This is a genomic window from Imperialibacter sp. (assembly GCF_048007035.1).
Taxonomy (GTDB): Bacteria; Bacteroidota; Bacteroidia; order Cytophagales; family Cyclobacteriaceae; genus Imperialibacter.
This window is the reverse complement of record NZ_CP180355.1, coordinates 5,497,381-5,612,723: the sequence shown is the minus strand read 5'-3', so window position 1 is coordinate 5,612,723 and position 115,343 is coordinate 5,497,381. Positions and strand designations below refer to the sequence as shown.

General features: G+C 46.5%; 99 protein-coding genes (2 of these 99 only partly in view). 49 read left to right on the top strand and 50 right to left on the bottom strand.

The genetic code is table 11. The features are described from left to right. Positions 1-829, bottom strand: partial view of a methylmalonyl-CoA mutase family protein gene (locus ACMVP2_RS24140; protein ID WP_416865456.1) — the 5' end (the start) only. Its footprint begins 2,549 nt before the window's first position; the window shows 829 of its 3,378 coding nt (coding positions 1-829); its start codon is at positions 827-829; its stop codon lies off the left edge, out of view. Between the two features lie 409 nt (positions 830-1,238). Between ACMVP2_RS24140 and ACMVP2_RS24135 the strand changes: the two genes are divergently transcribed. Continuing rightward, positions 1,239-1,616 (top strand): SRPBCC domain-containing protein, encoded by a 378-nt coding sequence (locus ACMVP2_RS24135; RefSeq protein WP_317491442.1) that lies wholly within the window; start codon positions 1,239-1,241, stop codon positions 1,614-1,616. 331 nt (positions 1,617-1,947) lie between these two features. On the opposite strand, the gene ACMVP2_RS24130 is transcribed toward ACMVP2_RS24135, so the two are convergent. After that, positions 1,948-3,528 carry an NAD(P)/FAD-dependent oxidoreductase gene (locus ACMVP2_RS24130; RefSeq protein ID WP_416865455.1) on the bottom strand — a complete coding sequence of 527 codons (1,581 nt, stop codon included), beginning with the start codon at positions 3,526-3,528 and terminating at the stop codon, positions 1,948-1,950. Positions 3,529-3,805: 277 nt separating this feature from the next. Between ACMVP2_RS24130 and ACMVP2_RS24125 the strand changes: the two genes are divergently transcribed. The 3 genes from ACMVP2_RS24125 (at position 3,806) to ACMVP2_RS24115 (ending at position 6,897) form a co-directional block, all read left to right on the top strand. Then, complete coding sequence (locus ACMVP2_RS24125; protein ID WP_416865454.1) at positions 3,806-5,152, top strand: Nramp family divalent metal transporter; 1,347 nt, start codon at positions 3,806-3,808, stop codon at positions 5,150-5,152. 106 nt (positions 5,153-5,258) lie between these two features. Next, entirely contained in the window at positions 5,259-6,518 is a 1,260-nt protein-coding gene (locus tag ACMVP2_RS24120; RefSeq protein WP_416865453.1) for an asparagine synthetase B, read from the top strand. Positions 6,519-6,561: 43 nt separating this feature from the next. Further along, entirely contained in the window at positions 6,562-6,897 is a 336-nt protein-coding gene (locus tag ACMVP2_RS24115) for a potassium channel family protein (protein ID WP_416865452.1), read from the top strand. An 88-nt stretch (positions 6,898-6,985) separates the two neighbouring features. Here ACMVP2_RS24115 and ACMVP2_RS24110 read toward each other — a convergent pair whose 3' ends face one another. Further along, entirely contained in the window at positions 6,986-9,235 is a 2,250-nt protein-coding gene (locus ACMVP2_RS24110; protein WP_416865451.1) for a patatin-like phospholipase family protein, read from the bottom strand. A gap of 34 nt (positions 9,236-9,269) precedes the next feature. Further along, positions 9,270-10,763, bottom strand: a complete 1,494-nt coding sequence (glpK, locus tag ACMVP2_RS24105; protein WP_416868220.1) for a glycerol kinase GlpK — start codon at positions 10,761-10,763, stop codon at positions 9,270-9,272. 104 nt (positions 10,764-10,867) lie between these two features. On the opposite strand from glpK, the gene ACMVP2_RS24100 reads away from it, so the two are divergent. Next, a complete protein-coding gene (locus ACMVP2_RS24100; protein WP_416865450.1) occupies positions 10,868-11,704 on the top strand; it encodes a lysophospholipase in 837 nt (278 codons plus the stop codon). Here the strand turns inward: ACMVP2_RS24100 and ACMVP2_RS24095 are convergent. The 3 genes from ACMVP2_RS24095 to ACMVP2_RS24085 form a co-directional block, all read right to left on the bottom strand. After that, the gene (locus tag ACMVP2_RS24095) at positions 11,701-12,096 is read right to left on the bottom strand and encodes a hypothetical protein (protein WP_339791414.1); all 396 of its coding nucleotides are present in this window, start codon (positions 12,094-12,096) and stop codon (positions 11,701-11,703) included. The two genes, ACMVP2_RS24100 and ACMVP2_RS24095, sit on opposite strands and share 4 nt — an antisense overlap. A gap of 344 nt (positions 12,097-12,440) precedes the next feature. Next, a complete protein-coding gene (locus tag ACMVP2_RS24090; RefSeq protein WP_416865449.1) occupies positions 12,441-14,834 on the bottom strand; it encodes an ABC transporter permease in 2,394 nt (797 codons plus the stop codon). Positions 14,835-15,406: 572 nt separating this feature from the next. Further along, a complete protein-coding gene (locus tag ACMVP2_RS24085; RefSeq protein WP_416865448.1) occupies positions 15,407-18,019 on the bottom strand; it encodes a M14 metallopeptidase family protein in 2,613 nt (870 codons plus the stop codon). Between the two features lie 650 nt (positions 18,020-18,669). On the opposite strand from ACMVP2_RS24085, the gene ACMVP2_RS24080 reads away from it, so the two are divergent. Further along, entirely contained in the window at positions 18,670-19,098 is a 429-nt protein-coding gene (locus ACMVP2_RS24080; RefSeq protein ID WP_317491426.1) for an OmpA family protein, read from the top strand. Between the two features lie 132 nt (positions 19,099-19,230). Here ACMVP2_RS24080 and ACMVP2_RS24075 read toward each other — a convergent pair whose 3' ends face one another. From ACMVP2_RS24075 to ACMVP2_RS24040, 8 genes are all read right to left on the bottom strand, one after another. Beyond that, positions 19,231-19,968 carry an SDR family oxidoreductase gene (locus tag ACMVP2_RS24075; protein WP_416865447.1) on the bottom strand — a complete coding sequence of 246 codons (738 nt, stop codon included), beginning with the start codon at positions 19,966-19,968 and terminating at the stop codon, positions 19,231-19,233. A gap of 78 nt (positions 19,969-20,046) precedes the next feature. Then, positions 20,047-20,613, bottom strand: a complete 567-nt coding sequence (locus tag ACMVP2_RS24070) for a Crp/Fnr family transcriptional regulator (protein WP_416865446.1) — start codon at positions 20,611-20,613, stop codon at positions 20,047-20,049. A gap of 79 nt (positions 20,614-20,692) precedes the next feature. Then, entirely contained in the window at positions 20,693-21,190 is a 498-nt protein-coding gene (locus ACMVP2_RS24065; protein ID WP_416865445.1) for a VOC family protein, read from the bottom strand. An 81-nt stretch (positions 21,191-21,271) separates the two neighbouring features. Then, on the bottom strand, positions 21,272-22,087 hold the full coding sequence (locus ACMVP2_RS24060) for an AraC family transcriptional regulator (RefSeq protein ID WP_416865444.1): 816 nt from the start codon (positions 22,085-22,087) through the stop codon (positions 21,272-21,274). A 31-nt stretch (positions 22,088-22,118) separates the two neighbouring features. Next, positions 22,119-22,655: a DinB family protein gene (locus ACMVP2_RS24055; RefSeq protein WP_416865443.1), complete on the bottom strand. Its 537-nt coding sequence runs from the start codon at positions 22,653-22,655 to the stop codon at positions 22,119-22,121. A 218-nt stretch (positions 22,656-22,873) separates the two neighbouring features. Beyond that, the gene (locus ACMVP2_RS24050) at positions 22,874-23,503 is read right to left on the bottom strand and encodes a hypothetical protein (protein WP_416865442.1); all 630 of its coding nucleotides are present in this window, start codon (positions 23,501-23,503) and stop codon (positions 22,874-22,876) included. Between the two features lie 278 nt (positions 23,504-23,781). Then, positions 23,782-24,717: an HNH endonuclease gene (locus ACMVP2_RS24045; protein ID WP_416865441.1), complete on the bottom strand. Its 936-nt coding sequence runs from the start codon at positions 24,715-24,717 to the stop codon at positions 23,782-23,784. 689 nt (positions 24,718-25,406) lie between these two features. Further along, the gene (locus tag ACMVP2_RS24040) at positions 25,407-27,155 is read right to left on the bottom strand and encodes a DUF262 domain-containing protein (protein ID WP_416865440.1); all 1,749 of its coding nucleotides are present in this window, start codon (positions 27,153-27,155) and stop codon (positions 25,407-25,409) included. 411 nt (positions 27,156-27,566) lie between these two features. Here ACMVP2_RS24040 and ACMVP2_RS24035 point away from each other — a divergent pair, with 411 nt between their 5' ends. Then, complete coding sequence (locus tag ACMVP2_RS24035; RefSeq protein WP_416865439.1) at positions 27,567-28,040, top strand: hypothetical protein; 474 nt, start codon at positions 27,567-27,569, stop codon at positions 28,038-28,040. A 1,228-nt stretch (positions 28,041-29,268) separates the two neighbouring features. On the opposite strand, the gene ACMVP2_RS24030 is transcribed toward ACMVP2_RS24035, so the two are convergent. Further along, positions 29,269-30,255 (bottom strand): NAD(P)-dependent alcohol dehydrogenase, encoded by a 987-nt coding sequence (locus tag ACMVP2_RS24030; protein WP_416865438.1) that lies wholly within the window; start codon positions 30,253-30,255, stop codon positions 29,269-29,271. A 93-nt stretch (positions 30,256-30,348) separates the two neighbouring features. Beyond that, positions 30,349-30,924: a hypothetical protein gene (locus ACMVP2_RS24025; protein ID WP_339791447.1), complete on the bottom strand. Its 576-nt coding sequence runs from the start codon at positions 30,922-30,924 to the stop codon at positions 30,349-30,351. Positions 30,925-31,206: 282 nt separating this feature from the next. On the opposite strand from ACMVP2_RS24025, the gene ACMVP2_RS24020 reads away from it, so the two are divergent. After that, entirely contained in the window at positions 31,207-32,106 is a 900-nt protein-coding gene (locus ACMVP2_RS24020) for a helix-turn-helix domain-containing protein (protein WP_416865437.1), read from the top strand. Positions 32,107-32,406: 300 nt separating this feature from the next. Further along, positions 32,407-33,429: an aldo/keto reductase gene (locus ACMVP2_RS24015; protein ID WP_416865436.1), complete on the top strand. Its 1,023-nt coding sequence runs from the start codon at positions 32,407-32,409 to the stop codon at positions 33,427-33,429. Between the two features lie 139 nt (positions 33,430-33,568). On the opposite strand, the gene ACMVP2_RS24010 is transcribed toward ACMVP2_RS24015, so the two are convergent. Next, positions 33,569-34,045, bottom strand: a complete 477-nt coding sequence (locus tag ACMVP2_RS24010) for a hypothetical protein (RefSeq protein WP_416865435.1) — start codon at positions 34,043-34,045, stop codon at positions 33,569-33,571. Positions 34,046-34,212: 167 nt separating this feature from the next. On the opposite strand from ACMVP2_RS24010, the gene ACMVP2_RS24005 reads away from it, so the two are divergent. The 10 genes from ACMVP2_RS24005 to rimK all read left to right on the top strand — a co-directional run bounded on the left by ACMVP2_RS24005 (position 34,213) and on the right by rimK (position 42,497). After that, the gene (locus ACMVP2_RS24005) at positions 34,213-35,289 is read left to right on the top strand and encodes a sensor histidine kinase (protein ID WP_416865434.1); all 1,077 of its coding nucleotides are present in this window, start codon (positions 34,213-34,215) and stop codon (positions 35,287-35,289) included. Then, complete coding sequence (locus ACMVP2_RS24000) at positions 35,279-35,992, top strand: LytR/AlgR family response regulator transcription factor (RefSeq protein WP_416865433.1); 714 nt, start codon at positions 35,279-35,281, stop codon at positions 35,990-35,992. Before ACMVP2_RS24005 ends, ACMVP2_RS24000 begins: the two co-directional genes overlap by 11 nt. A 101-nt stretch (positions 35,993-36,093) precedes the next feature. Then, positions 36,094-36,597 carry a hypothetical protein gene (locus ACMVP2_RS23995; protein WP_416865432.1) on the top strand — a complete coding sequence of 168 codons (504 nt, stop codon included), beginning with the start codon at positions 36,094-36,096 and terminating at the stop codon, positions 36,595-36,597. An 89-nt stretch (positions 36,598-36,686) separates the two neighbouring features. Further along, positions 36,687-37,823 carry an outer membrane beta-barrel protein gene (locus tag ACMVP2_RS23990; protein ID WP_416865431.1) on the top strand — a complete coding sequence of 379 codons (1,137 nt, stop codon included), beginning with the start codon at positions 36,687-36,689 and terminating at the stop codon, positions 37,821-37,823. A gap of 64 nt (positions 37,824-37,887) precedes the next feature. Next, positions 37,888-38,220: a PadR family transcriptional regulator gene (locus ACMVP2_RS23985; protein WP_339792300.1), complete on the top strand. Its 333-nt coding sequence runs from the start codon at positions 37,888-37,890 to the stop codon at positions 38,218-38,220. Between the two features lie 3 nt (positions 38,221-38,223). After that, complete coding sequence (locus ACMVP2_RS23980; protein WP_416865430.1) at positions 38,224-38,943, top strand: M23 family metallopeptidase; 720 nt, start codon at positions 38,224-38,226, stop codon at positions 38,941-38,943. A 34-nt stretch (positions 38,944-38,977) separates the two neighbouring features. Continuing rightward, on the top strand, positions 38,978-40,069 hold the full coding sequence (lepB, locus tag ACMVP2_RS23975; protein ID WP_416865429.1) for a signal peptidase I: 1,092 nt from the start codon (positions 38,978-38,980) through the stop codon (positions 40,067-40,069). Next, positions 40,066-41,001: a polysaccharide deacetylase family protein gene (locus tag ACMVP2_RS23970; protein ID WP_416865428.1), complete on the top strand. Its 936-nt coding sequence runs from the start codon at positions 40,066-40,068 to the stop codon at positions 40,999-41,001. Before lepB ends, ACMVP2_RS23970 begins: the two co-directional genes overlap by 4 nt. 4 nt (positions 41,002-41,005) lie before the next feature. After that, entirely contained in the window at positions 41,006-41,446 is a 441-nt protein-coding gene (locus ACMVP2_RS23965) for a YybH family protein (RefSeq protein ID WP_416865427.1), read from the top strand. 142 nt (positions 41,447-41,588) lie between these two features. Further along, on the top strand, positions 41,589-42,497 hold the full coding sequence (gene rimK / locus ACMVP2_RS23960) for a 30S ribosomal protein S6--L-glutamate ligase (RefSeq protein ID WP_350123824.1): 909 nt from the start codon (positions 41,589-41,591) through the stop codon (positions 42,495-42,497). On the opposite strand, the gene ACMVP2_RS23955 is transcribed toward rimK, so the two are convergent. Genes ACMVP2_RS23955 through ACMVP2_RS23940 form a run of 4 tightly spaced genes read right to left on the bottom strand, consistent with a single transcriptional unit; the run spans position 42,494 to position 44,434 of the window. Continuing rightward, on the bottom strand, positions 42,494-42,856 hold the full coding sequence (locus ACMVP2_RS23955; protein ID WP_317491396.1) for a phage holin family protein: 363 nt from the start codon (positions 42,854-42,856) through the stop codon (positions 42,494-42,496). The two genes, rimK and ACMVP2_RS23955, sit on opposite strands and share 4 nt — an antisense overlap. Next, a complete protein-coding gene (locus ACMVP2_RS23950; protein ID WP_416865426.1) occupies positions 42,853-43,371 on the bottom strand; it encodes an acyl-CoA thioesterase in 519 nt (172 codons plus the stop codon). The genes ACMVP2_RS23955 and ACMVP2_RS23950 overlap by 4 nt, the downstream gene beginning before the upstream one ends. Positions 43,372-43,374: 3 nt before the next feature. After that, positions 43,375-43,917 (bottom strand): DinB family protein, encoded by a 543-nt coding sequence (locus ACMVP2_RS23945; RefSeq protein ID WP_416865425.1) that lies wholly within the window; start codon positions 43,915-43,917, stop codon positions 43,375-43,377. A gap of 7 nt (positions 43,918-43,924) precedes the next feature. After that, positions 43,925-44,434, bottom strand: coding sequence for a gamma carbonic anhydrase family protein (locus ACMVP2_RS23940; protein WP_416865424.1), 510 nt, complete (start codon positions 44,432-44,434; stop codon positions 43,925-43,927). Positions 44,435-44,751: 317 nt separating this feature from the next. Here ACMVP2_RS23940 and miaB point away from each other — a divergent pair, with 317 nt between their 5' ends. Genes miaB through secG form a run of 5 tightly spaced genes read left to right on the top strand, consistent with a single transcriptional unit; the run spans position 44,752 to position 49,535 of the window. Next, complete coding sequence (gene miaB, locus ACMVP2_RS23935) at positions 44,752-46,206, top strand: tRNA (N6-isopentenyl adenosine(37)-C2)-methylthiotransferase MiaB (RefSeq protein ID WP_416865423.1); 1,455 nt, start codon at positions 44,752-44,754, stop codon at positions 46,204-46,206. Between the two features lie 30 nt (positions 46,207-46,236). Next, complete coding sequence (locus ACMVP2_RS23930; RefSeq protein WP_339792318.1) at positions 46,237-47,526, top strand: sigma-54 dependent transcriptional regulator; 1,290 nt, start codon at positions 46,237-46,239, stop codon at positions 47,524-47,526. Then, the gene (gene lptE / locus ACMVP2_RS23925; protein ID WP_416865422.1) at positions 47,510-48,040 is read left to right on the top strand and encodes an LPS assembly lipoprotein LptE; all 531 of its coding nucleotides are present in this window, start codon (positions 47,510-47,512) and stop codon (positions 48,038-48,040) included. The genes ACMVP2_RS23930 and lptE overlap by 17 nt, the downstream gene beginning before the upstream one ends. Before the next feature lie 37 nt (positions 48,041-48,077). After that, positions 48,078-49,160, top strand: a complete 1,083-nt coding sequence (locus ACMVP2_RS23920; RefSeq protein ID WP_416865421.1) for a hypothetical protein — start codon at positions 48,078-48,080, stop codon at positions 49,158-49,160. Positions 49,161-49,166: 6 nt separating this feature from the next. Beyond that, a complete protein-coding gene (secG, locus tag ACMVP2_RS23915) occupies positions 49,167-49,535 on the top strand; it encodes a preprotein translocase subunit SecG (RefSeq protein WP_339792324.1) in 369 nt (122 codons plus the stop codon). Positions 49,536-49,592: 57 nt separating this feature from the next. Here secG and ACMVP2_RS23910 read toward each other — a convergent pair whose 3' ends face one another. Next, entirely contained in the window at positions 49,593-50,306 is a 714-nt protein-coding gene (locus tag ACMVP2_RS23910) for a hypothetical protein (RefSeq protein WP_416865420.1), read from the bottom strand. Between the two features lie 288 nt (positions 50,307-50,594). Between ACMVP2_RS23910 and ACMVP2_RS23905 the strand changes: the two genes are divergently transcribed. From ACMVP2_RS23905 to ACMVP2_RS23885, 5 genes are all read left to right on the top strand, one after another. After that, entirely contained in the window at positions 50,595-50,873 is a 279-nt protein-coding gene (locus ACMVP2_RS23905; protein WP_151999945.1) for a co-chaperone GroES, read from the top strand. Between the two features lie 46 nt (positions 50,874-50,919). Then, positions 50,920-52,551 (top strand): chaperonin GroEL, encoded by a 1,632-nt coding sequence (groL, locus tag ACMVP2_RS23900; protein ID WP_317491387.1) that lies wholly within the window; start codon positions 50,920-50,922, stop codon positions 52,549-52,551. A 157-nt stretch (positions 52,552-52,708) separates the two neighbouring features. Beyond that, positions 52,709-55,066 carry a TonB-dependent receptor gene (locus ACMVP2_RS23895; protein ID WP_416865419.1) on the top strand — a complete coding sequence of 786 codons (2,358 nt, stop codon included), beginning with the start codon at positions 52,709-52,711 and terminating at the stop codon, positions 55,064-55,066. Positions 55,067-55,069: 3 nt separating this feature from the next. Then, positions 55,070-55,975 (top strand): DUF4249 domain-containing protein, encoded by a 906-nt coding sequence (locus ACMVP2_RS23890; protein WP_416865418.1) that lies wholly within the window; start codon positions 55,070-55,072, stop codon positions 55,973-55,975. A gap of 133 nt (positions 55,976-56,108) precedes the next feature. Continuing rightward, positions 56,109-59,120 (top strand): CHAT domain-containing protein, encoded by a 3,012-nt coding sequence (locus tag ACMVP2_RS23885; RefSeq protein ID WP_416865417.1) that lies wholly within the window; start codon positions 56,109-56,111, stop codon positions 59,118-59,120. Here ACMVP2_RS23885 and ACMVP2_RS23880 read toward each other — a convergent pair. Beyond that, positions 59,117-60,652 carry a peptide MFS transporter gene (locus ACMVP2_RS23880; protein ID WP_416865416.1) on the bottom strand — a complete coding sequence of 512 codons (1,536 nt, stop codon included), beginning with the start codon at positions 60,650-60,652 and terminating at the stop codon, positions 59,117-59,119. The genes ACMVP2_RS23885 and ACMVP2_RS23880 overlap by 4 nt on opposite strands. A 254-nt stretch (positions 60,653-60,906) precedes the next feature. Between ACMVP2_RS23880 and pckA the strand changes: the two genes are divergently transcribed. Together pckA and ACMVP2_RS23870 are read left to right on the top strand one after the other, a co-directional pair. After that, complete coding sequence (gene pckA / locus ACMVP2_RS23875; RefSeq protein ID WP_416868219.1) at positions 60,907-62,478, top strand: phosphoenolpyruvate carboxykinase (ATP); 1,572 nt, start codon at positions 60,907-60,909, stop codon at positions 62,476-62,478. Between the two features lie 49 nt (positions 62,479-62,527). Beyond that, positions 62,528-63,196 (top strand): peptidoglycan DD-metalloendopeptidase family protein, encoded by a 669-nt coding sequence (locus tag ACMVP2_RS23870; RefSeq protein WP_416865415.1) that lies wholly within the window; start codon positions 62,528-62,530, stop codon positions 63,194-63,196. On the opposite strand, the gene ACMVP2_RS23865 is transcribed toward ACMVP2_RS23870, so the two are convergent. From ACMVP2_RS23865 to ACMVP2_RS23845, 5 genes are all read right to left on the bottom strand, one after another. Further along, positions 63,182-64,021, bottom strand: coding sequence for a phosphoribosyltransferase family protein (locus ACMVP2_RS23865; RefSeq protein WP_416865414.1), 840 nt, complete (start codon positions 64,019-64,021; stop codon positions 63,182-63,184). The genes ACMVP2_RS23870 and ACMVP2_RS23865 overlap by 15 nt on opposite strands. A gap of 89 nt (positions 64,022-64,110) precedes the next feature. After that, positions 64,111-65,400, bottom strand: a complete 1,290-nt coding sequence (locus tag ACMVP2_RS23860) for a NupC/NupG family nucleoside CNT transporter (RefSeq protein WP_416865413.1) — start codon at positions 65,398-65,400, stop codon at positions 64,111-64,113. Positions 65,401-65,485: 85 nt separating this feature from the next. Next, positions 65,486-66,088, bottom strand: a complete 603-nt coding sequence (locus tag ACMVP2_RS23855; protein WP_416865412.1) for a bifunctional nuclease family protein — start codon at positions 66,086-66,088, stop codon at positions 65,486-65,488. A gap of 6 nt (positions 66,089-66,094) precedes the next feature. Continuing rightward, positions 66,095-67,042 (bottom strand): electron transfer flavoprotein subunit alpha/FixB family protein, encoded by a 948-nt coding sequence (locus ACMVP2_RS23850; protein WP_339792344.1) that lies wholly within the window; start codon positions 67,040-67,042, stop codon positions 66,095-66,097. 29 nt (positions 67,043-67,071) lie between these two features. After that, positions 67,072-67,809 (bottom strand): electron transfer flavoprotein subunit beta/FixA family protein, encoded by a 738-nt coding sequence (locus ACMVP2_RS23845; RefSeq protein WP_416865411.1) that lies wholly within the window; start codon positions 67,807-67,809, stop codon positions 67,072-67,074. A 189-nt stretch (positions 67,810-67,998) separates the two neighbouring features. On the opposite strand from ACMVP2_RS23845, the gene ACMVP2_RS23840 reads away from it, so the two are divergent. Then, positions 67,999-68,325 (top strand): tetratricopeptide repeat protein, encoded by a 327-nt coding sequence (locus ACMVP2_RS23840; protein ID WP_416865410.1) that lies wholly within the window; start codon positions 67,999-68,001, stop codon positions 68,323-68,325. Between the two features lies 1 nt (position 68,326). Here the strand turns inward: ACMVP2_RS23840 and ACMVP2_RS23835 are convergent, their stop codons facing one another. Next, positions 68,327-69,325 carry a zinc-binding dehydrogenase gene (locus tag ACMVP2_RS23835; protein ID WP_339792349.1) on the bottom strand — a complete coding sequence of 333 codons (999 nt, stop codon included), beginning with the start codon at positions 69,323-69,325 and terminating at the stop codon, positions 68,327-68,329. An 11-nt stretch (positions 69,326-69,336) separates the two neighbouring features. Next, positions 69,337-70,899 carry a replicative DNA helicase gene (gene dnaB, locus ACMVP2_RS23830; protein WP_317491374.1) on the bottom strand — a complete coding sequence of 521 codons (1,563 nt, stop codon included), beginning with the start codon at positions 70,897-70,899 and terminating at the stop codon, positions 69,337-69,339. A 236-nt stretch (positions 70,900-71,135) separates the two neighbouring features. Between dnaB and ACMVP2_RS23825 the strand changes: the two genes are divergently transcribed. From ACMVP2_RS23825 to ACMVP2_RS23815, 3 genes are all read left to right on the top strand, one after another. Further along, positions 71,136-72,509 carry a UDP-N-acetylmuramate--L-alanine ligase gene (locus tag ACMVP2_RS23825; protein WP_416865409.1) on the top strand — a complete coding sequence of 458 codons (1,374 nt, stop codon included), beginning with the start codon at positions 71,136-71,138 and terminating at the stop codon, positions 72,507-72,509. Positions 72,510-72,512: 3 nt separating this feature from the next. Next, complete coding sequence (locus ACMVP2_RS23820) at positions 72,513-73,319, top strand: exonuclease domain-containing protein (protein ID WP_416865408.1); 807 nt, start codon at positions 72,513-72,515, stop codon at positions 73,317-73,319. Between the two features lie 146 nt (positions 73,320-73,465). After that, positions 73,466-75,646, top strand: a complete 2,181-nt coding sequence (locus tag ACMVP2_RS23815) for a bifunctional alpha,alpha-trehalose-phosphate synthase (UDP-forming)/trehalose-phosphatase (protein ID WP_416865407.1) — start codon at positions 73,466-73,468, stop codon at positions 75,644-75,646. Here the strand turns inward: ACMVP2_RS23815 and ACMVP2_RS23810 are convergent. Continuing rightward, on the bottom strand, positions 75,643-77,424 hold the full coding sequence (locus tag ACMVP2_RS23810; RefSeq protein WP_416865406.1) for a glycoside hydrolase family 15 protein: 1,782 nt from the start codon (positions 77,422-77,424) through the stop codon (positions 75,643-75,645). The genes ACMVP2_RS23815 and ACMVP2_RS23810 overlap by 4 nt on opposite strands. Positions 77,425-77,541: 117 nt before the next feature. Here ACMVP2_RS23810 and ACMVP2_RS23805 point away from each other — a divergent pair, with 117 nt between their 5' ends. The 4 genes from ACMVP2_RS23805 (at position 77,542) to ACMVP2_RS23790 (ending at position 81,570) form a co-directional block, all read left to right on the top strand. Further along, complete coding sequence (locus ACMVP2_RS23805) at positions 77,542-78,504, top strand: ABC transporter ATP-binding protein (RefSeq protein WP_416865405.1); 963 nt, start codon at positions 77,542-77,544, stop codon at positions 78,502-78,504. Next, a complete protein-coding gene (locus tag ACMVP2_RS23800; protein ID WP_416865404.1) occupies positions 78,504-80,072 on the top strand; it encodes an ABC transporter permease/substrate-binding protein in 1,569 nt (522 codons plus the stop codon). Before ACMVP2_RS23805 ends, ACMVP2_RS23800 begins: the two co-directional genes overlap by 1 nt. Before the next feature lie 72 nt (positions 80,073-80,144). After that, the gene (locus ACMVP2_RS23795; RefSeq protein WP_339791661.1) at positions 80,145-81,233 is read left to right on the top strand and encodes a potassium channel family protein; all 1,089 of its coding nucleotides are present in this window, start codon (positions 80,145-80,147) and stop codon (positions 81,231-81,233) included. A gap of 4 nt (positions 81,234-81,237) precedes the next feature. After that, positions 81,238-81,570: a hypothetical protein gene (locus ACMVP2_RS23790; protein ID WP_339791662.1), complete on the top strand. Its 333-nt coding sequence runs from the start codon at positions 81,238-81,240 to the stop codon at positions 81,568-81,570. A 3-nt stretch (positions 81,571-81,573) separates the two neighbouring features. Here ACMVP2_RS23790 and ACMVP2_RS23785 read toward each other — a convergent pair whose 3' ends face one another. From ACMVP2_RS23785 to ACMVP2_RS23760, 6 genes are all read right to left on the bottom strand, one after another. Further along, positions 81,574-82,209, bottom strand: coding sequence for a GOLPH3/VPS74 family protein (locus ACMVP2_RS23785; RefSeq protein ID WP_339791663.1), 636 nt, complete (start codon positions 82,207-82,209; stop codon positions 81,574-81,576). Between the two features lie 51 nt (positions 82,210-82,260). Further along, positions 82,261-83,505, bottom strand: a complete 1,245-nt coding sequence (locus tag ACMVP2_RS23780; protein ID WP_416865403.1) for a cation:proton antiporter — start codon at positions 83,503-83,505, stop codon at positions 82,261-82,263. A 334-nt stretch (positions 83,506-83,839) separates the two neighbouring features. Further along, a complete protein-coding gene (locus tag ACMVP2_RS23775; RefSeq protein WP_416865402.1) occupies positions 83,840-84,445 on the bottom strand; it encodes a hypothetical protein in 606 nt (201 codons plus the stop codon). A 129-nt stretch (positions 84,446-84,574) separates the two neighbouring features. Then, positions 84,575-85,348, bottom strand: a complete 774-nt coding sequence (locus ACMVP2_RS23770) for a hypothetical protein (protein ID WP_416865401.1) — start codon at positions 85,346-85,348, stop codon at positions 84,575-84,577. Positions 85,349-85,442: 94 nt separating this feature from the next. After that, on the bottom strand, positions 85,443-85,853 hold the full coding sequence (gene mscL / locus ACMVP2_RS23765) for a large-conductance mechanosensitive channel protein MscL (RefSeq protein ID WP_416865400.1): 411 nt from the start codon (positions 85,851-85,853) through the stop codon (positions 85,443-85,445). A 40-nt stretch (positions 85,854-85,893) separates the two neighbouring features. Continuing rightward, complete coding sequence (locus ACMVP2_RS23760; protein WP_416865399.1) at positions 85,894-86,685, bottom strand: MIP/aquaporin family protein; 792 nt, start codon at positions 86,683-86,685, stop codon at positions 85,894-85,896. Positions 86,686-86,778: 93 nt separating this feature from the next. Between ACMVP2_RS23760 and ACMVP2_RS23755 the strand changes: the two genes are divergently transcribed. Both ACMVP2_RS23755 and ACMVP2_RS23750 read left to right on the top strand, forming a co-directional pair. Continuing rightward, positions 86,779-87,435: an HAD family hydrolase gene (locus ACMVP2_RS23755; RefSeq protein ID WP_416865398.1), complete on the top strand. Its 657-nt coding sequence runs from the start codon at positions 86,779-86,781 to the stop codon at positions 87,433-87,435. 2 nt (positions 87,436-87,437) lie between these two features. Beyond that, positions 87,438-88,097 (top strand): DUF4159 domain-containing protein, encoded by a 660-nt coding sequence (locus ACMVP2_RS23750; RefSeq protein ID WP_416865397.1) that lies wholly within the window; start codon positions 87,438-87,440, stop codon positions 88,095-88,097. Here the strand turns inward: ACMVP2_RS23750 and ACMVP2_RS23745 are convergent, their stop codons facing one another. Further along, positions 88,098-88,676, bottom strand: a complete 579-nt coding sequence (locus ACMVP2_RS23745; protein WP_416865396.1) for a hypothetical protein — start codon at positions 88,674-88,676, stop codon at positions 88,098-88,100. A gap of 143 nt (positions 88,677-88,819) precedes the next feature. On the opposite strand from ACMVP2_RS23745, the gene smc reads away from it, so the two are divergent. After that, a complete protein-coding gene (gene smc, locus ACMVP2_RS23740; protein WP_416865395.1) occupies positions 88,820-92,377 on the top strand; it encodes a chromosome segregation protein SMC in 3,558 nt (1,185 codons plus the stop codon). A 1-nt stretch (position 92,378) separates the two neighbouring features. Here smc and ACMVP2_RS23735 read toward each other — a convergent pair whose 3' ends face one another. Further along, positions 92,379-93,335, bottom strand: a complete 957-nt coding sequence (locus ACMVP2_RS23735) for a calcium/sodium antiporter (RefSeq protein WP_416865394.1) — start codon at positions 93,333-93,335, stop codon at positions 92,379-92,381. Positions 93,336-93,495: 160 nt separating this feature from the next. Here ACMVP2_RS23735 and ACMVP2_RS23730 point away from each other — a divergent pair, with 160 nt between their 5' ends. Next, positions 93,496-94,701 (top strand): MFS transporter, encoded by a 1,206-nt coding sequence (locus tag ACMVP2_RS23730; RefSeq protein WP_416865393.1) that lies wholly within the window; start codon positions 93,496-93,498, stop codon positions 94,699-94,701. Here ACMVP2_RS23730 and ACMVP2_RS23725 read toward each other — a convergent pair. The 6 genes from ACMVP2_RS23725 to ACMVP2_RS23700 form a co-directional block, all read right to left on the bottom strand. After that, complete coding sequence (locus ACMVP2_RS23725) at positions 94,698-95,774, bottom strand: AI-2E family transporter (protein WP_339791680.1); 1,077 nt, start codon at positions 95,772-95,774, stop codon at positions 94,698-94,700. The two genes, ACMVP2_RS23730 and ACMVP2_RS23725, sit on opposite strands and share 4 nt — an antisense overlap. 51 nt (positions 95,775-95,825) lie before the next feature. Continuing rightward, positions 95,826-96,590 carry a LytTR family DNA-binding domain-containing protein gene (locus ACMVP2_RS23720; RefSeq protein ID WP_339791682.1) on the bottom strand — a complete coding sequence of 255 codons (765 nt, stop codon included), beginning with the start codon at positions 96,588-96,590 and terminating at the stop codon, positions 95,826-95,828. After that, entirely contained in the window at positions 96,590-97,639 is a 1,050-nt protein-coding gene (locus ACMVP2_RS23715) for a sensor histidine kinase (RefSeq protein ID WP_416865392.1), read from the bottom strand. Before ACMVP2_RS23715 ends, ACMVP2_RS23720 begins: the two co-directional genes overlap by 1 nt. A gap of 85 nt (positions 97,640-97,724) precedes the next feature. Continuing rightward, on the bottom strand, positions 97,725-98,399 hold the full coding sequence (locus tag ACMVP2_RS23710) for a hypothetical protein (RefSeq protein WP_339791686.1): 675 nt from the start codon (positions 98,397-98,399) through the stop codon (positions 97,725-97,727). 5 nt (positions 98,400-98,404) lie between these two features. Then, complete coding sequence (locus tag ACMVP2_RS23705) at positions 98,405-98,821, bottom strand: DUF2141 domain-containing protein (RefSeq protein WP_339791688.1); 417 nt, start codon at positions 98,819-98,821, stop codon at positions 98,405-98,407. Between the two features lie 21 nt (positions 98,822-98,842). Continuing rightward, positions 98,843-101,017 carry a TonB-dependent receptor gene (locus ACMVP2_RS23700; RefSeq protein WP_416865391.1) on the bottom strand — a complete coding sequence of 725 codons (2,175 nt, stop codon included), beginning with the start codon at positions 101,015-101,017 and terminating at the stop codon, positions 98,843-98,845. A gap of 151 nt (positions 101,018-101,168) precedes the next feature. Between ACMVP2_RS23700 and ACMVP2_RS23695 the strand changes: the two genes are divergently transcribed. Genes ACMVP2_RS23695 through ACMVP2_RS23685 form a run of 3 tightly spaced genes read left to right on the top strand, consistent with a single transcriptional unit; the run spans position 101,169 to position 103,195 of the window. Continuing rightward, positions 101,169-101,582, top strand: a complete 414-nt coding sequence (locus tag ACMVP2_RS23695; protein WP_416865390.1) for a nuclear transport factor 2 family protein — start codon at positions 101,169-101,171, stop codon at positions 101,580-101,582. A 47-nt stretch (positions 101,583-101,629) separates the two neighbouring features. Then, positions 101,630-102,622 carry a helix-turn-helix domain-containing protein gene (locus ACMVP2_RS23690; protein WP_339791694.1) on the top strand — a complete coding sequence of 331 codons (993 nt, stop codon included), beginning with the start codon at positions 101,630-101,632 and terminating at the stop codon, positions 102,620-102,622. 54 nt (positions 102,623-102,676) lie between these two features. After that, complete coding sequence (locus ACMVP2_RS23685; RefSeq protein ID WP_339791695.1) at positions 102,677-103,195, top strand: hypothetical protein; 519 nt, start codon at positions 102,677-102,679, stop codon at positions 103,193-103,195. A gap of 3 nt (positions 103,196-103,198) precedes the next feature. Here the strand turns inward: ACMVP2_RS23685 and ACMVP2_RS23680 are convergent, their stop codons facing one another. The 4 genes from ACMVP2_RS23680 to ACMVP2_RS23665 all read right to left on the bottom strand — a co-directional run bounded on the left by ACMVP2_RS23680 (position 103,199) and on the right by ACMVP2_RS23665 (position 109,088). Continuing rightward, entirely contained in the window at positions 103,199-104,542 is a 1,344-nt protein-coding gene (locus ACMVP2_RS23680; RefSeq protein WP_416865389.1) for a D-arabinono-1,4-lactone oxidase, read from the bottom strand. A 73-nt stretch (positions 104,543-104,615) separates the two neighbouring features. Next, entirely contained in the window at positions 104,616-105,725 is a 1,110-nt protein-coding gene (locus tag ACMVP2_RS23675; RefSeq protein ID WP_339791698.1) for an alanine--glyoxylate aminotransferase family protein, read from the bottom strand. Positions 105,726-105,867: 142 nt separating this feature from the next. Further along, entirely contained in the window at positions 105,868-106,230 is a 363-nt protein-coding gene (locus tag ACMVP2_RS23670) for a four helix bundle protein (RefSeq protein WP_339791699.1), read from the bottom strand. Positions 106,231-106,310: 80 nt separating this feature from the next. Continuing rightward, complete coding sequence (locus ACMVP2_RS23665) at positions 106,311-109,088, bottom strand: FAD-binding and (Fe-S)-binding domain-containing protein (RefSeq protein ID WP_416865388.1); 2,778 nt, start codon at positions 109,086-109,088, stop codon at positions 106,311-106,313. 273 nt (positions 109,089-109,361) lie between these two features. Between ACMVP2_RS23665 and ACMVP2_RS23660 the strand changes: the two genes are divergently transcribed. The 3 genes from ACMVP2_RS23660 to ACMVP2_RS23650 form a co-directional block, all read left to right on the top strand. Continuing rightward, a complete protein-coding gene (locus ACMVP2_RS23660) occupies positions 109,362-111,161 on the top strand; it encodes an acyl-CoA dehydrogenase family protein (protein WP_416865387.1) in 1,800 nt (599 codons plus the stop codon). 203 nt (positions 111,162-111,364) lie between these two features. Then, positions 111,365-112,795 (top strand): TonB-dependent receptor, encoded by a 1,431-nt coding sequence (locus ACMVP2_RS23655; RefSeq protein WP_151999898.1) that lies wholly within the window; start codon positions 111,365-111,367, stop codon positions 112,793-112,795. Positions 112,796-113,026: 231 nt separating this feature from the next. Beyond that, positions 113,027-115,343, top strand: the 5' portion of a protein-coding gene (locus ACMVP2_RS23650; RefSeq protein ID WP_416865386.1) for a CHAT domain-containing protein. It continues 740 nt past the right edge of the window; only the first 2,317 of its 3,057 coding nucleotides appear in the window; it begins with the start codon at positions 113,027-113,029; its stop codon lies beyond the right edge, outside the window.

The window sequence follows — 115,343 nt, the reverse complement described above, 5'->3', positions numbered from 1 at the left end:
TCGAAAGCGCCAGGTTCGACTGTCGGGTGGCCAGCGACCGCATGTATACCCTGGGATGGTGGATGGCGTTCATGCGAATCCTGTCGCCAAGTAACGCACCTCCTGTTTTTCTTTTGGAAGGGTCGACCGACACCACACCAATATGTTTGTCCTTGAAATCCACTAAAAACCGCCGCACAAGCTCATCCACTAAACTGGACTTGCCAGCGCCGCCAGTACCTGTGATGCCCAGTACCGGCACTTTACTTTTTACTGCCTCAGCATCTACCTTTTGTAGCTCCGGCTGAGCAACATCCGGAAAATTCTCCGCTGCCGATATCAGCCTTGCCACCGACTTCACATCTTTCTTCTTCAAGCTACCCAGCTCACCGTTGAGGTGCTCGCCAATGGGAAAATCGCTCCCGGCGATCAGGTCGTTAATCATTCCCTGCAAGCCCATGGTGCGCCCGTCGTCCGGTGAGTAAATCCGGTTGATGCCATAAGCATGCAACTCCTCCACTTCCGACGGCAGGATGGTTCCTCCTCCCCCTCCAAATATCTTGATATGTCCGGCTCCCTTTTCTCTCAGCAGGTCGAACATATATTTGAAAAATTCCACATGCCCGCCCTGGTAGCTGGTGATGGCTATCGACTGCACATCTTCCTGAATGGCACAGTCCACAATCTCCTGCACCGACCTGTTGTGGCCCAGGTGAATCACCTCCACGCCCGTCGCCTGAATAATGCGGCGCATGATATTGATGGCAGCGTCGTGGCCGTCGAACAAGGAGGCAGCGGTGACTATCCGGATATGATTTTTGGGCTTGTAAGGCGAATCGGTATGTGACATAAAAGTTAACGAAGTGAATATTGGGTCAATGATTTCTTAAAGTTAACCAATGTGGCGGACATGGTTGACCATTTCTATCCAACTGATATTGGTCAAATAATGCTGAATGAAGAATTTTATATTTCATTTTCATTCTTCTATTTTCATAAATGCATTGGAAAGACGATTCCGGAGAAAGTTCATGCTGTTTTTCTCTCGCATGACAACAAGAGAAAGCAATAATGAAAGAACCGTTATCTCGATTCCACGAGGTTTAGTTAAGTTTGGGATGTCATTTCGTAATCCGCCAGCTGGCGGAGAGAAATCTATTTGCTGATTTGACTCCATTTAGCCAAAAGATATCTTCACTTCGTTACTATATAGCTGCTTAACTAAAGCTCGTTGAATCGCAAATCACCCATTCGTTTGAATGAAAGACTATAAAAAATATTATATCATACCTGCTCTTCCCGAAGAAGTGTACGCAGCGCTTACTCACCCCGCATCACTTCATGCCTGGACCGGGGAAGAAGCCGAAATGTCTACCGAACCTGGGTCGGAGTTTTCTCTTTGGGAAGGAAGCATTGTAGGGAAGAACCTGGAGTTTGAAGAGGGAAGAAAGATTGTGCAGCAGTGGTATTTCGGCGAGCAGGAAGAAGCGTCGATTGTCACCATCATCCTTCATCCACACAAGAATGGCACCTCAGCCGAGCTCCGCCACAGCAACATCCCCGATGAAGACTACGACGACATTGTGGACGGATGGAACACGACCTATTTTGGAGCGTTGATTGATTTTTACGAATAAAAAAAGGGAACTTAATCCCTTTTTGATGCTTTCTTAGCTTTCTTCTCAGCCCTTTTCTCTTTCAGGTTCTTGGTGGGCTCCTTTTTCTCGTTACCTTTTTGGGGTGATGTTCCTTTTGCCATGGCTATTTGCTTTCGTTGATGAAGTCTGTGAGAAATGTAGCGTTAATGTGAATAATATCCTTCAAAAGGTTGAGATTTTAATTGCGGGATGGGCAAGGTGTATCAAAAATAGCCACCTCGATTCCCCTCAGTCTTCTAACGTAAGCATCGTTCTGGTGAGTGTCTTCACTCACCAGCAGCCACAAACCCAGCCGCCTTGGCGAGTGTTCTCACTCGCCAACAACCTCCGCCACGTACCCTATTGCTTTCTCGGCACACTTCTCCCCATCTATGGCTGCCGACACTATGCCACCTGCATAGCCAGCCCCTTCTCCGCAGGGATACAGCCCTTTGACGGTAATGTGCTCCAGGGTTTCCGGATCACGGGGAATGCGCACCGGAGACGACGTGCGGCTCTCAGGCGCATGCACTACCGCCTCATTGGTCAGATAGCCCTTCATGGCCTTTCCAAACTCCCTGAAGCCTTCCTGGAGCGTTTTGTAAATAAAATCTGGCAGCACACTTCCCAGCTCTACAGAAGTGACGCCAGGCTTGTATGAAGTCTCCGGCACATCGGCCGACAGCTTCCCGTTAGTGAAGTCCAACAGTCTTTGTCCTGGCACCCGCTGCGTCTGCCCGCCTTCCTTCCAGGCCAGTTGCTCTACCGACTGCTGGAAAGCCATCGCCGCCAAAGGGCCCTTTTTGGCAAATGCTTTAAAATCCTCGGGCTTCAGTTCGACCACAATACCGGAGTTGGCGCTTGGCTGGTCTCTTTTCGAGGGCGACCAGCCATTGGTCACCACTTCGCCAGGGCTTGTAGCACAGGGCGCAATCACACCACCAGGACACATACAAAAAGAGTAAACACCACGGGTATTGGTGCCACTCCCTACCTGCTTCACAATGTTGTAGGGCGCCGGTGGCAGATAGGTACCCCGGTCATCGCACTTATACTGTATCGTGTCGATGAGAGATTGCGGATGCTCCACCCTCACCCCCAGGGCCAAAGGCTTAAGCTCAATCGCAATCTTTTTTCTATCAAGCAGTTCAAATAAATCCCTGGCGGAATGGCCGGTGGCCAAAATCACCTTCTTCGCTTTGATAATATCTCCGGATGCCGTCGTCACACCCTCAATGGCATCACCTTTGAGTAAGATATCTGTTACTCTCGTGTTGAATTTCACCACACCACCGTGGGCTAAGATGCACTCCCGGATATCGGTAATAATCTCAGGCAATTTGTTGGTCCCGATGTGCGGATGGGCCTCCACGAGTATTTCTTTTGTTGCACCGAAGCCCACCAGCAGCTTCAAAATGCGCTGCACATCGCCCCGTTTCTTGCTTCGGGTATACAGCTTGCCATCGGAATAGGTACCAGCTCCTCCTTCACCAAAACAGTAATTGGAGTCTTCGTTGACAATATGATCGATGTTGATCGCCTTCAGGTCTCTGCGACGGTCACGGACGTCCTTGCCTCGTTCAAGAATAATGGGCTTTCTACCTAATTCTATGCAACGCAGCGCCGCAAAAAGGCCAGGGCCGGCTCCGATGATAATGACTTCTTCCGCTTTAGATACATCAGGATAGTTGGGTAGCCAGGTGGGCGTTTCCACGAAGTCCTCGTTCACATACACCCGAACAGTGAGATTTACTTTGATAATGCGCTGTCTGGCATCGATCGACCGCTTGAGCACCTCCACATGCCTGATGTCTGAAAACGGGATGTAGGCCTTCTGGCTGGCCAGCTTATAGAGCGCTTCCTGGTCGGCGGCCTCTTCGGGTAATACCTGAAACTGAAATTCTTTTTGCAATGCGTATCTTATTTAGCCCGCAAAGATAGGGAATTAGACCCAGCGAATTGAGTCGGCGATGTTGCCTTCAGCTCTGCTTTCAGGTCAAAAGCCCAAAAAGCAGTAAGGAAAGATCATCTATTTAGAAATCGCCCTGTCAGGATTCAGCCTATTTCCATCCAAAGGAAAAGATCATCTCAATATTGGTCAAATCAACCACTAGCCAGGGAAAGGTTTCAATTCAGGTAGTGGCTGCGTATTATTAACTATATTGTTTGCACCCTACTTACCTACTTAAATGTCTGACAACTCTTACCTCATCAGTGCGGCGACGATCAAAGAACCGCCTACCACCTTCTTTCAGCGCCTTAAATTCCTTGGGCCTGGTTTCATCCTTTCAGCCTCTATCGTTGGATCAGGTGAGCTGATCGCTACTACAACTCTTGGTGCGTCAGCAGGTTTCACTGCCTTCTGGATCATTATTGCCAGCTGCCTGATAAAAGTGGCAGTGCAGGTGGAGTTTGGCAAGCACACCATCCTCACCGGAGAAACAGCCATGCAGGCATTAAAGCTGCTGCCAGGCACGAAGTCTGGCAAGGGGAAATGGTCAGTGGTGACCATACTCGGTCTGATGTCGCTCAAAGTATTCCAGATTGGTGGCATGATGGGTGGATCTGCTCTGGTGCTGAGCATGCTCTTTCCATCTGTAGCCACTATGATCTGGGTGATTTTTGTTGCCTTGTTGGTGGCAAGCATTATTTTCAAAGGCTACTACCTGCCTGTGGAAAAGGCCTCACTGGTAATGACAGTGCTTTTCACCTGCCTCACCATTGCCTGCCTGATTTTCCTTTCCGACACCCAATACAGCATCTCCATGGCCGACATCTGGAGGGGGCTCCAGTTCGACCTGTCACCCGCCCTGGTGGGGGTAGCCATTGGCGCCTTTGGCATTACTGGTGTGGCCAGCGACGAAATACTGGCTTACACTTACTGGTGCCGGGAAAAGGGCTACGCCGCCTACACCGGCCCCCGGGACGATTCCGACGCATGGCTGCGCAGAGCAGAAGGATGGATCAAAGTCATGTACCTCGACGCTACCGTTGCTATGATTATTTACACGTCGGTCACTGCTGCCTTCTACTTATTGGGTGCTGCCGTGCTTAACCACAGTGGCAATGTGCCTGAAGGGCTCAAAATGGTGGAAACCATCGCCACCATATACACAGAATCTTTAGGTCCGGGTTTCAAGACCATCTTCCTTGTAGGTGCCTTTTTTGTCCTGTTCTCCAGTGTTTTCGCCACGCTTGCCTTCTGGACAAGAATGTATGCAGACATTTTCGGGCAGCTTGGCTGGATCGATTTTTTTGACATGGCCGCAAGAAAGAAAACCATCGCTATGTTGGCGTGGGTCTTCCCCACTGCCTGGGCCCTGGCTTATTTCTTTGTGGAATCTCCCGTGCTGATGATTCTCTCTGGTGGTATTGTCGGCTCTGTTTTGCTGCTGCTGGTGGCTTTTGCGGCCATTCACTTCAAATACAAAAGGGAGCAACCCATCACCTCTGGAATGTTGTATAACATCACCCTTTGGATCAGCATCGTAGCCATTGTGGCCGTTGCGATCTATGGTTTGATCAAGCTACTCTGACATGAAGTCGGCCAGGGGCATTCTCAATGCAAACCGAAATGTGACGATTGGCGGCGAGCTTGCGAATTAATTCGTTATATTGAGTAACCACTAACCCTCGTTTCTCATGGGGACAGTAGTTCTACGGTTTCTCTGTTGCATCATGTTTCTGATTCCTGCTATTGGAAAATCAGCATCTATCCTTATACCCATGGACGCCAGGCAAAGAAACCATCTCAAGGCCTACGGCATCGCCTACTTGTCCCTCCAAAATGAAATACCTATCAACTGGCTGCTTAACTACCGGGGCGGCAGCTTTCTCTTTCCCTACAACCCGTTAGTGGAAAATGAATGTAGCATCAGGGGCGTGTCGTTTGACGTGATCAGCGACGGAGAAACTGCCCTGCTGATGAAAGAAATTGAAAGCCCGAGAGTGAATATGAACTCGGTAAAAATGGAAAAGGAACCCAGAATCGCCGTTTACTCTCCAAAGAACGACATGGTGGAAGACAATACCGACGCTGTGATTACTGCTCTCGACTACGCAGAGATACCCTACACACTTATTTATGATACGGAGGTACTGTCCGACAGTCTGGTACATTTCGACTGGCTGCACCTCCATCATGAAGACTTTACCGGGCAATTTGGTCGTCACCTGAGACGATCATCGTCGCAAATTGAAGCCAAAATACAAGAAGCCACAGCCGCCTCTTTTGGCTACAACAAAGTATCAGACATGAAGCTGGATGTAGCGAAAAAGATTCAGGGCTTCACACTGACAGGTGGCTATCTTTTTGCCATGTGCTCCGGTGCCGAAACGTTCGACATCGCCCTGGCTGCTGAGGGTGTAGATATTGTAGAAAGCATGTACGATGGCGACGGTATGGATCCGCAGGCGCAGCAAAAGCTCGATTTCAGTAAGACCTTTGCCTTTACCGACTTTATACTTGACCCGCCCAATTCGAGAAGGTTTTCAAACATCAATACATCGGAAGGTCGGCGCTATTACTACGACGAAAGCTCAGGTTACTTTTCACTGTTCGATTTCTCTGCCAAGTGGGACATTGTGCCCTCCCTCCTCACCCAAAACCATACGGCCATTGTCAAGTCCTTTTTCGGGCAAACAACGGCGTTTGCGGCCTCCACCGTTAAGTCCGACGTGCTGATCCTCGGCGAAAATGCGGATGACGGCGAGGTGCGCTACATTTACGGCGAAATGGGCTATGGTCACTGGACTTTCTACAGTGGCCACGACCCTGAGCGCTCTCCTGGTGGCTGGCGGGAACAAACAAACCTCGACCTTTACCCCAATTCACCCGGATACCGCCTCATCCTGAACAACGTGCTATTTCCTTCGGCACAAAAGAAGAAGCAGAAGACGTAAAGTGTCTGAAATACTCTAAATTCAAACTTCTTTCCATGAACCTATGATGCAAACGCTGAGAAAACGAGTAACCATATACGCCGGATCGGCACTTACCTTGTACACCGTGCTTGTTGCAGCCCTCACCTACTTTGAGAGCATGAGCGAAACAGCCAACATCACTAGTTTCTCAAAGTCGCTGTGGTATTCTCTAGTTGTTATAACTACACGGACTTACGGCGATTTGTTTCCAGTCACAGTGTACGGCCGGTGGGTAGGAATGGTCTTCCTTCTGCTGAGCGTTGTTTTCTATTGCTTTTTGATAGCTGCTGCCATAAGCCTGGCGATTAACCTCAAAAGGAAATGGAGACCAGGACAGGGGGTCAACACCAGCGATTAATAACAAAGCCGAAATAGCACTTTCTTAGGTTCACAGCAACTCCCGCTTTCTTTGCGCCTCTGCGTGCTTATTCCTCTTTTTTGCGTGCCTACTCCTCCTCTTCCTCCTCCGACTCCAACAGTTCCTTCAACCTCATCAGCGCCTGCTGGTTGCTCACAAGATTGATATTATCAATGATGTTTTTCTTCTCTCTGGTCGTCAGGTGCCAGTTGAGAGAGGCTCGCTCATTTTGCTTTCTTTCCAGCAGCACTTCAGCGGGTAAACCGCTCTCCCCGGCAAACATGGTGTTGGTGTTATACTCCACCTCTATCTGATATAGGTTGCCGTTGAACCACTCGGTAGCAAACTCAATCCGGCTGTCGTTGTTGAGGTCCTGGATATTGCCCAGGTTGTTATACACACTGCTGATAGGCGACGAAAACTTCTGCACGATAGACTCTGACGCCTTTTTCTCTATCTCAGCATTCTTCTGATGGTCTCTCACAGAAAATATCACTACACCGGAAGTGTTTTCCTCAATCCAGTCCCGGAACACATAAACGAATCGCACAGCATCCGATATGCCATAGTTGTCAGAAATGCCGGCGTCCATGATTTCGAGCGGGGGGTCACTGGGCAACTCTATATTGGGCGTGATATAGGGAAAAGTAGCGCTCATTCTCAGTGCACTCAAGAACCGAAGCTCGTCAGCATTTTGCTCTTTAAAAAAGCTTCTGAAATCTACCCCTCTTATCTTCGTGATCAATTCCGCATGGGTGCTGGCTGCGTTGGTGGTCATAAACCCGACGTCTTGCGTGGAGATATACAGCTTTCGTCCGTCATTCACTATGGTGGGAGCCATCAACAGCAACGGCACCTCGGCATTGCTTTCTGCCTCCTGATAGTCCTTGAGCTTCTTTTCCATGATCATGTCGGTATTCCGGTTGAGCTGATTTTCAAAAGCATACCCTCTGTCCTTCAGGTAAACCTCCCCTTCATACCTGAAATACTGGAACCTGATGAACATGTCGTTGACAAGCAGGCTGAAAATCATCGGATTGAGGTTATCCATGGCGATTTTGGAGAGGTATTGGTTCTCCATGCGGTTTTCTATCTCTCCACTCTTCTCCCGGAGAAAAAGCTCTCTATAATAAGCCGCTCCCACAATGCCTCCTGAAGCGCCGGTGATCATCATTGTGTTGTCGAGCAAAGTACCATTCAAAAGGCTGTCCATCTGCTGCATCACCCGCATGGTCCAAAGTGCCGCCCGCTGCCCTCCTCCACTCACGCACAAGAATACCATCTTGGGCTTTCCGCTCGTCTTTTGTTTGGCCTTCCACTTCTCCAGCACCGGCAGCATCGATTCCACATCACGGTTGTACACCTCCGGCGTGTTGCGGTCACTTAATGTCTTGATAGAATACTCAGCTCTGCTGCCTTTATAGTTGAGCCCGAAGGCAGGATTGAGGCTCCTGAAAACGTCCATTTTCACAAGGAAATTGAGCAACAGAAATGCTGTGATGCTGAAAATAAGCCCCCAGCTTCGGAACCAGTAGCTAATGGCACCACTAAGCATGATAAAAATGGTACCAAAGAGAATAGCGCTGGCGGCGGCCGGTATCTGGAAATAAGGATTGTCCATAAAGAAGCCCAACAGCAAAACAACGACAATGATCAGAAGCTCAATCAGCACCAAGTTGAAGTGGTTTTGATCAAACACTTTTAAGATGGCTTCCTTGTCGTAGAAATCGTTGATGTAGGCAGTCGGTCTTAGCCTGAATTTTTCGTCCCAGTAGAAATCCACCCTGTTTTTACTCTCTCTTACTTCCTTCAACTTGTCCAGTGCCCGTTTGCGGTTGACTTTCACCTTTTTCAGGCGTTTATCCACGCTACCCGTCAGGTACTTAAAAATGTCTTTGTTTGTCAGCCTGAAGTAGGTGTATAAAAAAGCCAGCATACCCAGAAACCCCGCCAGGTAGCCAAGGATTTTCCAGAAAAGATCGCCAGGCCCTCTGAATTCATTTTCCAGCTGAAAACGAAAAATAAAAACGAGGTAAGCCACATTCACGATAATAGGCAACAAGCTATTGTTGATGGAGAACTTGGTAAAAGGCCGCTCAAGCACACCCAGAAAAGAATACTCGTGACCGTAGAGAATATAGCAAGAGATATTGAAAGCGGCTGTAAACCCGCCCATGCAAAAACCTACGATGAAGAAGCTCCAAAAGTCTACCCTGTTCAGGTACTCCGGGTCAAGAAAAAGGTAAGGGATGCCCAGAATTCTTCCGAAGTTGCCTGTAAACACTGCTACCAGGCTCACCCAAAAGAATAGCATGAACAGGTTACGCCTGACGTGCATAACCAATAATTGTACAGGAAAGGAATAAATGAGTTTATTCCACATCTTTCAACCAGCCCATGCTGCGTTTCACGGCGCTTTTCCACCCGTTGTACAGGCGTTTTCTATCACCCTCCTCCATCTCTGGAGTAAACACTCTATTGATCTCTCTGTTTTTCACAATTTCCTTTTGACTCCACAATCCTACTTCAATACCTGCCAGAAAAGCAGCGCCCATGGCGGTTGACTCAATAATACTTGGGCGCTCCACATTGGCCCCTAAAATATCCGCCTGAAACTGCATGAGAAAATTATTGGCCGTAGCTCCACCGTCCACCTTAAGGGTTTTCAGGGACAAGCCGGCATCTTTTTGCATCGCCTCCAGCACGTCTTTGGTTTGGTAGGCCATCGATTCCAGCGTGGCCTTTACCAGATGGCTCTTGCCGGTGTCACGGGTCAATCCGAAAATGGCACCTCTGGCATACATATCCCAGTAGGGAGCCCCCAACCCGGCAAATGCTGGCACTACATACACTCCCTCTGAGTCGCCAGCCTTTACAGCAAAGTACTCCGAGTCAGGTGCTTCATCTATCAGCTTCAACCCATCCCGCAGCCACTGTACGGCTGCACCCGCAATGAAAATACTACCCTCAAGAGCGTACGTCACTTTACCATCAAGCCCCCAGCCTATTGTGCTCACCAGTCCTGAGTGAGACAGCTGCATTTTAGTGCCTGTATTCATCAGCATGAAGCAACCCGTGCCGTAGGTGTTTTTAGCCATGCCCGGCTCAAAGCAAGCCTGCCCGAACAAGGCCGCCTGCTGATCGCCCGCTATGCCGGCAATGGGTATTTTCACTCCGTCCATTTCGAGGTCACCGAAGTGGTGCGACGACGGCTTCACCTCAGGCAGCAGCGACTCAGGTACTTTAAGGGCTTTCAGCAGTGTGCTATCCCATTCCAGTTTCTTGATATTATAAAGCAGTGTTCTGGAGGCGTTGGTATAATCAGTAACGTGCTTCTTTCCATTAGTGAGCTTCCACACTAGCCACGAGTCGATGGTACCAAAGGCAAGTTCTCCCTTCTCCGCCCGCTTCCTGGCTCCTTCCACATTGTCGAGTATCCACTGCACTTTTGTACCTGAGAAATAGGCATCAACCACCAGTCCGGTGTTCTCCCTGATGTATTGTTCGTGGCCATCGGCTTTCAGCCTTTCGCAGATCTCGGCTGTGCGGCGATCCTGCCACACAATGGCGTTAAAAATAGGCTGGCCGGTCTTTCTATCCCATACCACAGTGGTTTCCCTTTGGTTGGTGATGCCAATGGCGGCAATCTGCGACGGTGCTACCTTGTGGTCGGCCAGTGCCTTTTTGAACACCTCCCATTGTGTAGCCCAAATCTCGTCGGGGTCGTGCTCGACCCAGCCTGGCTTGGGAAATATTTGTCTGAATTCTTTCTGAGCGCTGCCGAGAATGCTCCCATCAGCATTGAAGATGATCGCACGTGAACTTGTGGTGCCCTGGTCGAGGGCTACGATATACTTTCCTTGCATCATTCGGGTGTATTAGGGTAAACTTTTGCATCAAAGTAATAAAAAAAAGATAGTCAGACGTATCTTCACGGCAGTTATAAATAGCTAAATACAGAAGTGGCTGCATGACCGAGGAATCTTACGACATAATCTCCAGGGACGGACTCAACCTAAAGGGTCGCTCCTGGTTGCCCGACATGGAGCCATCAGCTTTGATCTGCCTTGTGCACGGGCATGGGGAACACATAGGCAGGTACCAGCATGTTGCAGAGTTTTTTACACGGCAAGGCATAGCTGTGTTCGGTATGGATCTTCGTGGGCATGGTCATTCCGAAGGAAAAAAAGGGCATACTCCGTCCTACGACCTGCTGCTGGAGGATGTGGAAGACTTGATGAAGTCCGCCAGAGTGGAGTTCATAGAAACACCTATGTTTCTCTACGGCCATAGCATGGGAGGCAACATGGTCGTGAACTTTCTCACGTCAAAAAAAACACTTGAACTGCAGGGGGCTATTCTTTCCTCCCCTTTTCTAAGGCTGGCCATGTCTCCTTCACCGCTGCTGATGAAGTTGGCGAAAATCATGCGCAATATCTGGCCTTCCTTCAGTGCTTCCAGTGGGCTTGATCCTAACGGAATTTCGTCGATAGAGGCAGAAGTAGAGAAATACAAAAACGACCCCCTCGTACATAGCCGAATTACTTCTCAGCTTTCATTGAGCTTAATAGAAGCAGGAGAAAAGGCCATTGGAAAGGCTGGCGAGCTCAATATTCCCGTGCTGGCCTTTCACGGCGGGCAGGACAAAATAACCAGTATAGATGCTACGAAGGAGTTTGCTTCAAAGGCCCCAGGCTACGTCACATTTCAGGAGTGGAAAACCTCTAAACACGAAACACACTATGATGTAGACCGGGAAAAGGTGCTTGGTCTCGTTGCCAACTGGGTTCAGCAACAGCTTGCTTAGCCTGGCTGTCCGGCAAATTCAAGGAAGCCCTCTTTGAGCTCCTTCTCTGGCATGCTATCCACATTTTTCAGCAGGTAATCGACCACGCCCTTTTTGAAACCCATCTTTTTGGCCACCTCGTACATAAAAGTTTGCTCTTCAGGCTCAATGACACCATCGGCTACTACCACCTTGCCGCAGCTCACCATCAGTTCGATTTTCTGCATCCAATTCAGCATTTCCAGTGAGCCAGTAGGTGTTGGATTGTTGATCATCCGGGCAATTTCAGAATTCTTGGCCCCACGGCTTGATGCAAACTTCATCAGGTAAGCTTTTTCGCTAAGGTCGAATTTATTGTCAGATAGGGCGAGTTCAATCAGCAGGCTTATCTGCTTTCTTAATACGTAATCCATACAACCAGGAAATGATTTATTTAAAGATAGGCAAAAAAATCAAATTGAAGGGAAGATGGTATTTGACCGCAGTGGGTGGCGTAGTCTGTATTTTGTTTCTCACTAACCCCAATTTCCGGTTATTGCGCCTGCCCGCTCACTGGCCGAACGGAGCATATGAAAGCCCTGACTCGGACATCATTGAGGGAGCCATCTCTGGGCTCTCTATTTGGCGGTTTTTTAAGCGACAGAAGCAATCTGCTGATTCCGTAGCGATGTCTAACCAGAAAGATTGCTTCGTCACTCAACCATTCTTAACGTAATTAAATTCTTGCCTGTGACCTGCAATAGCCTACAGAAAGTGCTTATTCCGTCCTCAGCGTATCTACAGGATTAATTTTCGCCGCAGCCAGCGCTTTGAACGTGACCGAGAATAGGGCTATCACCAGACTCAGTAAAATTGCAGCTACGTATACAAACGACTCCACCTCTACCCTGTACTCAAACCCATCCAACCACTCCGAAGTATAGTGGAATGCAATGGGTGCAGCTGCGATAAACGCAACAGCCACCAGCACTACAAACTCTCTGGAAATGATATAAAAGATGTTAAACACGCCCGCTCCAAGCACTTTCCTGATGCCGATCTCCTTCATGCGCTGGTTAGTGACAAACGATACCAGGCCATAAAGCCCCAGACAACCAATAAAAATAGCTATGCCTGTAAAAACGCCTATCACCTTTGCCAGCCGTTGTTCAGCCTCATAAAAACTCCTGATTGTTTCATCCAAAAACTGATATTTGAACGGCTCGTTGGGAAACATGTCGTTCCAAATCTTCTCTATGCTGGCCAACGACTCTTTCGCCTGCGACATATTGAGCTTGATCCCAACCTCCACAAAAGACTCCGGGTTAGCGGAGATGTAGCCTGCTTTGATAGGCTCCCTCAGTCCATTGGTATGATAGTTCTCTACTACGCCCACAATCGGCACACCGGATTCACCAAGCAGCACTTTAGCGTTCAGCGCCTCTTCAGGGCTGGCAAACCCCATTTCCTCGATCATTTTTCTATTGGCGACAATTTCGGTAACGGAATCATCTCTAAGAAAGCCCCTGCCAGCCAGAAAGGTAAGCTGGTACATGTCGATATAATCTTTATCGCCGAATTTCAGCTCTGCAGAATACGGTGTATCCTCCGATGAACCCTCGAAGGAATAAGTGCTCACCCAGCGGCTGCGTGAGCTGGGGCTCCCGTTTTGCAGCGTGGCCATTTCTACACCACTCACGTTTTTAACAGCGCCTTTGAATGCTGTGCCTTTACCCTGCTTTCCTTTTGGAAACTGAATATTGATAACGCCTTCTTTGGCAAAACCCAGGTCCTTGTTGATGAAATAGTCCATCTGAGAAAAAATCACGAAAAGGCCGATGATCAGCACCTGCGAGATCAAAAACTGGAACATGACAAGTACTTTTCGCAGTACACTTCCTTTTCCCGTTTTCCCCGACAACCCGCTTCTAATGACTTGCGAAGGACGAAACCTTGCCATGACCAAAGAAGGGTACAAACCGGAAATCAACACCACCGCAACGAGAAGAAACACGAGAAAGCCGATTGCCATGGGGTCGCTGAACAAACTAAAGTGAAACGGAAAGCCGATAAGGTCTTCCACATACGGTTTCAACAGATAAGCCAGTGGAATCGACATCAGCAGAGAGACAAGTGCCAGCAAGGTTGTTTCGCCAAGGAACTGCCCAATGAGGTTGCCCGAAGAGCTGCCGAGCACTTTTTTGATACCTACTTCCTTGCCTCTTTTCATAGCATTGGCTGTGGTCAGGTTGATAAAGTTGATGCAAGCGGTGAGCAGCAAAAAGGCCCCCAGCACCATCATGCCGGTAATGGTTGTGCTGGAAATCGTCCTGGAGTTGTAGTTGCTAAAATGGTTATCGAAATGCACCTGGCTCAAAGGCTGGAGCTCGAAATTAAAGAACTTGGCGAAGAAAGAACCTGCATTTTTAGCTATCAGCGTGTCGATCTGCGATTGAAAACCAGTGGTATCGGCCTGCTCCGCCAGCATGAAATACGTGTTCATGGAATTATCCAGCCTGTTCCATGAGTTGAAGTCTATTTGCTCTTTGAGCGTTTCGGGTGACACCACAATGGTAAAGGGGAAATCCGTATTCGCCGGAAAGTCTTTCAGAATCCCTGCCACCGAAAGCGTGAAGTCATTGTCCATTCTCAGCGTTTGGCCTACAGCTTCTGATGGATCGCTGATGGCGAAAAACTTTTTAGCAATCGCCTCCGAAAGAAACACCTTGTTGGGCAGGTTGAGGTCATTTACGTCCCCGGAGAGCACCTCAAAGCTGAACATCTTAAAAAAAGAAGGCCCCAAAAGTGCCACTCCTTCCGCTTCGGTAAACTCCCGTTTTTGCCCACCGACTTCTATCACAAAATTACCCGCCCGCCGGTAGTAGGTGCAGGCACTTTCTTCCACACCGGGCACTTCGGCTTCGAGCGCCTCCCCCAGCGGCCCGGGTGTAGCCGTTAAAAAGGAAAAGCCACCCTTTTGGCTGGTTTGGCTGTTGACCCGGTAAATCCTTTCAAGGTTCACATGAAACTTATCATAGCTCATTTCCTGCTTCACCACCAGAAAGATGATGATGGCCGACATGATGCCGAGAGTAAGGCCGAGGATATTGATAAGCGTGAAGGCTTTGTCTTTTTTGAAAACCCTGAAGGCAGTGCGTAAAAAAGTGGTCATTGGCTGTTCGATTAGTTGCTGCCAAGGTACGACACCAAAAAACCGACTAATGTTAATGCCCGGTTAAAAAGGGTTAAGAAGTGTTAAAAGGCTGAGCCAACCTGACGGAATTCGCTTCGGTATGTTCACTCCAACCCAAACTTGACGGTTATTGCGAGGGAGCAAATGAAAGCCTGTCCGTTCAAGCATTCTCAAGCGAACGTGGCAATCTGCCAATTCCGGAGCGGTATTCTAATGGACAGATTGCCACATCACTCTACCATTCTTGACACAATCAATATAAGGAACAATGACTCGCAATTACCGGCAGGGAATGTGGAGTGCTTCGAAATTGGTTTCTCGCTAACCCAAATTTGGCGGTTATTGCGAGGCTGGCAATTATTCTTCTATTGTGTGGATATTCCGAGTCCTGCCGTGGCAATCTGCTCATTTAGAAGCGAAGTCCTAAAAGACAGATTGCTTCGTCGCCAGGCGGAATCAAACACACAATGAGAACTACCAAAGGCTCCTCGCAATAACCGGCAGGTGGTGTTTTTTGTTTCGGTTTAATAATGTCAACCTAAAATATCACCCTACTCCATCGTGCCTTCATAAATCGCATTGAAGATCAGCTTGTAAGTAGCCCTTGGCTGGCCTCTGAACTGCGGACGGAAAGCGAACAGAACAATGCTACCACTACCATATCCAGCTTTGATCACAGCTGCCTTAGAACCAATATACTTGTCTTGCCCCATGGCCCAGCCACTCATCAGCAGCTTGTCTTTGGCATAGGTAGCCACAATCTCCAGCGGCGGCTCTGGCGCCTGTTTCACCGATGGCTCCTTTCCACCCTCCCCTTCATTGTCCTTCACTACTCTGCTGTAGGCACGGCTTTGGTTAAACGATGCAGCCACTTCAGCTTGCACACCATAGGCAAGGCTATGATTGGTATCCACATTGGTTCTGATGAGCGAACCTGGTATAAAGAAGGTGTTCGGCGACAGCCCGTTGGTAGTACTTCGCAAAGACAGGCCAAACTGGTCGACCGCAAAGTCGCTGGCTTCATCAAAGGTGATCAGCTGGCCACCGTTGGCCACGTAGTTTTTGATGGCTGCGAGCCCGTCGATGCCCATTCCACCTGTGTATTCCGGCGGCATAAAGCCAAACGAGTAGCCATTGAGGATGCCATCAGGACGCTGGTCAGGGATAATGATGGCGTCATACTGTGAAAGGTCTTTGGTGCGCACATCGTTGTCGTGCAGTGTGTCCAGCGGGAAGCCGTAGTCCTGCAGCAACCAGCGGGTCCAGCCTTCGTCCATGTTGGCCTGCCATGTTTTGTACAAGCCAACTTTTGGTAGCTTGATGGCTTTCAGCGTGCCTGCGGGCTTGGCTGCAAGGCCAGCAAAGTCTACACCATACGTTTTCGACGCTTCCGAAACATTGGCATCGGTAGAGCCACTCTTTTCTACAACGAAAGTACCGGCAGCCATGTCGCCTTGCTTCGCAGCCAGTCTGCTTACTTTTTCGCCCCTGGCCAGTAGGAAGTTAACGGCTTTGATGGCAGAGTTTTCGTTGGTGGTGAGGCTATAACCGTAGCCCGACTTGCCCGATACCTTACCGGCTGTAACAGGCTCTCTCGTTTTAATTTCTTCCGTGCTGGCGGTAAACTTCTCCATGATCTTGTCCACCGTCACGCCCATTTGCATAGGCAATGTCCAGCCTGCAAGGTCATACGGAGGAATTGGAGGGCCACCTGGACTGATTCTAAGATCAGGATAGCTTTGCTTCTCCATCAAATCGACCAGATAAGGACGGAATGCCTGAGCTGAATAAGCAATATAAGAGCCTGCGGCATATTGCTTCCCATTCGCCATAAACGACTTCGTGGCCTTGTGCATTTCCACGCCACCCTGGCGCAAAATATTTACCAGGTTGCGGGCCTCCCCTCTATCGAACTGCTCTGCAGGGATCACGTAGGCAAAGCTGTTCTCCAGCAGCTTCGCTTCGATGGCATCTTTCCCCATGCTGTAGATATTGTACAGGTAATGCTCCTTGCGATCGGCGGCCAGGTCAAGCACGGCCAGTGAGCCTGTGATCATATAGTCCACGGCATCTCTGAAATGCGACTCCCCACCCTTCCATGGGTCGGAGTAGAAAATGTGCGTGCCGTCGGTAGGCTTGGAACCACCCAGGCCACGGATATACTTGGGAATAGAATCGGGATCGTAGAAACGGGGTGTTGGCGTGGCATGGCCGGTTTCCGTCAGAATACCAATCATATTGTGGAAATAAGGCACGGTACGCATGCCGCCGTTCCACCACATGCTGAAGGTGTGGTTGGAGATCACACCGGGCTTTCTTTCCAGCGCAAAGCGGTTAGCCATGGCTGTGCCTACCAAATTGGTGCCCGTGGTAGCGCCGGGGTGAATATTGGGGTTGACAGGGTTGTCAAAAGGCGGAAGGAAAATCCTTGCCCAGCCTGGTGACGTCTGGTGCTGGTTGTACACAATCTGCGGATACCACTCGTTGTACAGCACTTCGTTCACGTGGTAGCTCTCCGGCATATTGTTCATGAACCAGTCACGGTTGTTGTCGTGGCCAATAAAGTGGTGGTACAACCACGGCGGGTTCGTCGTTTCCCACGGCGTGCCCAGGTTCTTTTTGTACCAGCTTTCTACGATATTCAATCCATCGGGGTTCATGCTGGGCATCAAAATGAAGATGACCTCCTCACGGATTTTCTTCATTTCCGAAGTTTCTTCTGTGGCCACTCTGTAGGCCAGCTCCGGTGTCATTTGGGCACCGGCACGCTCGGTAGCATGCAGGCCGCCATCGATCCAGATGACTGCCTTGCCTTCCTCGCTGTACTTGCGGGCAGTGGCTTCATCTACCCTCACCCGGGCCAGGTCTTCACTTATCTTTCGGTATTTCTCAAGGTTTTTGATGTTGTCTTCACTCGAAATAAACACCACCACCATCGGTTTGCCGAGTGTGGTTTTGCCAATCTCCTTCATCAGCACCCTGTCCGACGCAGCATCCAGCTTCTGGAAATAATCCATCTGCTGCTGGTGATTGAATAGTTTGTAGTCGGCACCCACCTGGAAGCCGAAATGTGACTCCGGCGTGGGAATTTGAGCAAATGTTGTGTTGACCATCATCAGGCAAAACGCTGATAGCATGGCCAGGAATCCTCTTTTTAGATACATAAGATTATCAAGTAGTTAACGAATAATTGCTGTTTATCTGGTGCCTGAAATAAGAGCCTGCCGCCTTCATATCCAAAGAATGGAGGGAGAATTGGAACAGCGGAGGATATGGCGAATTTTGCCGGTAATTTGTTTTGTGGGCGGGCTGGTGAAGGGACTGCATATGGTGCACTCGTTGTACGAACTCGCTTAACACCACATTAGCTGTCATTGCGGAAATTTTCGAATCAATCTATATTTCTGTGAGGTCAAATAATTACGGTTTGGTCAAATAAAAAAGCAAAACTGGTTCAATGCGTCCCGCTTGGACCTTTTGCTTTTTTATGACCAATCAACTTTTGATACGGTCATCCAATAACCGGGGCAATTAATGAAAATATCCTTTTGAGTTTTAGTCCCGATACACCAACCGCTGTCAATCGGGCTACCAACCTGAGATAAAACTAGCAGCAAACCTGTGGAACAGCCCTGCATTTCGATAACAGCCATTGCCTGTAAATCAGTCGGCTGTAAGGCGGGTTTCTAACCCGCAAAGGCAGGCTGACCAGCGCTGCACTTCGCTAGCAGCCGTCGCTACCCAAACCTGCCTTATCGAATTACCTCGCAGCAAATGGCAGCAACAAAACACTTTTCCTCGTATCTTTATCAACATGCGCTGTTTTCTGCTCATCGGCTTCCTCTTCCTTGGTTTGGCTGCCTCAGCCCAGGACACGCCTGCGCCCAAGCCGCCCACAGGCCTGATCCAGAAAAGCATCTTCTTTGGCGGCGGCAGCTACTACGTGGACGAAGAACAAACCCAGGAACTGTTTCAACTGCTCGACACCATTCCCAATATTGAGCTCTACCAGATCAGCATCTACAGCCATACCGACAATATTGGGGGACAGCTCTACAACAAATGGCTCTCGGAAATGCGCAGCCAGGCCGCCCTGCAAAAACTCATCATCATGGACATTCCGCTCGAAAACATCTCCATCAAAGCTTTCGGGCAGGAAAACCCCTACTTCGACAACAAAAAATGGGAAGGTAAGCTGCTCAACCGCCGGGTGGATATCATTTTCTGGCCGATTGTTTTTTAGAGGGTCTCGAAATCCATCCCACCTCTCCAGGTCAACATCATACTTGCCTCCCGCACGAAGTGCAGGCCTAACCGAAGGAACGAGCGAGCCGGCGTGGAACCCGACGCCGGAACGACAGCCCCACGGCCGCCACTACCACGGAATCTCCCCCGTTTCTGGGTTGGTTTCCTCGCTAAAGAATTTGCCTGTCGGGCCGTTTTGGTCAAGCAATGCGTATTTGACAATGCGCTGCCCGGCTACTTCCACTTCGCCGCCCGCATGGTTAGTAAAATCGGTTTTTGTGTAACCAGGGCAAACTGCATTTACTTTGAAGGCCGTGTCACGCAATTCGTAAGCCAAATGAACAGTGTACATGTTCATGGCTGCCTTTGATGCACCATACACAGCATATTTTGCATAGTCATAGGCTGGCCAGGTTGGATTGCTCTGCAACGAAAGTGACCCCACACTGGTACTCACATTGACAATTCGTGGCGCAGCCGACTTGCGCAACAGGTCGATAAAGGCCTGCGTAACCCTTGCCACACCAAACACATTGGTATCAAATGCCGCCATCATTTGGTCTGCGCTTGCCTCAAGTGCTGTATACGGCATGCCTCCGTTAATACCTGCGTTATTCACAAGCACGTCCAGTGCACCTATTCTTTTTCCGATTTCTTCACGGGCAGTCTTCACAGAGCTTTCGTCTGTTACATCCAGCTGCACGGCTTCTACATTGGTGAGCCCTTCGGTTTTTAGTTTTTCAACCGCTTCAAGTCCGTTTCTCAAATCACGGCTCCCGAGAAAAACGTGAAAACCATTTTGTGATAATTGCTTCGCTGTTTCAAAGCCTATGCCCTTGTTGGCTCCTGTAATTAATGCTGACTTCATTTTTACGATGTTTTAAATTGACGAAGCAAAAGAGCATCGTATAAAAATGAAGCCGTTTACCATTTGGTAAAAAGCGACTCAGCGAATACTTTTTCTTATTCTGCTCAGCGATTGCTGTGTAACGCCCAGGTAAGACGCAATATGAACCAGGGGAATGCGGTTGATCAACGATGGGTAGTTTTCCATGAACTCCAGGTACCGTGTGGTGGCGTCTTGCGAAATGACCGGGCTTTTTCTGGATTTTTGGTAAAGGCACTTCTGCACCATCTTGCTTTGAATGCTATCCCAGCCCACGATGGTTTGAGAAAGCTCCTCCCAATTTTGCTTTGAAAACACCATGAGCCGGCAGTCGGTGCTGGCCTGTAAATACTCAGAAGAGGTTGTATTAGCCTCAAAATTGACATAGTCAACCGCCAGATTGTTTTCGCTGATAAAGCAGCGTGTGATTTCCTCTCCCTTGTTGTTGTAATAGCAGCCACGAATCACCCCTTCCACCACAAAGCCGACCTGCTTCGGGACTTTCCCTGCTTCCGAAAAGTACTCATCCTTATGAAGTGCTATGGCAGTCGCCTTTTTCTCAACAAAGTCTATTTGTTGCTTGTTAAGCGTGCCAAACTGCAAAATATACGCTATCAACTCTTTCATAGCCGCAAGCTACACAAACGCAATATTGAGGCATTTATCAAATGGTAAAAAACATCAGTTCTGGTTCTTTTCTTCACGATCAGTTCGGAGAATGCAAGCCCAGCCTGTTTCCTTCAGAATCAAGAAACATGGCGAAGTATCCGCTTTCATCGGCATGCGGTGTTTTTCCAACCATCACTTTACCTCCATGCTTTTCCACCTTGTCCAAAACAATTTGAAGGTCGTCTCCACCATTCAGGTAGATGGTTACTCCATCAGCCGAAGGCTGGAACCCTTCGCCCTGAACGATAACTCCCACAACCATTTGTCCTTCGTACGGCCATATACCCATTTGCATGCCCGGCATGTCCATTTTCTCAATTTCAATACTAAAAATTGCCTGATAAAAATCGACAGCCCGTGAAAGATCTGTTGCTGGAATTTCAAAAATGGAGACAAAGCTTTTCATATCATTTGTGGTTTGTTTGACGGTTGAATCGACCCTTTGTGTTTGTGGATCAGATGTAGGTTGATTGTTGCAGCCCGCTAAACTGATGGCAAGCATTGCGGTAGTAAAGTGCAGTAGGGCTCTTTTCATTTTTGCTCTGTTTAAAGTTGACAGAGCAAAGTTGGATCGCCTGCGAGGGTTAAAATTGTAAAAATGCGACACTCCTCCCGTCTATTTGTAGAACAGCGAAGAAAGAGCCATGCTTTCGTCCCCTAAAAACTCCTTTGGGTTGGTTCCTGTAAACTCCTTGAAGTCTTTGATAAAATGCGCCTGGTCGTAGTATTCGCTTTCATAAGCGATCCTGGTCAGGTTTTCAGCCTCTTCGCTGAGGAGCATTTTCAAAGCGGTTTGCAGCCTGATTACTTTGCCCAACTGCTTTGGGCTAATACCAATCTGCTTCAAAAACTTCCTTTCGAGCTGTCTTCTTTTTGACAGATCTGCCTTAAGAATGGTGTTGATCGCCACACTTCCCTTTGTCGACAAAAGCGCATCAATGGTGGTTTTAACAATACTGTCAATAGTGGCTTTGTTGTTTAACTTATCAACGAGAAAGCTTTCTACGATGGCTATTCGTTCAGCGCTGTCAGCTGCCTCTGCTATTTTTTTAGCCAGCTCTTTCGCTGTCGTTTCTCCAAACAATGAGGCTATCGGCGTTTCTTTGTTGGCAAGGGCCTTAATGGGCGTGGTGATGAAGTTGGAAAAACCATAAGGATAAAAGCGAACAGCAAATGTATCGACGTGCCCTGTTGGTTCTATATAGAAAGGCTCAATGGTTTGGCCAAGCACCATGGCACGGGGCTGCAGGATAAAATCACCGCCGGTGGTGTACCTCTTTATGTCATCGCCGAGAATAAAAGCCATTTCAATACAACCGTCGGGCACAATCCGTTGCTTTTGTGCCTCAGCTGCTGCAGGCACTTCCAATGTCCAATAGCAGCTGATAAGAGAGGCTAAATCCGGATGCGGCTGAAATGTCTGATAATTCATTGGCAGCTAATTTCCCTCAATTTACATCCAATCATTCGGCTTGTGAAATCCACTCAGCGGCCAAATTGGCCTGGCCTCTTAGGATATAATTCAACTGTGCCACATGGTGCTGCACATGCCTGAAATTGTAAAACAGCATCTCAAGCAACGTGTAGTGCTCTACCACTGAAGGGCACAGCCCATGCAGTCCGATCTCTGACTTTTTTATCCATTGTACCATCAAATCCTGACTGGCATCAGGCCCAATGAACGTTTCACATTTCTTTCTTGCCAAATCGATATATGCCATCATTTCCTCCCGACTATAATTCCTGTTTGGCATTACGTCATCTACGACTGCTGGCGGAAGCTCACTTTCAGGCACAATGGTAAATGGCAGCTTTGGTTCAAAAGCTGTCACCGGATAAGACAGGTAATAATCAAGAAATATGACTGTGTGATAGGCCATGTAAAAGAATTTGTCCTTCTTCTCCCACAAAGTATCGGGACACAGTTCAATAACATTTTTTAGCATATCAATAGATGCCGCAAAATTTTTCCACAAAACTGCTCTATACTTGTCTTCCATAGTTTACAGTGAATATTAACGCCCCTCCACTTCCCTTGCTAGTTCGAGCATGTGGCTCGGACTGAATGCTATTCAAACATTAGGCAACCGCTGTAGGTGTTGATGTATCAAAAGGTACGAGCTTGCACCAGCGTTCGGTGCTAATTTCGAGCTTTGAGGCTTGGACTACCGGAGGTAAAGAGACCGACGATATGCAATTCTGGCTTGACACCTTTCATTCACACGTTCTCAAAAAACTTCACAGCATATTTACAATACTCAATGATCAAATTTTTATCTGTGTCAAACTCTTTCCGATTACCTAAATAGCTATGGCAGGTTTGACTGATTTCCTTTCCTTCCTTAAGCTCTTTGTAAGAAATACATTTGATATGTTTCTTGGTAACAAGAACAAACAATGCGTTTTCGAAGGGGTAATCACCGTATTTGTCAATATCCTTTATCGCCAACTCACCACTCGATCTGTATTTTACTTCAATAAAGTGTGCTTGATTGTCTTTGAAGACAACAAAATCAGGCATTTGTCTAATGTTCTTAGAAACGTCCCCTCTAACTCCTTTCAAAAGGTCTTTAATTCCTGGAATGGAGTTTTCCATGCCATAGCTGAATACCTGAAATCCAAGCGAACGAAAAAGCTCTTCAACGATTGTCTCCGCAATGCGACCTTTTATGACTCCCGAAATCCAGGGGTTCTCTTTGGCTTCGATTTTCGGTTTCCTTTTTGATGTTTCTTCTTCCTCTTTGCTCTTAATTGTTACATCGGTCGATTTTACTTCATTCTTGTAACATGAATAGCAAAGCCCACCATCAAACTTTGTATACTCGCCGCACCTGATACATTCTGCCATTTTCTATTAAGATAAGGTAACTAAATAAAAATCGACCAGTCTGAGAAATGTTTCGCTGTTCCCAGATTCGGACCTAAATCTAAAAAACTGAACTTTAAACCAAGTTGTGCCCGCTACTCGTAACCTCGCTTTTTTAAGCAGACAGCTTCAGACCAAATATTTCCATTTTATTGATGTATTGCATAGATACTAGACTCAATGTTAATATTGAGCGTTGTCGCTCGGGGAAGCTCGAGCCATCACAGGACATTTTAAATTTTGCAGTATTCATTGGAATATTACTTTATATTATCAATTTCTAATCGTTTCATTAAATGAGGAGTGAGCATAGGGAATGCCAAATGCGCATTATTGAGGTCTGCACGAAATATTTTCATCATTTCTTGTGCATCCTCCAACCCCTTCTCTTCCGATCGTTTTAGGATTGACTCTAATTCATTATATGACCGATTTACTTCCTCCACCAACTCTGTAAGAGTGTATTCTTTTGCGGAACGGTAGATATATTTGATGATAGTCAGGCCCCACATTGCTATTGCAATATTCCGCAAATGAATGAACGAGTCATAAGCAATGTTGTAACCTAGATGAATACACATTTTAGCAAGTTCGACTGCCTGTGGTCTCTTCTCTTCATCGTAAAAAGGTGGGAAAAAATTTAAGACTATACCAAAAACAGATGTAGCCAAACTATAAGTCATCCCACTTTGGGTTTGCCCAGCAATAAGTGAAAGGAACTCAAAAATATCCAAAGCTAATCTGGGATTAGAATGATTAGCGAACTTATTAAGTCGTTCAAGTATGTTATTTCTTTCATCCCAATTGGCACCAAAGTATTCTTCTTTAATCTTTTCTAGCTCAATTATGATGACCGCATTTTTCGAAATAAATAAAAGCCTTTCCTCTGTTAGTGTCTCGAGGGAGCTATCAAACTTTCCAAGTTGTCTTTCTCTGGAAGATTCAACGACTTGATAATGATGTTTTCGATAGTTCAGAATTGTCAGATGTGACAACTTCTTCCTCAAACTCCCAATAACTGTAGCTTCATCATGATGTCTAAAACATAACAACACAAGATTGTCGACGGTATTGTTGCTTGGGTCACCATCTAGATGATGAATATGATCGCCCTTTTCTTGACAAATACAGCATTGTAATGCAGACTTAAACATCACTTCCGCTTCCGCTACAGGAGGAATTTTTTTTCTTTTCATTTTTGTTGCCAGTCTGATGCCGTGTTACTGTTGACTTTTTACTTTTATCAACAACCGAAAATGAGGATATTCTTATCGCACTGAGTTCTATTCAAACATTGTCAACTACTCAATGTAATAGAATATCAAATGTACCAGTTTGTCACATCACCAACATTCAAAGCTTATTTTGGGATTTGCTAGCCGGATCAGTGGATGAATAATAGCTTTTATATCGTACTAGATATTTCTCAAGTTTGTTATTCATGTCACCTAGAATCTCTTCCGTGGAATCCAAGAGTGAGCTTTTTTCAGGAGAATGATTCCGTTGTCGAGGAATCAACTGCATATTTGGCTTACTACCTCCAACTGGCCTAAGATAAAGAGCGCAGTTTTTTGTAAGCCTTTCCGCAGAATTCGTCGTAATCTTATCCGACAATCCTCGAGTTTCGAGTATTTTGATCATTTCTTCTCGAACATGTTTAACCAAGTCATGATTACTTCTAAAATTTCTCATATTTTTTTCGATTAACGCTATCTCGGACAGGAATTTTCGAGAGTTCTATTGAACCACTAGAAAAACGGTCTTTCAGGCGAATTCCTGAACTAGGGTCAAACCAATGCTTCATTGCAAGCTCAAGTTACAGTGTTCTGCCCTGATGTAACGTACTACTTGGAATAGCGGTCACTGTGCCGTGTTCGTGTTTTCGTTACAGAGTTAATACCTCCGTTAGTTTCCTGACCAATTTTTCGCTCCTCTTTTCAACAAAAGTCGGGAAATCAATAAGATCAAGTTCCTTAGGCAAGTAGTAGTTTTTCAATGAAATTGAGTTGTCAGTCACCCAAGTCTTCAGGTCCTTTGCATTTTTTGATTTGTTCTCATTTCCGTCCAGCATTTGCAGGTTAATTATAGAATTGAAATAATCCCAATCTGTAAAATAATCTCGATTATCGTCATTGAGCACGATTCCTTTAGCTTTCAATTTTTTTTCGTTAAAGTGAGAGAGGGGATGACAATGATCCAAATGGAAATCTCGGTTTTTATAGTCCAGATGTGGAAACAAAAGGGCCAATATTGGAAAGGCATATCTGCTATCCTTGCTAGTGTAGAGCAGTCCTTGAATAAATTCTTCATCAACAGTAATAGACTTATTAGTTTTCGCTAGTCGGGTTGCAATTGCTTTTGCAGGAAAAACATCAGCCTCTTTCGCTATTTCTTTCTTGATTGTATCCCTGATTGCCTTTAGAACGCCCTCCGCCTGTCCACCAAATATTTGATGAAGAAGAACAACATGAATCCACCTTTTGATTACTGCCCTTTCCTCCTTATATCTTGTTTTTTGACAGAAATCTTTAACCCGGTCAGTTTTGTATAAATAATAAACGATTGGCAGTAGGGCGTTCATGGATGTCAAAGTATTTGGGGCATACCCAAAGTCGGTTACAAGTTGAAAAACCTCTCTAATAGCCGATCTTATTTCTTCCCAATGCTGTTCAAATTCCTTCGCATTTTTTAGGCTAAAGTTTTGAACTCGGAATTTAATATCATCGCTGTACAGGACTAAGTATGTGCGTAAAATGAAATCTTTGTTGACAGGATATCCATACTCTTTTACCAATTCATCAACCAAACCATTTATTTCCTTCTTCGCATCAAGGATCATCCAACCCATGATAGTTGTTGACATGACCAAGTCCGAATAACTAAGTGATATACCACCAGAGTTTATTCTGATGAATATATTTAATGCTCTAGTGAAGTCGGAACTCTCTTCCAAATAATAGTGAATCAGTTTTTCCAAATGCACTATATCATGAAGTCTGCTTAAAATTTCTTGGGCTTCGTCGTCAACGATATTATTTTTTCTAAAACAAGTATTCAATTGAGACGTTCCTTTAATGCCCAATATATCCCCCACTTTAAACCATAAATTGTTATCATTCTCATTCGATGCTTCCTCTGGTTTCAAGAAGGTAAATTCATACATTCTATCATCATCACTGTCATTAAGGTCGTTCCTTTTGTTTTTCTTGTACCTTAAATTGAGGTACAAGTATCTCGTTGGAATTGAATATTCTGTATCTTTCCACGCCAAGTTATATCCTTTGTAGGCATATGAACCCTTAATCCCAAGATATAGAGCCGTAAGCCGTTGTTGACCGTCGAGTACTACTTCAAAGCTTGGAATGTTTTTTGTCGAAACTTCTTCAGACCTAATCAAGAAGCGTTCACGATATTTTCTTAAAATTCCATAAAAACGTTGATTCTCAGCATTCTTTCCGTTAACACGCCAGAGCAGCATTGAGCCAATTGGGTAGCCTTGCATAAGTGAATCAAAGAGCATTTCTATTTTACTACTTGACCAAACAAAATCTCTTTGTATTGCAGGCAAGAGATATTGATTATAGTCAATTTTTTCGATTGCATCTGCAATTGATAAAGGTGGGAAAAATGACATGCTTAATTATTGGTTTAATTTCAAATTTAGTAGTTACTCAGCTCTGGGTTTGTTCACAATTACGCACAGCAGTTGCTTATGAACCGATCTATACTCCCTTTAAATATTCGTTTCATACCCCCCTTACTTACACCCCTCCAAATAGCACAAACCAATCTAATAATAATCACCTATTTAGAAAAACTGTTCGTGCTACGCCTCTAATACCATCAATAATAATATTATATACTTTCAATCTTTCTAGTATCATATATATAAATATTAACTACGAAAAAATATTCTATACACATATACTACCTTTCTATCTTACTTTATATTAGTGCAAAAAACAAATTAAAATATTTTCATTTAGTGATAATATTTTTATTATTATATATCATTTACCATCCATCCACTTAAAACATTCTTGATATGAGCATGGAAAACGTAGTGGCGGTGCAAATTCCGCCGGCCGAGCTAAAGAAGATGCAGGCCAAAGTAAAAGAGCTTACTGAGCTGATTGGCCCCTACCTCATCAGCCTTACGGCCCAGCAGCGAAAAGAGGTGCTGGCCATGGGCGATTCGAGTGAGCCATTTGTGGCCAAAAGCCTCGATTATGCAAAGAGTAACCCCGAGTTTTTGCCGGGATACAACAAGCTGGAAGATTTTGAAATCGACTACGCAGCTGTAAAGGATTTAACCACTGTGGTTCGCCCGCTCGACCAGCTTACCTCTAATTTGAAAGACACCCACCTGATGAGTGGCGCTGAAGCTTACCGGGCCGCCCGCAACTACTATGAGTCGGTGAAGGTAGCTGCCAAAAACAACGCCCCCGGAGCCAAAGTGATTTCGGAAGACCTCGGCAAGCGCTTTGCCGGCCAGGGCAAGAAGGCCAAAGCGGCGTGAAAAGCCGCACCCACCCAGCAGATCGATAAAGGGCAGCTCACCAGCTGCCCTTTTCTTGTTTTAGGGGGATAGGTAGTCCAGTTGGGTGCTGATAGCGGAAGTGACGAGCGCATGCACAGGAAGGTAAACTCTACAGAGGAATACGTTGTAATAGTGTGATAGTCGTCATCCAATGTCGTTTAGTTAAGAGCATTTTACCCTGGCCGGGCGCCCCTTAATCCCTAAAGGGCCTATTAATGGTGATTGCGTCGCCCTTTAGGGTCAGGGGTAAAAATAGAATTGGGGGACTGAACCTCTTAACTAAACGACATTGGATAGTCACCAGGGTTAAACAGACCACCTTACCGAATCTTGGGCAAAAATTTCCGGAATGACGTCGATCCGTGGCATGGATGCCGTTCTCTCTCCAAAAGAGTCGTTTCTACCTCACTTTCTTTCCTATCTGATTCACCTTCTGGTGTATCTCAGTCAAAATCCTTTGGAAGTAGTTTACTTACTATGGCAGTTAGTTCAATGTCATTGGCTTCTGGTAACCAATTCTTCTGCTCTTATTCATCTTCTAGACTATCTCAGTACCCATTTTGTCGAAGCAGTTCACTGGCATAGGTAGTTAGTTCAGCTCTGTTGGTTTCTGGTTCTCCATTTTTTCGTTCTGGTTCAAGAATTTCCTAACTGATATACAAAATTTCGGATATTGGTTAGAAAATTTTGGATATGACATAGGAATTTTCGGGTGTCATATAGGAAATTTCGGATGTTAGTTACCAATTTTCTGATATGACATAGGAATTTTCGGATGTTGGTTACCGATTTTTGGATATAACATAGGAAATTTCGGATGTTGGTTACGGATTTTCGGGTACAACATAGGAAAATTTGGATGTTGGTAAGTTAACGCAGCACCTTTGACAGACTTTTCCACTCCCCTGGTCTGACCCCCGACAGGCCAACCTTACTCAAGCCGGCTTCCACTCCCCTGGTCTGTCCCCCGACAGTCCACCTTACTCAAGCCTGCTTCCACTCCCCTGGTCTGACCCCCGACAGGCCACCTTATTCAAGCCTGCTTCTGTCCAGGCCATGCTTGCGCTCTGATCAATTGCAAGAAAGCGTCCACCCGTTCCTCGAGCCTTGATGGGCTGTCGGGGGACAGCCCACGGGGACAGCCCACGGGGGAAACCTACTCCGACATTTTAATATCGTTGACCGGGCGGGTCACATGGCCTCCCTGCTAACCGGCACACACCACCACAGCCACATTGCCCACTTTGCGCCCCGACGCCACATAGGCATGCGCCTCAGCCATGTCAGCCAACTCAAAGCACCTGTCGACCACAGGCTTGAAATGCCCTTGCTCAGCCAGCTGCTTTAAGAAGGCCAGGTCTTCCCTTTTCCAATAGAAGTTCGACGACGCTATCACTACCTTTTTGCGCCTGAAAAGGGAGGTGTACATGGCTGCCAGCATGTGCCGCAGGCCAAACTCGGTTAGCAGGTATTTGCCGTTTGGGGTCAGCAGGTTCATGCACTCCTTCATGGATGTTTTGCCTACGGTGTCAAACACTATATCATAGAGCTTTTCGGTGTCAGCAAAGTTTTCTCTGGTGTAGTCAATCACTTCATTTGCGCCTATCGACTTCATCAACTCAAGGTTTTTGGTACTGCACACCCCTGTTACATGGGCCCCAAAGTACTTCGCCAGTTGAACAGCAGCCGTACCCACTGAGCCCGACGCACCATAAATGAGCACCTGGTGCCCTTTTTCTATTTTGCCCTTTTTCTTTAAATAGGCCAGTGCCGACAATGGACCATTCACCATGGTAGCCGCCTCCGTAAAAGGCAAATTTTGCGGTTTCAGGTGCATCAAAGCATTTTCAGGCAGGCATTTATATTCGGCATAGGCACCAAAGCTGAGGCCGGTGTAGCCAAAAACCTTGTCGTTTATCTGGTAGTCCTTCACCTTGCCGCCGATGGCCTCCACTACCCCCGAAAATTCGATGCCCAGCACCGGATGCTTTGGCTTTGTGAACCCAAACATCAGGCCCACCGGCAGCTTCAGCAGGGGCGGGTGATCGAAGCTTCTCATCTTGGGGTCTTCGGCGGTCACAGAAGTGGCGTGAATTTTTACGAGCAATTCACCGGGTTTAGGCACGGGCTTTTGAAGCTCTGCCATTTGTAGCACATTGGGATTTCCGTACTTTTTGAATACTACTGCCTTCATCTCCGTTTGGTTTTGTTTTGAAGGCCACGTGCTCCGGGGCCTTCTCAAAATAACGGGATTCGACAACGCAGGAATTTGACTTAAGTCAAATAATCACTCAGAGGAAACCTTCGCCCTGATGCGGGACAGGGTTTCCAGCGACACGTTCAGGTAAGAGGCAATAATGGTAACGGGTAGGAATTGAACAATGTGAGGTTCCTTTTCAAGCAGCTTGAGGTAGCGTTGGGAGGCGTCGAGGGTTTGAAACTCCCTGAGCCGTTGTTCGAACCAAACGGCATAGTACTCGATAAACATTTTGTCGAGCATCATTACCTCGGGGTAGGTATTTTTCACTTTGCCAAAGCGGCCGTAGTCAATAATCGTCACCTCCAGCTCAGTCAGTGCCTCCACATACACATCGCCGGGCTTCTGCATGATGTAGCTGTCGAGCGACACGGCCACATCGTCGTGAAAGTAGATCTCGGTCGTGATCTCCTTGTGGTTGTGGAGATAAAACTTCCTGGCTATACCCTCCTTGATCAGCAGGTGAGCGGTGCATACCTGCCCGGGTCGCAGCAGGTGAGCACCCTTTGAGAATTTTTTATCGACAAATACCTTTTCTAATTCGGCATGAATCTCAAGATCGAGCTTGTAGGATAAGTCTTTGATCCGTTTGATGTATGGGTTCATTTGTCGCTCTCTGGTTTTATCAAAATGACGCAGCAACCGAATATACGGAATCTCCTATGGTTTGTGTTTTGGCTTTTTGAGGTTTGGAGGTAAAAAAGGGGCTTAGAAACGTAGCAACACAGTTGCCGTGGCTCGTTTCTTCATCAGCGACTTCTTATGTTGGGCGCTACTGAGGAATATGTAAAGATGAGCATGTTGTTGGTCCGTGGGACAGTCCCAGGGCAGAAGCTTAAAAACGTAGCAACACCACCCAGTCTTATTTGATTTTTATAACTTTGGTCGATGATTAAGCCGCTCACTCTTGATGAACTCTACGAGAAAAAACTCCGCCGCCAGCCTGAAGCTATCCAGGGCGGTGTTGGGCAGTTCAATGTGTTCAACTATCAGGACTTTATTGGCCCCGAGCCCAAGCCGGTGCCCTACAGTCGGCGGGAGTATTACAAAATCAGCTTCCTGATCGGCAGCATCAGGTACTTCTATGCCGACAAAACGGTGGAGGTGAAAAACGCAGCACTGGCATTTGCCAACCCCATGATCCCCTACAACTGGGAGCGCCTGAGTGAGAATCAGTCGGGGCACTTTTGTGTATTTACAGAAGAGTTTTTCACCAACTTCGGGACTATCCGAGACTACCCCATTTTCCAACCCGGCAGCACACCCATTTACGAAGTAGACCCGGGCGACATTGAAGAGATCAACAGGTTTTACCTTCAAATGATAGAGGAGATCAACTCTGATTATGCCTATAAGTACGATCTCATCAAAACACTGGTGATCCAACTGATACACAAAGCGATCAAACTCAAGCCAGCCGAGGCCTCGCTCTACTCACACTCTACTGCCAACGACAGAATCTCCTCCCTTTTCTCCGAATTGCTTGAACGCCAGTTTCCGATTGAGTCTCCCATCCAGCGAATGAAGCTAAGGTCGCCAAACGATTTTGCCAATAACCTCTCGGTGCACATCAATCACCTGAACCGGGCATTGAAAGCAACCATGGGGCAAACCACTTCGCAGCTGATCTCCAGCCGCATTATGCAGGAGGCCAGAATTTTGCTCAGGCACACCAACTGGCAAATTTCCGAAATTGGCTATTGCCTTGGCTTTGAAGAGCCATCGCATTTCATCTCGTTCTTTAAGAAAACTGAAAACGTTACTCCCCGACTCTACCGCACGCAATAGCGATTGTTTGATTTTTGATACTTTTTGATTGAAGCGGGCTATAGCTAGTCCACCGGCGTTGCGCACCTTTGTGAGGCTGCTTTATACAGTATGTGCACAATGTTGTTTTGTTAAGAGGTTCAGTTGCTCAATTCAATTTTTTACCCCAGCCCTAAAGGGAGACGAATCATAATTAGTAGGGCCCTTTAGGGGTGCCCGGCTTAGGGAATAAAAGGGTAGAATGCTCTTAACAAAACGACATTGTGCTCACGGAAGCTGATAGAGCAGCGAAAACTAACTTTTAACACAAAAACCTTTAACATGAAATACAACTATATCGGCGATACGGGGCTGAAAGTATCAGAGCTCTGTTTTGGCACCATGACCTTTGGTGGGCAGGATGCGGGCATGTGGAGCAAGATAGGCCAGCTGCAGCAAAAGGAGGTGAACGACATGCTGGGCGCTGTTATTGAGTCTGGCATCAATTTTATCGACACGGCCAATGTCTACTCCTTTGGCCAGTCGGAGCAGCTGCTGGGTCAGGGCCTGAGGGACGTGGGCGCTAAAAGAGATGAGGTAGTGCTGGCTACCAAGGTGCTGGGGCCTATGGGCTCACAGCCCAACAATGTGGGCCTTTCCCGTTACCATATATTCAATTCGGTGGAGGCCAGCCTGCAAAGGCTACAGGTAGATCACATCGACCTGCTCTATGTGCACGGCGTTGATCCAAGAACATCCATTGAAGAGATTGTAAGGTCTCTCAACGACGTGGTAGACAGTGGCAAGGTGCGCTACATCGCTATTTGCAACTGGCCGGCATGGATGGTCACCAAGGCACAAGCGGTGGCTCACTATAATGGCTGGCACAAGTTCATAGGCTTGCAATATCATTATTCGGCCGCCACCAGAGACATTGAGCACGAGTTGGCACCTATGGCGGCTGATCACAAGCTGGCAATTTTCCCATGGAGTCCGCTGGCGGGCGGCTTCCTCTCCGGCAAATACACCAGAGAGGGCAGCAGTGACGCCAACGGCAGACGGGCCAATTTTGATTTCCCTCCACTGGACAAAGAAAAAGCTTATGATTTGGTAGAGGTAATGGGTGGCATTGCAAAAGCACATGGAGTAACCACGGCGCAAATAGCCCTGGCATGGGTGCGGCATCAACCCGGCGTCACCAGCACCATTATTGGCGCCAAAACCCCTGATCAGCTAAAGGCCAATATCGACTCTACAGAGATAGTGCTCACAGCCGACGACCTGGCCAAAATAGAGGAAGTCAGTCCGCTGACATCACAGTATCCAGGCTGGATGGTGGAGCGGCAAGGTGAGTACAGGAAGTAAACACACGTGTATGAAGCATCTGTACTAACTAACATTGAAGGCTGTCAACATTGGTGGCCTTTAATTTTTAACAGGCAGGTGGAGTGATCAGAGAAGGCCGTAATTGGGAGATCTGTGGTAGCAAACTTCAGCAAAACCTTTACTCCCTATTTTCTCCAATTAATTTCCTAATCAAAGCTATCTGCCCCAAATGGTAGTAGCAGTGCTCGATCACCCCTTCCATATTGCGCCAGCAGGTGCCATACTTTTCGTCTACAAATGCTTCGTCCAATTTCTCCTCCGGTAAAATGGCAACATGTTCCACAAATTTCCCGGCGTTCGCCAGAAAGTCGCCAACCAGGCTCTTCCAATCACCTTCCGACTTGATGGGTGGCAGGTCAAAGCTGTATTTGTCCCTAATTTCGAGGCCGCCACCGTTAAACACGTTCAAAATCCCACCCAAATAGTAGTTGACATGATAAGTGAGCGCCGCAATAGTGTTAAGGTTGCCTACTTTTTGTACAGCTTGCTGCCAGGTCACGCTTTCTAACTGATCCTTGTAGTTGGTGTTCGCCACCCAGCGTCCGTCCAGCAACACTTCCCGTAACCTGTTTGCGGTAAATTCATTTCTTTTCATTGCATAAGCTTTTGTTCAACATCTCATAAGGCAGCAGTGCCTCAATTTAAGCAATCTCCTATTTTTCGTCCATCAGTCTGCCAGTTCCTTTCCAACAATTCCACTGAAAAACTTACACTGGCGCAACCATTTCTGCAAAATCCGTTAAACACCGCATATAGCACATTATGCGTCGACTGGCACCCAATTTATTTGATGTTAACAACCGGGTATACGCCCACCTCCTGTTTTGGGTGGCGTACTATTTCTACCGGGTGTATATGTACATTGAGTACTATGAGTACTCCCCCATTACACAATTTGTAGAGCTCCCCGTAAAAGTAGCCGTTGTTTACGTGCATATGTACTTTCTGATGCCCAGGCTGCTCAGTCACAGAAAGTACTTTTACTATGGTATCAGCTTGATTTGCCTTGTTTTCGTGGCTACAGTGCTGCAATCGGAGGTGATCCGGGGGATGATAGCTTCGGGCATTTATCGTTTCAACCCCGACTTGCTCTACGCTCCCCGCAAGTTCAGCTCAACGGCCAGCCACATCACCATGATCCTTTTTGTGACCTCTGCCGTCAAAATACTGAAAGACCAATACCTGCAGCAGCAAAAGCTCCAACAGGTAGAGCAGCAGCGCCTTCGCAATGAGCTCACCTTCCTGAAGACGCAAATCAACCCGCACTTCTTTTTCAATACCCTCAACAACCTCTATTCGCTGGTATTGAATAAGTCGGACAAAGCAGCCGATGCCATTCTGAAGCTCTCCTCGCTGATGGAGTATGTGATTTACGAGTCGGACAAGAAGAAGGTAAGCCTGCAATCGGAAGTGGAGCACCTGCAAGACTACGTGGAGCTGGAAAAGCTCAGGTTTGGTACCGAGTTAAAGCTGGAGATGGCGCTGCCGGAAGAGGTTGCGGGATATGATATTCCACCTATGTTGCTCATCCCCCTGGTAGAAAACTGCTTTAAACATGGAAAGCCTGACAAAAACGGCCTCTTTACGATCAACATAGAGGCAACTATAAAAGGAAAGCACCTGTGTTTTAGCACTTACAACACCAAAGTATCTCACCCTATCGAAAGAGGAAAAGCCACCTCACACTATGGGGTAGGCTTACAAAATGTGATGCGCCGCATTGAGCTGATATATGGAAAAAGAGCCAATTTCAAGCTCAAAGAGCTTCCGGAGAGCTTTTCGCTGACCGTGCAGCTGCCGCTTGAAGACCAAAGAAAGGAGGTGACCGTTGAAGCTTAACTGCCTGATAGTAGACGATGAGCCGCTGGCCATTGAGGTCATCCACAACTACGTGGAACGACTCGACAACCTACAACTTGTGGCCAAGTGCAGGCATGTGGCTGAGGCCAATACCTGGCTGCGAAGTACGGCAGTAGATGTAGTATTTCTCGACATCAAAATGCCGGAAGTTACCGGACTTGAGTTTGCCAGAACACTGGGAAAGACGCCAATGATTGTTTTCACCACCGCTTCCCGGGACCTGGCCGTGCAGAGTTATGACACCCATGCCATAGACTACCTGATCAAGCCGATTAGCTTCGAAAAGTTTCTCAAGGCAGTGAACAAAGCATTTGACAGAAAGAAGGAGCTCGACCTGATGGCCGGCTCAACGCAACAAAAAACGCTGCTTGTCAAAGCCGAAAACAAAACCTTCAGAATTGACGGTGGCGAGATCCACTTTGTGGAAAGCATCCGTGACCACGTGGTTTTCCATCTGGCAAGTGGGGCCTCTGTTATGTCTTACACCTCCATAACTGCTATTGAAAAGGATTTGCCTGAGGTGGACTTCGTGCGAATCCACCGCTCCTACCTGGTGGCCATCCGGCACACCAAAGCCTTCAGCAACTCCCACATCGAGCTTCCCAATACTACCTTGCCTATTGGCCGCACCTACAAAGACGAGGTGCTTCACCGGCTGACCCTGCACGACATTCGTTTGTAGGGTAAAACCGGTCGTTCTTCAGTGGAAATCCCCTCTTTAAAGGTGCGCTGAAGCAAATAATCCCTTGCCACGTATATGGAGTATGGTCAACTCAGAACAACATGAACTGGATTTTTTCATCTTTGGCCGCAGCACTCATATGTAGCAGTGCAGCAGGCCGCCAACTAAGTATTTACTCAACAGGCTTCGGAGATAACGCAGAACAGATCATTGAACAAGCCAGGTTTTATGCCGATGAGCTAAGCATTGCATCCGGGCAGCCTCTCATCGTTATGGTGATGCTTTCTCACAACTTGCCAGACAATATCAGCGGAATGATGGTGCACGACGAAAATGAGGTGTTGGCAATGAGAAACGTAATGATCAAGCTCAATGCAGCCCTGCCCACTGACGATTTGAACCGGGCTCTCGCTCACGAAATGGTACACGTGGCGCAATATGCACGGGGAGATTTGATGCGGATAAACAACACCATGTTTCGCTGGCAGGGGCAGCTCATATTTGATTCGGCAAGCATCCCCTACCGGCAGCGAAAATGGGAAAAGGAAGCTTTTTTGAAAGAAGATGGGCTGAGAAAGGCTTACAAAAAACTAATCTCCCGCTAATAGAAGCCCATTAACCGGAAATGATGATTTTTTTGGTTGTTAGATGTGATGTGGCATAGGTATATTCAGCTTTTAGTTGTTAATATACCATGTTACAATCACTGAAACCTATCCTGGCGCTATTGCTGCTCGCACTTCCTTACATGCTCACCGCTCAAAAGGAGGCTTACCTGAAAACAAAAGACATCCTCTATTACGGCGCCATTCACGGCCTGGAAAAGCCTGACCCCAACAAAGTCACATTCGAGTTTAACAACGGCAATAAGAAAGATTTTAAGCCGGACGAAGCGCTTGAGTTTGGCCTGCCCGACGGTAGAAAGTGGGTGTCGAGAGAATATCAGGGTAAAAAGCAGTTTTTCGAAGAACTTGAAAATGGAAAGGTGGCTTTGCTGCTTCAGGAGCAGGGCAAAAGCAAGTCCTATCTGCTGGAAAAAGGCGAAGAAATAATCGCACTGGGTGAAGACAATAGAGATGAAAAATATTTTAAAGACGTGCTTGCAGCTCAACTGGAAGACTGCTACCTGACGGCGAAAACGATTGGGCTGGCCAAATACAAATCGGCCAACCTTAAGTATTTCATTTCACAGTATAACGACTGTGTGCACAAGCCATTCCCTAAGTTCAGAATAGGCCCCGCCATAGGGCTGAGGATGTACCAGAATGTGATCAAAAGCAAATTCTTTCCCAATGTTCCTGAAGAACACATTGCACCTTCTATTGGTGCTTACGTTGAATTACCTCTTTCTTACAGACCACAAATTTTCTTAGTCACGCAGTTGACAGTGGCACATTATTCATTCACTACCTACAACGAGTTTGGTAATATCGAAACTGGTATCACCTCTCAGAACACCCACTACCTCAAGCACACCGATCTCGATATCCCGCTGATGCTGAAGTACCGGTTTCCCTACTACAAAATTTCCCCCTATATCCAGGCAGGCCCCGCCTTTCAAATGGGGCTTTCTACAAAAGCGTACTCCCTTACCGATAGGTATGCATTCATCAACGGCCAGTATACCCAGGTTGAAGAAGATGCCTATGTTGAGTCCCGGGCACTCAACAACAAGTATTTTGGGGCCATGGCTGGCGCAGGCGTTGAAATCCCCATCAACCCTTACATCACCTCCATCATCGGCGTCAACTACTCTATCTACACAGCTGATGTGAACACAGGAAGCAACCGAAAAACCTATCCTGAGTTCTTTGTAGCGGTTACTTTTTGAGTAATACCTAATTTTCTTAGGTATTAACTTGACAATACATAAGACTTCTATATATATTTGCCTTATGTATTCGAAAGAACTATTAAAAGGAACCCTTCAAACCATCGTTTTGAAGCTGCTGGCAGAGAACGGCAGGATGTACGGTTACGAAATCACTCAAAAAGTGAAAGAGCAAACTGAGGGTAAAATACAGCTCACTGAAGGAGCCCTGTATCCCTCTTTGCACAAACTGGAAGCCGAAGGGCTGCTCGTGACCGAAACTGTCAACATTGGCAAACGTATCAGGAAGTACTACTCTTTGACGCCAAAAGGCAACGTACAAACTGCCAGTAAACTTGAGGAGTTTGCCAGCTTCATCAGCACGATGCAATTTTTATTGAACCCTAAAACTTCTTAAGTCATGAGAGAACTCACGGAAGCACAAATCAAAACAGTAGAGCAGGCAATCGCTGCTCAGTGTGGCAACACAATTCTGGCCAATGAGCTGCTTGATCACTCCTGCTGCGCCATAGAAGCATACATGGTGGAAGGGCACTCATTTGAACTTGCTCTGAATATCTCTCTGAGCACATTTGGAAAAAACGAGATGAAAAAAGTCAGCAAGCAGGTGAATAGAACTCGCCGTTACTACCAGCTAAAGAAGCAACCTCTGGGCTGGATCACGCCTATGATGGCTATAGGTCTGCTTTTTATCGTGGTAAATGTAGGTGCCAAAGACAGGCCCGACAGGAAGCCTACAGACAAGGATTTCAGGGTTAGTTCGGCTTTTGGAGAAAGAAAGGATCCCTTTGATAAAAAGACTAAGATGCACCTGGGTGTCGACATAGTAACACCCACGGGCACTTCCATTGTAGCCACAGCAGACGGTGTGGTTGAAAAAGTGGTCAACGACCCGGACGGCTATGGCATCATGGTCACGCTTAAACATGACGAAGGCTATCAGACATTATATGCCCAGCTTTCTGAAGCCAAAGTAAAAGTGGGCGACAAAGTGAAGAAAGGCGAGTTGATTGCTTTGTCGGGCAGCTCAGGAAGATCCACAGCCCCACACCTCCACTACGAGGTAATACACAACGGAAAAAGAGTAGACCCATCGCAATACTTCGGCGAAGCGAAATAAGCTACACATTCTCCATTAATTAAATCGGTCTCCCATGATTGATACCATGCCTGCCAAAGCGGGTAAACAGAAGAAGTCTGCCCTGAAAGACTGGGGAGAGTCCATCCTGTTTGCCGTTGTGGTGGCCACGCTGTTCCGCTGGCTGCTGTTCGAACAATTCATCATTCCCACGCCCTCTATGGAAGGGAGTATGCTGGTGGGCGACGAGATTGTGGTGAGCAAGCTGCATTATGGCACCCGCACCCTGGCCACGCCTATCCAGTTTCCCCTCACTCATCAAAAGTTCTGGGGCACCGAAATCCCTTCCTATGTCAACTGGATACAGCTGCCTATGTACCGGCTGCCCGGCTTGAGGCAGGTGAGGCGGATGGAGCCGGTGGTTTTCAACTATCCGTACGAAGACCAGCACCCCACTGACCTGAAGTCGCATTGGGTGAAGCGGTGCGTAGGGCTGCCGGGCGACTCGCTGAAAGTAGCCGAAGGTTTGCTGATAGTAAATGACAGTATCATGGCACTGCCAGCTCACCTCCAGTCAAGCTATTTCGTTGCTGGCAAGCAGCCACTGAAAGATCGTTTCTTTGAAGCCAACAACATAAGTGAGCACCAGGAAGTGAACGGCGGCTACTACGTGCAGACCGAACCCGCCACCGCCGAAAGAATCAAACAGCTGCCGTTCATTAGCAAAGTAGAGCATGTGGCTATGAACTACAGCTTCGGCGATTCGGCGAGCTTTCCCAAGGCAGCGCCACACGGCTGGACAACCGATAGTTTTGGCCCGGTATGGGTGCCGGCAAAGGGAGACACTATTGAAATCAATGACCAAAGCCTGCCGGTGTACGGCGCAGTGATCGTACGTTTCGAAGGCTGGAAAAATGCAGAAATCACAGACGGAAAGCTCTATATTAACGGCTACAAAACGAGTACTTACACTTTCCAGCAAAATTACTACTTCATGATGGGCGACAACCGACACAACTCCGAGGACTCAAGAACGTGGGGCTTTGTTCCCGAAGACCACATCGTTGGTAAGCCAGTCATGGTATTATTTTCCTCAGTGGAAGGGCCCTGGTATACATTGCCCGCACGAATCCGCTGGAGCCGATTATTTAACCTGATCAAAGAATGAAAAACAAACTGCTTGCCCTGCTCCTCCTTGCCAGCCTTGGTGCAGTAGCACAACCTAAGACAATGGCTATCACCATCGACGACCTGCCAGCACAAATGGGAGGCCACGATTCCGTGACGTTGATAGAAATGAACAAAAGACTGCTTGCTCACCTCACGAAGAGAAAAGTGCCAGCCATAGGGTTCGTTAACGAGCAGAAGCTGTACCGTGGCGGCACCATCATTGACTATCGCTACGACATGCTGGCTGCCTGGACCAGCAGTGGGCTCGAGCTGGGCAACCATACCTACAGCCATAAAGATTACAATCAGCTAACACCAGAGCAATTCTTTGAGATCGTTGAAAAAGGGCAACCCGTCACTAAAAAATTGATGGCTGAGGCTGGAAAGCCCTACCAATACTTCAGGCACCCCTACTTGCATAGGGGAAACACCGAAGAAAAGGTAAAAGCGTTGGAAGAGTACCTGCCAGCCCACGGGTACATCGAAGCGCCTGTCACCATCGACAACTCAGAATGGATTTTCGCCAGTGCCTTCGATAAGGCTTACAAATCATCGGACAAGGCAATGATGGACAAAATAGGCACTGCCTACATCAGCTACATGGCCGAAAAAGTAAAATACTATGAGCAGCAAAGCATGAAACTTTTCGGCAGGCCCATTGCACACACTTTGCTCATTCACGAAAACCTGCTGAACGCCCACTACCTGGGAGAGCTGCTGGATGCCTATCAGAGCATTGGCTACAGCTTTGTCAGCCTCGCCGAGGCCCTGAAAGACGACGCCTACTCTACTCCCGATCATTTTGTTGGAAACGCCGGCATCTCCTGGATGGACAGATGGGCCATTACACAAGGGAAAAAGGGCGACTTCTTTAAGGGTGAGCCTCGCTGCCCCCAGTTTGTACTCGACTATTCCGGACTCTCAGAATAAAAAAATGAAAACAATATTTCTTCTCTTCTTACTCTCCTACTCGGTAGCGGCCTACGCCCAAATCGACGATGATACGATTATCAGGAGGAATATCGCCGCCTTTTCTGACGCCATAGTCCATAGGGACACAGACGCCATTGCCAATGCCTACACTCCAGACGCATCGATCTTCCCAAACGGGTTTGACATCATCAAAGGAACCAAAGACATTAAGTCGTATTGGACACCAAGGCCAGGCACTACTACAACCTTCCACAAGATATATCCGGTGGAAATCGTCGTTAATGGCAGCACTGCCTATGACCATGGCTACTACGAAGTAAGCGGCATCAATGATGGCAACCCGTTCCAGGGCGTGAGGGGAAAGTATGTGATTGTTTGGAAAAAGCTGGATGGACAATGGAAGATCTACCTGGACATTTGGAATCGGGCTGTTTCAAAATGATCTTTCCAGCGTCGCCTGCTGCCTCTTTTCACCGGCTGCCCTGCTCATATATTTTCATCAGTCACCCCAACTTTTTTGGACTATTGGCGAATTAGCCTACCTTTCGGCGACATTAACCACATTAGAAAAAAGTCCCCGTTTGATGAAAATTGCCATCCTGTCTCGCAATGCAAAACTCTATTCTACCCAACGACTGGTCGAAGCTGCCCTACAACATGGGCACGAGGTAGATGTGATCGACCATCTGAAATGCATCATCATCACCGAGCAGAAAAAACCAGCCATCTATTATAATGGAAAATACCTGGAAAACTACGATGCCGTCATTCCGAGGATAGGTGCATCCGTGACCTTCTATGGGTCGGCTGTTGTCAGGCAATTCGAAATGAAAAAGGTGTTTTCCACAGTGGAATCACAGGCGCTTATCCGCTCAAGAGACAAGCTGCGCAGCCTCCAGATACTCTCCAGAGACGGGCTTGGCTTGCCCAAAACGGTATTCACCAACTACAGCATGGATGTAGATGAAATCATTTCAGAGGTGGGCGGTGCGCCTGTCATCATCAAGCTTTTGGAAGGAACGCAGGGGCTTGGCGTGGTGCTGGCTGAAACAAAGAAGGCTGCTGCTTCGGTTATCCAGGCTTTTCACAACCTGAAAGCCCGGATCATTGTGCAGGAGTTCATCAAGGAGTCAAAAGGGGCCGACATCAGGGCCTTTGTGGTTGATGGCAAGGTGGTGGGTGCCATGAAAAGGCAGGGGAAAGAAGGTGAGTTTCGTTCCAATTTACACAGGGGCGGCAGCTCCGACATCATCAAACTGAGCAAGGTAGAAACTGCTGCAGCCATCAAAGCGGCCAAAGCACTTGGGCTTCAGGTAGCTGGTGTCGACATGCTGCAGTCGTCGAGAGGACCATTAATTATTGAGGTGAATTCATCGCCTGGCCTCAAAGGCATTGAGTCCGCCACCGGTGTTGATGTTGCCGGAAAAATCATCCAGTACATTGAAAAGAATGCCCCTTTGAGTAAGATTCAAAAGGACAAAATCAACGCCTAACGACGGCGATCAGGGTTGTCTGATTTGGCGCTCAGCTCATTCAGCATAGAATTGATGATGGAGAGAATAAGACTGAAGGCAAGGGCCCACCAGAAGTTATCTATGTAGAAACCATCGATAAAGTAGTCGGCAATCATAATGATCAGTGCGTTGATCACCAAAAGAAACAGCCCCAGCGTTAAAAAAGTAATGGGAATGGTAAACAACACCAGAATTGGCTTTAGCGTTACGTTGAGCAGCGAAAGAAACACAGCCACCAGAAAGGCAACCCAAAATCCTTCGACAGTAACACCTGGCAATAAGTAAGAGGTAAGGATTACCGAAATAGCTGAGAGTAGAAGCTTGATCAGGAAATTCATAGGCTTATTAGTCCGTCCTTTATTTGTTTAATTCTTTCGTTAAAAGTAATCAAAGTATGGTCAAATCCCTCAATTGAAGCCGCTTTCAGATAATTCTCGATCACTTCCGGATGATCCGCTGACTTCCCTTTCATCACATCAATATAGCGAAGATGGGTCCATAGCACGGTCTTCAGCTGCGTCTTTTCCTTGTTGAGCATCACATATTCTACCAGCACATTCTGTTTGTCGTGCCAAATAATCCTGGAGATCAGTGTCACCCACTCCCCCATCATCGCCGCCCTTACATAGGCGATCTGGTGATTGTACACCACCCACGACTGCTTGTACTTGATGAAAATTTCAGATGGTTCGATGTCGTAAAGCTTCGGCACCTGGTCTTCTCTCGCATTGAAGAAATAATCGAAGTACTTGGCATTGTTCAAATGCTGCAGCGGGTCGCAGTCCTGAAAGCGAATCACTGCCTTCATTTCTGTCTCCTTTGGGTATTTCCTATTGGGGTCGTACTTAAACATAGGCTACAGGCCGTAACGTTCTTTCAATATATTCATATGGTGCTGCAAATGGCCGGCAGTGATGAATACAATCGCAGCCACGCTTATTGACTTCCCATTGGAAACGCCCGTTCTCGAAATCGCCTCCCTGGTGAATGAAGCATAGAGAAGAATGTTGCTCTTCCTCAAATGGCTAAACTGTAGCAGCAGGCTTTCAGGGCTGACCTCGGCAAGGTCACTTTCTTCAACATAGGCGTTCTCATCAAACCCCGGAAGCTCGTTTTTATCGCCTCTGGCAAACGTGGCCGCTCTGAAAGCAAACACCCTTTCAGCGTCGATAATATGGCCGAGCACTTCTTTTACCGACCACTTACCTTCGGCATACCGATAGTCCCACTGGTCTTTTTCGATTCTCTCAAGCATGAAAGAAAATGTGTGCAGCTGGTCTTCGAGAATATGCAGCAAATTGCCCGATGGAAGGGCGTCGACATATTTGTGATAGAAGGCGGGATACTCATCGTAAGCCGGCCTCTGATCCAACACCTGCGAAACTAAAAACTGACTCATAGTGAACCTATTTAAACCATTCTGAATACTTGATATAATTACCTGCCGTCCGTGTGAATACCTGACGAAGCTCGTCATTGACAGGCTTTACTTTCTTCGCAGGCACTCCGGCGTAAATAAAACCACTCTCCACCCTTGTTCCCTCCAGCACAACCGCCCCTGCAGCAATCAAAGCCTCCGACTCTACCACTACCCCATCCATTACTATGGCACCCATGCCCACCAGCACATTGTCGTGTATAGTGCAACCGTGTACAATGGCATTGTGCCCAATCGAAACATTGCTGCCAATGGTAGTCGCAAACTTCTGGTAAGTGCAGTGAATCACTGCGCCGTCCTGGATATTCGTATTGTCACCTATTTTAATGACATTCACATCCCCCCGCACAACCGCATTGAACCACACCGTACAATTGTTGCCCATTTCTACTTCACCCACAATGGTTGCATTTTCTGCAAACCAACAGTTAACTCCGAAGCTGGGGTATTTGCCTTTTACAGCTTTGATTAATGCCATAGGAATGACTTTGCTGAACTTTTTCTTCTCAAAAAATAATATAATACCGCAAACATAATTGCGCCCGGGTAGTTTACCAACCAAGCGCCATTCTATTATAGGCGATAAGCAATAAGAAATTGCTCTGTGGGTGTCAGCAAAGCAAGCGCAACTGAGTTTTAGGTAGGTTTAATTATTTGATGTATGAAAATAAGAAGGAGGCTTGTTGTCTCCTTTTTATTTTACTGCCATTCTGTCATTTTCATGCCCAATTGTTAACTTTGCACACTTATTGAATGAGGTGCTGCTTTTGCGCTCCCAGTTTGTGTTTAAAGCATATGGATCAAATAATTAACGACATAGACATCATCTCTCCGGAGGAAGCCGCCTGCGAGACTGTCAAAATATCGAAGGAGTCGAATAACCCCACAGCAAGAAAAATGTACATCGAGTCGTACGGCTGTCAGATGAATTTTTCAGACAGTGAAATAGTGACTTCTATTCTAAAAAAAGATGGCTTTGACACTACCTCTTCTTACGAGGATGCTGACCTTATTTTACTAAACACCTGTTCTATCAGAGAAAAGGCAGAACAAACTGTCAGACACCGCCTTGGTCAGTTTCAAACCGTGAAAAAACGCAAGCCGGAAGTGCTCATAGGGGTGTTGGGCTGCATGGCCGAGCGACTAAAGTCAAAGTTGCTGGAGGAAGAAAAGATCGTGGATCTGGTAGTGGGCCCGGATGCTTACAGAGACCTCCCGCTCCTGGTGGGGCAGGCCGAAGAAGGCGAAAAAGGCGTCAACACGTTCCTTTCAAGAGAAGAAACCTACGCCGATATCAGTCCGGTCAGGCTCAATTCCAACGGCGTAACAGCCTTTATCTCTATCATGAGGGGCTGCGACAACATGTGCTCCTTCTGTGTTGTGCCCTTCACCCGTGGCAGAGAGCGCAGCCGTGACCCCTATTCTATTGTAGCTGAGGCCACCCAACTGTTCAATGATGGCTACAGGGAAGTGACGCTGCTGGGCCAAAATGTAGACTCCTATAAGTGGTCGCACCTTGAAAACAACAAGGCAAGACTAGAGAAAGAGGGAATAGAGGACGTAGTCAACTTTGCACACCTGCTCGAAATGGTGGCAAAGGTGCATCCTGATTTGAGGATCAGGTTTTCTACCTCTCACCCAAAAGACATTACCGACGAGGTGTTGCATACAATGAAAAAGTATGACAACATCTGTAAATACATTCACTTACCAGTTCAAAGCGGGAACTCAGCCGTACTCGACAGGATGAACCGCACCTACGACCGTGAGTGGTATATCAACCGGGTCGATGCCATTCGCCGGATACTCGGCGAAGATTGCGGCATTTCGTCAGACATGATTGCAGGCTTTTGCAACGAAACCGAGGAAGAGCACCAGGATACGCTGTCGCTGATGGACTACGTCATCTACGACTTTGCTTACATGTTTTATTACTCAGAGCGGCCTGGCACGTTGGCAGCAAAGAAGTATGTAGACGATGTACCGTTGGAGGTAAAGAAACGCAGATTGCAGGAGATCATCGATAAACAAAGGCTTCATGCGCTGGAAAGAAATCAGCGGGAGTTAAATAAAGTACATACAGTACTGATTGAAGGAGCCTCCAAAAAGTCTGAATTACATCTTCAGGGTCGCAATTCCGCCAATAAAGTAATCGTTTTCCCGAAAGAGCAATTCAAAAAAGGGCAGTATGTCGAGGTGCTGGTAAAAGAATGCACAGGCGGAACGCTCCTTGGAGAGGCCGTTAAGTAATCACACTTTTATTTTTGTTCACAGACGTTGATGGCAGTGAGAGACGAGGAAATTCAGAGTATAAAGCAGAGGTTTGGTATCGTTGGCAGCAGTCCGGCGCTCAATCACGCTATTCAGGTAGCCTCGCAGGTGGCACCCACCGACATGAGTGTGCTCATCACCGGCGAAAGTGGCAGCGGTAAGGAATCCTTTTCCAAAATCATTCATTCGCTCAGTCACCGCAAGCATGGCCAGTTCATTGCCATCAACTGCGGCGCCATTCCTGAGGGCACTATCGATTCTGAGCTTTTCGGTCACGAAAAGGGCTCTTTTACGGGTGCTCACGAAGCTCGAAAAGGATATTTTGAAGTGACCAACGGTGGAACCATATTCCTTGATGAAATAGGCGAAATGCCCATGAGCACGCAAGCCCGGCTCCTCCGGGTGCTGGAATATGGTGAGTTCATCAAGGTGGGCTCTTCCAAGGTGCAAAAAGGTGATGTAAGGGTCATAGCAGCCACCAACGTCAACCTGCTGGAAGCCGTAGAAAACAAAAAATTCAGGGAAGACCTGTACTACAGACTGAACACCGTCCCGATCTATGTGCCGGCGCTTAGGGAGCGGGGGGAAGACGTCGACCTGCTCTTCAGAAAGTTTGCAGCCGACTTCTCCGAAAAATACAGGGTCACTCCAATCAAGCTAACTCCGGAGGCCAAAATTCTTCTGCTTAAGTTCAGGTTTCCAGGCAACATAAGGCAGCTCAAAAACCTGGTAGAGCAAATGTCGGTGCTGGAAATGGAGCGGGAAGTGACTGCGGAAAGGCTGGCCACCTATCTGCCCCAAAATGAATCGAGACTACCAGCATTGCTGAGGTCGCAGGTAAATGGCGAGAGCTCATTCTCCGAAAGAGACATACTTTACAAAGTCCTTTTTGATATGAAAAAGGACGTATCAGAACTCAAAAAGCTTGTTTTCAGGCTGCTGGACGATAGCGAAGGAAGCAAAAACGAAATTTTAAGAGATCATCAAAACCTCTTCGAAGACATGGACCAGGAGGTGGAGGACATAACCGACGAGCCCTCTTCTACTCCCTATCTTATTCAACCATCCCAATCCTCTTCGGGCCATTCAGGCAAGTATGACCCCAATCGGATTGAAGACATCACCCATGAGGCCGAGGAAACAGAAAACGAGTCGCTCTCTTTAGAGAAAAAAGAAAAGGAAATGATCATTCGGGCGTTGTTAAAAAACAACAATAAGAGAAAATATGCAGCACAGGACCTTGGCATTTCGGAAAGAACGCTCTACCGCAAGATCAAACAGTATGAAATTGAAGAATAGCAACCTGCTCTGTTTGCTGCTGTTGCTTGGTGGTTTGTCAGGCTGTGGTGTCTATTCATTCACCGGTGCCAACATTTCGCCCGATGTAAAAACAGCTTCCATCCAGACCTTCTACAACAACTCACCGCTCGGCCCATCCAATATGAGCGTGCTGTTTACTGAGAAGCTAAAGGACTACTTCACTAAGAACACAAGCCTTACCCTGGTGCAGGACGAAGGTGATTTGCAGTTTGAGGGCACCATCGAAAACTACACCCTGACACCGGTTGCACCCCAGGCCAACAACACATCCGGACTGAGCTATTCCGCCCTGACCAGAATCACTATTTCAGTGAAGGTTTCCTATACGAACACCAAAGATGAAACCTTCAACTACCAAAGCAGAAACTTCTCCTTCTACCGGGATTTTGATCAAAATAGCACCAACCTTTCATCCGAAGAACAGTCATTCGTCGAAGAGATATTTGATCAGATCGTTCTCGATATATTTAATAGTTCTGTGGCTAATTGGTAATTTTTCATAACTTTCAATTGCCATAAACCTATTTACTGTGAACAAAAAAGAGGTACTGCAAATCATTCGCAATCCTAAAGCCATCACTACCGGTCAATTGAAGGACATTGAGGAGATGGCTGCAGACTACCCCTATTTTCAGGGAGCCCACACCCTCGTTGCCATTGGCAACAAGAGCCAATCGTCCCCCGATGCTCAAAAAAGCGTTGTGAAAGCAGCACTGTACGCCACCGACAGGATGTACCTGAAAGAGCTTCTTGCGGGCAACATCAGCCAACGGGATACTGCTGTTATCGAGTCACCGCCTGTTGAGCCTGCCAAAGAGGAAACGCCCTCTGTTGAGCAACCTGAGGTGGTTGAAGAGCCGGTAGCAGAAACACCGCAGGCTTCTCCGGTGGCAGCTGTAGCGCCAGCACAAAAAGAAGAGGCTGAGGCACCTCCTTTTGAGCCGGATCCTGCACCATCCGACACCGACTACAGTTCGCATGAGCACCTAAGCGACTCGGAGCACGATGACCTTCTGAAGCAAGTGTTTGCCAACCTCGAGGCATTGAAAAAGACCAAGTCTCACTACCTTGAAGTGGAAAGAAAGCTTGAAGATGCGGAGTTTGAAGAGGCCCAGGCCAAAGCGGTAAAAAAGGCAACCAGCAACCAGGCGAAACCTAAACCCAGTCAAAAAAAAACGGTTAAAACTTCTGCCAGGGACACTTCGGCTACCAAAAAAAAAATAGCTAAAACTACCACTTCAGGGCAGGCAAAGCAAAAATCAGCCGGAGCGACTAAGGGCAAGGCAGCAGGCTCCTCAGCATCTAAACCGGCAACGGCCAAAACTGGTGCTAACCCCATAAAAAAAAACGATCAGGCGAGCATCATTGACGCCTTTATAAAGACCAATCCGTCGATCAAACCACAGACGCAGGAAAGTCAGAAAGCAGATACAAAAGACCTTTCGGAGCCTTCACAAAAGTTGAAAGACGAGCTTGTAACGGAGAATCTGGCGCTCATTCTTACCAAGCAGGGGAAAAATGAAAGAGCCGTTGAGGTTTATGAGAAATTAATTTTGAAAATTCCTGAGAAAAAGGCGTACTTTGCGGCTCGTATTGCAGATTTACAAAAATAACCCTTCATGTTAGCAGTAATAATAGGTTTAACAATACTCGCAGCGTTATTGCTTGTATTAGTAGTATTGGCACAAAATTCTAAAGGTGGTGGCCTTTCCAGCCAGTTTGGCGGAGCAGGTGCCAGCCAGGTAATGGGTGTGAAAAAAACAGGCGATATTCTTGAAAAAGCAACATGGGGCTTGGCTATCGCCATCATGGTTTTAAGTCTGTCAACCAATTTCTTTCTTGACACAACTGCCAGAGACTCTGGAATAAATAGCCCAAACATTAACAGAGCGCAGGAGAAAACGATCATACCTGGCATGCCAACGGATGGTGGCGCTGAAGAAGAGGCTCTTCCGTTGAACCTCGACACTGACACTACTCAGCAGTAAAAGAATACCGAAAAATACAGAAGCCCAGTCGACTTGCGTTGGCTGGGCTTTCTTTTTTTAAGAGATACTGATGTTTCGGACAAGTAGTCTTTTGGCTATTGGAAGCAGTGTTTCCGGCAATGGGAAGAACTGTTTACTGACGATGGCGTAAGTGGCCGGGTTGGGCAAATCGGCAAACTTCTTTACCAGCTTGAGCTTGATCTGTTCGAAGGTGTTTGATAGCGTTCTTTCTTCTCTCTTCAGAAATTGAGTATTGATTCCCCTGAACTTCTCATTCGACTGCTCAAAGAAAGTGAGCTGATACTGGTATATATTCACATCGCTGCTCACATCCTGGCTTAAAAACAAATAGCCTTCGTTGGTGTAAATGGGAGTAACACCCACTGGCACAAACTCCAGGTTACTTTCCACATACTCATAAATTTCCTTCCCAACCTCCAGCGCATTCTGAAACTTTGGCATCGCAAACTCCACGATACTCTCTATTTCAAGCATCAGGTCGTCGTCCTCCACCAGTTTTTTGTAGGTAAGCTTCAGCTTGCTAAAATCAGCTTTGGAGATGGACTTAGGGAAGTTTTCATACAGCAACGACTTGTTACTCTTTATGGTCATCAGGTTTTGGTAGTGAAAAACCATGTCTGACATAAACGGATAGAGCTTTTTGTCGTCGAAATTCGCTCTTACGTTCTTAAGGTAGGCCAAAAGCACGTACTTCTTGTACTCAAAATCAATCAATCCATCGGTTAACCAATCTACTTTCAATTGTTCCATATTCATTGATTTTTTTATCACACATCAAAATATAAAAAGCCTGAAGCAACGAGTCAAGTAGTTGCAGAAATGAAGCCAACTTTTCCGCCTCAGGCTGACATTGCCCGCCGAGATTATGTCACGCAATGAAAATTTGTCAGGCATACTGTCATCTTTTCAAGCCAACACTGACAGTTGAGGCACAAAATGGTTCAAATTGGCATGACTTGGCAGGCAAATCATGAGTGGCACAAGATGTGCAAGCGGTGTTACATAGAATTTAAATAACCACTAAAATTCAAAACCAATATGTCAAAAGTAAATTTCAAACCATTAGCAGACAGAGTGCTGGTGGAGCCAGCACCTGCAGAAGAAAAAACAGCTTCTGGTATCATCATTCCCGACACTGCTAAAGAAAAGCCACAAAAAGGTCAGATCGTGGCTATTGGCACTGGCAAGAAAGATGAGCCTATCAACGTAAAAGTTGGTGATCAGGTACTATATGGCAAATACTCTGGCACTGAGATCGCCATTGATGGCAAAGACTACCTTATCATGAGAGAGTCTGACATTTTTGGCATTATCTAATTAGACAACAAAAAATTATCTGTAAAGAGTAAAAACACAGAAAACTATGGCAAAGGAAATTTTCTTTAATACCGACGCAAGAAACAAACTGAAGAAGGGCGTTGACACACTTGCAAATGCAGTGAAGGTAACGCTTGGACCTAAAGGTCGGAACGTCATTCTTGACAAGAAATTTGGTGCTCCTACCGTAACAAAAGACGGTGTGTCAGTTGCCAAAGAAATCGAATTGAAAGACCCTATCGAAAACATGGGAGCTCAGCTGGTGAAGGAAGTTGCTTCCAAAACTGCTGACGCTGCTGGTGATGGTACTACCACTGCGACTGTTCTAACACAGGCGATATTCACAGTAGGTATCAAAAACGTAGCCGCTGGTGCTAACCCAATGGATCTTAAGCGTGGCATCGACAAAGCAGTTGCTTCTGTTGTTGAGCACCTAAGAGGCCAGTCAAAAACTATCAACAACTCAAGCGAAATTGCTCAGGTAGCTGGTATCTCTGCTAATGGTGATGCTGAAATCGGTAAAATGATTGCCGACGCAATGGACAAAGTGGGTAAAGACGGTGTGATCACTGTTGAAGAAGCCAAAGGAACAGAAACTGAGGTAAGAACTGTAGAAGGTATGCAGTTTGACCGTGGTTACCTTTCTCCATACTTCGTGACTAACACGGAGAAAATGGAAGCTGACCTTGAGAACCCTTACATCCTGATCTACGACAAGAAGATCAGCAGCATGAAGGAATTGCTTCCAGTGCTTGAAGCAACTGCTCAAACAGGCAAGCCACTTGTTATCATCTCTGAAGATGTAGACGGCGAAGCGCTTGCTACGCTTGTGGTAAACAAAATCCGTGGTGCACTGAAAGTAGCTGCTGTGAAAGCTCCTGGCTTCGGCGACCGCAGAAAAGCAATGTTGGAAGACATCGCTATCCTGACAGGTGGTACTGTAATCTCTGAAGAAAGAGGCTACAAGCTGGAAAACGCTACACTTGACTCACTTGGAAGAGCAGAGAAAATCAACATCGACAAAGACAATACTACTATTGTAAATGGTGCTGGTACTGCTGCTGACATCAAAGGTCGTGTGAACCAGATCAAAGCGCAGATCGAAGCAACAACTTCTGACTACGATCGTGAGAAACTTCAGGAAAGACTTGCTAAGCTTTCTGGTGGTGTAGCCATCCTTTACATCGGTGCTGCCACTGAAGTGGAAATGAAAGAGAAGAAAGACAGAGTGGATGACGCTCTTCACGCTACAAGAGCCGCCGTTCAGGAAGGCGTAGTAGCTGGTGGTGGTGTTGCACTTATCCGTGCTATCGAATCTCTTGACAAACTGAAAACTGACAACGAAGACCAGGCGATTGGTGTGAACATCATCCGTGTAGCTTTGGAGTCTCCTTTGAGAACCATCGTTGAAAACGCTGGTGGTGAAGGTTCAGTAATCGTTCAGAAAATCAGAGAAGGCAAAAATGACTTCGGTTACAATGCTGCCACTGACACTTTCGAAAACATGTTCAAGGCTGGTGTGATTGACCCAACTAAGGTAACTCGCCTTGCGCTTGAAAATGCTGCTTCTATCGCTGCACTTCTGCTTACTACCGAAGCTGTAGTAGCTGAAAATCCAGAAGATGAGAAGTCTATGCCTCCAATGCCAGGTGGCGGAGGAATGGGCGGAATGATGTAATCATTCATCAACATTCATATATTTGTAAAGGCGCTGAAATTCAGCGCCTTTCTTTTTTTCCCCTGACCAAAACGTCAACGGCATAGGTTTTCACAACTTATCTGATATAATTTGTGTCATTTTTCTACGTTACCTAACGTCAACCTACTTTTTTACCATGAGATACCTGCTACTTTTTAGCCTTTTATGTGTTACAACTATTACCCTTGCTCAATCGAATACCATTTCAGGTTACGTACGGGATCGTGAAACGGGTGAAAGCCTGATTGGTGCCAATGTGTTTGACAAGAGCACTTTAAAAGGCACCACTACGAATCATTTCGGCTATTACACGCTGCCCCTCACCTATTCAGAAGTTCACCTGGTTTTTTCTTATGTCGGCTATTTGCCCGTAGATACACTCATCAATCTCAAGGGCAATGTGGAGCTCTCCATCCGGTTGATCCCACAAAGCATGCTCGATGAGATAGTGGTGACGGCCGAAGAAGACCTCGTTGACATGCCGCAAATGAGTAGGATCGGCATACCGGTAGATCAGATCAAATCGTTGCCTGCACTGGCTGGCGAGGTCGATATTTTCAAAGCTTTGCAATTGATGCCTGGCATTCAGTCAGGGTCGGAAGGTAGCAGTGGTTTGTATGTGCGTGGTGGCGGGCCTGACCAAAACCTCATTCTTCTTGATGGCGTGCCGGTTTACAATGCCTCTCACCTGTTCGGCTTCTTCTCTGTTTTTAATGCGGACGCTATCAATAATGTGGAAGTAATTAAAGGTGGCTTCCCTGCCCGCTATGGAGGCAGGTTGTCTTCAGTAATTGACATCTCCATGAAAGAGGGCAACAACCAAAAATTGAAAGGTACCGGCTCTATCGGCCTTATTTCTTCAAAGCTTACACTGGAAGGCCCGCTGAAAAAGGAAAAGTCGTCGTTTATCGTTTCCGCCCGGCGTACCTACATCGACATTCTGGCGAGGCCCCTGATCAAGGCCACTACCGACGGTGGAGAAACAGCCGGCTATTTTTTTTACGACCTCAACGCCAAGGTCAACTACACCTTCTCCGACCGGGACAGGATTTACCTCAGCACCTACACAGGCGACGACAAGGCCTATGCCAGAAGCAAAGACTTTTATGTATCAGACAATACCAGATACGACTACAAAGATGAGTTTGGCCTCAAGTGGGGCAATATCACTTCTGCCTTTAGGTGGAACCACGTTTTTACTCCCAAGATATTCAGCAATGTAACAGCTACCTATAGCAAGTATCAATTCGACATTTTTCAGGAATATTACAACAAGACAACCACCCCTACCGAAACAACCGAGGACAGCGGCGCCACCCGGTATTTTTCCGGTATTCACGACCTGGCACTTAAAACAGACTTTGAGTTTACCCCCCATATCGACCATCAGCTAAGAGCAGGGGCCAGCGCCATCCATCACACCTTCAATCCCGGTATTCTGGCCTACACTGCTTCGAACGATGCAGACACCACCCTCGGCTCCACCAAAACCAGAGGACTGGAACTTGCCACCTATTTTGAAGATGACTGGACTATCTCCAAAGCGATAAGGGTCAATGCAGGAGTTCACTTTTCTGCCTTCAATGTCAATAGTGTTTGGTACCAAAAAGTGCAACCCAGGATCAACGCCCGTTACCTTTTCGACAACGGCCTGGCCATCAAAGCTTCTTATGCCACCATGGCGCAGTTCATTCACTTGCTCACCAACAGCAGCATAGGCCTCCCTACCGACTTATGGGTACCTGCCACCAAAAACATCAAGCCTCAATACTCTTCTCAGGTGGCCATTGGTGTGGCCAAGAACATCACCAAAACCTATGAAGTGAGCATTGAGGCTTATTACAAGGACATGACCAATCTGATCGAGTACAGCGAAGGCGCCAGCTACCTCGACCCTCAGAAAGACTGGCAGGATAAAGTATCGACAGGCAACGGAGTGAGTTATGGCACAGAGCTGCTCATCCAGAAAAAGGCCGGGAGGTTCTCCGGGTGGATAGGTTATACGCTTTCAAGAACTGAAAGAACCTTTCCGGATTTGAACTTTGGAAAAACATATCCCTATAAATACGACCGGAGGCACGACGTAAGCCTCGTTGGTATTTATAAACTTCGGGACGACTTTGAGCTGAGCGCAACCTGGGTATACGGCACAGGCAATGCAGTGAGTTTACCAGAGGAAAGGTATGCCGGTCAGGGTCAGTCATATAACACCGGGCCTGGTGGGCAAACCTATTATTTCTATGATGAGCTCCTTTATTACCCATCACGGAATAATTATCGAATGCGGGCTTACCACCGCCTCGATGTGAGTGTGAGCAAGACAAAGAAAAAGAAGTGGGGGCAGCAAACCTGGTCCTTTGGCGCCTACAATGCCTATAGTCGAGCGAACCCGTTCTTTATGGACATTGGTTACGATAGAAGCGGCAACAAAAAATTTAAGCAGTACAGCTTATTCCCAATTATCCCGTCTGTTCGTTACAACTTTGAATTCTAAACTATGAGATATTTAATCGTCCTACTTGCGGTTTGTGCAATATCGTGTGAAGTTGTGGTTGATGTAGACATTCCTCTTAAGCCACCTTCTATCACAGTTCATAGCACGATCAACCCCGACAGCACATTTCAGGTGCAACTTACAGCCAGTCAAAACATCCTGAGCAACAATCAGTTTTCGATAATACCGGAAGCAACAGTCAATATCTATGACGGCGAGGTCCTTGTGGAAACCCTCGTGCAGAATAATGAAGATGGCTACCAGGGCACATTAAAACCTTTAAAAGGGCACACATACACTATTGAGGCGTCGAAAACCAATTACAAAACTGTAACTGCCACTGACGTCGTTCCCAGCCAAAATGTGAAGCTCAACAAAGTAACATTTGTCAAAAACGCTCATGACGAGTATAACCAGCAGCGGTACACCATGACGATTGAATTCGATGACCCAAAAGGCGAGAATTATTATGAAATCGGCTTGTACGGGCCGGAGTTGCGTTATGAACGGGACGAAGATACCGGAGAGTATGTTGTTGTTGATACGGTATTGGTTCAATACCATATTGATAGCGACGACGGAATCTTCACGGTTGAGCAATATTACTCGGATCAATTCTGGACTTTTTCCGACGATGTAGTAGACGGCAAAACAGTTAAAATCAATTTCAACACCTATATCTACCCGTTTTGGAATGAGGCGGTTGATGAAGTCGAAGTTTTGGTTGCCCTGCGGGAGATATCCTACTCTATGTTTAAGTACAAACAAACGGCCAACCTTCAGCGATCATTGGATGGAGACCCATTTGCCGAACCAGTGCCTGTCTACAATAATGTTAAGAATGGCTACGGCATCTTTGGTGCCTATCAACAGACCACAAGCACCGTCTCAGTTCGCAAGGGAGAATAGTCCGGCCCGAAACGGCACTTATTCAGTATCCAGTCAGGAGGGAAACCTCCTCCTTGCTGCAATACCTGATTTAGAAGTAGTCTTACTTGCTCACCTTCGCTATTCTGGCTACCTTTCTACCTGAATTCTTCTTATGAAAGCCAAGCTGATCACCCTCATCGCAATAGCATTTACCTGCTTTCAGGCAGAGGCTGCCAACGAACCCGAAAAGGACACCACCGAAGTTGTACTAACTGAAATAGAAATTCAGATGCTGAAAGCAGATTCACTGAAACAGATGAATCAGTTTGAGTTGGCACTGGAATATTGGGAGTTTGTGTTGACTGATTTCAGCAGCAGCCACATGAACCGGCTAAGAGCACTTAACGAGAGTGCAGACTTGTATAGGGAGCTCAATTTAAAGGCCAAAAGCAGAGACAGGTTAAGAGAAGCCAGGGCGCAACTTCCCTCCAATACGGAGTATAAAAACCTCAGAAGCGAAAACTTGCTCTTTTGGGGAAGGTATTACAGCGACTCCAACCAAAAAGACTCTGCGCTACAAAGCTTTAGAAATGCGGCATTTTTGGCGGAAGAGATAAACGACAACAAGCTCAAATTCCTCAGCTGGGTCGAGCTTGGTAATTTTTACAGAAACACAGTCAACAACGACTTAGCAGCTGTCTACTACTACAACAAAGCCGTCTCCCTATCGGAAGAAGGTAAAGTTAACATGCCAATCATCGAAGCTCGTACGAGCTTTGCCATGGCGCAGACAGCCAATGAATTGAATGAAAAAGAAAAAGCTATTGACTACAGTCAGGAGGCACTTCACATCATGGACTCCCTGGAAGAGTCGGTTCACTATGATTTTATTGCCAACCTGAACTACCTGATAGCAACGCTCTATATTGGATTGAACGAGCCGGAAGACGCCATCAAACACTTGGCCAGGGCCATTTACCTCCGCAATACCTACAATCCCAAAGACCAGACCTACAACAAGACTTACTACTACCCTGCGTTGTCGATGGCTTATGAAGCTACACACTCATTCGACTCGGCAATTTTGGTAGAAGAGCGCCTAAGCTCGCTAACGTCACTGGACGACATCAACGCCAATCCGGACACACAATACAGGCTTGCCACTCTCTACCTCAAACAAGGAGATCTGTTACAAGCCAATAAGCTTAGTTCGGCCTACCTCAAACATCATAAAGCAAATTCTGATCCTACAAGCCCGGAAGTTTTCAAAGCACTTATAGCGAGGGCCGACTACTTTTTCGCAGCAAACTTACCCGATTCGGCTTTCCGCTATTACGCTCGAAGTTTGAAAACAATCGATGCGGGACTAACCATTGACAACTTGCTCAACAAAGTGAACGAAGCACAAATCGCTGCGCAATTACTGCCACGGGCTATGGCTGCCATGGAAAAAATTGCTATTGCTATCGTTAGTGCTGGGGATGTTTCAACTGAAAGACTAGCAACTGGTTTGAGCATGCTGGAAGCGACATTGGAGTACACCAGATACAACACGTCCTATGGTCTGCCGGAAGAACAGGTAATACCAGACAGAATAACCAATTTTCATCTGCTTACCGAATATGCGCTTGGCGCCTCGCATCACCTCTACAAGCAAACGAGCGACAAAGCTTACTGGGCAAAAGCGTTGCAGCTTGTCGAGAATGACAAGCTGATGCGCATTAGAAAAGAAGCTGCAGAGGCCATGTTTCTTAATAAAGTAGGCCTTCCCGATTCATTGGAGTCAACTTTCGACGTTTTGAACAAAGAAATATTGCACCGTATCGATGAGCTGGAGCTTGCTATCAACGACACCGAAAGGTTAGACAGAGAGGACCTGTTGATTGAGAGCTTTGACAAAATGGTGACCTGGAGAGCGAAGGCGCAGAATTATATGAAAACCAGCAGCACGGAGTATTCGCTCTTTGACGACGTCACCTTCATGGATTTCCATAATCATTCCAATATTCACCTGATCGAATATTTTTATGGAAATCGTCATGTATATGGACTCAGCGTAAGTGACTCATCCAGCATGTTCATTGAAAACGAGGTAAACGCTGAGTTTGAGGGTAAAATACACCGGTTCTTATCTCATTTTTGGACAACACCAGCTGAATTTTCCCAGGATGAAATGATCGACTTCATTGAAAGCTCAAGCATTCTTTATAACGATGTTCTTGAACCGCTACTACCGAACCTGCCAAGTGAAAAAAACATTGTTATAGCACCCGACGGGCTGATAAAATTGATTCCGTTTGAGACGCTCATAACAGAAGTTCCGTCCAACCCTACCGGGTACAATAACTTACCTTATCTTATCAAATCTGCCACCATCTCCTACATCACTTCTGCAGAGATGCTTCTCGACCACCCTCCTGTATTGCCAAAGCACAATTCGCAGTTGACCTCTTTTGCATTAAAAAGCCGGTATAGCAGCAGTGACACTACTTCTGCTTACATTATGCAGGAGATCAAGAACTCGAGGCTCTATTTTGAAGGCTTGACCTTCAGGGGAGAGCAGGCAACAAAAGATGCCTTTATCAGAATGGCACCCCGGTTTGAAATCCTCTACCTTTTGATTCATGGCGATGCCATAGACTACCCAAAACTGATATTCAACCCGGGCAAAACTACCAACATAGAGCGGAATTTATACACCCATGAGATCTACAATCTTGATTTGCCTGGCAATGTCATCGTGTTAACTTCCACCGAAACAGGCATGGGGTTGATTCCGCACGGTGAGGCTGTCCTCAGCATGGTAAGGGCTTTCCTTTCGGCAGGCAGTGGCTCAGTGGTTCTAGGCCTATGGGAAGCGCACGACGAGCATAGTAAAAATATCGTTGGCAGCTTTTTCAGAAAGTTATCTTTGGGAAACAACACGCTGAAAGCGCTCCGGGACGCTAAATTGGAATATCTGTCTACAGCAGATAAGCTGTCGGCCCACCCGCACAACTGGGCGGAACTCATTTCGTATGGAGAACCTGTGCAGGTAACTACTGAAAAGGACAACGCTTACCTTATATGGGTGCTTCTTTTCTTCTTTACCCTCCCAATTCTCGTCGCTATTTCATCGGGGCGGGAAAAATATATTGACAAAATAGAAGCTGAAGACAATGCCCGTCAGCAGGTTCACCACTAGTGAACTTCTTTCATCCATTTCTTCAGCCACGGGCTCAGCACTACCACTAGCAGAGCAAAGCCAAATGACACGTAGGCGATCTTTTCGAAGCCGTTGAGGTACACATCAAGCGTGTCCCAGCCTCCAACCTGGTCGGCCGCCTGGTTCGATTCGATGGCAAGGTACTCCCCTACCATCCCGCCGATCTGGAAGGCAAAAGCGGATGACATAAACCAAACACCCATCATAAACGACTTGATCTTTAGAGGTGATAGGCTCGTAATTTTTGAAAGCCCAACGGGCGACATAAAAAGTTCGCCTGTGGAAATGAACAGGTACATGACGACAAGAAAGATAAAGGGAACGAATCCATTGTCATCCGCAAAACTCTTACTCAAGCTGATGATGAAAAAACCGACCCCCAGCTGGGCAAGCCCCATGGCAAATTTATAGGGTGTTCTTGGGTTCTTTCCTTTTTTCGAAAGCCACATCCACACAACCGGCATCACCATAGAAAACACTACGATAAAGAAAGGGTTCAGGGAGTTGGTGCCGGCTGCATCCATCCCTACCAGGTTCACATTTCTGGCAGCAAACAACGTGATGATACTACCCGACAATTCGTGAAAGCCCCAAAAGAAAGACATAAACATAGTAAGAAAAACGGCCACGACCAGTTTCTGCCATTCCTCCCTGGGGAGCTTAACGCTCACCCAAACCAGGTACCCGATGATCACAATCAATAAAACATAAAAGAAGAGCCTGACTATTGAGCCTTCAAAGATGCTCCCGATTGTATAAATAGTGTAATCGGAGATCATGAGTGTGATCACAGGAACGGCCGCAAATGACAAGAGCGGCACCCAAACACCGACTTTCAACCCCGCCCATTTTTTTTCCAGCTTTTCTGGCTGCAAGGGATAGCCCTGATCTCCAAACACACCGCTTCTGGAGCCATAAACAAACGTAACGAGGCCTAACACCATCCCCACGCCTGCCGCACCAAAACCATAGTGCCAGCCATAAGAACTCGCAAGCCATGCACACAGCAGGGGCGCTGTGAATGCTCCGATATTAATTCCCATGTAGAAGATGGTAAAACCACCATCCTGTCTGGGGTCATTTTTCTCGTAAAGCGTGCCGACAAACGTTGAGATATTTGACTTGAAATACCCCGTGCCGATGATGATCAGAGCGAGACCAGCAAAGAAAGTTGCCTGGTTGTCGATAGCCAAAACGAAATGACCGATTGACATCATCACACCGCCAAGAATAATCGACTTTCTGTTACCTAAAAGAGCGTCCGACACCCTACCGCCAAGCACAGTACTTGCATAAACCAGGCTCCCATAGGATGCATAAATAATAATCGAACGGGTATCTCTATCCGCAAACGCCTCGAACAGTTTATTAACCATGTAGAGCGTCAGCAACGCCCGCATACCATAGAAGCTGAAACGCTCCCATAGCTCAGCAAAAAACAGATAGAACAAGCCTTTAGGGTGGCCAAACATTTGTGGCGTGGCAGTACTCGCAGAATCATTATTTGACATATGCTTCTTCTTTTTCTCGAGGTAAAAAACCTAAATTGCAATCGTTTTCGGTGGGTAAAATTAACGCAAGTAATGAAAATATTGCCGACATACAAAACCTGCAAATAATCTGTTGCAGAGATGACAATCGTCAACACTTTTGACTGAATAGCTAGTTACATTGAATACAACATATAACCCAAAAATTCCTTATGCAAGATGTAATCTCAAAAGTCCCAGAAGATTTTACATGGGAGCCACATTCCGGAGCGCCGATGGAAACACTCCAAAGAAAGGCGAAAGAAGTAAAATGGAACCTCGGCCCGGCAGAGTTGATTGAAGAAGCACTATCGAATCAGGAAGGCCACCTCACAAGCACCGGAGCTTTTATGTGTGACACAGGCCAATTCACGGGCAGGTCGCCAAAGGATAGGTTTATTGTGAAAGACGAAAAAACGGAGAAGACCGTCTGGTGGGGAGACATTAACATCCCTATCTCAGAAGCCTATTTCGAGAAGCTGTTTTTTAAGATGGTCGCCTTTCTTGAGGGAAAGAAAGTTTACATAAGAGACGCCTATGCAGGGGCCGATAAAAACTACCAACTGAACCTGCGAGTTGTCAATACACTTGCCTGGCAGAACCTGTTCTGCCACAACATGTTCCTTCGGCCAACAAAGGATGAGCTCAAAGACTTTGCTCCCAATTTCACCATCATTTGTATCCCGGAATTCAAAGCTGACCCCAAAACTGATGGTGTCAGGCAGGAAAACTTCGCCATTCTCAATATGAGCAAAAAAGTGATCCTTATAGGAGGCACAGGCTACGCCGGGGAAATGAAAAAAGGTGTTTTCTCAGTTTTGAATTACCTGCTACCACACTACCACCAAGTGCTGTCGATGCACTGCAGTGCCAACATAGGTAAGGAGGGTGACACAGCCATTTTCTTCGGCTTGTCCGGCACAGGCAAAACCACGCTCTCAGCCGACCCAGAAAGGATGTTGATTGGTGATGACGAGCACGGCTGGACAGACAAAACCGTCTTTAATTTCGAAGGCGGATGCTACGCAAAAGTCATTAATTTGACCCGGGACGAAGAGCCAGAGATATGGGATGCTATCTCCTTTGGTGCCATTGTGGAGAATACCAGGTTTTTTCCGGGAACACACGAAGTTGACTACACAGACAAAACAGTCACGCAAAATACCCGAACAGCCTATCCTATCAGTCACATAAAAAGTGCTGTCTCCCCTTCTATTGGAGGTATTCCTAAGAACATATTTTTCTTAACAGCGGATGCTTTCGGTGTGTTGCCTCCTATTTCGAAGCTAACAAAGGGTCAGGCCATGTATCATTTCATCTCAGGATACACCGCAAAAGTTGCCGGTACTGAGGCGGACGTCACCGAACCACAAATGGTATTTTCGGCATGTTTTGGTGCCCCTTTCATGCCATTGCACCCAACAACCTACGCAGAAATGCTCGGGGAGAAAATGGATAAGCACCAGGTCAATATTTGGCTGGTAAACACAGGATGGACAGGTGGCCCGTACGGCGTTGGCGAACGCATGAAGCTAAAGTACACGAGGGCAATGATCTCGGCCGCACTTGAAGGTAATCTCGACCACGTGGCCTACAAACCACACAGCATCTTTGGCACTCTCATTCCTTTGGAATGCGCTGGCGTGCCTTATCACGTGCTTAGCCCAAGGCAGACCTGGAACAACGACGAAGCTTATTACAAAAAAGCCAATGAATTGGCCCGGGCATTTGTCAAAAACTTTGAAAAATTCGAGAGCTTTGCCAACAAGGAAATCCTTGAAGGTGCCCCCAAACCTAACGATGGTTAAAGTTAAAAAATGTAATTTTAGGCCCTTTTGAAATCAAAAGGGCTTTTTTATGCAACTCAACGAAACTCTTTCAAAACATCAGTCCAGCTTTCATGAAGTAATGAAAGGCCTGCACAATACCTCCAACCTGAAAAAGGTGGACATGTCGAAGTACAACGAGGCCCTGATGGTTGTTGATGTTAATGACACTGCCGCCTTCACGGCGTGGATGGAACTACAGTTAGAAGGAAAAATCGGTTGGGGTGGATATATGGAACACCGGGAAATCTACAGGAGAAGTAAACATTTCGACGGGCAAGGTGAGCCCAGGAGTCTTCATTTGGGCATTGACCTTTGGGCACCGGCTGGCACTGCTCTTTATTGCCCGCTGAATGGTGTTGTGGAGAGCTTTGCTGACAATGCTGGCTTCGCTAATTACGGCCCGACCATCATTTTGAAACACCTTCTGGATGGCCACGTCTTCTACACACTCTATGGCCATTTGAGCCGGTCGTCGTTGGTCGCCTTGTCAATCGGGGATCAAATCCAGCGGGGATCGGCGTTCGCCACGCTTGGCGACAACGAGGAAAATGGTAACTGGCCACCGCACCTCCACTTTCAACTGATCACTGACTTGATGGGGAAGGTTGGAGACTTTCCAGGGGTTGCCGCTGTATCCGACAGAGCTCTCTTTGAGAAAATTTGTCCCGATCCAAACCTTGTGTTAAACTGCCAATGAAAGCAGAGCGGGCTTGCCATCCAACACCTCTCTTAGCAGAAGATAATTTGTTTCATACTCTGGCATCACATGGTAGCCATCGCCGCAGATACACTCATCCAGGCGAGTCAAAACCGCTGGCGGTATCTCAAGAAGAAAACTCCTTAGTTCACCCAGGTTTTGGTACGACAGCACATATTTGCAAACCCGGGCATTGACGTGGAAAAGGCCTTTCTCAATAATTGCAAGGATATCATTCACTGAAGTAATTGCAGTGTTGTTAATATCAAATTCCACCGATGGCAGGAAGTCGCCTTGCAGGAAACCCACATAGGCAAAAACTACTTCGTCTACCACCCCGGCTATTGTGTCTGTCAACTTTCTTTCGTGGGCGCCTGTTACCCGCAGGTCGTCTACCAAAATCAACTTTTTATGTCTGAATAGGTGATCATCGATAGTAAGAATATTTCTATCCATGAGTGAAAACCTGTCAGCCGTCGGCATCGACCCATAGTCATTAGCAAACACAGTTTCTCTTCCAACCTTGGCTTTTTGAAGCAAAGGAAAATAACCCTGAAGCGACTCATAAACTAACTGAGCAATCGCTTCCGCTGCCGTGGGCGCAACTTTGTAAGCCGAGGCACACACAATGACCTGCTCATTTCGCCAATGCCCATAGTCACGCAGAAGCCTTTCAGTGATTTGGTCAGCATAGATCCGGGCACTCACATGGCAGCCATATTTAAATTGGCTATACCTGCGGGCATCAAACAAACATCCATCCTGATCAAAATAACCGAGAGATGTTGGTGAAAGCTGATAAAGCGAAAAACTGTTCACGGTCATTTCGACGAACGGTGATTGTTAAATTTTCCGTGAAGTACAGGAAAATTTCGATCAGCCAACAGCCCTCAGTATGAAATAAGTTTTACGGATTAATAAACCACCAGGGCGCCTGCTATAGTACCTGTCATCATGCAAGCCAGCGTGGCGGCAAGAAGTGCTCTCATTCCTAGTTTGGACAAGTTACCCTGCTGGTTAGGGGCCATGCCACCAATGCCACCCACCTGAATAGCAATGCTCGAAAAGTTGGAAAAGCCACAGAGTGCATAGGTGGAAATGACAATCGCTTTTGGGGAAAGCAAACCGGCGGTTTTCATTTCCGATAACCCGAGGTAGGCTACGAATTCGTTGATGACGGTTTTTTGCCCAAGTAAACTCCCCACTGCCAGCGTCTCGCTCCAGTCTACTCCCATTACAAAGGCAAAAATCCTAAAGACCTGCCCAAGGATATATTCCAGCGAAAACCCGGTAAAGCGACCGTCGGTGCTGGAAGAAATCACGGCATTTAGCCCGGTAATATCGCCCACCACATTAGATAAAAAATAATTGATGGCTGCTATCACAGCAATAAACGCCAGCAGCATTCCGCCAACATTCAAAGCGAGCTTCAGTCCTTCGGAGGCTCCATTCGACAGCGCATCAATCAGGTTGACTCCCAGAGACTCCTGGTTCACCTTCAGTTTTCTGTCAATTTTCTCTGGTTCAACTTCTGGAATTATGATTTTAGAAATCACTATGGCGGCTGGGGCATTCATGATAGAAGCACTAAGCAAATACGCCGCAAATTTAGTTTGCATCACGGGGTCATTCCCGCCTAGAAAGGCTACGTAGCCTGCCAGCACTCCTCCTGCTATGGTGGCCATGCCTCCCGTCATCAGGCACATCAGCTCCGACTTTGTCATTTTTGGCACAAATGGACGTACTAGTAGCGGGGCTTCGGTTTGCCCGAGGAAAATGTTGCCAGCCGCTGAAAGTGCCTCAGAACCAGACAGTCTCATCGTTCGTGACATGATCCAGGCGATCCCAAAAACAATCTTTTGCAGGATACCCAGGTAGTAAAGCCCGGCAGAAACGGTGGAAAAGAAGATAATGGTCGGCAGCACCTTAAAGGCAAATATGACACCGAAGGTGTCGCCAGCCAGGTCGCCAAACAGAAAGCGGGCGCCGTCGTCAGAGAAGCTTAAGAAGGTGACGAAAGCACCACTAACGCCATTGAACAGGTGAGCTACCCAGGCCACTTTGGTAATCAGCAAGCCAAACACAATCTGAAGGGAGATACCAATCCCCACAAGTTTCCAGTCGATGGCTTTTCGATTATTGGAAAAAAGGAAAGCAAATGCGGCAATTAGTAGAATTCCAATCAGGCCTCTCAGATAATCCATTCAGTAGTTGTTATGGCAAACCTGCCAAAAATAAAAAAGTCACCCATTTATTGGGTGACCGTTATGCCAATATTTTGAATAATGATCAATTTCTCTTGTTCATCTCATCCCTGATCTTCGCAGCCTTCTCATAGTCTTCCTTGCCAAGCATTTCTGTCAGCAATTCCTGAAGTTTGTCCATGGAGAAGTCTTTCAACTTGTCCATGAACCCCTTGGGCGTACCTTTGGCTGCAGATGTTTTAGCTTTTGGAGTTTCATCAGCCTCTTCTTCGTCCTCTTCGCCCAGCACTATCCCAGCCTCAGCCAATATCGCTTCATAGGTGAAAATCTCCACGCCAAAACGCAGACCGATAGCTATCGCATCCGACGGCCTGGCATCGATTTCCACTTCTCTGAAGCCATCAGAGCAAACTATCTTCCCGAAGAAAACACCTTCCTTGAGGTCAGATATGATTATCTCTTTGATGGTAAAATTGAAATTGTGCGCAAAAGACTTGAACAAGTCATGCGTCATTGGCCTATTGGGTACGATTTTTTCTATTTCTATGGCAATTGCCTGAGCCTCAAACATGCCGATGATAATCGGCAGCCTTCTGTTTCCACCAACCTCACCTAAAACAAGCGCAAAAGAGCCAGATTGCGACTGGCTTGAAGAAAGACCTAAAATTTCCAGCTTTAATTTATCCACAAAAAATCAGTTGTTTAACGCTTTAATAGCTTCAGTTAGTTTTGGAACTACCTCAAATGCATCGGCAGCTACACCGTAATCAGCTGCTTTGAAAAAGGGAGCCTCTGGATCTTTATTGATCACCACAATATACTTTGACGAATTAACTCCTGCAAGATGTTGAATAGCGCCTGAAATGCCTATAGCAATATACAAAGATGGGCTTACTTTCACACCGGTTTGTCCTACGTGCTCATGATGAGGCCGCCAGTCCATGTCCGACACCGGTTTGCTACATCCTGTAGCAGCACCAAGCGCATCGGCCAGCTCTTCAATCATTCCCCAGTTTTCAGGGCCTTTCAAGCCCCGTCCGCCAGACACTACGATGTCAGCTTCCGGCAAAAGCACCTTGCCTTTGGCCTTTTCCTGCGAAGTAATCTTTGCCTTGAAGTCGGCATCGCTAAGAGAAGGGGTGAATTTTTCTACGGCCGCCGCACCACCATCAGTTTTTAATGGGACAGCATTCTTCTTGATGGCTATAATTTTTTTACCGCCCTTTAGCTCTACATTAGCAAAGGCTTTGCCTGTATATATGCTTCTTTTCACCTTGTTTCCCTGAGGAAGTGCTACCACATTGGAAACCAGGCCAGCTCCCATCTTTACCGACAGCCTGGCGGCTACTGCATCACCCAGCGACGATTTAGCTAATACAACAGTATCCGCACCAGCTTTGCCCGCAGCTTCGGCCAGCACACTTGCATAGGCTTGGATCACGCCTTCGTTCAATTTGGCATCGTCGGCATGGAGCACTTTGGTGCCGCCGCTTGTCCCAATTTTCTCGAGCTCGCCCCCTTCCACCTGGCCCAACACCACAGCGACAACGTCACCACCCATAGCGGCAGCATAGCTCACAGCCTCAAGCGAGGATTTCTTTATCTTCTTATCGGCAGTTTCTGCAAAAACCAATATTGCCATATCTAATTTCTTTTCGGGTTAATAAACAATTAAATCACTTTTGCTTCTTCTTTCAAAAGCCTGACAAGCTCACCTATGTTGTCTTTGTCGATCATCTTCACCTGGCCTTTTGCAGGGGGCAGTTCGTAGTTCTCAGTCACAGTCAGTCCGTCAACGGCTGATGGCTCAACTACTTTAAGTGGTTTGGTGCGGGCCGACATGATTCCCCTCATATTCGGGATCTTCCACTCGGCAATAGGCTCCTGACATCCGGCCACTAAAGGCAGTTCAGCCTCAAGCAACTCCTTTCCGCCTTCTATTTCACGGGTCATTTTCACTTTGCTCCCCTCCACATCCAGCTTCATTACCGGCGATATCGAGGGAATACCCAGCAGCTCGCCTACCATCCCATGCACCATGCCTCCGTTAAAATCAATAGACTCTCTTCCCATCAGGATCAGGTCAAAGCTTTCAGCTTTAGCAACCTCGGCAATTTGGGCCGCAACAAAAAATGAATCAGCAGGAGCCACGTTCACCCTGATGGCGTCGTCTGCCCCAATTGCCAGTGCTTTGCGAAGCGTAGGTTCTGTCTCAGCCGTGCCTACGTTCAAAACAGTGATAGTTCCCCCTGTTTGCTCTTTCAGTTCAACCGCCCTTGCCAAAGCATAGTCATCGTAGGGGCCAATGATATACTGAACCCCATTGCTGTCAAACTTGGTGTTACCATCTGTGAAAGCAATCTTTGAAGTGGTGTCGGGTACGTGGGTAATGCAGACTAATATCTTCATATCTGATTTTATTATTCAGGCTTTAGCTAGTGCCTTGCCAGTGTTTTGAAATTCGCCAGCGATCTGCCATTTTCTGACATAAAATGAGAGGCTTGCCAATTCCTTAAATGAGTTGATGTTGCTTTATTGTATAAACACTAATTTCGTCGTGAAGTTAACCAATTGGGGTAAAAATAAAAACGAGTGAACATGGGTAACGAAAGGATAGAAAAACTGTTAATTTTCCTTAAAGAAACACCACAAGACCCTTTTTTGTTATATGCCCTCGCCACAGAATATAGAACTGATTCTCCAGTGAAAGCCAAAGAATATTTTGAGCAGCTTTTGGAGGCTCATCCTGACTATTTAGCTACTTATTATCAGGCGGCCCACTTGTTTTGGGAAATGGGGCTTACCGAAAAGGCTGCCCAAACTTTCGAAAGTGGCATCGATCTGGCCAAGACTCAAAAGGAAACCAAAGCACTGGCAGAGTTGCAAAATGCTTACATGAACTTTCAAATCGAAGAAGGTCTGTAAATCAGAACTTAACAACCAGCTTTCCGAACTGCTTCCTTTGCTTCATTTTGTCAAAGGCAGTCACCACATCGGAAAACGGGCGAACAGAGTCAATCACCGGAAGCATTTGAGTCCTGTTCACATAATCAACCATTTGCTCGAACTCCTGATCATTGCCCATGGTGGAGCCTTGAATCGTTAGCTGGTTCCAGAAAATCCTGAACACATCAAGTGTCTTCGGGATTCCCGAGCTGGCGCCATAAATAACCACCCGGCCTCCATGCTTTAGTATTCTAAGATACTGGTTGATCATTTGTCCACCGGTGCTGTCCACGATCAGGTCAAATCCACCAGACGATTTCAATGACGCTTGCGCCCATTTTTCGTTGTTGTAATCAAAGCCCTCCACCGCACCCAGGGCTACTGCCTGTGTAATTTTGCTCTTGCTGCCGGAAGTAACGTACACATTGGCACCTGCCAATTTCGCAAACATCAGCGCATAAACAGCCACTCCGCCGCCTGCGCCGGTCACCAGTACATTTTGGCCTCTCTTTAGCTTGCCACGGGTAAAAAGCGCCCGATAGGCAGTTAACCCACACAAAGGCAGGGCTGCGGCCTGCTCGGGAGTTAAATGCGTTGGCTTTTCAGTCAACCGATCAACGGGCACTACCACATATTCCGCCAGTGTGCCATTGTCCGGCATTCCAAGGATCCGATACTTTGAAGATTGCACCTCGGGATTACTTCCCCAGTTGATATTGGGGTTAATAATCACCGACTTGCCCTTCCAGGTTTCGTCAGTATCAGGACCGAGCTGCTCAACCACGCCACAACCATCGGAGCCCAGCACCACATCAAATTTGATATTAGGATACTTTCCTTCCCGGCACCACTGATCCCGGTGATTCAGGGCAGCTGCCTGCATCTTTATCAATACTTCGCCTTTTCCAGGTGTGGGCTCAGGCATATCGACCAATTTAACATGGTCGGCGGTTTCGTTGACTAGTTTAAGTGCCTTCATACAGCCAATATCTAAAATGGGGGTGAATTATCCTCAAATGTATGATCATTTTCGGAATCTCCATCAGGAGAATTCGCTCTGCTTTGCAAGGTAATGGTGCTTGAAGGATCAGGCGGTAATGGTCGGAAATTACCAGAAGGTGGCAGACCAAATCCACTATTATCTTCGAGGTCGGCAAACTTGGTAAACTTGCCGATGAATTTGAGTTGCACGGTATCCAGGGATCCATTTCTGTGCTTGGCTATGATTACCTCACCCACGTTTTGGGTAGGCATGCCGTTTTCATCTTGCGTAATACCATAATACTCGGGGCGATAGAGGAAAATTACCATATCAGCATCTTGCTCGATCGAACCAGATTCACGCAAGTCAGAAAGCATTGGGCGCTTGTCCCCTCCCCTGGTTTCCACGGCCCGGCTAAGCTGCGACAGTGCGATAACCGGCACGTTCAATTCCTTGGCAATACCTTTCAAGGCCCTTGAAATAGAAGCAATCTCCTGTTCACGGTTACCGGATCCCCCTTTAGAGGTGTCTCCCTTCATGAGCTGAAGGTAATCGATGATAATCATTTGAATATCGTGCTTAGCTTTGAGCCTCCTTGCTTTAGCTCTCAACTCCATGATACTCAATGCGGGAGTGTCATCTATAAAAATTGGAGCCTTGCCCAATCCATCCGTTTTGTGGATCAGCTGTGCCCATTCAAATTCCTCAAGAGAACCCTTTTTGATCTTTTCACTTGGAAGCTCCGCTTCAGCAGAAATGAGACGATTGACCAGCTGAATCGACGACATCTCAAGCGAGAAGATAGCCACCGGTTTTTGGAAGTCGACGGCTGCATTCCGCATGGCGGAGACTACAAATGCAGTTTTACCCATACCCGGCCTTGCTGCGAGAATAACGAGATCGGAGGGTTGCCATCCAGACGTCATCCTGTCGAGGGCCGTGAAGCCACTTGGCACGCCTGTGAGTCCGTCCTTGTGGTGCTTCTTGGCTTCCAGTTCCAAAATGGCCCTGTGCATCAGGTTGTCCATCCCTTCGAAGTTCTTTCGAATATGTGACTCCGATATTTCAAAAAGGTGCTGCTCTGTCTTATCCAGCAGCTCAAACACGTCGACCGTTTCGTCGTAGGCATCTCTCTGCACCTCTGAGGAAATCTGTATCAGGTCACGCTTGATGCTTTGCTCGGTAATGATCCTGGCGTGCGTCTCAATATTGGCTGCGGAATTGACCTTGGTTGTGAGTTCGGTGACGTAATAAGCCCCGCCAGCCATTTCAAGCTTTCCGTTTTTCCGAAGCTGGGAAGTAACCGTAAGCAGGTCGACGGGCTGCGAATCGTTGAAGAGCATCAGAATGGCTCTGTATATCTCCTGGTTCCCTTCCTTATAAAAGCTTTCGGGCTTAAGAATGTCTACTACATTGGTAAGGGCGTCTCTTTCGAGCATTAAGGCTCCCAAAACTGCCTCTTCCAAATCTATAGCCTGCGGTGGTAGTTTGCCGAGTTGCGCCGACAATTCATTGACTGAAACTCTTCTTTTTCCGGCCGGTTGCGACCGGGAAATTGGTAAACTATCCATCAACTATTTTAGTTTTTCTCAGGTGAAAATTAAGGTTGACAAACCTATAAATTAACCCGCTTTTATTGAACCTGAACGAGCTCAAGTTATCCCTATCTTAATAACAACTTATTAACACTCGCAAGGGTCATATCATTGTCCGTACATTCAATTTAATTAAGGAAGTCCTTTTTGGGCAAAGTAATATTTGCTGACAGCCCTAATTATTCTATTTTTGGTTTTGTTAAAATTGATACATGAGCGCTGAACTTCACAGGATACATTTTATTTCAATTGGTGGTGCCGTCATGCACAACCTCGCTATAGAACTTAAAGAGAGAGGACTCGCAGTAAGCGGTTCGGACGATGAAATTTACAACCCTTCGAGAGCTAATTTAGAAAAACATGGTTTGCTGCCAGCGACTTTTGGATGGGATGCCAGCAGGGTAACAAAAGAGCTGGATGCCGTGGTGGTGGGCATGCATGCCAAAAAAGACAACCCGGAGCTGGCCAGGGCTCAGGAGCTTGGAATCAAAATCTATTCATATCCAGATTTCATTCTGGAGCAAAGCCGGGCAAAACAACGAATAGTGGTAGCGGGCAGTCACGGAAAAACCACCGTTACGGCGATGATCATGCACGTGCTTCAGCATGCCAAAAAGCCTTTCGACTACGTGGTAGGTGCTCATGTGCCGGGTTTTGAACGCACCATCAGGCTAAGTAACGATCCTATCATCATTATAGAAGGCGACGAATACCTTGCCAGCCCTCTTGATCCAACACCAAAGTTCTTAAGATACGACCATCATATTGGCATCATTACAGGTTTGGCATGGGACCACATGAACGTGTTCCCCACTTTCGACGACTACGTTAAGCAGTTTGATAAATTTGCCGACGCCACCCCAAAAGCCGGCACACTTATATATAATGAAATGGACGACCTCGCAGTGGTTATCGCTGGCAAGGAACGTGCTGATGTGAAGCGAGTTGCCTATGGCACGCATCCTCATTCTGTCGTCAATGGTAAAACGGTGGTTAACTACGGAGGCAAGGAGCTGGAGCTCAAAATATTTGGCGACCACAACATGAGCAACATGCAGGCTGCTTTGTCTTTGGTAAAACTGCTAAGCATTCCGAAAGACACCTTTTATGAAGCGATGGTCACGTTCACTGGCGCCGAAAAAAGGCTTAATAAAGTTGCTGAGAGCAATTCTACGACAGTTTTTTACGACTTCGCACATGCTCCATCCAAAGTGGATGCAACCGTTAAAGCGGTAAAAAAAATATACCCCAACCGGAAACTGGTGGCCGCCGTTGAGTTGCATACGTTCAGCAGTCTTAACAAAGGTTTTATCCCCACCTATAAAAACACGCTTAACGCAGCCGATAAAGCTGTGGTGTTCATCAATCCCCACGTCCTTGAAGCCAGGGGCATTTCCGAAATTGATGAGACTTTTCTGCGCAAATCATTCAACAGAAATGACCTCACGTTCGTTACTAACATCAATAAACTGAAGACGCTCCTGGAAGAGTCGAAAGGCGCTAATACAAATTTTCTTTTTATGAGTTCAGGCAATTTTGAAGGAACCGATGTGAAAGCCTTCGCCAATGAACTTACTCAACCCTAGTAAATGACACTCAAACTTAAGAACCCCCTGGCGTTTTTTGACCTGGAAACAACCGGGATCAATATTTCGAACGACAGGATTGTAGAAATTTCCATTGTGAAACTACTTCCCTCCGGGGAAAGAGTTACGAAAACACAGAGGATCAATCCGCAGATGCCCATTCCGCTTGAAAGCAGCCTTATCCATGGCATTTATGATGACGACGTAAAAGATGCCCCTACATTTAAGGAAGTGGCCAAGTCGTACGCTGCCTTTCTGGAAGGATGTGACCTGGCCGGCTTCAATATTTTGCAGTTCGACGTGCCGTTGCTTGTGGAAGAGTTCCTGAGAGTGGATGTTGACTTTGATCCAAGCAAAAAGAAGCTCGTCGATGCTCAGAAAATTTTTCACCTGATGGAAAAGAGGACACTGGCCGCTGCCTACAAGTTCTACTGCGGAAAGGAACTACTAGACGCACACAGTGCTGAAGCCGACACCATGGCCACTTTGGAAGTACTTTTGGCGCAGGTAGAAAGATATGAGGGGCAGGAAGTAGTCAGCACTCGTGGAGAGCACCTGGGAAAAGTAGCCAACGACGTGGCTGCCTTGCACGAAATCACAGCGAGCAACATGGTCGACCTGGCAGGCAGAATTGTCATGAACGATGCAGGCACTGAGGTGTTTAACTTTGGAAAGCACAAAGGCAAAGCTGTGGAAGACATTTTCAGTCAGGAGCCTTCCTACTACGACTGGATGATGAGGGGAGATTTCCCAATGGACACAAAGAAAAGGCTTACCGAAATAAAACTTCGGGGATTTAACAAAAAGTAGTTTCGATTAGTTATTTCTTAACAAAGAGAGCTACAATTGTTATTTTACTAATATTACAGCTAAAAATTGAGTTTTAGAAAGCTTTACTCTTTTGGCGTTGCCTTTCTTTGTATATTAGTGATCTACAAAATAAGCAGCCTCTAAGTATGCCAAAAACCATCATTGTTTCTAACCGCCTTCCGGTCAAAATCAAAGTTGAAAAGAACGAATTTAAGACAAGACCAAGCGAAGGAGGCCTGGCAACAGGCCTGGGCTCTATTTACAAGAAGGGAAACAATATTTGGCTGGGGTGGCCTGGGCAACCGATAAAGAAAGAGTCAGATAAGGCCAAAATCACAGCCCAGCTCAAGAAAGACAACATGGCCCCCGTGTTTCTCACTCAAACCGAGATTGAGGAATTTTATGAGGGCTTTAGCAATGAAACCTTGTGGCCCAATTTTCACTATTTCAATCAGTTCGCTGTCTATAATACTGGCCTTTGGAAAGCCTACCAGAAGGTTAATAGAAAGTTTGCCAAGGAAATAGCCAAAATTGCTTCGCCCGATGACACGATCTGGATCCACGATTATCAGTTGCTGCTGGTACCTCAGATGGTTCGTGAAATGTTCCCACGGATTAGCATTGGCTTCTTCCTCCATATCCCTTTCCCGTCTTTCGAGTCGTTCAGGCTGCTGCCCTGGCGCCGTGAGTTACTGCTTGGCATGCTGGGCTCTGATTTTCTCGGTTTCCATACCTATGACGACATGCGGCACTTCCTGTCGTCGGTAAACAGGCTGGCAGGCTTTGGCAATTCAAATGGCAAGATGACTGTTAATAACAGGATAGTGATGGCCGATGCATTGCCTATGGGTATTGACTACGACAAATACGCCAGCGAAGCCTCCCACCCGGACACGCTGACAAAAGAAGTGAAGTTCAGGGCCTCACTCGGAGATGTAAAACTTGTACTTTCCATCGATAGACTCGATTACTCAAAAGGAATCCCGCAAAGGCTTCGGGCCTTTGAAATGTTTCTTGAGCGGTACCCCGAATGGCGTGACAAAGTATCTGTGGTCATGATCGTGGTGCCTTCCAGAGACCAGGTGGAAATGTATAAGCAACTAAAAGAGGAAATTGACCTATTGGTTGGCCGAATCAATGGAAAATTCAGCAGGCTTGCCTGGACGCCTATTCATTACTTTTACAGATCTTTTGAGCTCTCCTCTCTGTCGGCTTTCTACAGAATGGCCCACGTTGCTTTGGTAACCCCGATGAGAGACGGCATGAACCTGGTTTGCAAAGAGTTCATCGCCAGCAAGCTCGACAAAAAAGGCGTCCTTATCCTGAGCGAAATGGCTGGCGCATCAAAAGAGCTTTCCGATTCCATCCTTATCAACCCCAACGACATGGAAGAGCAGGTGGAAGCTATCCACCAGGCACTGACCATGCCCGAGGCCGAGCAAATCACCAGAATGACCAGCATGCAAGAGTCGCTCAAACGGTACAACATTCATCATTGGGTGAATCTGTTTTTCGACAGACTTGGGCTGGTGAAAGCAGAACAGCAAAGCCTTGAAACGAAACTTGTCGATAAGGAAACCTCTCAGAAATTACTAAAAGACTACAAAAAGGCCTCCACCAGGCTTATCTTCCTGGACTACGATGGCACGCTGACCGGTTTTTCCGACAACCCTCAGCACGCTGTCCCTGACACCGAACTTCACAGTATAGTTAAGTTGCTAACGGCCAACAAAAAGAACCGGGTGGTCATCATCAGCGGCCGTGACAGGCAAACATTGGAAGGTTGGCTGGGCCGGTATCCCGTCGACTTCATTACAGAGCATGGTGCATGGCTGAGGGAAATCGGCTCCGAGTGGGAAACTATCGCCGCCATGGATGCCTCCTGGAAAAGAAACATCATGGAAGTGATGGAAGGATACGTGAACAGGACACCAGGCTCATTTGTTGAAGAGAAAGAATTCTCGCTGGTTTGGCACTACAGAAAGGTGGAAACAGGGCTCGGAGAGCTGAGAACACGTGAGTTGACCAGCCACTTGAAATACATCACTGCCAACATGCCCTTGAATGTGCTCGAAGGCAACAAGGTGGTGGAAGTAAAAAACTCAGAAATTAATAAAGGCCGGGCTGCTACCCTTTGGCTGGAAAAATTCCCAAGTGATTTCGTGCTGGCTGTGGGCGACGACTGGACTGATGAGGACACCTTCAAGAGCATGCCAGAAAAGGCATACTCCATAAAAGTTGGCAGCACCTATTCCGCTGCCAAATTCAATATTCCGTCTGTTGAAGATGTACGCAAGCTTTTAAAACAGCTTGGCGACATCGGTTAGAGGAAACTAGGCCTATCCAGCTTTCTCGCAATCCTATTGGCTGCATTCAGGAGCCCCACATGGCTATAGGCTTGTGGGAAATTGCCCCACATGCTGCCATCGCTCTCTGACACATCTTCGCTGAGCAGGCCAACATGGTTGGCATAGGCAATTGTATTTTCAAAGGTTTTGATCGCTTCATCCAGCCTGCCCACGCAGGCCAATGCCTCCACATACCAGAAGGCGCAAATGAGGAAAGTAGTTTCAGGACTACCGAAGTCGTCCACATGCTTGTACCTGTAAAACAGCCCTCCTTTTCCCTTCAGTTCCTTCTCCAGGGCCATCAGGTGATCGTTGGCCCGTTTGGTGTCTCCCTGAAAATAATTCATCATGATCAGCTGCAAGGTGCTTGCATCCATTCTCTCCACGCCAATGGCCTGGGCATATCCTTTCTTTGCCGGCACGTAGCACTCTTCTATTTTCTTTGCTGACTTCTCCATCAGCTTCTGCGCTTTTACACCCATTACCTGGTCACCATTATGCCTGGCTATCTTCACAGCGGCGGCGCTTCCTGCCCAGTGAAACAGGTAAGTGTAGCAATGCTTCTGTGCCAGATTGCGAAACTCCCACAGGCCCGCATCTGGCTCTTCCATGGTGTTTTCGATCATTTCAAGGGCTTGGTAAACGAGCTTCAATGAATCGGAACGCTCCTTTCCTATAAACCGACGATCCGTGTACAATGGCAAGAGGGAAACCAGCACCTGCCCATAAACGTCATTCTGAATATGCGTATAGGCATCGTTACCTATTCTAACAGGCCCATTTCCCATGTAACCTTTGAGCGGCAGCGTCTCTTCAATCACATTTGAGCTCTCACTGATGCCATAAAGGGGCTGAAGCCTACCTTTATGCGTTGCACTGGTGTTGAGAATGTACTGAAAGTACTTCTCCAACTCCTCAAAGTGACCAATGCTATTGAAGGCAGTCAGGGTATAATAGGTATCCCGCATCCAGCAAAATCTGTAGTCCCAGTTTCTGCCAGTGCCGGGCGCTTCAGGCAAACTGGTGGTGGTAGCAGCCACAATGGCACCGGTATCTTCATACTGATGTATCTTCAAAGCGAGCGCCGACCGGATCACCTGCGACTGGTAAAAGTCATAGATAGACGTTGTTTTCACCCAATTCCTCCAATAGCTAATGGTACGGCTCAAAAAAGATTCGACTGTAGCTACAAGGGGTGCTTCAAGCGGGGGGCCTGAAGTGAACACTAGGTATTTGGTTTCATTAAGAACAAAGGCCTCGTCTTCCATCACATAGGTGAGTGGAATGTTTGTTGTGAGCCTGACGTGACCTTCCAAACCCAAAAACCGGATATGATTACTTCCCTGGCTTTGTTCAGGTATTATTTTGCCATAGTCACCTCTGGGCTCACACTCCACCTTTATCCTTGGATTTCCCTGAATTGGTTCAATTTTTCTTACCATCATTAAAGGCTTGTAATACCTGTCGTTCTGGTAGAATCTGGGTGCAAAGTCAGTTACACGAAATTTGCCATCAGCTGCTTCCACCTCCGTGCAAAGGACATTGGTATTCTCAATATAATACTGATTAAACGACGCATTTGGCTCACATGGAATAACCGAAAACTCCCCTCCCTTTTCTTCGTCAACCAGACTTCCAAAAATGAAGCTGGAGTCAAATCTTGGCCAGCACATCCAAACTATGTTAGTGTTTTTGTGGATATGAGCTGTGAAAGCGCAATTTCCAATCACTCCAAAATCATACGTATGTCTGTTCATTTCAGTTAACGGTCTTTTAAATGAATTCTTAAAAAGGGGCTTTTTGACTAAAGATACAAGCCTTGATTGCAAAGAGTAGGTGAATGACCTAATTTCACTTTTACCGAAAGTAAAATAATGGTCGAACTGGTCAATATTACTAAACTCTATCACAAAAAACCTGTAGTCAACGATGTTTCTCTTTTTGTTCCGGGAGGGCAAACGCTGGTGCTACTCGGCAAGAGTGGCTCCGGCAAAACCACTCTCCTGAAAATGATCAATAGGTTGATTGAACCCGATGAAGGAAATATTTTCATTGATGGAGAGCGCATTGCTAACCGGCCAGTAGAGGAACTCCGCAGAAATATTGGTTACGTGATCCAGGCCATTGGTCTGTTTCCACACTGGACTGTCGCCCAAAATATTGCCACTGTGCCGACTTTAATTGACTGGCCAAAAGACAAAATCTCCTCAAGGGTGTCGGAGCTGCTAGAGCACATGGGACTACCGCAACAGTTCGCTTCGAGGTACCCCCACGAGCTGAGCGGTGGTCAGCAGCAGCGAATCGGTGTAGCACGGGCCCTCGCCGCTAACCCATCGTTGCTTCTTATGGACGAGCCTTTCGGAGCGCTCGATCCAATCATAAGAAAGGAGATACAGTCCGATTTTCAACACCTGAGTATCTTTAAAGAAGTGACAAAAATCGTGGTCACCCACGACGTAAAAGAAGCTTTCTATCTGGGAGATGAAGTAGCACTGATTGACGAGGGAAAAGTCATCGAAAAAGCCACTCCCAGATACTTGCTATTCAATTCAACAAGTGATCTGGTTAGGGGCTTTATTGGGGAAGATGCCTGGTCACTCAAACTTTCACAAGTGGCGCTTTCAGAAGTCATCCCCTTTCTGGCATTAGCGAAAGACACGGAAGAAGCGTTGGTTTGTCATATAAATGAAAAACCATTTAGCCGGATATTTTCCCTGGCAAATTCCGACCATCAGCAAGTAAAGATTACCGACAACAGCGGCCTTGTGGGGCATGCTTCTGTAGCCGACCTAAAAGCTTCCTTTCTCAAACTAGAAAGCCAACTGGCTGCACACTGATGGTCGAGTTTCTAAAAGAGAATATTGGCGAAATCGGTGAGCAGGCAATGGAGCACCTGTGGCTTTCTGGCATCTCCATTTTTCTTTCCTGTGTAGCCGGAATAAGCCTTGGACTGGCGCTCACCAGAAATCAGAAATTTGCTGAGTTCTTCATTGGTGTCACTGGAGTTATGCAAACCATCCCCAGTCTTGCCATGCTTGGCTTTTTCATCCCCTTCCTTGGCATTGGAAAGCTACCTGCTATTGTAGCGCTGTTCCTCTACGCATTGCTGCCTATTGTAAGGAACACCTACACGGGCATTCAGAATATTGATGCAAATATCAGAGAGGCAGCCATGGCAATGGGGATGACCCGCTATCAGTTGCTGGCGAAAGTAGAGTTCCCCCTGGCGCTGCCAGTGATTTTTGCCGGGATCAGAACCGCCACGGTTATCAATGTTGGTGTGGCGACCTTATGTGCACTTATTGGTGCCGGAGGACTTGGAGAGTTTATTTTTAGGGGGATCACTCTCAATTCTACACCAATGATCCTTGCTGGAGCCATTCCGGCGTCTCTACTGGCCATTTTTCTGGACTATGCTCTCTCGCTTGTACAGAAAAGTGTAAAAAAGCGACTCTGGCCATTTATTGCAGGCATGGCCATTGTGATAGGCATTTACCCTGCCTGGACTGTCCTGAGTCAAAGCGGCAACAAAGTTGGTTTGGTCGCCGGTTTCAATTCTGAATTCATGAACAGGGCTGATGGCTGGCCTGGGCTAAGCCAAGTTTATGATCTGCAATTGCCAGCAGTAGAACTCGAAATAACGCTGATGTACGAGGCGCTGAAAAACCGGGAAGTCGACGTCATTGCTGGTTTTACCACTGATGGCAGAATTCATTCCTACAACCTCCGGGTACTGGAGGACGACCTCCATTATTTTCCTCCCTACTATGCCGTGCCTATTGTCAAGCTGGAAACGCTTAAAGAGTATCCACTACTGGAAGCTTCGCTGGCAAAGCTGGACGGCAAAATGCCAAAGGAGTTGATAGCATACCTCAACCTCAAGGTCGACCAACATGAGTTCACCATTGAGCAGGCTGCTGACAGCCTGCTGTCAGCTGTTGCAAAGGGAGTTTTTGTTAAAAACTCCGCTCTGTCCAGCAAAGATAAGCTGGTTATCGGCTCCAAAGCTTTTACTGAAAGCTATATCCTGGCAACATTCCTCTCTGAATACATCAAGGCCACAACAGGCTATCCCACTGACCTGAAGCTCGGTTTTGGAGGCACCAAGCTACTTTTCGATGCTTTTCTTAGTGGCGACATCAAGCTTTATCCGGAATACACGGGCACGGCATTGCTGGTTTTCGTTCAACCCAGCAAAACTGTTATTGACTCCTTGCTTCAATCACCGGAAAAGATTCATACTTTTACCAATAGAGAATTAAAAGAAGACTTTGGTGTTGTGATGTTGCCCTCGTTTGGGTTCAACAATACCACCGCCCTGATGATGAGAGAAGAGCTGGCTAATCAGCTTGGAATTGTCACTATCAGCGACTTGAAAAATTATATCAATCGCTTTGATCAGTAGGTCAATAAGTCATATTTTAACAACCTGATACCTTAAAAATGCGGAAGACAGTTCCGACCTAATCGACCGAAAGTGGCTGCTAGAGATCAACAGAATAAACACATAACACTTGGCCTTGAAATTGTTGGGGGACTTGTGATCTATTTTATCCTGATAGCTCTGCTGGTGGAATTCGAAAATGACAGCAATCAGGCCTCAATAACTAACTTTTCAAATGCCATCTGGTTCTCGATAGTCACATTAACTACCGTTGGGTACGGAGACATCTACCCCATAACTATTTACGGAAGAATTATTGGCTATATATTCCTCTTTATCAGCCTGGGTATTTACGGTCTTTTAATTGGTCAATTCACAACGCTTATGACAACTATTAAAGAAAATAGCAAATTGGGCTATGGTGGCACTTCATTCGAAGATCATGCTATTATCATCGGATGGAACGATTTTGGGAAAGCAGTTGCAGATCAGCTCGTTGGGGTAGGGAAAAAAGTGGCTATCATCACTGACAAAGCCACTGACATCGATATTATTAAGGAGAAGTACCGAAACTCCAGGCAAAACATCTATACGCTTTATGCTGACTATCAAAACCTCGATATGTTGTCGAAAGCGAATATTGAAGACTCTTCCATCGTGTTCATTAATTTTGAAAATGACACAGAGAAACTTGTCTATGTCCTGAATTTGAAAAAGCTGTACTCCAGCTTACGCTTTGTTGTGACGCTTGACAATGCTAACCTGCGCAACACGTTCCTGACAGCGGGAGTAACAAATACGATCTCAAAAAACGAAATAGCCTCTAAACTGCTTGCCAGCTACATGTTTGAACCGGACGTAGCTGAATACAGTGAAGACATCATGTCGATTGCAGAAAGTGACGGAGACTATGATATCAAGCAATTGATCGTAACCGAAAAGAACCCATACCTCAACAAACCCTACCAGGCAGTCTTTTTTGATATCAAAAAAAGGTTCAATGTGATCCTGATCGGTTTGAGTAAACTGGAGGCTGGCGGCAAACGGAAGCTCCTTAAAAACCCTACCGATGAGCAGAAAATAGAAATGGGAGACTATATGATCATGATCCTCAACAAGAAATCATATGAAGCACTCCGCAATGTCTTCCAGATCGACGAAGGTTACGTTAAAAAACTGTGAGCGCATGAAGACATTCAAAATAGCACTACTATCGCTGACTCTGACTGCACTTATACTCGCAGGGTGTGAAAACAGAGATGCTAATCCGGAGACCAGCATCTCTATGGGGGAAATTCGTGAGGAGGGGGAGTATCACTTCACTATCATCATGGTCGACAACTGTGAATACCTAATGCTGATGATGGACAGAAACCACCCTCACGAAGGATTCGGCTTTATGGCCCACAAAGGCAACTGCCGAAACCCAATTCACATCTACAACCCCGATGTTTTGTATGAGCCAACTGTATATGACTCTGCAATTGTCATTGGCCGACCACTAAAAATAATCAAATAGCACCTACAGTGCTGCAATGTGCTCTTTGACTTCGTCCAAAGAACTGGCAACTTCAGCAGGCAGTGCGCCTGAATGAACGGAGTCTTTAGCGAACTTGATGGCATCGATAAGTTCATCTTTATCAGTGAATACCTCATCAAGAATCTCGAGGCTACCAAGTAGTGACGCAAGAATTACAAAGGCCGGCGTTGGCTTCACTCCTTTCAATACGATTGACTTTAGCGAATCCCTGATTTCCTTCTCGTAGGCATAATTCGCATTATCCATGCGCTCAGAAATAGGTATCCAAAGCAAGCGGGTGGCTTCTCTCTTCAAAATACCTCTCCCAATCAGCAAATCGATACACATCTCATAGAGTGATCTCATTTGAGGCGAAAGGCTCACAACGGTGTCCTTTACTGACTTGCCTCCGGAGCCAATGCCGCTTAGTATGTGGTCGAGTATTTTGTTCCCTGAAGAAGTTGTGTCTTTGATGGTAATTTTACCACCCTCAAAACCAATTTTACGCAGCAAGTTCAGTTCAAAAATCCCTGCTGCCACCAAAGCGTCTATGATGCCTTTTTCGGCATCCGCTAACAACCTTCCCTCATTGTCATCGAGGGCGATTAACAATAGTCCTTCTGCTAAACTTAATCTCATTTTATAATTAATGTTACTATGCTAAAAACACTACAAAGTAAATGAAAATCACTATGACTTTATAAGTTTTCCAATGGTTAAACCTTGTACAAGTATGGAGAATACTACCACACAATACGTACATGAAAGAATAAGATCTTTTTCAGCGATAGAATCAGGAAGAGAAAGTGCCATTGCTACAGACAATCCGCCCCTTAACCCTCCCCAGGTGAGGATGGCTACAGTGTTTTTCTCAAAGTGCCTGAAACGCTTCATAATGCCGATCGGCAAAGCCACACCAATAAACCTGGCAGCCAGCACGATGGAAATAGACATTAGCCCAAGTGCAAAATAGTCGACCACAAAGCTTTGACTGATAACAATCATCTCGAAACCGACCAATATGAATAGAATGGCATTCAAAGATTCATCGAGCAAATGCCAGAATTTGTACACATACTCGCCCGTGGCGCTGGCAAACTCATCACCCCTGCCCTCGTTGCCTACAAATAGCCCCATGATTACCATGGCCAATGGGCCGGATACATGAAGCATTTCTGAAAGCCTGGCGCAAACCAGCACCATAGAAAGGGTTACCAACACCTCAAGCTCCACATGATCATTATCGATGAAGTCGAGTAGTTTGAGGCCCATGTAGCCAAAAACAGCTCCAATGCCCAGCCCACCAATTACTTCCCTTGCGAAGAGCCCAGCCACCTCAAGTGCATCAAACGAATCGGCCCCTCCTCTTTCGTCAATTCCCATAATGGTGAGGAACACAACAACGCCAATACCGTCATTGAACAAGGATTCTCCCGCTATCTTGATTTCCAGATTTTTGGAAAGGTTAGCCTTTTTCACCAGGGCCAGTACTGCAATGGGATCGGTCGGAGATATTAGCGCACCAAACAAGTAGCAATGCACCAGCGTGATTTCAAATCCAACAAAGGTGAAGGCGTAATACATCAGTGTGCCTACGATAAAAGTAGACACAAGCACACCAATGGTCGCTAAAATCAAAATGGGCCACTTTTCCTGCAAAAGCATTCGCAGGTTAATCGACATGGCACCAGCAAAAAGCAGAAAGCTCAGCATGACATTCAGGAGCACTTCTTTGAAGTCGAAATCCTCCATGATTTGGATGGCCAGGTCGCTTACTGAAGGGAAAATCAAGCCAAGCAGCAATATCACGATTGACATCACAAGTGCAATAGCCATCAAGCCGATGGTATGCGGCAGTTTTAGGTAGGTGATATTTACTAGGGTGAAGGCAGCTGACAGGAAAATCAGCAACGAGATTAGGTCTAATATGTCCATACTCCTGTTTTAGTCGATAGGTCTAAGCAATTAAATATTAATACCATCTAGAAAAGATTCTTTTTAAACACGGCCTTTTATTATTTGAACCCATCCGTTTTCCTTTCGAAAGGAGTTCAATATAACAAATTGCCACTTTTTGCTGGTGATTAAAAAGCTGCAGGAATATTGGTGGTAATCGCCGGGCAAATATATGGAATTAACCTCTATCTATTAAAATTAATGTGAAAAAATAGGTGCTTTACCCTATACTGGGCTTTTGTCGAAGGCAAACAGTCCAACTGAAGGCAAGCACCCACAGGCGTGCCTCACCGGGAGCAAGGCACAAAAAAAACTAATATGTCAGTTTGGCTACTTCCGAAATAGGCATTGCGTTGGCTACACTCGTTACTTCACTTTCTGTAAAGGCCCCATCAAAGTCAACGGTGAACAGCGACTGATTGAAGGGTATCTGGAGCGTGTAGCCTCCTATTGCCTGCGCAGCTTCTTTCCTTTGCAAAAGCGCCTTGTATCCACTCACTTTAATCACCTTCTGGCTGCCATCCGAACTATTCATAATCATAGGCATGGCCAAAAGACTGTTAATACCAGCCAGCATCGGCGAGTTATCCATCAAGTCAATGGCGACCGACTTGGTGGTGTCACCGTAGTCACGGTGAACAAACAATCCACCAAAAGACGAAGAGTTGCCGGAAACATTATCGTTTGCCTCAACAAACGAAAAACCACCAACACTTTTGGGTAGTATCCCCAGTATCTCCTTTCCAATCTCTTTATCCACTTCAGCCAGTGACTGCTGCAGGGCAAACCGAGCTTCTTCCAAATTGCCTGCTTTGTACTCATTCTTTGCTGTAGCTGTTGATGCACTAAAATCATTTTGCGCACTAGCCTCCAGCCCAAACACTGCTATGATCGATGCAAGTATATATATCTTTTTCATGTGTATATAATTGTTTTTCAATGGCCACATGGAATAGCTGAACCGGTTTGGGATTGAACATTTCTCGTGTTAGAGGCATATTCATTCTCGTTGGGTATGGTATTCCTTATGGCTATTTCATCTTGAGTCTTAGTTAATCTTATCGCCCAACTGTTTTTGAATGCCTGCCAAATCAAAGGCGTCTGATACTTTTAACGCAGCTGATTCGTCGGCAAAATTCACCATTTTTATGATCGCAATGCTCGTTTGCCCGAGAGGTACCGACAGTTTGTAACCATCGTATTCGGAAAACTCCATCACACCCCTAAAACCCTGCACTGTTACTGATTTGATGTTCTCCTGCCCTGAAGTATAAGCTGGGTTTGTCAGGTACATGTTGGCTGACATAAGTAGGGCAGAATTGTTGGCAACAGTTATATCTACAGCTTTGTCATCGTTGTAATATTCCCTGAAAATGGTCAACCCGACAAAGGCCATTCCCGTGCTCGTAACCTTATCGCTTTCTTTCACAAAGTCTATACCGGCCACTTTTTTAGGAAGGGACTCCATCACCTTGTTGCCCATTTCCATTTCGATCCCGACTATAGCTTGCTGCAACGCATACCTTGCTTCGCCATATTTCTTGTAGGAAAATGACGACTCAGCAGTTGCAATGCTTTTTCCTACGTCGGGTGGAGTGGTGATCAGGCCTCCAGACGTGTTATTCATCGGCCGCCCTGATCGCTCGTCACCCTCAGAAACGCTGGGAGTGGAAGGTGTGTCCTTGTCGCCAAAAATGGCGTTCGCAGCTTTGTTCTTCGCAGCTGATTTCACTTTGTTTAAAATAGCTTGCGCCTCTGTTGGAGAGTTTAAAAAGCAAAACAGCGCCAGCGCAACGACGCCTTTTAATTGAAGTTTTAGCATACTCATTTGTATTAAAAAAAGAATCGGCAGCAAGATAATACGTTGAATCCAATTCAACGTTTCCTTACTGCCGATATAATTTTGAGCGAACCGGTTATTTTTGTGCTTTCAGCAAATCTCTTATCTCAGTCAGTAGCTTCTCTTCATTGCTGGGTGCGGGTGGCGCTGCCGGAGCCGGAGCTTCTTCCTTCTTCTTTTCCATCCGCTTGTAGGCCTTAATGACCATAAAAATGGAGAAGGCTATGATAATGAAATCAATCATAGTCTGGGTAAAAGCACCGTAATTAATTGTTACAGCTGCCTTTTCGCCAACCGCCTCCTGAATAACGACGCTTAGGTCCCGGAAGTTGACATTACCAAGCAGCACTCCTATTGGCGGCATCAGAATGTCATTGACAAGTGATGATACAACTTTTCCAAATGCGCCACCAATAATGACTGCGGTGGCCAGATCAATAACATTGCCCTTCAAGGCAAAGTCCTTGAATTCTTTTAAAATTCCCATGTTTGCGATTTGTGTTGGTAGTAAATTGAAGTAAAATGTTCTAGAGCTTCTTATTTTCGAGCAGGCTGAGAATGACAATAATGGCAAAAAAGATTACCCCCACTGACAAAAATAAGCTCACCTCATCATTGAACAAGAAATTATAAAGAGCAGCTCCCGTTACTCCTCCTGCCAATGGCCCCAAAACGGGCACCCAGGAATAGCCCCAGTTTGAACCGCCCTTACCGTGGATAGGCAATACTGCATGTGCTATTCTAGGCCCTAAGTCTCTGGCCGGGTTGATGGCGAATCCTGTGGTTCCGCCGTGCGACAGACCAATGGCAATGATTAACCCACCTACAACTAATGGGTTCAATCCCTCCGTGAACTCGTTCGCACCGATGAACAAAATCGCAAAGATTAAGATAAAAGTGCCCATAAACTCAGAAAGTACGTTAGCGCTCGTGCTCTTTATAGCCGGACCAGTTGAAAACACTCCCAGTTTGGCAGCGGCATCTTCTGTGGCTTTCCAGTGAGGCAAGAAATGAAAATACGCTAAACAAGCTCCACAAAAAGCGCCTCCCATTTGTGCCAGCACATACCCTCCTATCATATCGGCGGGAAACTCACCTGCGGCATACAGCCCAAGTGTTACAGCAGGGTTTAGGTGAGCTCCGCTAATGCCACCCACTGCATAAATTCCGAGCGTAACCCCAAGCCCCCAACCAATACAGATGGCGAGCCAGCCGGCGTTTTGCGCATAACTTCCTTTAAGTGTGGTGGCGGCATTCACTCCGTTGCCAAAATAGAGCAAAACCATCGTGCCAATAAATTCTCCTAGGTATGGGTTCATGTGTTGTCTTTTTGCGAAAATATACGAAGATGATTTGGAACCGCCATTCGCTCGGCTAATTTTACGCCCAGCGCTATTTAACCACGCAAATACATGAAGCCAGCCGCCTTATTGTTCGACATGGACGGAGTGATCGTAGACAACCACAAATTTCACCTGAGAGCGTGGATGGAGTTTTCAAAGCGACATGGCTTCCACCTTGACGAAGTCGAGTATAAAAAACACATCAACGGAAGGACCATTTCGGCTACTATGGCCCACTTCTTCCCTGACGAAAAAAACCCGGATGTCATTCAGGCCCTTGGTGCGGAAAAAGAAGAGATTTACAGAGAGTTGTATGCTCCCCATCAAAAACCAACACCCGGCCTGGTCGACTTCTTGCGCCTGGCCATGGGTGCTGGGATTGCTGTGGGCGTCGGCAGCTCGGCACCTCCGCAGAATATTGCCTTCACTTTGGATGGACTTGATCTTCGGAAGTACTTCGCCGCAATTGTAAACGGCAGTGAAGTGAGCGTGGGCAAACCTGCGCCTGAGGTGTACTTGAAGCTGGCAGAAAAGCTTGGTGCCAAGGCGCAAGATTCCATTGTGCTGGAAGATGCGCTGTCGGGGATTGAGGCCGGAAAGAACGCAGGAGCAAAAGTGATTGGACTGGCTACAACCCACCCAGCCCATGAAATCAGCCATTCAGACCTTGTGATAAACGATTTTAACGGACTCACCGTTGATAAGCTAACGTCTCTTTTTAAGTAATTATGAAGAAAGTTTCCTTTTTGGTACTTATTATGTTGAGTTTTGGCGCTATCGCCCAGCAGGATAACACAATGAAAATTGCCAAGCTGAAATATCACGGGGGTGGCGACTGGTACGCCAATAAGACTGCACTACCCAACCTGGCCAAATTTTGTAACGAAACCCTGGGCACGTCCCTTGCGCCGTCCGAAGATGCTGTTGACGTAGGCAGTCCTGAGATCTTTCTCTACCCATATGTGTACATGACTGGGCATGGCAACGTCCTGTTTTCCGACCCTGAAGCTACCAACCTCAGAGAATACCTCATTTCGGGTGGATTTTTACATATCGATGACAATTATGGTCTCGATCAGTTTGTGCGCCTCGAAATGAAAAAGGTGTTTCCGGAACTGGAGTTTATAGAGCTTCCTTTTTCACATTCCATTTACCACCAGAAATATCAGTTTGCTGAGGGCCTGCCCAAAATACATGAACACGACGGCAAAGCCCCCATGGGGTATGGTCTTATTTATGAAGGAAGGCTTGTTTGCTTTTATTCTTACGAGTGCGACCTGGGAAATGGCTGGGAGGATCAATCGATCTACAACGACCCGGAAACCGTGCGGCAAAAGGCACTGCAAATGGGCGCCAACATTATCGCCTACTGTTTCACCAGCTTCTGATCAATACTTTCTGTTGAGAATTTCGCCAAGGATAATCGCCTTTTTGGCGCCGTCCTGATCGGAAAGCATATCTACTATTTCATCACGAAACGCCGAATTGTCCTCTTCCTTGATCTCAAATTCCTTGAATCTGCTTTTGGCCCTTTCCAGCTGTGCAGAAAGTTCGTCGTCTTTGCTGTGATCAATATGGATCGACTCCTGATAAATCCTTTTTGTTTCTTCATCAGAAAAAAGCCTGGTGTGGCTTCCTTCTTTCACCGTGGCAATGTCCTTGTCCTCCCACTCATCATGCACATCTTCGTAGTTTTTCACCTCAGACGGGAACTCGAAAGAGCGGCTGGGCTCAGGAGCTGGCTGTGGAGTCGGCTTTGGTGCAGTTTGCCCTCCGCTGGTCAGCTCTTTAAGTAAGTCTTCAAAGCTCATTGGTGGCGTGGACGTCGGCTCCTGCTGACCTTCATAGTCGTCATCGCTTTGAGACCTTCTCTCCTGAACCTCAGGTGGTTTTGGCTTCTTCTTCAGGTTTCTGACCACAAAATAAATAATGGCCATTACAATATAAATGACGACGTCTCTATCCATATACCTCAAATATAAGTCATTGAATGTTATTTTTGCTGTCTGCCCCAAAAAAGAGGACAAGTATCAGCGTAATGTTGATAACTAGCCCGCTTTGAGCCCCATTTTGTTGATAACATTTAAAGGTTAATGAATATTTTTGCCGCATGCAGTTGACGAAACTTGAGATTCGGGGGTTTAAGAGCTTTGGGGATAAAGTGGTGATCAACTTCGATGAAGGCATCACCGGCATCGTTGGTCCAAATGGCTGCGGCAAGTCCAATGTGGTCGATTCCATTCGCTGGGTACTTGGCGAGCAAAGGTCACGCATGCTCCGTTCCGACAAAATGGAGAATGTGATCTTTAACGGAACAAAAAAAAGAAAGCCTACCAACCTGGCTGAGGTTTCTCTCACTTTCAACAACACCAAAAACCTCCTCCCTACCGAATATTCTCAGGTCACCATCACCCGCCGCTACTACAGGTCGGGCGAAAGTGAATATGAGTTGAATGGCGTTACGTGTCGGCTGAAAGACATTTCCAATCTTTTTCTTGATACCGGAATAGCATCAAACAGCTACGCCATTATTGAGCTTAAGATGGTCGACGATATCCTCAACGACAAAGACAACTCAAGGCGTGGCCTTTTTGAAGAGGCAGCAGGTATCTCAAAATTCAAAGTTAGGAAGAAGGAAACGCTGCGGAAGCTGAGCGACACCGATGCCGACCTTGCCAGGGTGGAAGATTTGCTTTTTGAGATAGAAAAGAACCTGAAAAGCCTTGAAAAGCAGGCCCGCCAGGCGCAGCAATACTATAAAATAAAAGAAGAGTACAAGGAGGCCAGTATAGCCCTCGCCAGGAAAACAGTTGAAAAGCATCAGCAATCGTTTCGGGATGGCAAGAGCAAAATCGAAACTGAAAATGACCTGAAGCTAAGCCTGAACCGGCAGCTTGCTGAGAAAGAAGCGGCTATTGAGAAGTCGAAAGCCGATTTGATCGCTAAAGAAAAGCAGCTCAGCTCACGGCAAAAAGCGCTGAATGAGCACGTAGGCAAAATAAGGTCGTACGAGAGTGAGAAAAAGATCAAGAACGAAAGGCTCCGCTTCCTTAATGACAAGAATGAAAATCTCAGAGAGCAGATAGAGCAGGACAGGAAAAGCAATGAGCGGGCGTCCTTTTCTATTGAAAGCCTTACCAAGGAAAAACAGGTAGCCGACAAAATACTTTCCGAAGTTGCAGTCAAACTCGACCGGCTCAAGGGTGAGTATGATCACCAGAAGACTGAAACAGCAGCACTTCAGGAGGAGGTGAACATTCTGAACCGCAACTTCCGCCAAAAAAGGGAAGAAGTGTACCAGCTGACAAAAGACTTAGAAATAAAACAAATTCAGCTGTCTACACTTAAGCAGGAGCTGGACAAAGCAGCCTCCGACACGACCGAGCAGTCGGCTAATCTGGAGGAATTTGAAATCAAGCTGCAGGAAGTAGGCGAACTGAGAGCTGAGAGACAAAAAGAGATCGACAAGCTTAAGTCAGAAGAAGAAGCAGTTCAAAGCAGAATTGAGAGTATTGGCAAAACGCTGGAGGTGATCAAAGAAGAAGGCACCCAGGTGAGCCGTAAGCTTGATGCCCGGCAAAATGAGTATGCGCTAACAAAATCGCTGGTAGAGAACCTGGAAGGATTTCCGGAAGCCATCAAGTTCCTGAAAAAGAACTCTTCCTGGGGAAAAGATGCGCCTCTTCTCTCCGACGTCATCACCTGCCCCGAAGAATACAGGGTAACTATCGAGAATTTTCTCGAGCCTTACATGAACTACTATATAGTAGAAAGTGAGGCGAATGCCTATCAGGCCATCAACCTGCTGAGCGACGCAGCCAAGGGCAAGGCCCATTTCTTCATTCTGGAAAAGTTTGACAAGTTCAAGCCTACAAGCACCAAGATCATCCAGAACGCCATTCCCGCCACTGAGGTGGTGGAGTTTGACGGCAAGTACAAAAAGCTGGTCAGCTTTATTCTTGACAACGTTTACATTTCCACCAACCACCACACCGACCTTCCTGATGTAGATGACGCCATCTTTATTACAAAAAATGGAAAGGTTACCCGTCGTCATTATTCCATATCAGGCGGAGCAGTAGGGCTTTTTGAGGGAAAAAGAATAGGCCGTGCCAAGAACCTGGAAAAATTGGCCGTCGAAATAAAGGCGCTCAACAAGAAGCTCGACGAAATTCAGCAGAGCATCGAAAGCAATCAAGCTGACCTGAATGCGTTGAAAGCATCGAGCAAGAAAGACAAAATTGAGGCCCTCCTCCCTGACCTGAATCAGATCAACGAGGAGTATGTCTCTATAAGAACCAAGCAGGAGCAATTTTCGAAAATGCTTACCTCCAACACTACAAAGAGGGAAGACATTATCGACAGGATTGAGGTGCTCACTGAAGAGCTGCGAACGCTGCAACCAAAAGCAGAGCGTGAGCAAGACCTTCAAAAAAGCGACGAAGAAGACCTGGCTTCCAAAAACAGTGAATTACAGGTTTTTCAGGAAATTTTAAGTCAAAAATCGGCAGCATTCAACCAGGAAAACATTTCGTACCACCAGCAGGAGAACAAGGTAGCCAGCATAGCCCAGGAAATTAGTTTCAAGGAAAACACCTACGAAAGCTCCAAAGAACGGATTGAACGCAACCAAAGTGAGTTGAAGCAAACCGAGGAAGAGATCAAAGCCCTGGTGGAAAAGGCGGAGATGAATGACGATGAGTTGGTGGCGATGTATTCCGAAAGGGAAGCAATAGAAGCAGGCGTTAACGAAGCAGAAAAGGAGTACTACAGCAGCCGTGGGCTTATTGATGAACTGGAGAAAGAAAGCCGGGAGATTCAACGTCGGAGAGAAAGCACCGACCTGATGCTTATGGAGTTTCAAAATCAGCTGAACGAAACCAAGCTGCAGCTGAGCGCTGTAAAAGAGCGGCTTTCCGTCGAATTCAATATCAACCTCGATGATTTACTCAAAGAAAAAGAGCCGGAGGAAGGCGAAGAAGTAAAAGAAAATCCGTTTGCCGATATTTCCGACGAAGAGCTAAGGGAGAAAGTCTCAAGGTTCAAAACCAGAATTGACAACATAGGCCCGATTAACCCGATGGCCATGGAGGCCTTTGAGGAAATCAAGGAGCGCTATGACTTTATCATCAAAGAAAAGGATGACCTGATCAAAGCCAAAGAGTCATTGATCAGCACGATAGGCGAAATTGACGCTGTGGCCAGAGAAACCTTCCTCGATGCCTTCGAGAAGATCAGGGATAACTTTATCAAGGTATTCCGATCTCTCTTCACCGAAGAAGACGACTGCGAGTTGAAATTGCTCAACCCCGACGACCCGTTGGAGAGCCCGATTGAGATCATGGCCAAGCCAAAAGGCAAGCGGCCATTGACCATCAACCAACTATCAGGCGGTGAAAAGACGTTGACAGCCATCTCTCTGCTGTTCTCTATTTACCTGCTAAAGCCGGCCCCGTTCTGTATTTTTGATGAGGTTGACGCTCCACTCGACGACGCCAATATTGACAAGTTCAATAACATCATCAGAACGTTCAGCAAGGAATCGCAATTCATTATTGTGACGCACAACAAGCGTACTATGTCAAGCACCGACATTATTTACGGCATCACTATGATCGAACAGGGGGTATCGAGGGTTGTGCCTGTTGACCTGAGAGAACTGGCTTGATCTAGTTTCGATAGATCAGGTAGCCCGTGTAGCCAACAAACGCCACCAGAAACATAACTGCTTCTACCCTATCAAGCTTGTTGCGGTTGAAGGTGAACATGAAGAGCAAGAGGGCTACGGATCCGAAGAAAATCACGAAGAAATCCATGTTCAGGGTGGCATTGTAGGGAATTTCCCGAATGCCTCCGTTGATTCCCAAAATGAGCAGGATATTAAAAATATTGGAGCCCACCACGTTGCCAATGGCAATGTCTGTGTTTCGCCTAAAGGCGGCGACGGCCGAAGTGGCCAGCTCGGGCAGCGAAGTGCCTGCTGCCAAAATGGTTAGTCCAATCAGCTTTTCGCTTAGCCCGAAACTTGCTGCAATTGCTACAGCGTGATCTGTTACAAGTTTGCCTCCTCCCACCAAAAGTGTGATGCCGACGGCAACGAACAAGACTGACTTGAGCAAGGTCATTGTTTGAATCTCATCCTGCGGCTGGGTTTCGTTTTTCGCCTGCCTGATGATGTAAGCCATAAATAGACCAAAAAAGACCAGAAGCACCAATGCATCTATCCGTCCGAGCGAATTGTGATCGGCACCAAAAAACATGGCATCGTTGACCAGAAAGAAAAGAAGCAGCGCAGAAAACAATGAGTAAGGAATTTCGTATTTCACAGTCGTCCGTTGTACACTCAATGGATAAATGACTCCTGCCACTCCCAGGATGAACAACAGATTGAATATGTTACTCCCGATGATGTTCCCGAACATGGCATCGTTCAGCCCGCTGGACGAAGCAAACAGGTTTACGGTGAGTTCCGGAGCAGACGTACCGAAGGCAACTACGGTAAGTCCGATCATTAAATTGGATACGTTGATTCTTTTGGCAAGAGACGAGGCGCCGCTAACCATCCAGTCAGCCCCCTTAATGAGGATAGCGAATCCTACCAGCAGCAGGACGAAGTGAAGAGTCATAAGGTCGATTAATTAGGTTAAAAAGCTAAGAAATGTAAGAATAAAAACGGCCAGATTATCTTCGAATAGATAAAATTTTTTATTGAATAATTCTATTTCTGAATTATTCCCACTTTTTCAACTTCAACATATAAAAAATTCCGAATATCGCATCTTCAAAATGACCAGAGTCTTAACCCTTTACAAAAATGCATTTGGCGGGCTTTCACAGGCGGCATGGATATTGGCGTTAGTCATGCTCATCAATCGCAGCGGGTCAATGGTTGTCCCATTTCTCAGCGTATACCTTACCGCCTCACTAGGCTTTGATTTGGAGCAAGCGGGCATCCTTCTGAGTCTTTTTGGTGTCGGCTCCATTGCAGGCGCATTTATCGGCGGCTGGCTTACCGACAAAATTGGGCACTTCCTTGTTCAGTTTATTAGCCTTGTGGGGGGTGGAACTTTGTTTTTTTTTGTAGCAAACCTCACGGAATTCTTGCCGTTATGCATTGGCATATTCACTATCAGCGCCGTGTCGGAAATGCTGCGACCGGCCAACTCGTCGTCAGTAGCATACTACGCCAAGCCAGAAAATGTAACACGGGCTTTCAGTCTGAATAGAATGGCGATTAACCTGGGCTATTCTTTTGGACCGGCCGTTGGGGGAATTTTGGCGACTTTCTCTTACAACCTACTTTTCATCGTTGATGGAATCACCTGCATATCGGCCGGGGTGCTTTTCTTCTTCTATTTCAAAAACAAAAAAGGGAACGAACAAAAAGAGGATGAAAACAAAGTTACCTCTTCGCCTCTCAACGCACTAAAAGATTGGCGATTTATGCTTTTCGTTCTGTTGGTGCTGTCATTTGCCACTGTGTTCTTTCAATTGTTCATGACCCTTCCGCTGTATTATAAAGAGGTCTACCAACTGCCCGAGTCACAAATTGGATTACTGATCGGACTCAATGGATTTATCGTCTTCCTGCTGGAGATGATCATCGTGTACAGTGTGGGTGAGCGATTCAGCATCAGGCGGCTGGTGATGATCGGCAGTTTACTCAATGGATTAGCCTTCATTATTCTCAACCTGCTGCACAGCGAGCCCATTCTCTACGTAGCCGTGCTGATCATCAGTGTTGCTGAAATTATGGCGATGCCGTTTATGGCCACCTACACCGTACAAAGGTCGGGACCAAAAACCCGGGGGATTTACATGGGTATGTACTCTTTTGCCTATTCAGCCGCATTTGTGCTGGCGCCTGCGTTGGGTACTAATATTGTCAGGGCATTCGACTTCACCACGCTGTGGTGGATTTGTGGGGTTCTTTCCATTGGAACATCTGTAGGATTTTTCCTATTACTGGCCCCGGCAAAACAGAAAATTTAGTCTTTCTTTTCAGTCGGCTTCACATTCCACTCCTTCAAAAAGATGGCATAGGCATTGAGAGAGGGCACCTCTTCCAGAATAATTTTTACAATTCCGACGAGCGGTATGAAAAGTATCATTCCGGATACGCCCCACACCAGGGCCCCAACAATAAATGATAAGAAAACAGCAAAAGCATTTATTTCGGTTGATGAGCCAACCACCCATGGTCTGATAACATTTTCCTGTATCATGTTTGCCAGCCAAAGCAGCCCAACGAGAAGTAAAGGTGTCAGCAGCGAATCTTTTGTTACCAAAGCATAGCCCACCACTATTATCATTGCTATGAGATTTCCCACGTAAGGGATGAGATTAAGAATGGCCACCAGAATGGCAAAAAACAAAGCATACTCCAATCCCAGTGAGAGAAAAATAATGATGTCCATGGCTGCGGTGATAGCCGTAAACAGGCTAATGCCTACAATGTAACTACGCAACACCTTTTGGATTTTACCAAAGACCTTCCTGATCGTTTCCTGATTTGATTCGCTATACTTTTTCTCAATGAACCGGGAGGGTAGATCCCTGTACAGGAGAATGAAATAGATGTAAATAGGCATTAGAAAAAGGTCAAAGAAAGACTGCCCGACAGATGTAATATTGCCAAACAGCCACTTGACAACGTCTTCTAGCTGGCTGCCGATCATGCTCTTCAGCTCCTCGGTATCATCTGCAATGCCCAGGTCTTCAACAATAAACTGCTGAACCTTGGTAATGCTGGAAGAAAACCTTGTGGAAATGGACGGAAGATCCTTGCTTATTGACACCACTTGCGCTGAAAGCGTGGCCAGAATGCCAACTATGACTCCGGTAAACAACAGCACGGCTATGATAATTGCCAGCCCCCTCCTCATTCGTTTACTTTCCATCCATTCAACAAAAGGCATCATAAAAATGGCGAAAAAAGATGCCCAGGCCAGTGGCACCAGTAATCCACGGGTAATCATAAGCACCCAAATGATTACAACTATCAGCGCTATTGTATAGAACTGCCGTTGTATTCCGCTGATTTCCTTTTTAGCTGAAGACGCCATTTAGTTTGCCTTTATTTCATCTATGAAAATACCATTCAAAGGTCTCTAAAATTAACGATCCAGCCACATTTTAAAAGCATTTACTTTTTCCCTTGCAACAACAACGTCCGTGTCGTTGCAGTTATGCAACACCAATTTCAATCGGCTATTGGACCAGGCAATGATGTCTTTGATGGACTTAAACGACACTATGTACTTCCTGTTTATCCTAAAAAAGGCTGAGGGATCGATCAGCGCCTCTGCCTGGTCAAGGGTAAAGTCAATGATAAACCTTTTACCTTCCCTGTTTTGAACAAAAGTGGCTTTCTCCTGACTTACAAAATGGTCAATATCAGCTACCTCCACTGATTTCAGGTGATCGCCCACCTTAATGATAAATCTTTCTTTGTAGCTTTTTGCTAACCCCGCCAAAAGGTTTTCCAGCTTATCAATCGGCAAACCTAGCGAACCAGCAGGTGGTTTGTTCAAACTGTTAAACTTCATGAGGGCCGCTTTCAGTTCGTCATCGTCAATGGGCTTTAACAAATAATCAACGCTATTCACTTTGAAGGCCTTGATGGCGTATTCATCGTAGGCAGTAGTGAAAATAATGGGAACCCTCACCTCTACCCTCTCAAATATTTCAAAGCTCAGCCCATCGGCCAACTGAATATCGAGAAACAACAAGTCGGGAGCTGGCTGGCTGGCCAACCACTCCACTGTTCTCTTTACTGAATCGATCTGGGCAAGAATTTCTACGTCGGGCACGATCTTTCTGACCATCTGGGCCAGTCTGTCGGCCGACAGCTTTTCGTCTTCAACTATTAAAACCTTCATTAAACTTTATCGAGGGTTAAAAGCGGCAGGGTTACCTCAAACTTGCCGTTCTCCTGTGTGACAATTACTTTCTTGCCACTCAGAAACTCATACCTGTCCTTAATATTGTCTAGCCCCGTTCCTGAAGAGGGCTCTCTGGTGTGCTTTACCTGAAGCGTATTGGAAACCCGCAAGGTTTCCTCGTCAACTGAAATAGCGATTGTCAGGGGATGTTCTTGCGAAATTTCGTTGTGCTTGATGGCGTTTTCTACCAGCATTTGAACTGACAATGGAGGCACCACTTTATGCATATATGCATCAGGAACACTTATGTCATATTTGAGGTTATCGCCAAACCGAATCTGCTGCAGGAAGAGGTAGTCTTTTACAAACCTTAGTTCTGTAGAAAGGTCTATCAGCTCCTGCTTTCTTGACTCCAGCACAAACCTATACACCTCCGACAGCTTCTTAATGAACTTCACAGCAGTGTCCGGATCTTGATGAACAAGTGAGGTAAGGACATTCAATGAGTTAAACAGAAAGTGCGGATTGACCTGACTTTTTAGTGCTTCGTACTGAGAAGCCATCTGCTCCGACTTTAGCTTTTCAAAGTTAATAGCTGTTTGCCTCCAGCTGATAAAAAACTGCCGCCCAAACAAGAATGTCATGATCAACATGGTGCAGAACACCGGAAAGACGAGGTTATACATGAATCCAGAGGATAGCAGTGTGGCTAAATCCTTCCCCATGTATGCCACATAAAATAAGTAATAGATGATAGATGCTGCAACCAAAGTATACACCACCATGACAACCAAACCCACCCACAGCCGCTTGCCTGGTGCCTCCAGCCAGCTTATCCGTGTTTCTATAATTTCGGAAAGATATTGATTACCCTTCCAGAAAAACAGCCAGAACGCAGCATTAAGACAAAAGATGGCTACCGTAAATGAATTAAGCTCACTAAAGCAAGAACGGCAGGAAAGGTAGCCACCAATTAAGCCCCCGGCTACAATTAGCAGGGTAATTTCCTTTAACTCCCGTAGAACAGTCTTTCTGGTGATTTGCATCTCTGTTTTTGAAGAAAACCAAACGAAGCTTAAAGTGCAACAGGCTCGATTAATTTACAAGTATTTGATGAGCCATGGTGTAACTTTAGTTCCCCTCTCCCTCAGCCGGTTTCTGGCAATTTTTCAGCATTTGCTCGGCCGACCCCTGCCCCCAGGTGGGTGAGAAATCTCCATTGTCCTTTTGCAAAGCGTAGTTCTCTACTGCTTTGGTGAGCGTTTGGCAAGAACCCTCGTGTCCCTGGCCGAAAAAGCTCTCTGTGCCGTCCTGCATTTGGGCCATGAAAAGCCTGGCTCTTGGGTTGGTTGGATCCATTTGTATGGCTTTGCCAAATGTTTGAAAAACCCTCGTGGACAAAGTCTGGCCCCTCGTTCCCGGGTCAAAGGCAATGCTCAACATATCGGTGTACCCTTGCATAGTAATCAGCTCCACATTGTCGGGAGACACCGCCAGGCCAGCTTCCACAAACTTCCTCGCCCGGTTCATTTTTTCATCCTGCAGTGCCAAACCCTCCTCTTTTGTGGCCATCCATGCATAGGCGAGCGCAGCGTAGTAGCTTGGCTGCCATTTATCCTTTTCCACATTGGCAATTCTCTCAAACTTATTGGCGGCATTCTGCCAGTTCTCCTTGCCACCTTCAGCAGAGAACAACTGCTCCAAAGCGGCTTTCATTCCTTTTTCATAGGAGCTCTGCGCTTTGATGTCGGCAACTGAAAATAAGACCAAAAGAGAAGCTACTGCTGTTATTTTAAGTGTTTTCATGGCAATCAACGGTTAAGTTTTATTTCAATAGACGTATCTTTTTTGAAGCTGATTTTGGTTTGCTCAAAGCTGGGAGGTCCAAAATTCCCCATGGCGTTGTTGCTAAAGCCGTAGGGCTCAGTAGGGATGACCAGAAAAGTGTCGAGTTCGCCATTTTCATTTTCATCATGAATCACACTCACCGCATAATCGCCATAAGGCAGGTTTTCAAAAACAAGCTCCTGGCCTTCGGCTGTTGCTTTGGCTGAAATACCCTTTATTGGCTCTTTCAGAAAATTGTCTTCCTTGTCGAACAAGCCTACCATTACCTGGCCTTTCAGGTCTCCCAGATTGGTAACTTTTACTACCAGCCTGCCCTGGTTGTCGCCGGCCTGGCTTTCAATGCCAGCCAGTAGCAAAATCATCATGAGTACATTTTTCATCGTTATGATATTTAAGTTGAATTATAAGTTTTCGAGTTGATTCTTTGACTTGTCTTTCGAGAGTGTAATGAAAACTCCAAGGAACAAGAAACGTTTAGCTGGCTGCCCAATAGCTCTCGACTCAAACACACCGTCGCTGTTTGGGTTGTCTGCAAACTGGTAACCGAAGACATTGTCCCGACCTAGCAGATTGGTGGCTGAAGCATAGAAGATAACCTGCGGACGAAACAGATAAGCTATGTTAAAGCTGAAGTCCTGATAGCTGGGAAGCTGGCTGTTCATGACCCCATCTTTGTTGGGGTCGTTATAGTAGCGGCCGCTGCCATAAGAGTAAGTAAACCCAACCTGCGACTTGATGGCGTCAATAAAGTGCTTGTAAACGAAAGAGAAGTTATGTTTCGAAGCAAACCCAGGCACCGCTGACGACTGAAATGTGAGATAGTCTCTTTCGGTATCGAGAAATGAATAGGACACCCAGTAGTCGATGTTGCGGAACGTTTTGGCGTCTCGGAAGAAAATATCCAACCCATTGGCGTCGCCATACCCCTTATTGTTGAAGTAGGTTGGGTTATAAGGTTCGTTCCCATTGTATTTCACTAGCTTATCATACGCCTTCATGTAGCCCTCTATTCTGAAGGTTCGGTTGTTTTTTTGAATTTGGTAGTTAAGGATGTAATGAGAGGCAACTTCAGACGAAAGGCTGGTAGTTACCCGAAAGCGTTCATTATCTGGCGTTTGGTAAAACCTTCCATAAGCGAAGGACACCTGGCTGAATGCTGTGGTTTTGTAGGCCAGCGATGCTCTTGGTGCCAGGTTCCAGCTATCAATGAGAGACGAATACTCCAACCTTGCTCCCGTTCTGAACACAAACTTATTGGACAGGTAAACATCAGCCTCTGCAAACGTAGCGGGCAACGTCTCCGTCTTTTCATTGATCAGACTTTGCCCTTCTGCTGCTGTAATGTTATCGGTGAAATCTCTGACAATTACCTCCTGACCGAGCTTAAGCGTCACCTTCTCGTTGCTATCGTTAGTGAAGACTGATTTCACATGCCATGCATGCTCTCCATTGTCAACACGGTCGGCGTCGAAGTCAATATTGTCTTCCGAAATGGTTTGGCTAACACCTCCGCTATAGTACCAACCACCTCCCAGTTGGTTTTTGTAAGTGGCATTCAGGTAGCTGTACCCATTCTTTATGGCAATTCTATTGCTGCCGCCCGGGCTGTTGATATCAGGCTGACGAAGCGCAAAGGAAGCATTGGCAAACGAGCCATAAAGCTTGAAAATTCCGCTCTTCCCACTTTTTTGTCTTACCATAAAAGAACCGCCCAGCGATTCAGAAGGCTTTTCCCAGTCATATGCCTGGTTGATCAGCGACTGATATGGCTTCAGGTTAGTATAAGCAAGCTCTCCGAATACGGAACCCCTCTCCCATCTTTCAGTGTGGCTTGCGCTTCCACCTACACTCATCAAAGAAATGTGAGACTCGGTTTGCTCGGGGAGGTCAAAGGTGTTGAGCACCAGGGCCGACGACATCGCCTGACCATATTCAGCGCTGTAGCCGCCTGTACTGAAAAACGTGCCTTTGAACAGGAAGGGAGAAAACCTTGAGCGACCTGGCATATTGGGGCCGCTGGTGTTGTAGAAGCTGTTCATTAGCATGCCATCAACAAAAGTCCTGGTTTCTGTGCTGGCCCCTCCCCGCACGAAAAGCCTTCCCGACTCTCCTACCTTTTGAGTTCCTGGCAGTGTGTTCAGCGCTCCAGGAATGTCGGCAGTGGCCCCGGCAGTCATGGCAATGTCGAGCGGCTTGAGCACCACCGATTTTTTTTCATCACTTGCTTCGAAAGTGCCTGCTGTAATGGTGACACCGTCGAGCTTGTTGATTTCCTCCTGGAGCTGGATGGTCAGCTCTATTGGGTTGCCTTCCAGCTTCACCTCCGTCACATGCTTCTTGTAGCCGATAAACGTCGCCACTACCTGGTGGTCTCCGGCTTCCTCAGTTTCAAAGGAAAACGCCCCTTCCATGTCTGTGGTAGCACCATCATAAGTGCCGTCAACATAGATGTTGACGCCGGGAATAGGCTCACCTGATTTCTCGGTAATCACCCCCTTGATGTTTGTTTGCGCAATAAGTGGTGTTGAAAAAAGTAGCGCCAGAACATAAAAAAAGATTTTGAGTTGCTGTATCATTGAATCACTTGTTTGTCGTTGAATGATTCAAAGGTGCCATGCTCCCGACCGCTTTAATAATAGAAGTGACTGAACTGTAGAAGAAGCCGGATGAAATGACGCAGGGTTTGGATGGATGTTTTTATCTTTAATCGACCTTGAATTGAAAAGCATGAAAACCATACTCTTTTTCTTCGCATTTGCGCTGGTAGCCACAGTCAGCCAGGCCCAGCACTCAACCGACCCTGTTGACGTAGTGAGCCGCCAGTTGGACGCCTACAATGCCAGAGACATTGACAAGTTTCTTGACACATACAGCGACACCGTCAAGATTTACAACTACCCCGACAGGCTAATTATGGACGGAATTGGCAGCCTTAGAAAAGGATACGAAGGTTTCTTTCAAACTGCCGTTGACCTCCACTGCGACATTGTCAACCGAACTGTTTTAGGCAATACGGTTATTGACCACGAAAGTGTGGTCTTTGACAAGAACAAACCCCGGCTTGAAGCAATTGCCATTTACAAAGTAAGTAACGGCAAGATCTTCGAAGTGCGCTTTATCAACGCCAGAACTGGCTCTTAGGGGGCGCCAGCTGTCGGTTGTTTACCAGGTACAAACAAATGAATCGGATGCCCGCAAACGAACTAACACTTCTGCTATTTAGCCTGGGGGCTTTTCAGGGGGTTTTACTTTCCGTATTACTCAAAGTAAAATACCGTCGTTCTGAGTCTGACCACCTCTCGCTGATTTCTCTGTTCTTTGCGTTACTGCTTGCCTTTTATGTGGCCTATTGGGCCAAACTGGGTACGCCCACCTACCTGTGGTGGGTTCAATACCTCACTTTTCTTATCGCTCCGCTTTTCTATTTTCTCATTAGAGGCATGTCAATCCAACAGGCAACAAAGTGGCCCACACTCCTTCATTTTCTTCCCTTCCTTGTGGCCGTCTTCGCTCTATACATGCCGGTAAGCCCTATGTTTCTTTTCGTCTTGCAGCCGCTTCACCTGGTTATATATGTGGTTCTTTCCTTCCCATTCGCAAGAGGCAGGCAAGACAACGTTCGGCGCTGGCTATTTGTACCATTGCTGGCCTATGCCCTGCTGTTTGTGCTCTACTCCATTATGGTTGCCACAAAAACACTGACTTTGGAATTTGACTACCTGATTGCCGCCGCTTCATTCTTCTTTATTTATGCGCTGTTGATCAAATCTTATCTCCAGCCCCAATTCATCAACCAACTCGCTGTAGAAGAAAAGCTGAGCACCTACATTTCGGAAACAGTACTTTCACAAATCGAGCGCCATTTCAGGGAGTGCAAGCCCTACCTGAATGGTGAATACAGGCTCAACGACCTTTCGAACGACTTATCATTAAAGCCATATCAGCTAAGTGAAATTATCAACCAGAAATACGATGGATTTAACAAGCTGCTCAACGACTACCGGATAAGGGAATCCATCCACCTTCTGAATGACACAAATGAAAAGGTGATCGACATAGCGCACCTGAGCGGTTTCAACAACAAGGTCTCTTTTTATAAGTCGTTCAAAAAAGTAACAGGGAAAACGCCGGCGGAATGGAGAAACGCTCATAAAAGACCAGTTAACATTTCCATGGATTAACTCCTTTTGTCTTTTTTCAACATAGATTGACTGGGAATCAAAAACTATCAATCTATGAAAAGGATCATCTCAATTGCTCTGGTAAGCTTCGGCTTTGCGGCACATTGCCAGGAACTTCAACTTAGCAAAATTGACACAACCCAATACTTCGACTTTTGGTTAGGAAAATGGAAAGCAACCTACGACGAGGGAGATGGTGTGCAACAATACGGCATCAACATCATTGACAAAATTCTCGACGGAACAGTGGTTCGAGAGACTTTCGAACTCCACGGCGGCCAAAACAAGGGTTTCAAAGGCACGAGCATCTCCATTTACCAGCCCCAGCTTAAGAGATGGAAACAGGCCTGGGCTGATAACCAGGGTGGCTATTTCGATTTCGAAGGTGAATTTGTGGGGGACAAACGAATCTTTAAAACCCAGGTATTTGAGCGGGGCGACAAGCGAATCCAGCAGCGCATGGTGTTTTACAACATCCAACACGACTCGTTTACATGGGACTGGGAACTCTCATCGGATGGAGGAAAAACCTGGGCGCTGAGCTGGCGGATTTTGTATGAGAGGATTGACTAATCGCTACCCTTCATAAACATTCAAATCCAAATACTCATTCCTGAACTTGCCTTGTGGGTCATATTTTTTGACTAGCTCCAAAAACGACTGATATTTTGGGTATCTGCCATGCAAAGTTTCGGGAGCTACGGTGAACAGCTTGCCCCAGTGCGGCCTCACTCCGAACGGGGCGAGCTCAGCTTCAATCATCGGCAGCAGCTTTCTAACTTCTTCTGGATTTTGCTTCCAGGTAAAATGAATGGCTACGCTTGGCTGCCTGTAGGCTGTGCTCATCCACAGCTCATCGGCTGCTATGGTGCGAATTTCAGTGATCATCAATTGAGGAAAGATCAGGTCACGTTTTTTCTCCAGCGCCAAAATAGCGTCAACGGCGTTTTCCATGGGTACGAAAAACTCAGACTGCAGCTCCTCGCCACTGCTGGGCGTAAAGCCCATTTTGAAGTGTGGCAGGCGGTCGTACCAGGGGCCGGGCTTACCTAGTTGCTCGGTGCAATTTTCAGCTGAAAGGCGGGTAATGGGATGCAGGTTTTGGGTGGCAGCAGTTGCTCCGTAGAATTCAACGCAGGCATCTGTTATTTCCTCGTCCATCCGCCGTTTGATCCACACCTGGCTGATCACCTGGTTCTGCCAGTCAGTAAATAAGCTGACGCTGTAGCCGGCAGACATAATGGCTTCAAAATCTTTTTCCAAAGATGCCAGCGGCAAATTCTGAAAAACGTCCTGCCTCACATCGAAGGTCTTCTCAATAGCGAGCGTCACTTTCGTAACAATGCCCAATGCGCCAAGGCCGACGACTGCTCCATAAAATTCAGGATCGTCTTCTGTCAATTTCACCAGTTGGCCGTTGCCATCTACCAGTTCGAGTCCCTTCACAGCACTTGCCAGGTTTCCATTCCCCACACCCGACCCGTGGGTGGCTGTGGCAGCAGCGCCTGCAACAGAAATATGGGGCAGAGAAGCCAGATTGTGCAAAGCGAAGCCCTTCTGATGAAGCTCCGGGGCAAACTCGCCATACCTGGCGCCCGACTCTACCGTCACCGTCATCGCCTCCTGATCAATCCCCAAAACTTTGTTGAAGTTTTTGGTGGATATCTGATTTTCGGGGCTGTCAGCTATATTGTTAAAGCAGTGCTTGGAACCCAACGCCTTCTGACTCGAAAGCTTTCTAACAAGCCCCTGAAGCTCCTCGGTGGTTTTGGGTTCCAGAAGGTTCTTCGCTTTGTACTGGTAATTGCCCGCCCAGTTCTTTCGAATTTCCGACGGTTTATCTTCGCAGGAAACCAGCGGCACCATCATTGATCCGGCTACAAATGCTCCGGTTGTCTTCAAAAACTCCTTTCTCTTCATCGGATGTCAGGTATAGGTTGGCAAGAAGTTAGCTATTTTCCTGATGAATGCCCCACCTTCATACCTCAATTTCCTAGAGCATCTCTTCCAATGCACCCACCAGCATATTCACATGGTTTTTGGTACAGCTTTCGCCCATAATACCTATTCGCCAGATTTTGCCGGCAAACACGCCTAAGCCCCCACCAACTTCGATATTATAGTCGTTTAACAAACGAGTTCTGAGCGCAGCTTCGTCGACACCCTCAGGTAAGTAAACGGCATTCAAGTTCGGCAAACGATGCTGCTCATCTACCACAAACTTAAAGCCCAATGCCTCCAATTTCATCTTCAAATAATTGTGCACAACCTCGTGCCTGGCCCAGCGCTCTTCCAAGCCTTCCTCTAAAACAATATTCAATGCCTCGTGCAACGCAAAAATGGCAGACACAGGGCCGGTGTGGTGATAGGCCCGCTTCGCTCCTGCCCAGTAGTTCTTCACCATGGTTAGGTCCAGGAACCAGCTTTGCACTTTGGTCTTGCGATTGTCGAGGACTTTCACGGCTGCTTCAGACAAGCTTACCGGCGAAAGCCCGGGAGGGGCACTGAGGCACTTTTGCGACCCTGAGTAAATAGCATCTATGCCCCATTCATCGACTTTAAGGGGGGCTCCTGTGTAAGAAGTAACGGCATCAACAACGAGCAGCGAACCTGCATTGTGCACCAGCTCACTTATCTCCTGCAACGGCTGCATGGCTCCGGTGGAAGTTTCAGCGTGGACAATGGCTACCAGCTTTGGCTTTGGGCAAACATCCAACACTTTTTTGATCTGACTCACTTCGGTTACCTTGCCCCAGTCGGTGTCAATTCTGTGAACTTTTGCACCGCAGCGCTCGGCTATATCGACCATCCGGCCACCAAAAACGCCATTGACGCAAATGATGCACTCGTCGCCTGGCTCCAGCAGGTTGACCAGGCAGGTCTCCATGCCGGCCGAACCTGGTGCTGACACAACGAAGGTGAGATTGTTCTTGGTCAACAATGTTTGCTGCACCATGCTTTTCACCTCGTCCATCATCCTGACAAACTCAGGATCAAGATGCCCAATTAGCGGCGAAGACATGGCCTTCAGCACTCTCGGGTGTGCATCTGACGGGCCAGGGCCCATTAGTACTCTATGAGGGGGATTGAATCTGTAAGTCATATATCAATAGGGGTTTGACTAGTATTATCTTAATTCCTGTTTCGGTCTGTACAAAGTTTGCAGTTTAATAGTTGAGCATTTGAGTATTTGAAAGAATCTTGATTACCTATCAAACATCCGTAATGCCCAGTCTTCCATTCTGTCACCTTTTAAGCTGAGTATTTCTCAATGCGTTCAATTTGTTGCTTATCTCTTCAACCATGGGTCTAAGCTGATCCACTTCTTTCTCCTCGATATAATTTAAATCGGAAGCTATCAAAAGCAAATTCGACACTTCCATCAAACTGCCATATGCTATCTCGGTAAAACGAGCTTGGTCCTTTCCTGAATGTCTGCTGCTCCCTTCGGCAATATTGCAGTTTATAGAAACACATGCTCGTCGTATTTGAGATGTCATTCCAAATTTTTCATCGTCCGGAAACTTCTTCGAAAGAGTGTACACTTTCCTGATAAGGATTCTCCCTTTCTGCCAAACTTCTAACCTTTCAAAGTAAAACTGGTGCATAACGTATCTTTTTCAATTTATAGTTCAAATCTCCGATGACCCAAATACTCGACTCCTCAAATATTCAGTTCCTCAATTCCTCATCCTCCTTTCGCACTACTCACTTCATCCAGCAACTTCATCACCGATTCGTAATTTTTACCCACAGCTTCAGACAGTGCTATCTCACAAGTCTTAGAGGTGGAATAGTATCCGTCGTACGTCTCCTGTTTTACTTCAGTCGACTCTTTCTTTGTCGCCGCCTTCGTCAACTCAGGGTAGTAAAACCCACGATCGCCGGCCATGCCGCAGCAGCCCGCAAATTCCGGAACCTTCACCTCCTTAGCACAGGCTTTGCCAATTCGTTTTAACTGATCGAGAGAGCCCATTTTTTGCACCGAACAGACTGGATGAAACGCAATTTTGTCTTTCTGTGCTGAAATATGCAATTGTGGCAACACTATCTCGGCAGCGAAATCAATTACATCATGAATGATCAGTTTGTCAAACCGCACCTTGTTGGCATCGGTAAGATACGGTCTGCTGGATTTTATGGTCTGAGTGCAGCTTGTCACGTCCAGCACCACCGGAATTTTTCCCTCCTGCGAGCTTTGCCAAAGTCGTTCAATAGCCTGGTTGGCAGTGAACTTGTATGCCTCTGCAAAGCCTTTGGAAGAGAAGACTTGCCCGCAGCACGTCCCTTTCAACTGATCGGGCAATACGATATTGATATTGGCTTTTTTGCACACGGACAGAAAAGCTCTCACTCCATCGCCATCCATCATCCTTGAAATGCAACTTGAGAAGTAAACGACCGACTGGCCCTCGCCCGGTGCACTGCGACCCGCCTTAAAAAGCTCCCTGATAGCCGATTTTTGAAAGTGATTGGACCAGAGCGGCATACCTGGAATGATACGTTTCATTCTCGAAGTCAGCTTTGGCATGAACTGCTGACCGAACAGCTTGTTCAGGAGAAATCCTTTCCAAAGTGCCAGCCTGGTGCCGCTCTCAATCCATTTGAAATTCCTGGCAACACCAACGGCTACTTTATTTTCAAATGACGAATGGTTTTCCCGCCTTAATCGCTTAACCAAATCGCCTGTATTAATATCAACCGGACAATTGGTAGCACACATCCCGTCGACAGCACAGGTTTCTATGCCATCAAAAGCATAGTCTTTCAACAGGGCATCTTTTGTAGCATGGTCTCCCGCCATTTCTGCCCGCTTGATGGCCCTTCTAATGCCAATTCGCCTCCGGGGAGTTAAAGTATAGTCACGACTGGGACAGCTATTTTCACAGAATCCGCACTCAATGCACTTGTCGACCTCTTCTTCCACAATTGGCATCACCTTGAGGTTGTGAACATGGCATTTTTTGTCTTCGGTGATCACAATGCCTGGGTTGAGCAAGTTGTGCGGGTCGATCAGCTGCTTCAGCCTTTTCATAACACTGTAGGCCTCGGGCCCCCACTCTGTTTCCACATAGGCCGACACAGCCCTGCCAGAGCTATGCTCCCCTTTCAAAGCGCCGTCGTACTTATTCAGTACCAGGTCAAACAAGTCATCATTGAACTTCTCATACAAGGCTATTGCCTCCGGAGTAGCGTAACTTTGCGAAACCACAAAGTGCAGGTTGCCATCCTTCGCATGACCGAAGATGATCCCATTTTCATACTTATGCTTCACGAAAAGCTGTTGAACATCTACGACAGCCTCTCCCAGCCTTTCGACTGGGAAAGTAAAGTCTTCCATTAGTGCTGACGTGCCTTTCGCCCGCATGCCAGCCACTGAAGGGTACATTCCTTTTCGGATTTTCCAGTACAGCGCCTGCTCAGTTGGGTTTTGCGTAAAGATTGGCTCAAATAGCATCGGGAGCTTCGCCAAAGTCGGCTTCGCTATTTCGTATTTAGCGTCCAGCCGCTCCTGCGTACTTTCCTGGTATTCACACAAAATGGCCGAGGCCTGCTCAGGCAATGTTTTAATAAAATCAGGAACCCCGGGCATGTCTTCCACCGATCTGAGCGATGCTCTATCCATAAACTCCAAAGCCTCGGCTCCAGTATCCCTCAGTGCCGCAATGGTGTTACATGCCTCGGCGGGATTGTCAAAATAGAGCATGCCCGTCATTTTGAAGGGAAAATCAGGAATCGTATTTAACACTGCTTCAGCGATAAATGCCAGCGTCCCCTCTCCCCCGATAATCACATGCGTCAATATATCGAGCGGATGGTCATAGTCTAGAAAGGCATTCATACAATAGCCCACGGTGTTCTTTTGCTTGTATTTTTTGCGAATACGGGCAACCAGGGCCTCATTTTGCTCGACCTCTTGTTTCAGTGCCAACAAGCTGCTTGCTATTTCTTTGCAGTCTTTTAAAAATCTATCATAGTCTTCCTTCCTCTCTGTGGAAAAAACCTGCCCATTGGGAAGCACAAAAGTGAGATGCTTCAGCGTGTGATAAGAATTATTGACCACACCACAGCACATGCCGCTTGAGTTATTGGACAGGATACCCCCTATCATGGCAGCATTGATCGAAGCTGGATCCGGCCCTATTTTTTTACCAAACTTCTTTAGGTGAATATTTACATGAGCGCCAATGGCTCCCGGCTCCACCCTAACGGTTTCTCCATTATTCTCCGGTGTCACCTTTCGCCAATAGTTACTCAGGTCGGCCAATATGCCATCAGAAACGGATTGGCCAGACAAACTGGTGCCTCCCGCCCGGAACGTAATTGGGATGCTCAGCTCCTGCGAAACAGCGAAAAGCCGTTGAATTTCGTCAACTGTGATGGGCTGTACCACAGCTTTTGGCACCAGGTAAAAATGGCTGGCGTCGCTTGCGTAGGCGTAGCGGTCAATCAGGCGTGTTTTCACACGTGACCTGGGTAGTATTTTTAAAAGGGCGTCTTCAAGCATATCTCAAAATCTTGAGCTCGGGTTCACGGCTCATTAACGCTCCATATTAACTGATTTCGGGGAAAAAATCTTAGCTAAACTGATAATCGGTCAACAATGATATGTGCGATCGATATCCTGAAATTTTTCATGCCAATTTATTATGCATGCATACTATTTTTCTTTACATTTGAAATAGTATGCATGCATACTATTTATTCGAATTACAAAACTTAAAATTCTTCATTAGCCATGGAAACTACAGTTGCCAAAGATGCCATCAAGGGAGGTGAATTTCTGATCAGAGAAACTGAAGCCGACGAGATATTTATTCCTGAGGAGTTTTCGGAAGAGCAGAAAATGATGGCGGAAGCCACAAGAGATTTCATTGAAAAGGAAATCAAGCCAAACGTAGACAGAATGGACAGTCTTGAAGAGGGTTTTATGCCAGGAGTGCTTGAAAAAGCAGGTGAGCTGGGGTTATTGGGCATATCCATTCCTGAGCAATATGGCGGCCTTGGCATGAGCTTCAACACAAGTATGCTAATTGCAGATATTGTCAGCTCGGCCGGCTCATTTTCTACCGCATACGGTGCGCATACGGGGATTGCAACACTCCCCATCTTGTACTATGGCAATGAAGATCAAAAAAATAAGTATATCCCAAAGCTGGCCAGCGGGGAATGGAAAGGAGCCTACTGCCTCACTGAGCCAGATGCGGGCTCCGATGCAAATTCGGGTAAAACAAAAGCCGTTCTTTCATCCGATGGCAAAAACTACCTGATCACCGGGCAGAAAATGTGGATTTCTAATGGTGGGTTCGCTGACTTTTTTATTGTATTTGCCAAAATTGATGACGACAAGAACCTTACCGCATTTCTTGTAGAGCGCACGTTCGGTGGCATCACCATGAATGAAGAAGAAAAGAAGCTTGGCATCAAAGGGTCATCTACCCGCCAAATCTTCTTCAACGATTGTCCCGTACCTGTCGAAAACATGCTTTCAACGAGAGAAAATGGTTTCAAGATAGCGGTTAACATCCTCAATATAGGACGTATTAAACTTGCGGCCGGCGTTATTGGCGGCTGCAAAGAGGTGGCCACTATGAGCACCCAATATGCCAACGACCGCAAGCAGTTCGGTGTTTCCATTTCGTCTTTCGGTGCTATTCAGCACAAATTGGCTGAGATGGCGGTTAAAACCTATGCGACAGAATCGGCCTGCTACCGGGCGGGTCAGAATATCGACGACAAAATCACCGACCTTATTGCGAACGGAATGCCTGAAAATGAAGCCAAGCTGAAAGGTGTGGAGCAATTTGCTATCGAGTGCGCCATTCTTAAAGTGCATGGCTCCGAAGTGTTGGACTACGTGGTTGACGAGGGTGTCCAGGTTTATGGTGGTATGGGTTTCTCTGAAGAAGCACCAATGGCCAGGGCCTACCGGGACGCCAGAATCACCCGAATTTATGAAGGCACCAACGAAATCAATAGAATGCTTCTCGTGGGCATGGTGTTGAAACGAGCCATGAAAGGCGAGCTCGATATACTACAGCCAGCGATGGCGGTGGCCAAAGAACTTACCTCAGTCCCCTCTTTTGCATCACCAGACCTTACCAAGCCTTTTGCAGAAGAGAAAGAAGTATTGAAGAACCTGAAGAAGGCCATATTGATGGTAGCCGGCAAGGCGGCTCAGACTTTTGGGCCTAAACTGAATGACGAGCAGGAAATACTGATGTGCATTGCCGACATGATGATTGAGGTATATGTAGCTGAGTCGACATTGCTGAGAACTGAAAAGCTTGTGTCGAAAACCGGAGAAAGTGCCAACGCTCTTCAGGCAAAACTTGCCCGTGTATATTTGGCCGAGGCAGTGGAAAAAGTGAACAACGCCGGAAAAGAGGCAATTGCCGGTTTTGTGAAAGGCGACGAACAGAAAGTGATGCTCATGGGGCTGAAGCGATTCACCAAAATGAATCCTGTCAACACCATACAGTTGAGACGTGAGATAGCCAGTGTGATGATAGAGAAATCAGGATATCCGTTGGCATAGTAGGATAAGTGGATAGTAAATTTAAAATCCGCCCCGACAAGGCGGATTTTTTTTGCGTTATAATCAAAAATAGGGATGCTTTAGTAAGCTTTTTTGTGAATTAGAAATCAAAACGGTGCTTTGATTGTTTACATTAAAAACACCCCTCAAAGATTCAGTTTTAATAATAATACGACTAATTTTGTTCAAACAGGACTAAGTGTATGGATGCATCCTTTCGAAAGCTCACTACCAAGGAAAAAGCACTAAAAATAAATCTTGACGAGAAAATCTATGGCACCTTTGCTGAAATAGGTGCCGGTCAGGAAACCGCAGCTCATTTTTTCAAGGCGGGAGGAGCATCGGGCAGCATAGCCAAAACCATGTCGGCTTACGACATGACCTTCAGTGATGCCATTTACGGCCCCTGCGACAGGTACGTATGCCAGCCTCGCCTGCATCAAATGCTGGATAAAGAGTATAACCTGCTGACCAAGCGCTTAAGCTACAGAGCCAAGCGAACAACCTTCTTTGCTTTCGCCAATACCGTCGAAACGCTCAATTTCAAAAGAACCAATAAGGGGCATGGCTGGATAGGCATCCGGTTTCAGCTTCACCCCAACACACAGCCCAATGACTGCATTATCCATCTGGTGCTGAACGACACTGATGCGCTGTGGCAGCAGCAAGCACTGGGTATAGTTGGCGTTAATTTGCTTTACGCCTGCTATCATTACATGGATCCGGAAGAGTTTATCATTTCTCTGATCGACAACCTGAGTGAGGGCAGAATAGAAATTGACATGTTCCGCCTGGAGGGCCCCGACTTCCACCATGTGGACAACCGCCTGATGAGCTTGAAGCTTGTTAAAAACGGGTTGACGCAAATGGCCATGTTTGGTGCCAATAGAGACGTGCTGCAACCGTCGGAAGCACTGTACAAAAAGAATGTTCTCGTTCTTCGTGGAAGGTTCAGACCGGTGACGCTCGTCAATGTGGATATGATGATTGCCGGCTTGAGGCAGTTCAAAAAAGAAGCTGACGTTGACCCAAAGAAGCTCATTGTGCTCTCGGAGCTTACTCTCAACGACTTAACCAAGGATGGTAAAATCGATGAAAATGATTTTCTTGACAGGGTCGACATCCTTTGTTCGCTTGGTCAAAACGTGATCATTTCAAATTATCAGGAGTATTACAAACTAGCCACCTATTTCGCTCAATACACAAGGGGGAAGAAAATCGGAATCATACTTGGCTTCAACAACTTGCTTAGGATTTTTGATGAAAAGTACTACTCAGACCTAAATGGTGGAATTCTTCAAGCTTTTGGAGAGCTCTTTGGTATAAATATTAAACTGTTTGTTTACCCCTACATCAAAGATTTTGAGTCCAAAGAATTGATGACTTGTGCCAATTTCAAACCAGCCGGGCACCTCAGACACCTTTACGATTACCTTCTGGAAAATAAAAAAATAGAAGATTTATCGAAAGTTAATGAGAAAAATTTGAGCATCATTTCGGACAAAGTGCTGACAATGATACAAAATGGAGAAGATGGTTGGGAGCAATTTGTTCCGCACAAGGTGGCTGCTGCTATAAAGAAAAACCTCCTTTTTGACTACCCTTCGCCGGTTGCTATGGAAGAAGATGACTAACGTCTTTATTGCTTAGTTTGGAGCACAGGAGCCTATTGCTGCTAATAATTTCGAGAAAGTTAGCTTTAGGCAAAACTCTGTTTCATAAAATTGAATAACTTTATTGTTAAGTCATTTTTTAAGTCCCTTGCAGCTTTATCAAGCTGTAAGATGCTTTGAAACGCTTTGCAAAGCCAACCAAACCTTTGTAGACAAAGTAGCATTTTAGACTTCTACCTAAACCAATACGTGATGCAATTCAGATTAAGTAGCATTCTGTTTTTTCTTATTTTTCTATCTCTGTCCATTCATTCTAACCTCTCTGCACAGACTTGGGAATCACTGCTGGATAGTAGCGACTACTACTTCGATACAGATCAGAAAAGGTCTCTGATGTATCTGCAAGATGCCTATAGCGCACTCAGTGCGGAAAATGCAGGTAAGCCCAATGGGCAGGAGGCAGTATTACTTAATAACCTGGGAATGCTGTACTGGGATGTCGACGACCTGGGGAACAGCAAGAAATACCTTCTGAAGTCTGTAGAGACCTGGCGCAAGATTGGGCAAACCAGCAATGAAGATTATGCAAACGCCCTTACCAACGCAGCGAATGTTAGTAAGATATTGGGGGATTTCGGGGCTGCAGAGCGCTTTTATAAAGAGTTGCTAGAGGTGATCGGCAAAACTAAGGGAGATCGCAGTACCGATTATATTAAATCGATGCAGGAGCTGGGAAGCTTCTACGAACATATTGGCGAATTGGAAATGGCCGCCGTAAATTTTGAGAAGGCCCACACGCTCATCGAACAAAATCATTCGACGGTGATGTTTCTAATGGCAAACTCCTACAGCGACCTCGGAAGAATCTACATTAAACTGGGCCAACCGGACAAAGCCTTTTCTTTTATTCAGCATAGCGACGAACTGTATGAGGCCAATTCACTCACACACAAATTAGAATACCTGGAAAACCTGGAGCACCTGGGCATAGTTTATGAATACCTGGGTAAATACGGTGAGTCTGAAAGAGTATTGCTGAAAACGCTTGACCTAAAAAAGAAGCGAGAAGGAATTGACCAGGGACTCATTTTGGAAACATTGAATGACCTGGGAATTCTATACATAGACCTCGGCAACTATGAAAAGGCAGGCGTGCACTTGCAAGAAGCCTTTGTTCTAAGTAAAAAAATATTTGGTCCCCGACACCCCAACTACGCAACCGCTGCCAACAACCTGGCTAGTTATTACAACGACAGAGGCGACTTGGACAAGGCTTTTGAGCTCTTCAAGGAGTCAGCGGATATATATAAGGCAAACTATGGAGAATACTACCCCAAGTACGCTACTTCTCTCAACAACATGGCTGGAATCCGTCGGACTCAGAAAAAATATGATGAAGCGAAAAAATACTATGAAGACGCACTAAGAATAGACAAAGTAGTATTGGGGGAGAGTCATCCTGACTATGCCACTTTGATCAACAACATGGCCGTTCTCTACTCGAACACTGGCGATCATCAAAGAGCGGAGGCACTTTATCTTCAGGCACTAAACCTAAGAAAAGTGAGCCTGGGCGAAAACCATCCTTCTTACGCCCGGTCGCTGGAGAATCTGGGTCTCTATTATATCACACATGACCAACCGAAAAAATCAGGTGAGTTTTTCAAGGAGGCTATCAAAATACAAGTTGGTCAGGTAGCAAAGATATTTCCGGCGCTCAGCGAAATTGAAAGGGAAGTTTTTTACAACACGGTTCGGCAGGACGTAGAGCGCTTCAACACTATAGCACTTAAGCTCATGAAAGAGTCCCCCGCCATACTGGGAGACTTATACGATAACCAACTGGCAACAAAGGCGATTATATTCTACGCTTCGGATAAAGTGAGGAAGAATGTACTCGCCAGCGGTGATGAGCAATTGATCCAGGACTTTATTCTTTGGAAGACACTGAAAGCCCGTCTGGCAAAGTTTTACCAGGTAGGTACAGCCAAGCTCAAGGAGATGAATATCAATATCAATGAGCTTGAGGTCAATATTAATAACCTTGAAAAGAAACTGGCCTACCAATCCTCCTACTTCACCTCTGGAGATGACAAACAATACAGCTGGGTCGACATCAGAAGAAACCTAAAAGAAGGCGAGGCAGCCGTAGAGATTGTCAGATTCCGGGAGTTCAAAAGCCTCTATGGTGATGACGACAACCTTATCTACGGTTTCTCGGATCACATACAGTATGCGGCCCTAATTATAAAGCCCGATTCATATACGAACCCAGAGCTGGTTCTGCTCAACAATGGTAATCAGCTCGAAAAGCAGTACTACTCAGCCTTTTTCAACTCTCTGAAATTTGGCGTGACAGACAACGAAACCTACGTGCAGTTTTGGGCCAAAATACAGGAGCATTTAGGTGGTGTGAAAAAAATCTATTTCTCTCCTGATGGGGTCTACAATAAGTTTAACCCTGAAACGCTATACATTCCTAATCAAAAGAAATACCTGGCCGATGTGCTGGACGTAAATTTTGTCACAAGTACCAAAGACGTTGTAGAATTCAGCAGAGCCGAAAAAA

What these genes read in the sequence shown, in the direction of transcription:
- ACMVP2_RS24135 (WP_317491442.1), top strand. Translation starts at nt 1,239, where the DNA reads ATGAAAGACTATAAAAAATATTATATCATACCTGCTCTTCCCGAAGAA.
- ACMVP2_RS24125 (WP_416865454.1), top strand. Translation starts at nt 3,806, where the DNA reads ATGTCTGACAACTCTTACCTCATCAGTGCGGCGACGATCAAAGAACCG.
- ACMVP2_RS24120 (WP_416865453.1), top strand. Translation starts at nt 5,259, where the DNA reads ATGGGGACAGTAGTTCTACGGTTTCTCTGTTGCATCATGTTTCTGATT.
- ACMVP2_RS24115 (WP_416865452.1), top strand. Translation starts at nt 6,562, where the DNA reads ATGATGCAAACGCTGAGAAAACGAGTAACCATATACGCCGGATCGGCA.
- ACMVP2_RS24110 (WP_416865451.1), bottom strand. Translation starts at nt 9,235, where the DNA reads ATGCACGTCAGGCGTAACCTGTTCATGCTATTCTTTTGGGTGAGCCTG.
- glpK (WP_416868220.1), bottom strand. Translation starts at nt 10,763, where the DNA reads ATGCAAGGAAAGTATATCGTAGCCCTCGACCAGGGCACCACAAGTTCA.
- ACMVP2_RS24100 (WP_416865450.1), top strand. Translation starts at nt 10,868, where the DNA reads ATGACCGAGGAATCTTACGACATAATCTCCAGGGACGGACTCAACCTA.
- ACMVP2_RS24095 (WP_339791414.1), bottom strand. Translation starts at nt 12,096, where the DNA reads ATGGATTACGTATTAAGAAAGCAGATAAGCCTGCTGATTGAACTCGCC.
- ACMVP2_RS24090 (WP_416865449.1), bottom strand. Translation starts at nt 14,834, where the DNA reads ATGACCACTTTTTTACGCACTGCCTTCAGGGTTTTCAAAAAAGACAAA.
- ACMVP2_RS24085 (WP_416865448.1), bottom strand. Translation starts at nt 18,019, where the DNA reads ATGTATCTAAAAAGAGGATTCCTGGCCATGCTATCAGCGTTTTGCCTG.
- ACMVP2_RS24080 (WP_317491426.1), top strand. Translation starts at nt 18,670, where the DNA reads ATGCGCTGTTTTCTGCTCATCGGCTTCCTCTTCCTTGGTTTGGCTGCC.
- ACMVP2_RS24075 (WP_416865447.1), bottom strand. Translation starts at nt 19,968, where the DNA reads ATGAAGTCAGCATTAATTACAGGAGCCAACAAGGGCATAGGCTTTGAA.
- ACMVP2_RS24070 (WP_416865446.1), bottom strand. Translation starts at nt 20,613, where the DNA reads ATGAAAGAGTTGATAGCGTATATTTTGCAGTTTGGCACGCTTAACAAG.
- ACMVP2_RS24065 (WP_416865445.1), bottom strand. Translation starts at nt 21,190, where the DNA reads ATGAAAAGAGCCCTACTGCACTTTACTACCGCAATGCTTGCCATCAGT.
- ACMVP2_RS24060 (WP_416865444.1), bottom strand. Translation starts at nt 22,087, where the DNA reads ATGAATTATCAGACATTTCAGCCGCATCCGGATTTAGCCTCTCTTATC.
- ACMVP2_RS24055 (WP_416865443.1), bottom strand. Translation starts at nt 22,655, where the DNA reads ATGGAAGACAAGTATAGAGCAGTTTTGTGGAAAAATTTTGCGGCATCT.
- ACMVP2_RS24050 (WP_416865442.1), bottom strand. Translation starts at nt 23,503, where the DNA reads ATGGCAGAATGTATCAGGTGCGGCGAGTATACAAAGTTTGATGGTGGG.
- ACMVP2_RS24045 (WP_416865441.1), bottom strand. Translation starts at nt 24,717, where the DNA reads ATGAAAAGAAAAAAAATTCCTCCTGTAGCGGAAGCGGAAGTGATGTTT.
- ACMVP2_RS24040 (WP_416865440.1), bottom strand. Translation starts at nt 27,155, where the DNA reads ATGTCATTTTTCCCACCTTTATCAATTGCAGATGCAATCGAAAAAATT.
- ACMVP2_RS24035 (WP_416865439.1), top strand. Translation starts at nt 27,567, where the DNA reads ATGAGCATGGAAAACGTAGTGGCGGTGCAAATTCCGCCGGCCGAGCTA.
- ACMVP2_RS24030 (WP_416865438.1), bottom strand. Translation starts at nt 30,255, where the DNA reads ATGAAGGCAGTAGTATTCAAAAAGTACGGAAATCCCAATGTGCTACAA.
- ACMVP2_RS24025 (WP_339791447.1), bottom strand. Translation starts at nt 30,924, where the DNA reads ATGAACCCATACATCAAACGGATCAAAGACTTATCCTACAAGCTCGAT.
- ACMVP2_RS24020 (WP_416865437.1), top strand. Translation starts at nt 31,207, where the DNA reads ATGATTAAGCCGCTCACTCTTGATGAACTCTACGAGAAAAAACTCCGC.
- ACMVP2_RS24015 (WP_416865436.1), top strand. Translation starts at nt 32,407, where the DNA reads ATGAAATACAACTATATCGGCGATACGGGGCTGAAAGTATCAGAGCTC.
- ACMVP2_RS24010 (WP_416865435.1), bottom strand. Translation starts at nt 34,045, where the DNA reads ATGAAAAGAAATGAATTTACCGCAAACAGGTTACGGGAAGTGTTGCTG.
- ACMVP2_RS24005 (WP_416865434.1), top strand. Translation starts at nt 34,213, where the DNA reads ATGCGTCGACTGGCACCCAATTTATTTGATGTTAACAACCGGGTATAC.
- ACMVP2_RS23995 (WP_416865432.1), top strand. Translation starts at nt 36,094, where the DNA reads ATGAACTGGATTTTTTCATCTTTGGCCGCAGCACTCATATGTAGCAGT.
- ACMVP2_RS23990 (WP_416865431.1), top strand. Translation starts at nt 36,687, where the DNA reads ATGTTACAATCACTGAAACCTATCCTGGCGCTATTGCTGCTCGCACTT.
- ACMVP2_RS23985 (WP_339792300.1), top strand. Translation starts at nt 37,888, where the DNA reads ATGTATTCGAAAGAACTATTAAAAGGAACCCTTCAAACCATCGTTTTG.
- ACMVP2_RS23980 (WP_416865430.1), top strand. Translation starts at nt 38,224, where the DNA reads ATGAGAGAACTCACGGAAGCACAAATCAAAACAGTAGAGCAGGCAATC.
- lepB (WP_416865429.1), top strand. Translation starts at nt 38,978, where the DNA reads ATGATTGATACCATGCCTGCCAAAGCGGGTAAACAGAAGAAGTCTGCC.
- ACMVP2_RS23970 (WP_416865428.1), top strand. Translation starts at nt 40,066, where the DNA reads ATGAAAAACAAACTGCTTGCCCTGCTCCTCCTTGCCAGCCTTGGTGCA.
- ACMVP2_RS23965 (WP_416865427.1), top strand. Translation starts at nt 41,006, where the DNA reads ATGAAAACAATATTTCTTCTCTTCTTACTCTCCTACTCGGTAGCGGCC.
- rimK (WP_350123824.1), top strand. Translation starts at nt 41,589, where the DNA reads ATGAAAATTGCCATCCTGTCTCGCAATGCAAAACTCTATTCTACCCAA.
- ACMVP2_RS23955 (WP_317491396.1), bottom strand. Translation starts at nt 42,856, where the DNA reads ATGAATTTCCTGATCAAGCTTCTACTCTCAGCTATTTCGGTAATCCTT.
- ACMVP2_RS23950 (WP_416865426.1), bottom strand. Translation starts at nt 43,371, where the DNA reads ATGTTTAAGTACGACCCCAATAGGAAATACCCAAAGGAGACAGAAATG.
- ACMVP2_RS23945 (WP_416865425.1), bottom strand. Translation starts at nt 43,917, where the DNA reads ATGAGTCAGTTTTTAGTTTCGCAGGTGTTGGATCAGAGGCCGGCTTAC.
- ACMVP2_RS23940 (WP_416865424.1), bottom strand. Translation starts at nt 44,434, where the DNA reads ATGGCATTAATCAAAGCTGTAAAAGGCAAATACCCCAGCTTCGGAGTT.
- miaB (WP_416865423.1), top strand. Translation starts at nt 44,752, where the DNA reads ATGGATCAAATAATTAACGACATAGACATCATCTCTCCGGAGGAAGCC.
- ACMVP2_RS23930 (WP_339792318.1), top strand. Translation starts at nt 46,237, where the DNA reads ATGGCAGTGAGAGACGAGGAAATTCAGAGTATAAAGCAGAGGTTTGGT.
- lptE (WP_416865422.1), top strand. Translation starts at nt 47,510, where the DNA reads ATGAAATTGAAGAATAGCAACCTGCTCTGTTTGCTGCTGTTGCTTGGT.
- secG (WP_339792324.1), top strand. Translation starts at nt 49,167, where the DNA reads ATGTTAGCAGTAATAATAGGTTTAACAATACTCGCAGCGTTATTGCTT.
- ACMVP2_RS23910 (WP_416865420.1), bottom strand. Translation starts at nt 50,306, where the DNA reads ATGGAACAATTGAAAGTAGATTGGTTAACCGATGGATTGATTGATTTT.
- ACMVP2_RS23905 (WP_151999945.1), top strand. Translation starts at nt 50,595, where the DNA reads ATGTCAAAAGTAAATTTCAAACCATTAGCAGACAGAGTGCTGGTGGAG.
- groL (WP_317491387.1), top strand. Translation starts at nt 50,920, where the DNA reads ATGGCAAAGGAAATTTTCTTTAATACCGACGCAAGAAACAAACTGAAG.
- ACMVP2_RS23895 (WP_416865419.1), top strand. Translation starts at nt 52,709, where the DNA reads ATGAGATACCTGCTACTTTTTAGCCTTTTATGTGTTACAACTATTACC.
- ACMVP2_RS23890 (WP_416865418.1), top strand. Translation starts at nt 55,070, where the DNA reads ATGAGATATTTAATCGTCCTACTTGCGGTTTGTGCAATATCGTGTGAA.
- ACMVP2_RS23885 (WP_416865417.1), top strand. Translation starts at nt 56,109, where the DNA reads ATGAAAGCCAAGCTGATCACCCTCATCGCAATAGCATTTACCTGCTTT.
- ACMVP2_RS23880 (WP_416865416.1), bottom strand. Translation starts at nt 60,652, where the DNA reads ATGTCAAATAATGATTCTGCGAGTACTGCCACGCCACAAATGTTTGGC.
- pckA (WP_416868219.1), top strand. Translation starts at nt 60,907, where the DNA reads ATGGAAACACTCCAAAGAAAGGCGAAAGAAGTAAAATGGAACCTCGGC.
- ACMVP2_RS23870 (WP_416865415.1), top strand. Translation starts at nt 62,528, where the DNA reads ATGCAACTCAACGAAACTCTTTCAAAACATCAGTCCAGCTTTCATGAA.
- ACMVP2_RS23865 (WP_416865414.1), bottom strand. Translation starts at nt 64,021, where the DNA reads ATGACCGTGAACAGTTTTTCGCTTTATCAGCTTTCACCAACATCTCTC.
- ACMVP2_RS23860 (WP_416865413.1), bottom strand. Translation starts at nt 65,400, where the DNA reads ATGGATTATCTGAGAGGCCTGATTGGAATTCTACTAATTGCCGCATTT.
- ACMVP2_RS23850 (WP_339792344.1), bottom strand. Translation starts at nt 67,042, where the DNA reads ATGGCAATATTGGTTTTTGCAGAAACTGCCGATAAGAAGATAAAGAAA.
- ACMVP2_RS23845 (WP_416865411.1), bottom strand. Translation starts at nt 67,809, where the DNA reads ATGAAGATATTAGTCTGCATTACCCACGTACCCGACACCACTTCAAAG.
- ACMVP2_RS23840 (WP_416865410.1), top strand. Translation starts at nt 67,999, where the DNA reads ATGGGTAACGAAAGGATAGAAAAACTGTTAATTTTCCTTAAAGAAACA.
- ACMVP2_RS23835 (WP_339792349.1), bottom strand. Translation starts at nt 69,325, where the DNA reads ATGAAGGCACTTAAACTAGTCAACGAAACCGCCGACCATGTTAAATTG.
- dnaB (WP_317491374.1), bottom strand. Translation starts at nt 70,899, where the DNA reads ATGGATAGTTTACCAATTTCCCGGTCGCAACCGGCCGGAAAAAGAAGA.
- ACMVP2_RS23825 (WP_416865409.1), top strand. Translation starts at nt 71,136, where the DNA reads ATGAGCGCTGAACTTCACAGGATACATTTTATTTCAATTGGTGGTGCC.
- ACMVP2_RS23820 (WP_416865408.1), top strand. Translation starts at nt 72,513, where the DNA reads ATGACACTCAAACTTAAGAACCCCCTGGCGTTTTTTGACCTGGAAACA.
- ACMVP2_RS23815 (WP_416865407.1), top strand. Translation starts at nt 73,466, where the DNA reads ATGCCAAAAACCATCATTGTTTCTAACCGCCTTCCGGTCAAAATCAAA.
- ACMVP2_RS23810 (WP_416865406.1), bottom strand. Translation starts at nt 77,424, where the DNA reads ATGAACAGACATACGTATGATTTTGGAGTGATTGGAAATTGCGCTTTC.
- ACMVP2_RS23805 (WP_416865405.1), top strand. Translation starts at nt 77,542, where the DNA reads ATGGTCGAACTGGTCAATATTACTAAACTCTATCACAAAAAACCTGTA.
- ACMVP2_RS23800 (WP_416865404.1), top strand. Translation starts at nt 78,504, where the DNA reads ATGGTCGAGTTTCTAAAAGAGAATATTGGCGAAATCGGTGAGCAGGCA.
- ACMVP2_RS23790 (WP_339791662.1), top strand. Translation starts at nt 81,238, where the DNA reads ATGAAGACATTCAAAATAGCACTACTATCGCTGACTCTGACTGCACTT.
- ACMVP2_RS23785 (WP_339791663.1), bottom strand. Translation starts at nt 82,209, where the DNA reads ATGAGATTAAGTTTAGCAGAAGGACTATTGTTAATCGCCCTCGATGAC.
- ACMVP2_RS23780 (WP_416865403.1), bottom strand. Translation starts at nt 83,505, where the DNA reads ATGGACATATTAGACCTAATCTCGTTGCTGATTTTCCTGTCAGCTGCC.
- ACMVP2_RS23775 (WP_416865402.1), bottom strand. Translation starts at nt 84,445, where the DNA reads ATGAAAAAGATATATATACTTGCATCGATCATAGCAGTGTTTGGGCTG.
- ACMVP2_RS23770 (WP_416865401.1), bottom strand. Translation starts at nt 85,348, where the DNA reads ATGCTAAAACTTCAATTAAAAGGCGTCGTTGCGCTGGCGCTGTTTTGC.
- mscL (WP_416865400.1), bottom strand. Translation starts at nt 85,853, where the DNA reads ATGGGAATTTTAAAAGAATTCAAGGACTTTGCCTTGAAGGGCAATGTT.
- ACMVP2_RS23760 (WP_416865399.1), bottom strand. Translation starts at nt 86,685, where the DNA reads ATGAACCCATACCTAGGAGAATTTATTGGCACGATGGTTTTGCTCTAT.
- ACMVP2_RS23755 (WP_416865398.1), top strand. Translation starts at nt 86,779, where the DNA reads ATGAAGCCAGCCGCCTTATTGTTCGACATGGACGGAGTGATCGTAGAC.
- ACMVP2_RS23750 (WP_416865397.1), top strand. Translation starts at nt 87,438, where the DNA reads ATGAAGAAAGTTTCCTTTTTGGTACTTATTATGTTGAGTTTTGGCGCT.
- ACMVP2_RS23745 (WP_416865396.1), bottom strand. Translation starts at nt 88,676, where the DNA reads ATGGATAGAGACGTCGTCATTTATATTGTAATGGCCATTATTTATTTT.
- smc (WP_416865395.1), top strand. Translation starts at nt 88,820, where the DNA reads ATGCAGTTGACGAAACTTGAGATTCGGGGGTTTAAGAGCTTTGGGGAT.
- ACMVP2_RS23735 (WP_416865394.1), bottom strand. Translation starts at nt 93,335, where the DNA reads ATGACTCTTCACTTCGTCCTGCTGCTGGTAGGATTCGCTATCCTCATT.
- ACMVP2_RS23730 (WP_416865393.1), top strand. Translation starts at nt 93,496, where the DNA reads ATGACCAGAGTCTTAACCCTTTACAAAAATGCATTTGGCGGGCTTTCA.
- ACMVP2_RS23725 (WP_339791680.1), bottom strand. Translation starts at nt 95,774, where the DNA reads ATGGCGTCTTCAGCTAAAAAGGAAATCAGCGGAATACAACGGCAGTTC.
- ACMVP2_RS23720 (WP_339791682.1), bottom strand. Translation starts at nt 96,590, where the DNA reads ATGAAGGTTTTAATAGTTGAAGACGAAAAGCTGTCGGCCGACAGACTG.
- ACMVP2_RS23715 (WP_416865392.1), bottom strand. Translation starts at nt 97,639, where the DNA reads ATGCAAATCACCAGAAAGACTGTTCTACGGGAGTTAAAGGAAATTACC.
- ACMVP2_RS23710 (WP_339791686.1), bottom strand. Translation starts at nt 98,399, where the DNA reads ATGAAAACACTTAAAATAACAGCAGTAGCTTCTCTTTTGGTCTTATTT.
- ACMVP2_RS23705 (WP_339791688.1), bottom strand. Translation starts at nt 98,821, where the DNA reads ATGAAAAATGTACTCATGATGATTTTGCTACTGGCTGGCATTGAAAGC.
- ACMVP2_RS23700 (WP_416865391.1), bottom strand. Translation starts at nt 101,017, where the DNA reads ATGATACAGCAACTCAAAATCTTTTTTTATGTTCTGGCGCTACTTTTT.
- ACMVP2_RS23695 (WP_416865390.1), top strand. Translation starts at nt 101,169, where the DNA reads ATGAAAACCATACTCTTTTTCTTCGCATTTGCGCTGGTAGCCACAGTC.
- ACMVP2_RS23690 (WP_339791694.1), top strand. Translation starts at nt 101,630, where the DNA reads ATGCCCGCAAACGAACTAACACTTCTGCTATTTAGCCTGGGGGCTTTT.
- ACMVP2_RS23685 (WP_339791695.1), top strand. Translation starts at nt 102,677, where the DNA reads ATGAAAAGGATCATCTCAATTGCTCTGGTAAGCTTCGGCTTTGCGGCA.
- ACMVP2_RS23680 (WP_416865389.1), bottom strand. Translation starts at nt 104,542, where the DNA reads ATGAAGAGAAAGGAGTTTTTGAAGACAACCGGAGCATTTGTAGCCGGA.
- ACMVP2_RS23675 (WP_339791698.1), bottom strand. Translation starts at nt 105,725, where the DNA reads ATGACTTACAGATTCAATCCCCCTCATAGAGTACTAATGGGCCCTGGC.
- ACMVP2_RS23670 (WP_339791699.1), bottom strand. Translation starts at nt 106,230, where the DNA reads ATGCACCAGTTTTACTTTGAAAGGTTAGAAGTTTGGCAGAAAGGGAGA.
- ACMVP2_RS23660 (WP_416865387.1), top strand. Translation starts at nt 109,362, where the DNA reads ATGGAAACTACAGTTGCCAAAGATGCCATCAAGGGAGGTGAATTTCTG.
- ACMVP2_RS23655 (WP_151999898.1), top strand. Translation starts at nt 111,365, where the DNA reads ATGGATGCATCCTTTCGAAAGCTCACTACCAAGGAAAAAGCACTAAAA.